The sequence below is a fragment of the Paenibacillus foliorum genome (assembly GCF_013141765.1).
Classification (GTDB): domain Bacteria; phylum Bacillota; class Bacilli; order Paenibacillales; family NBRC-103111; genus Paenibacillus_S; species Paenibacillus_S foliorum.
Window position 1 is genome coordinate 1 of record NZ_WHOD01000070.1, and the last position, 115,343, is coordinate 115,343.

Here is a 115,343-nt window from a genome sequence, read left to right on the forward strand (position 1 = left end):
GATAAATAAACAAAAAGACTTACATCACTCTTATTCCTCCGAGAGTAACATGTAAGTCTTTTTGGATTTGTGTTACCAATACTTCACGCCGCTTCTCCATTGTCCTATCCGTTATAATTACGGTAGAGGTGATTTATCCGTGTTTATCCCACCAATGTTACTTGAAACAGCACCCAAACCATTTTCTCACGACGATTACATATTCGAACCTAAAATTGATGGTCATCGACTTATATTATCGCGGATCAGTGGACAAACCCGCCTGTATACCCGACATAATAATGACTGTACCAACCAATACCCAGAGCTTTTAGATATCGAGCTCGATGACGTTATTCTTGACGGAGAGGTTACGGCAACAGACGAATCCGGTCTAATTGATTTTGAGTCGATCACTAAGGAAGCAAGACAAAATACGAAAGGCTGCGGAAGCCTTCCCGGTCAATTACGTTGTATTCGACATTCTCCGTTACAAGGGTGAGGATCTTCGAGGCTATCCGTTACACAAACGTAAAAAACTCTTGTCTACGTTAAACTTCAGAAATATTCAAATGGCACTCATACCGTCACTTGAGGCAGAGGGAGAACGTCTTTATTCGCAAATTGAGGCATTGTCCGTGGAAGGAATCGTTGCAAAGCGAGCAAATTCGATTTACATGAGCAACCGATCGAGTGCGTGGCAAAAAATCATAAATTGGACATACGTCGAAATGTTTATTTCAGGATACCTCAAGAAAGATTTCGGATGGTTGGCAGTAGATGAACGTGGACGACCATTAGGAGTGATTGAGCTTGGAGTGACACCACGTCACAAGATGGCGTTCTAAAGCGTTTAAGATCAGCTTAGAGCTGGCGAGGACCATGACTATGTTTATTTGGAGCCGTGGTTAAGAAATTGGACGAAAGCAGGCCTATTACGGTCACCCGTTTTTGTGGGTTTCATGTTATGAGCGTTCGTTCAATATATTAGATATTGAGTTGACGCCACTAGTACTTTTACTATTTGATATACAATAAAACCAACTACAGCTATAAAAAAAAGTATAAAACCCCACATGATATTTCGCTCATTGGCAGTGTGAGGGTCGGATTCTTTTATTCTTTTCATAGTAGCCGGCTTTTTACTACAAGTGTAGCAGAACCCCGGATTGTTATCATTATGGCAGTCCATGCACAAATAATAACCGCAGTCAAGGCACTTAGTTACAGCGTTAATTTTCGTATGCGCAGAACATTTCGCCATAAGCACACTGATCCTCCGTCCAAATCCAAAATTCTCATTATGCCATCGAGGGATACTCTGCTTTCAGTGCATCAAGACTATCGTATCTCGGAGTCTCGAATACGAGTTTTGCAGGCGCCTTATCCGTTCTATCCTTCAGGATGTGTCCAAAATATTTTCCGCTCTTCTCAAAGATGCATATCGTACGACCTGGTTCATTCAATAGTTGATAGCGTTCTATCATACTGTTACACCTCTTCGTAGTTTTACTTTTATTCTAACATATGGAATCTACTTACAAAAAGAAAAATAAGTAGATTGCCAAGAGTTACATGTGTTGGTTTATTTGCATTTCGCTTATTAATGAAGCTAAGGGGCGTGATCCGGCTATGTTATATCATGTTATCCATTTGCAAACACATGAAATGAAAACATTGAAAACAGCTGATATCCTAGATATGGATTACGATGCTGACGGACGAGTAGCAATTATTGGGAATAATCAGGAAAACTATTTTTTACTAGCGAGTAAAGACATTATTAACGTATCCTAATTCATCAAGGCAGAGAAGAAGCCCTCAATCCACTTTAGGAAAGAGGGCTTCTCTGTGTATGCTCACTCCCCCATTTATCCTCACGAGATCCATCCATTGAAAAGACACTGCACGGAGGAGATCCATCTAAGATATCCAAACTAAATAATTCTTTAGGCAGCTGATCATTGGGAATCTCCTTAAACTGCTGAATCGGCATCATGAACGGATACCTGGGTATTGTGATTATGACAATAGATACGCATCATTTGTGGGTCGATCTCTACATTCTCTAATACATCATTTCCAGCCAGCTTATAGCCCATCGTGGAGCCCCCACCACAGGAGAAGCAGCTGAAGCTTTTGAACCTTATCAAGATCACTTAGATGCCAGAACCACTCTTTATCCATTAGAGTCATTAAATACAAAATGACATCGGGGGCATTTGTGCTCAAATTGTGATTCATCGAATTCATCTATATTTAATTTCTCTGTTAGTAAAATTGCCTAGTTGCTCTTCTGGTGGTTCTTGAAATTCCTGAATCAAACGATCTATCTCAGTACCATCAAAGCCACTCAGTTCTAAATCAGCACCAGCTGCATAAAGTTCTTCAAGCAGGCGAGAAAGCATTTCTTCATCCCATGCACCTGAAACCTTGTTCAGTGTCAGGTTAAGCAGCTTCTCTTGCTCAAGCTCCAGCTGAACAACTGACACATCAATCTCCATGTCACCACGTTCGAGTAAAATCTTATAGCGTTGATGACCTCCTACCAGGTTGCCAGTCAGCTCATTCCAAATCACGGGATCTATATAGCCGAATTCTTCAATTGATCTCTTCAGCTTTTCATATTCAGAATCACTCGGTTGCAAGTCTTTTCTCGGGTTAGAAGAGGCAGCGTTGATTTGGGAAGTATGAACCTTTCTAATCTCCATAATTGAACCTCCATAAAGTTAAGTTGGTTTTGGGCAAAAGAAATAGCACTGGTCAGTGTGATAAGAACATTTGTCAAAACATCAGTTGTATTAATGTTTTGATGTTTCTTTGTCAGGCTTGCATTTAACATCATTCCGTTGAATATCAATAATTTTGTATCAATATTTAATGAGGAGTGATTTTCATGATAACATTAAAAAAAATGCTTCTATCCATGTTGATTACATGGACTTTGATGCTAGCTTTTAGTGTTGTTCCCGCTGCAGCAGCACCAACTGACGAGACCGAAGTTGATCTTAACTACGATGTTTATTTGAAGTTAGAAGGCATTGAAGGTGAGGCAACAGCTGAAAAATTTGAAAAGTGGATTGCACTCTCTGGTATTCATTTTGAAGTTTCTAATACCTCATCAAACTCAAACGGAGGTGGCGGTGCTTCTGGAAAAACCACAGTCAAAGAGTTTATGGTCATTAAACAATTCGATTCCTCATCAGTACCTTTATTTCTGAGTACTTTAACCGGCAAACATATGAAAAATGGAAAAATTGTATTTGTATCCCGTGGTGAATCCCCCACTCCTTTATTGACTATAGAATTAAGCGATGTGGTTGTATCCAACTATTACTTTAACAATACGAATGAAACCGTTAGTTTGGAGTTTAATAAGATTCAGTTAAGTTACTCTACAACTGATGAAAAGGGCAACAAATCTCCTCTAATTAATGGCGGTTTTGATTTCAAACAGAATAAAGTGCAATAATAAAAGAATAATCCCTGCCTTTTTGTAGGTCATGGGATTATTCTTTTATTTTTAAGTGATTCAGAGTTCCCCCAGGATCAATCTCTTAGTAGTTGTTCAACTAAACTTTCACACACAACTGCTTCGGACAAAACTGCTTCAATCCATCCCATTTCCCCCACACACAACCTTTGCATTGCTCTAGCTGCTTAGGCAAGTTTTTTTCAACTAACCTTTCAATTTCACCCAGGCTCACACCCCTGACACATAATGAGTGATAACCCAGCACAGCAAAAAGGACGCATGCTGCGCCCCTGCCTGCACGTATCCAACCGTTTCTTTCAAACTTCCACAATATCAATATTCACGTCCATTTCCTAATGCCCCCATCAACAGCAACAACGGGAACATAAGAGACACCTGCATTCCTCCTATATCGAGCCAACCTGTAACAGTTGATGCAGTTACACCCTCTACTTCAGCTGCACCAGCTCCCGTTGAAATAAAATTTATCGATTTATAGTGATACCATTGAAGTCATCATAAACAACAAAGTAGAAACCGTTCGGATTATTTTGGTTGACACCCCGTAGACAAAAAAGCCGAATACTCCAGTCCAGCCCTTCGGGCCCGAAGCTTTGATTTTCACCAAAGTAACGCTTGAGGGGAAAGACATCAAACTGGAGCGCGATGTAACTGAACGTGATCAGTACAAACAGTTTATTACTATATTTACATCGGGAACAAAATGTTCAATGAAATGCTGCTGGCCTCACTAGAGCCGCTGTATACCCGCCAGACGTATCTAGTATGCTTGCGTGGACAAGGGGCTGGTCTCCAGTTGTTTCATTGATTACAAGAAGTATTGCAAATGGATGTCCGATAACACTTTCAAACTTGAATGGAATCGACATAGTAATCCATCCATAATAATACATAATCTATCATCAAATGATATAATAGACCTAACTTATTTGAAGGTAGTCCAACATGAAAAAGGTTAATTCATATCGCACTCACTTCATACTGCGTTATTGCAATCAAGAACTAGTCTGCGACCCAAAAGTACAACCAATAACTCAAGTCACATCTGAGGTAATCTTCCCGCCAGCAAGCCAAACTGCAACTATAGACGTATCTGCTCCAAAGCAATCTACAGCACACCCGCATTAACGGTGGTGGATAAAAGATTTATTGATGCAAGAGTAACCAGAGTAGTTGACGGTGACACTGGAAGTTACCGTTAATGGCAAAAAGAAAAGTACTACCAAAAACTAATCTTGTAAAAAATGAGGTATTAATCATGACATCGCCAATGATAGAAAGTCTGGCTGCAGGTCTCTTTTTAATAATGGGTGGTGTTTCACTAATACCGGCAGTCATCTTATTGATATTGCGAGTGAAGTTATTTAAGTATTTTTTCTTGGCATCAGGAGTTGGTTTTTATTATTTTTTAGTTATCGCTTTGGTGGTACCCTATATACCGCCATTTGGATCTATGTCATCAGAAGAATCAAGAGCAACAAATAAAGCTTCAGTAGAAAATTATTTCAAAAACCTACCAGTGGATAAAGCAAAATTGGAAACAGATTCGAAAATGAAAAACGATGAAGCTGCCAAAAAGAAAGCTGATGATGAAAAAACTGCCAAATAGGTTACAGCCTAAAAAGCGAAAAATTTAACTGAATCTTAGATTAAAGAAACCTTAACTGCTATAGACAGGAATTTTATGATTGATGGGATAAGAAGTGGGCTCAAAAACTACATGATTATCTGGATTTCGAATTAAGCAAAGTTTAAGATCCAAGTTGAAGTCAGCAAATGCATTGCGCCAGACAAGATGCTTTTTTCCAGATTGTTGAATACATATGGGCATGTTATCCATCCCTCTAAATATCCACATTACGCGAAATCCACCCTGATTACATCTGTAAGTTGAAATACTTCCCATATTGACCCTGACTCCACTTTTATAAGAGAATAGCGTGGATCCATGCTTGTTACAGTTCCAAATATTGTCCGGTTTCCAATATCTCTGAATAATGTGACTGAAACCTCACGTGTTTGTGATTTCGACACTTTTAGTCTTTTGAATAATTCTTGCTGCTCCTCGTTTGTTAACTCTGGTTTAGACAACCTTTCCGTCTGCTCATTTACTCTATTGGTTCGGACCTTATGTTCCGGCAACATCATTCGGCTACACGCTCCCTATTCTATTTTCATTAAGTATTTTTCTCACATTCCAATCTCTATCCCTAAGCTCCATCAAAACCGAGCATGCGTTTCGTCCTCACTACCGAGTAATCGAGTATAAATAATGTATTCACCTCAATAAGAACACACGTTCTCATTACATCAAGAATAGCGAATTTTCATTCTTATTTCAAGTGTAAAATATAAATATTTGAACAAAAAAAGCCCCTCATCCCGAAGGAATGAGGGCTTATGTTAATTAGATAAATCCACGAGAAACAATAACAAGTAAAATGAATAACACAAGTATTACACCTGTGCTAGTCAAACCACCAAATCCTGCACAACTTGCACAACTTGCACCTGCTCCTAGTCCCAGTCCCATAGATAACTGCCTCCTTCCATATGGCCTACAGCATCTTATGAAACTCAGCGTTTGCCTGATTGGACGGTTCAAAAAATGGGCGTTTGCAAAGGAAAGAAACCTGTTGTTATCGATTGGTATGATTTTCAAAAGATGAGTTGTGAATTATACTGCAACTTATTCAGCACGTTTCCCACAGCTCCGTCAGTTGAGACTATTTCATGTATTGATCCGTCTATTTCGTATAGGATGTCTTTATTCTGACCGCTTGGAATTTGCTATTCCGCCATTCCGCCAGCCCTCTATAAATGGCAAGAATCATAGCCGTCAACCCATTTATCAAACCACCATCAGAGCCGCTACTCTACTTGGGGCTGCCTCCAAAGCAGTAACGTTGTAACAGCCTGCAGCACTGAACCTATCAGCTTCTTCTCAGAACAGTCTCTTCCATCCAAAAAGCAACAGGTATCGAGCACAAACAAATCTGAGGCCATTCTAATTTATATTTATCTTTCAGATACCGTCACTGATTCGATTATAATCTTTTCAGAAGGAGCGCTTAATTCTCCATACTTGCTCTTTTCAACTTGTGTATCTGCAATCTTTAATATTGTATCCATACCCTCTATAACTTTACCGAAAATGGTATAGTTCGGGGATCGATCCAAACTCTTACTGTCTTCCCCCGTACAAATAAAAAACTGGCTGCCATTTGTGTTAGGACCTGCGTTAGCCATTGCAACAATACCCGGCTCGTATTTATACGGTGAACTTAATTCATCTTCGAATTTATATCCTGGACCACCTGTTCCATTACCAGCGGGATCACCTGTTTGAACCATAAAGGATTTAATAATCCTATGGAATACAATATCATTATAAAATCCATCCCTTGCAAGAAAAACAAAATTATTTACTGTTTTTGGAGCGGTATTAGCAAATAACTCGATGGTGAAGTCCCCTTTACTCGTTTGTATTACTGCTTGATATGATTTCGATTGGTCAATTACCAGCTTGGGAGGTTCAGTGTAACTTTTCTTTGATATTTTTTCCTCTGTTTTGATTAGTTCAACCTGATTAGATAAAGCCTTCTGTTCCGTTTTAATATTTTCAACTCTATTATCGTTACTTGCACTTAATACATGGACACCTGATGTAAAGAGAAGAAATAAGGCTAGCAAACCTTGTATCATGTTATGACAACTCCTAGATCTAATTAAATTTTGAACGCATTAAGGATACCATATTTTGTATAATTTCGTCATGAAGTTTGAAAAATTTTCTGATAGTCCCCTTTCAATCGATTAAAAGCACAAAAAAAAGCCCAAGGGATTGTCTCCCTTGAACTTACTTCATCTTTAAATTGATTTCCAGGAAAAAAAGATATAGGCCCGGTGGGGGTCGAACCCACAACCTACCGGTTAAGAGCCGGTTGCTCTGCCATTGAGCTACGGACCTGTAAACACAAAGAGTAGTATAGCATGTAATACTCGTACAGTCAACTCTACATTTCATCTCCCGGTCAATTCAAGGATCTAGCACTGTAATCAGACAAGCCAACGTTTTGGAGTCTAGCTTTTTTATTACCCCTCCAAATTAAAATTCAATCGTTAAATTTATTATTTTGTACCCCATTGCCGATATAAGAATGGATAGACATTTTAATATAAGAGTCACTACAAGCTTGAATAAGTATCAAATCGAAAGGCGGCTGGGAACATACATGGATATTGAGAAACCTATTGTTACTAATGAGCGTTATGTCACGACTATTGAAATACAAGAAAAGTATGGTGCCAAGACAACACATTTAGAGATGCTGATAGAATTAGGAAAGGTGCCCTCTGTAAAAGATTATGTAGATTTATTTAAAGAGAAGCTGGGCATTGAGGTAGAGATAAAGGATATTAACACTATGCCCCACTTTGACAAGCAAAGGTATTATTTGATGGATTTTAGAGTCCTGGAGGGAGCAACTCAAGAACTTCGAGGAATTAGAGTATTACGTACAAGTAAGGATTTCACCTATACTCCAATAACTAAATTATAAAAAGCTTACAAAAAAACAGCCCTCAATCCTGAACTCCAAGGAAAGAGGGCTTTATATGGTATCAAAGAGTGTGCTCATGTTTTTGAAGCTCTTCTTCTTGAAGCTAATCTCTTGGACTATCAACTTTCATGATATCCATAAACGGTACCTTCGTCAGTTCATCCTCACGTTGTACATGTACCTTACCGGTGCGCGAATCCAAATTAGTAATCCATCCACGCACTGGCTCTTCCCATCCCCAAACCGTCAGCTGAACCTCAGCTTTCTCATCCTTGGCTTCAGTCAGTTGATTTCCTATCTCCTCTAACACAAACTCATCCCGCGTCGGCCGTTTTGCCACTTTTGCCTTAGCCATCTCTCTCTCCCCTTTTCTAATTGATCTATATGCCCGCCATTCGTTCCTAATAATCTGCTAATATACTATTAATGCCAAGTAGAATGAATTTCCAACTAATAGAACGCGGCAACAAAAGAAGCCCCAGAATCAGCCTTAGACACTTCCCACTTCTATCATACCAAAACCAATCGCAAAAGGGCTAATTATTTCCCATCCCCCTTCTCTTTCAGCTGCTCTAAAAATTGTGTGATGACACCAGGCAGCGGCACACCTAGGATACCTAGGTTCTCAATTACAGACAGCCCTTCCCTGCCTGCGTAGAAATAAATCACAAGCGTTCGAAACACCGGCGATTGGCCGCTAACAAACTCATCGAGTAACACGGATAGTGCAATCACGCCTAGGACAATCGCCTTTCGGATACCGCCCCAAAACATAACCTCACTATTAACCGTTTTTGTTTTAATTGCTCCTAGCAAGCCGCTTATGTAATCAGCCACCATGAGATAGACCATCACCTTGAGGGCGGTATCCCATCCGCCAAGAAAATGTGTCGCTATAATACCAACAAGCGAGGTAACAGACCCTAGTATTGTTTCTGTTCTTTTATCGCCAATCGCCGCTGAAACTAGTAATAGTCCAAGTTTGTTAATTTCCATAAAGTAGCATCATCCTTCCCTTTGTACAAACTATGTAAAAGGGATTCAAAAGGTTTGGTCATGCTCCTAATTTGAATAATTGGAAAGCAGCTTTTTATAGAAATGTGTAAAGAACCGTCAGTAAATATCATGCTAATTAAGCACTTAAGTGGCTGGTTTTCGCCTGCTTTAGAATAAATACTATTAATAAGGTTTTGCACACTATGTACTTATGCACTCCCGTATCAGCCAATGGTGATTTTGCCTTCTGGATATCTGTACAATTCTTTTTTTTGTTTAGGTAAAATAGAGAATGCCAACGTTAGCAGTCCTATCCGTCCGATAAACATAAGTAAAATAATAATGATTTTACCGGTGAAGGTTAAATGCTGAGTCAGACCCATACTTAATCCTACTGTACCAAATGCAGATGCAGTTTCGAACAAGATCATTAGAAAATCCTGTCCTTGCAGTGCGGATAATATCATTGTAAAGGTGACAACAATAAACACAGCAATTACTGTTAAGGTTACAGCCTTATAAATATCTTTTTGAGGGAGTCTATGACGAAACATCACTACATCTTCCTTGCCTCGTACCATGGATATCAGAGCCCCCACCAGAACTGCAAAGGTTGTTAGCTTAATCCCCCCTCCGGTCGATCCAGGCGCCGCTCCAATAAACATCATAATAATCATTAGGAATTGTGTCGCTTCGTGCAAATTCGCGATATCAACAGTATTAACGCCAGCTGAACGTAAGGTGATAGATTGAAATAAGGAGGCAAGTATTTTTGTAGTCCAACCATAACCCCCCAATGTATTCATATTTGCATATTCAAAAATAAATATACAAACTGCACTGATCCCGGTCAGAATAACAGTCGTATAAAGCACCACTTTTGAGTGTATAGACAGCCTTCTTGTTTTTGGATAATCCATAATATCTGAAATGACAATAAACCCTATTCCACCTAACAAGACGAGCGCCATGGACACAATATTAATAAAAAAATCATCAATGTAAGGAGTTAGATTAGTATATCCGCCCATCAGTTCAAATCCTGCATTATTAAAGATAGACACAGAATGGAATATAGAAAAGTAAACGGCTTTTCCGAATGGCATTTCTTGCGACCATCGGGACAGATACAGCACAGCTGCAATACTTTCAATCGTTAAAGAATAAATAAGGACCTTGCGTATAAGTCGAACTATACCTTCCATTGTATTCTGATTCAAAGTCTCTGTCAGGATTAATCGGTCGCTAAGTGAAACCTGCTTTTTCAAAGCTATGGCAAACCAGGTTGCCACTGTCATAAACCCGACGCCGCCAGCTTGAATCAATAACAGCAAAACGATTTGTCCGAATACGGAAAAATGTGTGCCTGTATCAACAACAATAAGACCCGTTACACATAACGCAGAGGTTGCTGTAAACAAAGCATCGATTAACGAAATTGTATTGCCGCCTTTTATAGCGATCGGTAATGACAATAGAAAAGTACCCAAACAGATAATCAACGCAAACCCGCCCGATAACACACGAGAAGGAGTCATTTTCATATAACTAGGTAGACGCAACTTTATTAACACCTCAATTAATTTTATTTCGTGTTTGCTCCTATAGCTCACATAGCATATATATTTATCTGAGACATTTAGATGATGCTCAAATAAACCAAATTATATTATACAATACAATCCGGGTCGCTGTAACAAGTATTAAATTGCTAGGATATTCGGCTGCACCATCCTCAGAAAACGGTACAACCTAAAAAGCTGTCGGGATATCCCGACAGCTTTATGAAGTCTTACTCCACTTGCAACTTATTTCGTTATGGTTCCTTCAAACACAACCTCACTCAATGGGAGGCGGCCATTAGGCAACTCACGGGCTTGTAGTGCTTCAGGCAGCTTACTCTTATCTCCTAGATAACCGACAGCTATAACGGCGTGTAGTTCAAGCTCATCCGGTACATTCAGCAGCTGCCGCGCTTTCTCGCGGTCAAATCCACCCATTGCATGTGTCACTAGTCCTAGCAGTGTTGCTTGCAAAGCTAGAGATCCCCATGCTGTTCCGCTATCGAATGCATGCGCTACGTTTGGATCTCCGTTACCTCTTACCTTCTTGGAAGCTACTACTATAAGAACAGGAGCTTTAGATGCCCACACCATATTAAATTCATTTACGAATTGATGGAAGATACCTAGTTGTTCCTGCGTTTTGGCAACAATAAATCTCCAAGGCTGGTCATTCGATGCAGATGGAGCCCAATGAGCTGCCTCAAGAATTGTGTTTAGATCTTCATCACTCACCTTGCGCTCGGAATAGGCACGAGGAGACCAACGATTCAAAAACAGAGGATTAACCGGGAACTCAGACTTGCGATTACTTTGTACCTCAGGCGCAAATTCAGTGACAACAGATATATGGTTACTCATGAATAAATACCACCTTTCATATAGGAATTAACTTATTTTAAAATAGCACACAAATGATTGTTTAGCAACCATAATTCGTTATGCCCTCTTTACAAGAAATGGGATTTGCTTCACAATTGGACTATGGCAACTATCCAAAATATGCCAAAACAGGAGTGATCCAATTGTCCAAAAAAATCCTTCTCATTACAGGTGATGCAGTAGAGTCTTTGGAAGTATATTACCCATATTTTCGAGTTTTAGAAGAAGGTTACGAAGCTGTAATTGCTTCGCCCAAGAAAAAGGTACTGAAGACCGTTGTTCACGATTTTGAAGGTTGGGACACTTATACAGAAAAACCAGGATATCAATTGGAGTCTCACTTGTCATTTGAAGAAGTAGACCCTGCCGATTATGACGGCCTCATTATTCCTGGCGGGCGTGCTCCTGAATACATTCGATTGGATCCGAATATTCCTCGCATCTTAACCCATTTTTTCGAAACCAACAAACCTGTGGGTGCCATATGCCACGCTGTCCTTGTACTTAGTGCATTAAAAAACAATTCATATTTTGAAGGCCGTACTCTAACCGCCTATACGGCTTGTCGCCCTGATGTAGAGCAGTTAGGCGCAACCTATGGTGCCGATACACTACACGTAGATGGAAATATTGTGTCTGGACATGCTTGGCCGGATTTGCCAGGATTCATGAGAGAATTTCTTGCGCTTGTAAGGAAATAATATAATAAAACAGTCGACAGATGATTTAGATGTTGTCGGCTGTTTTTATTTAAAAATTAATATACACAATAAAAAACTCCCCAGTGTTCCTGAAATCAGAAACCGGGAAGTTCAAGCAGATGATTGTAGTATATTGCTCTTGCAACTATTACACAAAATTCATCCAAACAGGAGCTCTCAGCATACCATGACGGGTAAGTCCGCGAAACATAACTCTCGCTTTAATACCCGATTTCAGATATACAAAACGGTCATTTTCAATGCTCACCGACTTATTGCTAATGGCATGAAAGGCAATTTCCTGCGCGGGACCTATGCCCTGCTTAATAATTCCTGCTGGACGTTTATTACCATTTTCCTCTGTCTGTATGAGCCACCCTAGCTCATCCTTGCAGTAACCTATAATATCAACTTCCTTGTAACGCCTATTGATAATCTTCAGCCAATCATGTGAGCTGCGCGATACATAAAGACTGTCTTTACGTTTAGCCACTATCCCCTCCATCGATTTTTCCACCACAGCATGAAACAGATCTTTTCCCGTATCTTCAGTCTGAGGCACCAAATGAAAATACTCGTTAGGGATCAATCTGGATTCCAAAATAGAGCGACGTTTCATTAATGGCAAATCTCGCAAATCTCTGCCTTTATAGAAAAGCACATCCCAAACTACAAAATGCACTGGCCTATGAATAGCATAGGACCCAATTCTATGTTTATTTTTCAGTTGTAATCGTTCCATCACTAATTCATAGTCAGATTCGCCCGTATCCGGATCTATACAGCACACTTCACCATCAAGCACTATATCCCCATCTACAGGCACATTCAGAAGCTCAGGATACTGTCTTGTACAATCTATTTGGCCGCGCGTGAACAAACGCGTTTCTTTTGCGTTTGCAGACAGTATAACCCGATGCCCATCGAGTTTAGGTTCATAAACGAAAGCCGGATCCGAGAATGGCTCATCTATTAATTCCAGCAGCATCGGTGCGATAAACATTGGCATCACCCAAAATCATTGTAACATGGACTTCGCTATGAATAATTAGGGAAAACATGGGGATGATATGTTTACTTTCAAATATAACCAGGAGGTGTTTTTCATGGCAACAGGTCAATCTAGAAACAGTAATCAAATTGTCGTTCAACAAGCCGCAGCTGCTTTAGAGAAATTGAAATACGAGGTTGCTCAAGAATTAGGCATTCAAATTCCTCAAGACGGCTATTACGGTTATATGGCTACCCGGGACACAGGAGCCATCGGTGGACATATGGTGCGCCGTTTAGTACAAATAGCTGAACAGCAGTTAAGTAACGGAAGCCGGTTTTAGGCAAAATAGCATCCTATAAGTTCAGAACCGCTACGCAACAAAAACAAAAAACAGGCTTGGTCTTTGAATGGACCCAAGCCTGTTTTTACTGTTTTTCTACTACCAACCTCTGTTAATTGGCGAATCCAGCAGCTCCGAACGAATCTGTAAAAACTTGTAGAACGTAGTCGCAGCTTGTGCACGAGTAATTTGCTCGCTAGGTTTAAACTTACCAGCCTCGAGAGGCATAATGCTCAATGCATTAAGTACAGCGATAGCCCCTTTGTTCTTTACTCCCTCCAGATCGGTTGCGCTTGTCGAAAAGAGTCCTTCCACTTGAGCTAACTTACGATAACCAAGTGCTCGGACAATTAGATCTGCCATCTCCGACTTCGTAAGCGTTGCATCCGGTTTAAATGTGTCCGATGAACGGTCTATCAAGTTGAGATCTATGGCATTTTCTATATAAGCAAAATACTTAGAATCCTTAGCTACATCACTGAAGCTAGCAGATCGTTCTGCATAAGCTCCAGCTGCCATTGGGTAATACCCCCCATTAACAGAGGCCAGCATCATTTTAATCATTTCCCCACGGGTGATCAACCCATCAGGCTGTACTTTGCCATCCACCACATCAAGCGCTTGGTAATCCACCATCAGCCTTAATGCTTCTTCAGCCTTGTGACCTGCAATATCGGTTGGTTCAGAAATCGGCGTGATGACTTGGATGGTTTCTCTATTCTTCCATTCACCTGTTGCCGCATCCAGAAATGAAGGCTCTCGGAATTGAGCTTTCGACTTCAAATTATAGACCAGCTTCGTTTCAGGTTTCTGTGGTGCTTCTTCGGACGGCTTGATCTCACCCGCTGCAACCATAAGGTTGTATTTTTCCATTGGGATTGACGAACTGTAATAAGGGTAACCCCTTCCGCCATTCATGAATGTCATATATTGCAATTCAACATCATATTGAGAAAGCAATATCCGCTTCGCCTCATCTTCTGATATCACTTTAGGTTTGTCAGTTGGATAAGGAATTGAAGATATATTACTGTAAAAGTCCTGAATTTCACCTGTTTTGCGGTCCAGATTAATATTAATGGATTCATACTCCGTGTACACCCCATTAACTAATCGACGGAAATTAAAATTATTGTATGGCATTTGCTGAAGCTTTTCCACAGGGATATCATAGATTTGAGGCTCCAGATATAACTGGTGCGCATAAGTAGGAAGCAACTTTTGAACATAAGCGACTGCCTTTTCCTTCAATTGATCATTGCTTAAATTACTTGTATCCTGAGCAGCCTCTGCTTCTGCTTGAGCTATACGATAATTATACCGAGAATAACGCAATACAGCGCCAGTATTACTGTCTACTGCTGCATGAATAGTCGGATTATCCTTATCTTTACCTGTAGACCAGCTTAAATCCCACTGAATAGACGTGCTCTCAGTGCGCGGATCGTGATTTTCTTGATACGATGCATTTTCCAGCTTGGCATCAGCAGGGAGCGGGAGAAGCTTGGTTACTCGTTCTATCGCCTGCTCCTTTGTTAGTTTAAGCGGTTCCTTCGGCATTTCCTCCAACGGCTTATCACTTGCAGGAATTACTGCCGGGCGTGCACTCCTAGGTGCTCCAGTGTACAGAAGTGCATCTCCTGTTTGGGCATCAAACATGAACGATTCCATTTGATAAGAAATCAAAGGAGTTACTTTTCCAGATGGTCTGTTCGGAAATATGTATTGCAGGCGTGGTTCAGCTAGCTTCTTAAACTGCTCGTTGGCTTGTTCAGTGCTGAGAATAACTTTCGGCGCGTTGAAAGTGAGTTTGGAATCCCATTGCATGTTATAGGAAATGATTTGACCCTCCCCATCCACAGTCAGAGAGATTGAGTTTTGCGGGAAAACAACCCCATTTACAACTCTAACATACTGGAATGGATACTGAGCAGAGCCGGTAAGCGGTTTGCGATAGAGTTGCTCGAATTGGTCGTAAAATTTCAGCTGTTCCTTTTCATCCGGGTTAGTCTTCGCAATATAATCAAGGGCAATCTGCTTGGCGTGCTCCAGATCAACCTTGGGAGGGAAAACAGGCTTTTTATCAGGGTCATAGTTATTGATGTAATAAGAAATGAGCTGTCCTGAGTCCGAATCAACTGAAACGTTAATGCTTCCATAATACCGTTTCTGATCCTGCTTATTAAAGTTCATATTCCATGATCCACGACTACTGCCGCTTCCGTAAGCGTTATGATAGCCCACCCCTTGAAGTGTAAAGCCGTCCGGAACTTTCACATATTGTTTGGCCAGCTCAATTGCACGTTCCCGACTAATTTTTGTATCGACTGGCGCCTCCTCATTACTAAGGGTTTGACCCAAGCTGATTTCAGGTTTTACGGCCATTACATTGACTGCTTCAGGCATCATTGCCGAAACTGGCGCTACAGAGCTGAGCAGCATAATGCTAGTGATACTGGCAATTCCTAATTTTTTCATATTGATTATCGACCTCTCCCTGAAAAGGTTATTTGATGTTCACAGAAAAGCCATCTATACCACACGAAATGAAGCTCCGTCCGATAAGTAACTGCTTTTCTTAACCATACATGGACTATAACGTACCTCATTTGGAAAAAGTTGCACTTGAATAGTCATTAAAAAAGAAAAATTCTCACACGCTGGAGCGGGTGAGAAAGAGGGTATGAATTATTTAGGTGCAGGCTTGTAATCTCCAGGGACCATTCCTGTTGAGATGGCAATACGGTTCCAGCAATTGATTGTGTTTATAGCCATAAGTAGTGTGACAAATTGCGTCTCATCAAAATGCTCGCGGACCTTATCGTAGATTTGCTGAGGCAAGCCGGCATGAGATATTTGGGTCACTGCCTCTGTAAGCTCCAATACAGCTCTCTCCGCATCTGAGTAGAACGGAGCCTCCCGCCATGCATTCAGCATGTAGATACGCTGCTCGGTCTCTCCCATTGCACGCCAATCCTTTGTGTGCATATCAAGGCAATAGGCGCATCCGTTAATTTGGGAAGCTCGTATTTTGATAAGCTCGTACAAAGACGCATCGATACCGCTGCTCTGCATATAGCCTTCTAATTTCAACATGGCTTGTAAAGCTCCTGGATTCGCCTTTTGATAATTCATTCGTTCTTTCATAGTTATATCTCCTCCACTATCATTATTTCGTTACATATTCTAAGACCAGCATCGGGGCTTTTTTGTGACATATTGAAGTATTTGTTTCTCTATATAGCTTTATGCTTTTGAAGCCCGCTTCAGCTTATCCGGATTAACGACGAAATATATAGCTTGGATCGCAGAATGATCGAGAGCAGCTCTAAAACAAATCGCTAATTGTGGAATATCTTCACGAACTAGCAGCAGCCCAGGCTCGCCGTTGATGTTAGTCGGGCGAAGCTCGCCTTGGAATGAATTTTTTCCTTGAATTCCTTCCAAAAAGGCTTGAATGCGTGACTTTCCTGTAATCGGAAATATCGCCGCCCTTCGCTTCCCACCTCCATCGCTAATAAGGACGGCCTCATCCGTAAGCAAATGCACAAAAGCTCCAAAATCACCTGTCTTTGATGCAAGTAGGAAGCTGCTGACCAGTTCTACTTTATCTCTAATACCGATTGAGGAAGATGACGTCTCTCCTACCTCTTGTTGAATTTTCGGCTTTACACGACTGTATATTTTGCGACAATTAGCCTCCGACTTGTCCACCATATCTGCAATCTCACTATACTCGTACATCAGCACTTCTCTTAACAGAAATACAGCGCGCTCCACCGGATTTAGCTGCTGAAGTACAACGAGTAAAGCATAAGATACCGTCTCTTCTTGAACGACCTGCTCCTCCGGGCTTTCTGACGCTTCTCCAATATCCGGTTCAGGCAGCCAAGGCCCTTGATAGACTTCCCTTTGTTTGCGCGAAGAGCTTAAAAGATTCAAGCAGCGGTTTGTCGTCATTTTGACCAAGTACGCCTTCTCATGTTGAACTTCTCCCAATTGGACACGTTCCATCGCAACAAACACATCCTGAACCATATCCTCAGCATCACTAAGCGAACCCAGCATTCGGTATGCTATCGAGATGAGCAGCGGCTTGTAAGCCAAGTACATTTTTGCCAATTCCATTGCCCAAGACCCCTCCTTTCAAGAAAAGAAAGCAGTCTCTTTGTAGGAGACCGCCTTCTATCTTGCTAGCTTCATTTGTATGTATCAATAGCTGATTAAAGATGCCATAAGCACACCGGTAACAAGACTAAGAATGAATGAAAACTGACCTACCGCTATGTTCCCCTTTGGGATTTCAGCCAATACCCGAAATGGAGTCAGCAGCTCAAATAAATAAAAAACAATAATTTGAAATGCTATGCCCAGAAGCCCCCATACAATCAAATCTAGCAGTCCGACAGAATGGTATACCGCTGAGGCTAATACTAATCCTTGCCCTAATATTTTGCCGCCCAGATCATAGGCTGCCGCACGAGCAGCTCCAACTTTAACCGGATCTGTTACCTCACTGCCCTCTTTGATCAATTTAAATTCGCTGTATGGCGTTGTGAAGACGAAAAAAAACATACCCACACCTAACAACGGCACGGTCACTCCTAGATAGATTAAAAAATTAACAATCGAATCCCATTGCGTCACTTTAATTCCCCCTTAAACTTCAATAGGTAACTATTAAGCAAAACCTACAGGCAAATAATAGGATAAATTATTTGTGATAGGCCCACCAACCCTCGGAATAACGGCTGAAGCCCTACCTCCAATGACAAAACAGCCCCAAAGCAAGCTCCCTCGCGTGCTGCCTTTCAAAGTCTCTACGTCAATGATTGGGAGCTCGGTAAATTGCTGATAAACCATTGGCTGCTGACTATATTCATCGGCAGCATTCTGTTCAAGCGTTGATCCATCAGCATCATAAATGGACACCCCGCTCCCTTCCCGCCCGAAAATCGGCTTAACAACATAGGAAGAAGCTTCCGCTCCGGCCCCATTAAACCTATTTTCCAAATAAGTCGGAAGCATATAGCTCTCAATTATTTGATGCTCCTCTGAGGAAAAAAATTGCCCTTCCTCATGCAGACTCCAGATCAAGGCTTGCAATGCTTTGGTCTGCGCCAGAAATCCTGAAGGAGGATTTACAACAGCGAGCTTCCCATCTGCAATTAGCCGCAGAACATGTTCACCTGTCGGATAACCGTCTTCATCATGTTCCTCTGCAAGCTTCTCGATCGCGTGCAATCGGTACAGCACCTCAATGGGCTGAAGCTGCTCCATTTCGTCCATTAACCACAGCCGGTCATTGAACACCCGCAGCTGTGATAAGGGGGCAAACCGCGCTGGGAGTCCAGAGCGCTCCAGCAGATAACGAGTCGTGCCCGCATCCTCGTCATGCCAATCCAATGCGCTGAAGCAGATATGCTCCGTTGGATAACCTGCTTCTTGATATGCGTTGATGGCCTTATCGAATGCAGCCTTCAGCATTCTGTCACACCCAGCATTTGGGTCCTCCGCTCCGTAAGCTGCGCATACATGGCTGTTCACATGAAACGCTTCTACAATACCTGTTGGCGTATCACTGTTAAATTCAAGCATCTTGATCTCCTGTCCGTTTACTGCAAAATCAAAACGGCCAATTAACGTAGGCATCAAAGGCTCGATGCTCAGCCTGACTGCGCTGAACGAGGCTTGTGGCAATCCTAGCTGCTCCAAGAGCGCATCATCAGCCTGCTGTACGATTTGTACAGTACGAGCGTATATCCGCGCCAGCTCTTCCGCAGCTTGAAGTATGCGGCTGTGCAGCTCCTTATCGATTCGATAAAGATCTGCCAGAGCATACTCGTCTCCATACATACAGTCCCAAGTAAAGATTCCATCCTTCCGCAGCGGAGTGTAGATGGCCTCTCGCCGATCTGCATAAGCCATAGCTGCGGTGGCTGGTATACGATGATAGTCCATTAGCGGCGCTCTCCCTCCAACCTTTTCTTCTTCATCGGCTGGGGCTCGAATGGCCAAGTTCCGGTCTTCTAGCTGGAACTAGAACCCCCGCTGCTCCCAATGCCTCCATGAGCTGATGAGCCTTTGGAGATACCTGATGATCCATCTGATGGTGTTGAGCTTGTAGAAGAAGCTGCACCACCTGATGTCCCACTAGAACCATAATAACGGGAAGACGAGCTGCCGCTCCCATTATCACAATACCCGTCATTATTTTGATCCACGCAATTCGAATTAGCCGGTGTGTTGGAACACCCAGGTGCAGCAACAAGCGCAGCGGCCACAAACAGAGTGACGATATGATGTGTTTTTCCGACCTTTTTTTGCTCCAAAGCGGTTTCCTCCTAAGAGTTTTGCTTTAGCAAAACTGACCTCGTAAGCATGTGCTGAGTTTTGCTTTAGCAAAACTGACTTCGTAAGCATGTGCATGATAAGCTCCTATAAAGCTGGATCAGACTCTGATTTCACTGCATAAAATACGAATGTTTCACGATCTTCATCGATTTCCGTTGATGTACGGTACCATTCCTGCCCATCTACATATAGAAAGTTGGCTTCCAGATGCAGCATCGCAGCGAGGTTATCCTGGAAGTTGTAAGTATGCACCAACCGATAATTAGCACCTAATTCACGGTATTCGCGAAGTTCCATCCGTAATCCAGATGTTCGTCCTGAATCCGGCTTTTTCCACGACATAACCCGCTCATCATCAGCCCGCTTAACATAGATGACATAGCAAGCTTCCTCAACAGCATTGGATGTTTTCTCGTAAACTTCGCTTTCCTTTACTAAATAATCACAGGCAAACCGCAGCGCAATCTCTTCCCGCTCCACGCTGTCGTAATAGTACAGCAGCGGGAAGCCGCTGTCTTCTCCATACAAACGATACTCCAATCGCGGCATATGCATGCTCCTTTCTCGTCTACGTCGATCCCTCCGACAATAGCAAGCAGTAAGTTATACGTGCAAAAGGAACAAAAGATGCGTATGCCATCTTTCCTAATTTCCTGATTCTAGAGTACTGCGCGTATAAGCAATAGTTCTAATTCCTATGATGTTTGTCATTTTCGTGGAAATTGATGCGGCTTTTCTAGAGCATACATATCTTCCTCTACCATCGCTACCCGTTCACGTACATACTGACGACAGTCGTCAACCGCTTGGTTATAGAATATAGGCCCCGCATGCTTCGCAAAAAAATCCAGCAGCTGATCAGCCGCTAAATGTCCCAATTCTTCACCCCGTTCCACCAGAAAATATTGCTGCAGCATGCTGATGATCTGCTCCTTTTGTTCCTTAGGTAATTTTAGAAGATTCATAATAAAATCAGCTCCTTAGATCCAAGTTAAAAACCGTCCTAATTCCTTTAGGACGGTCATCCATTCCAAACAAACATGTCATATTAAAACCCGATAGTCACCGTTTCTGTTCCTGAATCAGACAATCCAGCTTCATTGTCAAACCCTGCATTGCCAAAAACCGAGTTCCCCTGACAGCGCGCTGAACCGATTCTAACAGCTGCTTTAGAGCATTGAAATAGACTATTGCCTGTGATGATATTTTGTTTGGCTGCGGAAGCAGTCCCTTCTCCAATAGTATCTATCATGATCCCTGTTTCCACTCGGCGTACCACATTGCTTTTTACCGTATTCGAGTCCCCGTTGAGCACAGAAATCCCTCGAACCGAAACGTTAACTGTATTACCAGTGATTGTGTTTCCATAAGGACGGTCATCACCGGCATTGTCCGCAGCATCCAATTGAATTCCAGCTGATGAAGCTCGGGAAATCATATTATTAACAATCGTGTTGTTGCTGCAGTAATCCTTCAACCGTATTCCATAGGTGCAACTGCTCTCTTGATCGCCAAGATTTGCGGCTGAGATCATGTTACCTTGGATCAAGTGATCCGAGCATGCCTTTAGTTTCGAAGAAAGTAAAATCGCTGCACCCTTACAGCCTTCGATAATATTATCTGCAATTAGTGAGTATCTGCTTCCAGCGTTTAAAACAATGGCATTTTTGTATACAGTTTTGAAGTGATTAGCTTGAATCCTATTATTGTTGCCGCCTTCAACAATAACTCCATATCCCTCATATGGACTTTCAGTTCCTACAATAGAAGAAAATAAGCAATCCGTTACGCTGACCTGCTCGGTACGTATCAATTGCACCCCGCATGTAATCATCTTGAATACACAACGATTGATCTGGAAGCTCTCAGATTCAAGGACATAGATTCCACATTCGACTAAGGGGTTTAATGAGGCAGTACCGACTCCGGTACCTTCGAAGGTTATACCCTGCACAGAGCATTGCGTTATACTTGCTAAGCTTTTGATCATTTGAACATTGGATTCTGAAGCCCTAATTATGGTCGCTCCAGCACCTGCACCCAGAAGATGCACCTTCGAACGCATAAACAAGCTGGACTTGATAACGTAATCTCCTGGCGGCAAATAGACAGTCCCGCCTCCTCTAGCGGACGAGGCAGCATTAATTGCAGCTTGAATAGAGGATGTATCATCTTGTCCGTAACGGCCGCTTCCCTGAGCTCCGTAATCCTTTACATTATAAAATAGACTCGTATCTATAGCTGGAACGGTAGAAGCAGCGCGTGCTTCCCCAGGAAATCCTGCCCCTGCAGCAAGCAGTACACCAGCTGCTCCTAAGGAAGCTAACATTTGTCTGCGAGTCATCGGTTTCCCTGTTTCTTGCTCTTTATCGTTTGGTTCTATTGGCAGCACATTCAAACCTCCCTATATTCATTAATCTGGTAAATAGCCTATTCATATTTTTTAATAGATAGATTTAGTATAAATGGAAATCCAGTCAGCATCAAATGAAAAAAATAAAGCCCTCACCAGAGGACCTCATTTTTCCAATCATCTATATCCGGTTCTTTTATTGTTTTAACACCTTGAGCAAACGTCTTGCGGGTCCTGAGGGTGTATCAATCATCTCATACATCTTAAGTGTAAGTGGGTATTCCAGCTGCTCGGATAATAGGGTATTTAAATAGTAGATTTGACTGCCGTTAATAATCCGGTTCTCCCCCGTCAAATCTACGGTTTTGGAAGCAATCTTTTTCCCATCTGTATTTACCAATTCAAAAGCAAGCTTAGAAAGTGCGGATGTTGTAACAACATTATCCGTCGAATGCACATCCAAATCCAGCTTCAGCTTATAGGTATAGCTCAGAGAGAATGTAGCTGCATTATTTAATACATAATTGCTGACAGACCAGCCTTTCAGGTCAATATCATAAGGATACAACGTTATTTGATTAATAGGAACCTCAAGCTCCCTTTCAACCTGAAGGCCAGCATGAGCTATCACCGTCTTGTAAGGAGCGGCTGTTTGATCATCGTAAACGCGTAATGTAAATTCATTATTTTGTTCAGATAGAGGCAATAAAAAGGTATAGGCTACTACCAGCCCCGCATTAGGTGAAACCTCAACCTTAGATGCTGGCTTTTTGCCGCTATAAGCATTCCCTGCGGTTGAAACCAGTTCTGTGCCAAAGTCAGGCACTGTCAATGGCTTGCTGCCGCTATTGGTCAATTTTAGCTTGACTACGGCAGTTTTGAAGCCTTGACCTTCATTTTCAAACATTTGGGCATGCATAACGGAAACAGCAAGTGCTGGATCAACTATGACATTCAAAGGATCAAACGCAAGTGGCTGCAGCAATGAGTACTTCGATGCAGCCTGCTCTGAAGGCTGTGGCTGCGCTCCTGCCGCAGCAGAGAGCCCTATTTGCAGCCTGCCCACGGAATAGGTAACTAGAGGCGGAAGCTCTGCATCTGCGCTGCGCGGAGCAGGCTGATAGCTTTCCGGGGTCATTATATTCAGGCCGGTGAGTACCGTATCCTGATCGGTAGGAATGGAGAAATACATATATTTCTGGGCGCCGGCATCCAAAGACTTCACACTTTTATCAGCTCGACTGCCCGCATAAATCTGCTTGTCGGATCTACCATGGATCGTAAAGTCAGGTATCTGTTCTGTACGATCGCTTGGATTCTGGACACGCAGTGTTAGCAGCTGCACTCGCTTCGTCCCATCGCGCTCTTCAGTCAAGCGGATAGGCGTATAAATAAGCGGTGAAGCTACGGATGGTATGGTGAAGGATTCATCCCATTTTTTTAAGAATTCAGGGTCGGTTAACGAATCGTCAACCCCCTTCCAACTTAGTCCCTTAACTGGTACGGACAGCAGTGTCGTTTCTACTTTCGGATATACATCTTTATTAATGTCAACCCAAGCTAGCTCATTCAAAGTAAAGTCTTGCTTACGATCCAACAGCACCATATAACTCAATTCCACCGTTGCACTGCTTTCCACGGCCTTGATATTTGTCGCACTAGGGTGAAGAGCGAAGGCTCTGTCATCATTCATAATCGCTCTCAGCTCGCCGTCAGGAACGCGGACAAGCGTATCGGAATGATTCGTTATTTTCACAACTGCAGCAATACGTGTTCCACTATACGTATGCTCGTTTAACAAGCTTTTTACCTCTAAATTAAGATCAGCTGTCAATGCAGCCGGTAGCGTTAATTGTTCAGCCGCTTCTGATGCCGCAGTTGGGGCAGCCAACACTGTTACATGCATTGAAAAACATAGCACTGTCGAAAGCAGCACAGCTAGCATTTGATTCTTTTTCCTATTCACAGCTGATCCTCCCCCTGATCCCGCTTTGATCATTTAATGATTTCCACCTTTTCCTTATCCTGCAACCCTTGCCCGACTGATATGACAATTGGTTCCCCTTCTTTCAAGCCGCTTACGACCTCACGATAGCCGTTCACAGCGCGGCCAAGTGTCACTTTACGCTTCTCCACCTGCTCACCTGCCAGCACAAAGGCGTACATCTCGTTACCATCCTGTGCAACAGCGGAGGTTGGTAAAGCCAAAGCGTCCTGCTTACCCCCGTCCCCCAGCAAGAGCTTCACACGTGTGCCTGGTTTCAGCTTGAAGCCATCATTCTTTGCGGTAAGCTCCATTACAAACGTTTTACTCTGCGGGCTCATAACATCTGCTAAATAGGTAACGGCTCCCTGAAATTTATCATTGCTTCCGGGGAGTGTAAAACTCACTTCCGACTTCCCTCTTGCCAGCTTTACTTGAGCTTCCGTAAGATCAGAGTGAATCTTAACAGGATCGAGCTGTTGAATAACTCCAGCAACGTAGCCCGACTGTACGGACATGCCCTGCTCCGGAAACAAATCCGTCAGGATGCCATTGATCGGCGCCTTCACTTCGAGATCGGAGATCGTTTTGTCGATATCCTCGACTCCTACCTCTGTGGTTTCCAATTGAATTTTCAATGTTGCTAGTGGATCTGTTGCCTCCAGATTAGCCAGCTGCTTCTGAGCTGTATCGAGATCCAAAATTGAAGTTTTCCATTGCGTTTCAGCTTTCTCCAATTGGTTTTTTGCAGCAATTCCTTGATCATAATCATTTCTTAAGTTATTATAAGCTTTTTCGAGATCCGCGATTTGCAATCCCAGTTTGCTGATAGTATTTTTTAATACCGCTTTATTGGTAGCCACATCCTCGCGTGTTTTAACCAATTGTGTTTGCAAACCTTCACGTGTCAGCTCTGTTTTTCGCTTCGAACGCTCCATGTCCGTCGCATCCAGCTTCAGGATGACCTCCCCCTGCCGAACAGCGTCACCCCGCTTTTTAAGCAGTTGCAGAACATCGCCTCCTACCTTAACTGTAACATTCACCTGAGAGGAGGAAACCACATCCGCATCCTGTTCAACCAACCCCTCCATGGCTTGCTTGGCCACAGGGACCACCTTAACCTGCCTGAGCTGCGCTTCCTTCGCAGACGTAACGGAACAACCCGCTGTTACAGCTGCGCATAAAAGAATCATAACCGCAGGTGTGACAGTGCTTTTCCATGCCCATGCCGAAAATCTATGCTTCATAGTTTACGTACCCCTTTGCCCAATAATAGTAAACCTTACTCGAGGACATTCAGAAATGGACAGCTGTTTGTTATTCACCCATCACATGCTCTTTCGATGAACCCCCAGGCCGTTTAACAGTTTTCAAAAACATCGATAACACTACAGAAACTAGCGCCAAACCAGCCGTCATATAAAACACATCGTCCATAGCTTGGACCGTAGCTTGTAATTGAATTTGCCCGTAGATATAGCTAATTGCACTGTTTTGGGCTTGCCCGAACGATTGTCCCATCGTCATATATTGATTTTGGATTTGACTGACATTGTTCTGGACTGAAGCCGAGAACATGTTCATCTGATCGGACATCGCGGCCGAATGAAAAATTCGCTGGTTGCTGAACATCAGCGCCAGCCATGCGATACCGAACGATGCACTCACCTGCCTGATGGCGTTTGAGAGTGCTGTGCCCTGCCCCATCTTGTGCATGGGAACGGTATTCATCCCAGCCGTTTGCACCGGCATCATAACAAGACCAACACCAACCGCGCGTATCATGAGCCATCCCATAATCGTTGAGAATGGGGTCGTCACATCCAATTGCCTTGTCAAATATAAGCCGTAAGCCGTAATAATCATGCCGACAACAGCCAGTGGCTTTGCGCCTATTTTATCAAATAGCGCTCCTGCGATTGGCATCATCAGACCGGACACTATCGCTTGAGGAAGCAGAAGCAGACCTGTCTGGATCGGAGATAATCCTGCAACATTTTCAAGAAATACAGGCAATAGGAACAGGCTCCCCATCAAGATAACCATGGCCGTACTGGAAATGATCAGCGTAAGCGTGAATGTGAAATTTTTCAGTAGAGACAAATCCAGCATCGGCCTCTCCACAATAAGCTCAATAATGACGAAAGCAATCAGGCAAACAGAAGCAATTGCAAGAAAAACAATGACTTCCGTATTGTTCCAGCCCTTATCTGCTACAATCCCTACGCCATACAGAAGTGTGGCAAGACCTGTACTAGAGGTTACAAACCCCCATAAATCAAACTTGCCATGGTTTTCAACTTTGTATTCCTTTAAAGCAGCTGCAGCCAGAAAAATATCTATGATACCAATTGGAACGTTGATGGAGAAAATTAAACGCCAATCCAAATACTCCACTATGTAACCACTCAGCGTCGGGCCGATAGCAGGAGCAAACATAACCGAAATACCGAACAGACCCATCGCCATTCCCCGCTTCTCAGGCGGAAACATACGGAATAGCATCACCATACTAACCGGCATTACCGCTCCCCCGCCGATGGCCTGGATAATTCGAAAAACAATCATCGAGTTATTGCTCCATGCAGCACTGCATAATGCAGAACCGATTGTAAACACGGTTACAGAGTAAAGAAACACTCTTTTATAACCGAAACGATCGCCCAAATAGCCGGTAATAGGTATCAATGCACCTACTACTAAGGAATAAGCAGTCAGGACCCATTGTATTTCCGTTTGGCTTACACTGAACACCGCCATCATCTTAGGTACAGCTACATTTACAATGCTAGTGTCGAGAATCGCCATAAAAACCGCAAGAATCATCGCTAGCATGGCTAATCCTTTTCCCCGTGCAGGAGGTTCTGCACCTACAGCCGCATCCGGCTTCGCTTCTCCCAGTTGATCCGTCATCTATCGTAACTCCTCTCCGAGGTTGAGCTTAGTAACGGCGAAGTTACCTCTCGATTTTGGTGACGGCGTTCAAGCCAGGAATTAGCCGCTTACCTTGATAATCTTCCAATGCAATCTTCACAGGCACACGCTGTACGACCTTCGTAAAGTTCCCGCTCGAGTTCGAAGAAGGCATTAGGGAAAAGGATGAATTCGTGCCAAGACCGATTTTGTCAACGCGCCCCTTAAACTCTGTACCCGGAAACGCATCGATGGTTAGAGTCACTTTATTACCAGCTTTCACATCGAGAAGCTCTGTTTCCTCTATATTCGCCGTAACATACAGCTTCCTTAAATCGGCACTCATCAGTAAAGCAGCACCTGCTGCAACCGTTTGATCCTTAACCGCATTCGTTTGAATGATGGTACCGTCATCAGGAGCGATGATGTCCTGAGTGTTCGCGGCAATGTTACCACGTGCGGGAGCCGTTTCTACGATACCTAGTACATCGCCTTTTTTGAAAGTGTCCCCTTCTTTATAGTTCCATTCAATCAGCTTGCCTGACGCCATTGAACCTATTGCTCGCAGCTCACCTTGCACCTTGGAATCTTCCGTACTGATGTATTTACTGATCTGCTGATAGTAAAAAAAACCTCCAATGCCGCCTCCAATAACAACTACAGCAAGAACACTCAATCCGATTAGTTTCTTTTTCATGTATCCAAGCGCACCATCCTTCTAAATCATTGTTTAAAATCTAAATCCGCCGTCATTTTCCGGAGTAAGCCAATAAATTGAACCTGCTCTTCAACCGTGAGCTTTTGTAGCAAGCTAATCAATATCTGATCCCTTGTCTCTTTCATTCGCATAATGGTTTCCATGGCAGGTTCCGTTAGCTCCACCCACACAACACGGCGGTCAATATCATCCCGGGTTCTATCGATGTGACCGGATGTCACCAGACGATTAATAGCGATTGTAGTAGCACTTGTGGAGAGGCCCAGCTCATCTGCTAGCTCACCTACAGTTGTTTTTTTCTTACACAGTAGTGTTATTAGCAGCAGCATCTGTTGGCGAGAGAAGCCGTGAGGCTCCGAGCATTGATCTTTGAACCTGGCTACTTTTCGTAATAATTCATCGATTTGAGCCAAACTTTCCCCAATAGTCATGGACATCCACCACATCCTTTTATAACAAAATAGTTTTAATATAAAATTACTTTAGGATAAATTTACCACCCGTTTTCTCAAACCGTCAATGCCCATTTTCAGCCAAAAACACGCAAAAAAAAGCAGACCCAATGGTCTGCCTAATTTTTTAACCGATTTTCTCGTGCTTATCGAAACATACCCCAAAGCTTAATCAAATGAAACGTGTTGTTCGGATCTATTTTTTGTGAAATCACAAAATTGATCATATGCTCAATCTGTTTGTCGCTCAACTTCTCTCCAAGCACCTTACCCAGCATACCGACAAATCTACGTACCTTAGCCCGATCCTGCAGATCGTATCTTGTCACACCATGCAGAATCATTTTGATACGTTCTTTTGTATCTGGATTTTTCATTTTCGCTTTAACGCGTTCCACGAATGCAGGCTCAAATCCGAACTTCTGATAGCTCATGCCACAAACACCCCCGAACAAGGAAATGAGAAGCTCACTCCTAATAAGTCTATGACGGGAGGCTCGGACATGTGTCTTATTCAACGGGACAAAACTTTATTAAGCCTATTAATCCAGCAATTCACTGTCAAATATATGTTCTCGCTGTAAAAATTCACGCTGCTTCAAGTAAGCGGCTGCTGTCCAAAAGTCAGGATGTCGAACAAGTGCTGCCGCCTCATCCCGCGCTTGCTCCATGACTTCAAAATCCGTAACCATATCAGCGAGCCGGAAATCAGGCAGTCCGCTTTGCTTGGTTCCGAAGAAATCACCCGGTCCCCGAAGCTCCAAATCGCGCCGCGCGATCTCAAAGCCATCGTTAGTGTCCGTCATCGCCTTCATGCGCTGCTTGCCGACCTCATTCTTCGGATCAGCGATGAGAACGCAGTAGGATTGATGTTCTCCGCGACCTACGCGGCCGCGAAGCTGATGAAGCTGGGACAAACCAAAGCGATGTGCATCATAAACAACCATCAACGTTGCATTCGGCACGTCCACACCAACCTCGATTACCGTGGTCGAAACAAGGACTTGAGTTTTATTATCGCTAAAGTCACGCATAACCTCGTCTTTCTCCGATGCATGCATCCTCCCATGAAGGAGCGCTACCTTGTACTCGGGAAAAGCAAACTGCAATTGAGCATGCACATCAATCGCATTCTGGACATCCAGCTTCTCTGATTCTTCAATCAGAGGGCAAATAATGTAAGCCTGCCGCCCTTCAGCAGCCTCGCGGCGTATAAAGCCCAGCACGCGTTCAAGCATATCATGAGTTACTGCATAGGTCTTGATTGGCTTACGCCCCTTCGGCAGCTCGCGCAGCGTAGATACGTCCATATCACCAAAGGCTGTTATCGCGAGGGTCCTCGGAATTGGCGTTGCAGTCATCGTCAGAACGTCCGGATTCATTCCTTTGCGACGTAAAACACTCCGTTGGTTAACACCAAAACGATGCTGCTCATCCGTTACAACAAGTCCTAACTTACGGAAGAATACATCCTCCTGAATTAAGGCATGCGTCCCAACGATCACATCGATCATCCCCATCTGCAACGAGGCCAACACATCGCGTCTTTGCCGATCTGTTAGGCTGCCGGTAAGCAACGCTACACTAATGCCATACGGCTCGAACAATCGCTCCAATGACCGTTTGTGCTGCTCAGCGAGTATTTCTGTCGGCACCATCAGTGCTCCTTGGCATCCCGCTTTTACAACAGCGAACAATGATGCTGCTGCTACGACTGTCTTTCCTGCTCCTACATCCCCTTGAAGCAAACGATTCATGCAGAATGACTGCTGTAAATCTTGTAAAATTTCCGCTAGCACCTGCTTTTGCGAGTCTGTCAGCTTAAACGGAAGCGCCCGGACAAATGACCTCACCTCCGGTAAATCAAGCTGATGGGCAACTCCGTCAGCCCGATCATGGTTCAATGCCCGGTAGGCCTGCATTTTTAATTGAAACAAGAATAGCTCCTCGAATACCATCCTTTTACGCGCATTCAGCCCTTCAGCTATAGATCCAGGTAAATGAAGCAGAGCCACAGCCTGCTTACGAGGCATCAGCTCATACCGATTCATCAGCTCCTGCGGCAGTACCTCAGGAATGAGGTTGCCATACTGCGTAATCGCTTGCTTGGTTGTTTGACGCATCCATTTTTGAGATATAGCTCCAGTAACTGAATAAACAGGCTGCAGCGTTCCGATCTGCTCAGTACCTTTTCCCGGAAATTGTGATTCTGATACGGTTAGATGCAGCCTTTTCTGATCCCATTTTCCAGTCAATATTATTTCAGTGCCTGCCTGCAGCTGGTCTTTGATATAATGCCGGTTAAACCAGACAGCCGTTATAAAAAGTGAGTTTACAATAAGCTTACAGGTCAGTCTGGATTTGATTCGACCGTACATCTGTACCTGCGGCATCCCGGCGATAGTTCCTTGTACCGTGATCTTATCGCCATCCTTTACCTCAGTCAGATCTCGAAGTGTGTAATCTTCATACCGAAAAGGATAATAATCAAGAAGCTCACCGACCGAAGAAATGCCAAGCGCCAACAGCTCCTCCGGCTTCTTACCCTTGACACCTTGTACCTCTTTAACTGGAATTTCGTATAAATTAACGGTCATATTAAACCGGATTAACGAACACAGCAACGGCTCCAGGACCGGTGTGTGTTCCTATAACAGGACCAATATTTGTATATCGTGAACTTTGAACCACAAAATTTTGCAGCATCAATTCATTAAACAATTCAGCAGTTTCTAGAGAAGCGGCATGTGCAACGGTGATATGCAAAGGCGTATCTCCCAAATCCTGCTTTAAAAGCTCAATAATCCGAGCCATCGCTTTTTTCTGGCCTCTAACTTTATCAACCGAGTACACGGTCCCTTCATCTGACACAGATAAAATCGGCTTAATGTTGAGCAATGAACCTACCAAAGCAGCCGCTTTCCCGATTCGTCCTCCCTTTTGCAAATACTCGAGCGTATCCACCAGGAAATAGAGCTTCAATTTTTGACGCATCGAGTCCAACAGTTCCAATATCTCTTCCTTGCTTCCCCCTGAACGAGCGGCTTCAGCAGCTGCAACAACTAGCGCACCGAATCCATAGGAGGCAGACCTAGAATCAATAACCGTAATATCTGCACTCTCATCCATCATTGACTTAGCCAATAAGGCCGATTGGTAAGTACCGCTTAACCCAGCGGACAAGTGAATCGAAATAATCGGGGCATTGGATTCTTCAGTCAACCTTTTAAACGTTTCCACAAATTGTACCGGCGAAGGCTGTGATGTTGTTGGGAGAACAGAAGAGCTCGTCAAACTTTCAAAAAAAGCTTCTGATCCCATATCTATTTGATCACGGTACGTGTCCATACCGAAATGAACCTTTAACGGCACCATCTCAATGCCCAACGCTTCCCGTATTTCAGCTGGAATATCCGCTGTACTGTCTGTAACAATCCGAATTTGACTCAAAAAAAACTCCACCTCAGCTCATGTAATAAAATTGATCCTGTTACTCTGCGGACACAATATAGTAATACAGGGGCTGGCCTCCCGCATGAACCTCAACTTCCACTTCCTTGTAAGTTTCCTCAATATAGCTGACGAGCTGTTCGGTCTGATCTGGGGCCGCTTCTTCTCCCGTATACATGGTAACAATCTCCGCTCCATCATTGAGCAAGCTATCTATCAGCCTCTTACAGGAAGCTACTAAATCAGGCTCAGCATTCACAATTTTGCTGTTGTGAATTCCAATATAATCCCCTTGTTTGATGTCTATATCGTCAATACGTGTATCACGAACAGCATGGGTAATCTGACCTGACTGAACCTGACTGATAGCCTCATTCATACTCTCCGTATTCTCATCAAGTACAGCGTTCTCCTGAAAAGCAAGTACAGCAGCGATACCTTGCGGGATCGATTTGGTAGGAATAACCACAATTTGCTTGTCTTCTACAAGATCAACCGCTTGCTTAGCAGCTAGAATGATGTTTGAATTGTTAGGAAGAACAAACACCGTGTGAGCTGGAACCAGTCGTACTGCGTTCACAATATCCTCCGTACTCGGATTCATGGTCTGACCCCCGTGAAGCACTTGATCCACACCCAAGCTGTTGAAAATATTGGAAATCCCTTGTCCGACAGATACCCCAACAAATCCATAACGCTTTATTCCGTTTTCAGCCTGCACAATAGCAGCCGAATCGCCATCATTATAAGAAACTTGCTTAAATGCACTAGGAGCATTCGCCGCTGTACCTAGCTCGCTTTCGTTCCTATACAGCTCTTCAGCTTCTTCCAGCAGCAGATGTGTATGCTGATCACGCATATTCTCGATTTTGATCCGGCTTAAAGCGCCATATTGCATCGCATGGTTCATTACCGTTCCCGGAAATTCTGCATGGATGTGTACCTTGACTAGATCATCATCTGCAACAACCAATAGGGAATCTCCGAAGTTAGACAACTCCTGCCGGAATAGCTGCTCATCGAAGGTAAGACCTGTCAGCTTTTGCTTCTGTGCCTGCAGAGTAACCATAAATTCTGTGCAGTAACCGAATTCGATATCCTCTGTTGACAACTGAGCTTGCGCCCGCTTAGGTTCTCCATGCGGAATTCCTTTGCCAGCGGCTGAAAAACCCCGTTGTGCTTCGGCTTCATTATCTTTGCTGCCTGTTTCTCCGTCAACTTGCTCCAAAGCCTGAAGAAAGCCCTCGTAGATTAGGAGCAAGCCTTGACCGCCCGCATCCACTACTCCGACCTGCTTAAGTATGGGCAGCAGGTCCGGTGTTTTGGACAGCGCCTCTCTACCTTTATCACATACTTCTCTCATTAGCTCGACCACATTCGTTATGCGTCCTGCTTGTTTAACCGCGTGCTTGGCGGCTTCCTTGGCAACGGTTAGAATCGTTCCCTCTACCGGCTTGACGACAGCCTTATAGGCCATATTCACGCCGTTCTGCAGCGCTGCCGCAAACTGACGAGCATCGATCGAATCCGTTTCCATCACTTCTTTTGAAAATCCACGAAATAGTTGTGACAAAATCACTCCTGAATTGCCGCGCGCACCCATCAACAGGCCTTTGGCCAAAGCTTCCGCCAATGTACCTATCTGTTGAGATGGACGCCGCTTCAGTTCCTCAACACCAGAGGTAAAAGTCAGGTTCATATTAGTCCCTGTGTCCCCATCGGGCACAGGAAACACATTGAGCGCATTGACCTTCTCCACATTATCTCTCAGTTGCTGCGCTCCCTTTTCCACCATGCGGATAAAGTCATTCCCATTAATACGAACTAGGTGCTTACTCAACAAACATTCCCCTTCCTACCTCACTCAGATTGAAACCATTCCACTTTCCGGTTAGAGGCTTACTCTATTTTTATTCAGATACCCGGACCCCCTGAACATAAATGTTCACGGACTCCACCTGAAGCCCTGCAACCTCACTTAATACATACTTTACTTTTGTCTGAACATTGTGAGCTACAACTGATATTTTCGTTCCATAGCTTACAATGATATATAAATCAATTGCCGTCGCACCTTGCGCATCACGACGGATCTCTACACCACGGCTCAAATTATCTTGTCGAAGCAGCTCCGCAAACCCGTCCTTAAGTTGATTACGCGATGCCATTCCAACGAGTCCATAACAATCCAAAGCAGCTGAGCCTGCCAATACAGCAATAACCCCATCAGCTACCCATACTTTTCCGTACTCCGTAGCAAGTTCTATAGCCATCATCAATAGCTCCTTTGATATAGATTAGAATGGACTCATTTTTTATTTTACTATATCAGCTTGCAGAAATAAATAAAATATACAAGACCTCTATTTGATCACTTAAGAAATTATAGAAAAAACATCGCTGGAACATTGACGTTATTTGTTACATTGTGCTATGATATTTGAGTGTGTTTTTTAACAGGATTTGCTTACGGAGAGATCGCTTTCGAGGATCTTTGATCATCGTAGCTTTTAAGGAGGTGTCATACAATGTCCCGCAAATGTTTTATTACCGGTAAAGGACCCGGAACAGGCAACCATGTATCTCATGCTAACAATAAGTCGAAGCGTACTTGGGGTGTTAACGTTCAAAAGGTTCGTATTCTTGTGGACGGAAAACCAAAGCGCGTTTATGTAAGCACGAAGGCTTTGAAATCCGGAAAAGTTACTCGTGTGTAATCTTTAACCACTAACGACAAAAAGCACCTGGGGCCCAGGTGCTTTTTTTAGTTTCATGTTGATAAGTAAGTAGAAGCTTTATACTTGACTTCGCCCAACCTTGGCTAATGCGACTCATCCTGTATGGAAGGCGAAGCCTTTGGATATTCTAGAGTTAGTTTTTGCTGAACGTACTAAGTACGGCTTTTACTAATCCGCCTAACAACCTCGGTAGCTTGATTGTATAAAATCTCATTTCTGCCCCTCCTTCTAGGTTGCGTTTAACCAGCTGCGTTTCCTTAAACATCTTGTGCTCAAGCTGGCATCACGCTGTTATTCCCAACCATCATGTTCATCATACTCCATTATATTCCTCTATTTTCAAAACGTGCCTATCCATTCGAATCAGCCTAAAAAAACAAAAAAGGCTACAAAAGCCGAAACTTTTGTAACCATATTATGCAGCTTAAAGCCGATTTATGAACGCATAGGAACATGGATAATATTAAACAGATGCAGGCAATGTGCCCGCTTTAATTGTAAGATAGATCGCATAAATAACGGCAAAAATGAAATAGAGTACAATCGTGGTCACAACAAAAGCAATCCTCATGCCACGGCTTTCATTCCTTTTAAAAAACTGAATTCCCGTGTACAGCGCACCTAAGGAAAAAAGATATTTCAATAAGTCCTGAATTTGCGAAAAAAGCGTCAACATACCTGCACATAATAAACTAAACCCTAGTACGGTTAGAAATCTCACAGCCTCACTCCTCGCCACGAAGTTTCCGTATAGCTTCTGCTCGATCCTGTTGGGTGAAAACAGCATTACCCGCCACAAGTACATCAGCACCCGCTGCAGCCACTTGTCGCGCCGTTACGGCATTGATTCCACCGTCTACCTCAATGTGTACATCCTTCAAGCCGCGTTCATTCAACATTTCACGAAGCTTAGCAATTTTGGGCAGCATACCAGGAATAAACTGTTGGCCCCCAAAACCAGGATTCACCGTCATAATTAAAACAAGGTCCAATATCTCGTCCATCACATGCTCAATTGTTGATAACGGGGTCGCTGGGTTAAGTACTACACCCGTTTTGATTCCCTGTTCTTTTATTAAATGAAGCGTACGGTGCAAATGACGGCACGCTTCTACATGTACGGAAATCAAGTCAGCTCCCGCTTTAGCGAAAGCCGGTATATATAGATCTGGATTCTCGATCATCAGATGAACGTCGAGAGTAAGCGCGGTATGCGGGCGAATCGCCTCAACTACCAAAGGTCCGATGGTGATGTTAGGGACGAAATGTCCGTCCATCACATCCACATGAATCCAATCCGCGCCTCCACGCTCCACATCTGCGATTTCAGCACCCAACTTAGAAAAATCTGCCGACAAAATAGACGGTGCTATATTCAGCATATCAGTACCTCCTTTTTCTCTCTTTAATTTCGGTTAGAAAGTGCAAATAGTGATCATAGCGGGAGGCAGATATCTTCCCTTGATCCTTCGCTTCAATAACCTTGCACTCAGGCTCATGCTGATGCTGGCAGCCGCGGAACTTACATTCCGCCGTGTAAGGCTGAAACTCCTTGAAGCAAGCACTAAGATCCTCTGCTTCCTCAACCTGAGCAAAATCAAGCTGGCTAAAGCCAGGCGTATCCGCAACAAGACCGCCATTATTCAAACGAATTAATTCCACATGTCGGGTCGTGTGTTTTCCCCTTCCGAGCTTCATGCTTATTTGATTTGTTTCGAGCTGCAGTCCAGGAACCATAGCATTCAGCAATGAAGATTTACCTACACCAGACTGACCAGCGAATACACTGATTCGACCGGAAAGCCTCTCGAGAATGGGCTCGATCCCAACGCCCATTTTAGCGCTAGTCACAACAACTTGGTATCCGATCTTCTCATACAATTCAACGATATAGTTCATGCTGCCTGATAGGATTTCAACATCCTCAACAGAGCCGGACTTAGCACTAGAGCCACTCCACTTTTGCGGCTGGTATAGTGTATCCGAATCAGAAGTTGCATCAGCTACCATCAAATCTTGTTTAGTCAAACAAATAATAGTCTCCAAACCGGCACTTTCCGTGTGTACTAGAAATTTGTCCAGCAACTGCAAATTTAACGCTGGCTCCTGTACGGCAAATACCAATACAGCCAGCTCCACATTAGCGACCTGTGGACGAAGCAGCTCGGAGCTGCGAGGCAAAATTTCATCTACAGTCCCTTCACCATTTTCAGTCAACCCATAAAGAACCCGATCCCCAACCAACGGGGACTCGCCGCGTTTCTTAAAAATCCCACGAGCCCGGCATTGAACTGAAGTCATGTTTTCTCCATCTTCAGGTAACACGTAATAATAACCGCTTAGCGCCTTTACAATAAGACCGTGTGGCATTAGTTTCTGCCTCCTGTACCGGCACTATTACCCGGTGTGGCGTTTGTTGGAGTTGGTGTTGGAGTTCCCTGAGTACTTTGAGCTCCTGTACTAGTTCCACTGCTTGTGCCTGTTCCTGTGCCAGTACCAGGAGTAGTTCCTCCTGAATTTGTTGGCGGCTTAGTCCCCGCTCCCGGTGTTCCTGTTCCAGGCGTTGTAGTCTGACCTGGTGTATTAGTGCCTGGTGTTGTAGTACCAGGGGGTGTGGCACCTGGAGTTGTAGCACCCGGCACTGTCGTTCCTGATGAACCAGACGGGATAGGATTGAATGGCTTACCATTCTTCTGAGCGATATAATCGTCATAAGTAACGGTTATCATATCGGCAAGTACATTGTCCTGTTTAACCTGAATGACAGCTCGTTTATCTGGAGCTACTACGAGGCTTACGTCTACCGTACTCGCCTTAGTTACTTTTGTTATGGTTTTATATTCAAAGTTTTCATACATGGCATCACTCAATATAAGCTTAACGGTCGTTTCCTTGCCATCCTTGGTCGGCTTAATTGGCACGGCAATCTTCATAGGCCCTGCTTCTTCTGGTAGTCCCGAGCTGATGATCAGCTTGATTTCGGCCCCTGGCGAAACCTCATCATTATATTTGTAAGGGAATTGCGTAATAACCTTACCTTTAGGCTGTTTATAGCTGGCTTCTACATTGATGCCATCTTGAGCAAGCTTCAAGTTGCTGACAGTAATCCGAGATTTAGCCTCAGATTCGCTTAATCCCTCTAAATCAGGCATTTTGAACGTTTCTCTACCCTTGCTGACTGTTAACATGACGACAGCGGTCGCTGGATCCAACTCATCATTTAATGCCGGCGTTTGTAAAATAACGGTCTCCGGTTCTTCATTCACAAACTCCTGCTTCACCTTAATTCGGTCATCCGTTATGCCAAGAGCCATAATCGCCGTTTTTGCGTCTCCCAGCTTCTTGCCTGTAACACCTGGCATTTTAAGCTTTTCAACACCTTTACTGATGTATAAGGTTTCTTTAGAATGAATCTTGAGCTTCATGTTCATATGATCCTGACGAATGACCACATCCTTCGGCACGTCCTTGGAGCTTTCCGGAATGATCTCAACCTCCAGATTAGCCGCTTTCAGCATCGACTGTGCTTCCGTTACCGGCTTGTTAACAACCGTAGGAACGTCAACCTCCTGAATCACGAACTTGGCTTTCACCACTCCAACCATATACCACATTCCGCCCAGCAACAGCAGTAATATGATGATCCAGATGAGTGGCTTTACCCAACGCTTTTTCTTTTTTTCCTGAGGCTCCTCTTCGTCTCTTGAAGTGCCGAAATCCCGATCTCCAGCCGAAAGAGAATACTGATCTGGACGGATCGCAGGAATAACACGCGTCTTCTCTTCATCCAACTCATCATCGTCCATAAAATTGACTTTAGCTTCATTACGTCTATGAGGGAGCAGACAACTGTCCAAATCATCCAGCATTTGCTTAGCAGAACGATAACGCTCCGCTGGGTTTTTACGCATAGCTTTCAAAATAATATTTTCCACGCTTTGCGGAATAAGAGGATTCACCTTGCGTGGCTCCTCCACTTCCTCCTGTAAATGCTTCAATGCCACACTGATCGGACTTTCCCCCAAAAAAGGCAGACGACCCGTAAGCATCTGATACATAACAATACCTAGTGAATAAAGGTCTGATTGCTCACCCGTAAAGGTTCCTTTGGCATGCTCTGGTGAAAAATAATGGACCGAGCCGACAACAGAGCCGGTTTGAGTTATTGTTGAAGAAGTGATTGCACGGGCAATCCCGAAGTCCGTAACCTTCACTCTGCCGTTTTTGCCGATTAAGATGTTATGAGGTTTAATATCACGATGAATGATTTGATTATGATGGGCATGATCAAGCGCATCACAAATTTGGCTGGCGAAATGGACGGCTTCTTCCACTTGAAGCGGCGCTTTTTCCTTAATAAGTTCATTTAAAGTCGTGCCTTCTATATACTCCATAACAATGTAATGGATATCTTCTTCTTGACCAACATCATATATACTGACTACATTGGAGTGAGATAACGATGCCGCGGCCTGGGCTTCTCGTCGGAACCGCTGGATAAATTCCTCATCATGTACATACTGCGAACGCAGAATCTTAACAGCAATATGGCGATGTAGTAATATATCTAGAGCCTTATAAACAATTGCCATTCCTCCGCCGCCTACACGCTCAAGAATTTCATAACGTCCTCCCAGCTGCTTACCTATCATTCATCATCACCTCTCTTCGCCGTCAAAATGAGCATTTTTCTCTGAATCACTTAAACCATTACTGACAAGCACAAGAGTAATATTATCATCGCCGCCAGCTTCCAGCGCTTCATTTACTAGCCGCTGAGCCTTGCTTTCCATAAGCCCGTCCCCATTCACAACCGCAAGCAGCTGATCAGGGCTGACGAGACTGCTTAAGCCATCACTACATAAAAGTAAAATATCGCCTTGGTTCCAAGCCAAATCCCGTATATCAACTTCGATAGTCGCTTCCGTTCCTAGCGCCCTAGTCAGTACATTGCGTCTTGGATGATTCCCTGCTTCCTCTCGGGTGATTTGGCCGCTTTTAACCAATTCATTAACGAGAGAATGGTCCTCTGTAAGCTGTTCGATACCTTGAACATTTATTTGATAGGCGCGGCTGTCTCCAATATGTCCTACAACAACCGAATTTTCGTCCGCCAATACCGCTACAACAGTAGTACCCATACCATGATAACTTTCCCGCTCAGCGGCGAAAGCGAATATCCTCTCGTTAGCAAGCTCCACCGCCGACTTCAAGAGCGTTCTTCGTTCCTCTACACTCGGACTTTCGGGAATTGCTTGCAATTCCGAATAGATTACATCAACTGCCATTTGACTAGCGATATCTCCCGCCTGATGACCGCCCATTCCATCCGCAACTATGGCCAACACGAAGCCATTCAAATTCTCCTGTACAATCGCGCGGTCCTCATTGACCATACGGACTCTTCCGATATCCGTTTGACTGGCCGTTTTGATCATGGTTCTCCTCACCTCGCACCTGACTCCATATGCTTCGCACGCAGCTGCCCACAGGCTGCCGCGATATCGCTGCCTTGTTCTCTCCGTATAGTTGCATTAACTTTATTACGTTCCAAAATACGTTGGAATGCAAATATATCATCCCTAGGTGTCCGTACATAGTCACGCTCGGATACATAGTTAACTGGAATTAAATTAACGTGAGCCATTGGGAAGGATTTAAGCACTTGCCCCAGTTCCTCTGCATGCTCAGGACGATCATTAACTCCACCCATCAAAGCATATTCAAACGTAATTCTGCGACCTGTTTTGGCCACATAATATTGACAAGCTTCAATTAAATCAGCAAAAGGAAACCGTCGATTAACCGGCATCAGCTTAGAACGCAGCGTATCATTGGGAGCATGAATCGAGATCGCCAAATTAATCTGCGTTTGCTCATCAGCAAACCTGTATATGTTCGGTACGATTCCGCTCGTTGAAACTGTAATATGACGTTGACCAATATTCAAACCTTTAGGATGAATCATAACCTTCAGGAAGGACATCATGGCATCATAGTTTTCAAACGGTTCACCAATACCCATAATAACGATACTGCTAACGCGCTCTTCAGACGCATCCAACAGCTGCTGAGCTTTTACTACCTGTGCAATAATTTCCCCCGAAGTTAAATTGCGCTTCAATCCAGTCAAGGTTGACGCACAAAATGTGCAGCCGATTCGGCAGCCAACCTGTGTCGTTACACAAACACTGTTACCATAGCTATGCTTCATAATGACAGTTTCAATGGCGTTTTTGTCAGACAACTCGAACAAAAACTTCACCGTTCCATCCTTGGATTCATATTTGGCAACTTCAGCCAAGGTGACGAAATCAAACTGCTGCGCCAGCTTATCACGAAGAGTTTTGGGCAGATTCGTCATCTCTTCGAAGCTTGATATTCTTTTCACATACAGCCAATCAAAAATTTGTCCGGCACGGAAACCTGACTCACTATTATCTTTGACCCATTCCTGCCATTGCTCCAAAGTCAAATCGTATACATAAGGTTTATCAGGTTTATACATTTTCTGTTTTGTCAATTCCATTATCATCACAACCTGTTTTATCAATTAGAGTGCAGCAATATTGACGAAAATTTCGCTTATCACTGCACATACATTAGATTTTACCATATCTCTTTTATTTACGCTCGTTTACGCAGCTTAGCTATAAAGAAACCGTCGGTATGATACTCATACGGATATATTTGCAACGGCTTAGGCTGGTCCCATTCGAACTCAGGATGCGCCTCCAAAAACTGATTAACCATACCCTCATTTTCGTTATGTTCCAGTGTACATGTGCTGTAAACAAGCACACCACCTGGACGTAATAACGAATGAACTTGTTCCAAAAGCTCGCGTTGGATAACACAAACCCCATCTATTTCCTGTTCACTCTTGTTCCACTTCATATCAGGCTTACGCCGGATTACACCAAGCCCAGAGCAAGGAGCATCAAGTAAGATGCGGTCAAAGCTATGCTCAGAAAATTGCTCATGCAGCTCACGCGCATCTTTTACAATAGTATGCACCGAGCTAAGACCAAGACGTTCTGCTTGCTCTTGAACCAGCCTCTCTTTATGTTCATGAATATCGCAAGCCCATAGCTCGCCGCGATCTCCCATTTTCTCGGCTATATGAGTCGTTTTACCTCCAGGCGCTGCACAGCAATCCAATATCTTTTCACCTGGTTTAGGATCAAGACTTAGCGCAACCAGCATAGAGCTCTCATCCTGGATAGAGAATAGTCCCTCCGCATACCACGGCGTTAAAGCCATGTTGCCCCCACCTCTGACAATAACTCCGTCGGGTGCTAATTCAGATGGCTCTGCTTCAAGGCCCGCTTGCTCCAAAAGCTCAATTAGCCCGCTGCGGCTCAGCTTCAGCGTGTTAACACGTATACTCACTCGAGGCGGCACATTATTAGCTTCGCAAATTTGCTCAGTCCTGGCTTCGCCCAGCTGACGGATCCAGCGCCGTACAAGCCATTCCGGATGGGAATGAGTTAAGGCTATCCGTTCTACAGGCGGCAGACCTGCGGGGAGCTGCAAGCTGTCCTTTTGCCTGATGATGTTGCGCAGCACTCCATTGACCATTCCTGAGATCCCTTGATGCCCTTTACGCTTAGCCATATTGACAGCTTCATTAACGACAGCGTGATCAGGAATTCGATCCAAGTAATAAATTTGATAAAAGCTGAGTCGAAGTAGACTACGCACCCAAGGCTCAAGCTTGGCAAGTCCTTTTGCAACAAAACGTGCCAAATAATAGTCTATCGTATTCAATCTCTGGATGGTGCCATACACAATTTCTGTAGTTAACCCGACATCCGGTCTATCCAGATTATATTTTTGCAAAATTTGATGCAGCAGCAAATTGCTGTATGAACGGTCCTGCTCAATACGAAGCAGCACATCCAATGCAGCGTCTCTTGCGCCGCCTTTTGGTTTATTCCCATTAGAGCTGGACGGGCTACCACCTCTGCGCTTATCTGCTGTCTTTGGGCCAGTGACTGTATTCGATTTACCAGAACTGCCTTTAGCATTAGCGCTTTGTTTTGTACTCATTTTGTTGTCTTTTCCGATGCCGTTACTCAACTTGTATTGCCTCCTGATCTCTTTCCGGATTCCAGATACAGCTATTTAACCGAGAACCGTTCCGGCCGTCAGTTGGCCGCCGCGGGCAAATTGCCCGGCGTCCATCGCCTTCTTACCGGCAGGCTGCAGCTCTGTTAGGTTTAGCAAGCCATCTCCGGTTTCTATTTGCACACCGGCTTCGCTTACAGCAACGACAGTACCTGCAGCCTGCCTAGCTTGCTTGGAAGATGCATCATTTGGTTCCGGCTTCGCGCAGGCCCAAATTTTCAATACATCGCCATTCCATAAGGTATAGGCTCCTGGTCTTGGATTAAGTCCACGCACCTTGTTCCAAATAGTCAAAGCTGGTTGATTCCAATCAATTAGCTCTTGCTCACGGCTTATATTTGGTGAATATACCGCTTCTGAGTCATTTTGAGCCACCGCTTGAACACGGCCTGCTATTAGCTCCGGCAGTGTCTCTTTTAATAGCTGAGCCCCAGCCTGGCTAAGCTTATCAAACATAGAGCCAGTTGTGTCCGTATCCTCAATAGGAACCTCTACACGGCTGATCATGTCCCCTGTATCTAAGCCCTCAGCCATATACATAATAGTTACACCCGTCACTGCATTACCGTTCATGACTGCATAATGGATAGGTGCGCCTCCACGATATTGCGGCAGCAAAGAAGCATGAATATTAATACAACCCAGCTTAGGAATGTCCAACACTGCTTTGGACAATATTTGGCCATAGGCTGCGGTAACAATCAGATCAGGCTGCAGCGCCTTTAATGCTTCAACCGACTCAGTGCGGCGCAGCCTCTCCGGCTGCAGTACGGGAATTCCGTACTGCTCAGCTGCTGCCTTGACCGGTGTAGGAGTCAAAACCCGCTTGCGACCAACGGGTCGGTCCGGTTGAGTGACAACGCCAACGACTTGTACACCACTTTCAAGCAAAACAAGCAATGAGGGCACAGCAAACTCCGGCGTGCCCATAAAAACTACTCTCATGCTTCACCGCCCTTAGGGTCAACTCGGTACACCTTATCAGCCAAGTCGGTATACAACACCCCATTCAGATGGTCCACTTCATGCAGAATGCATCGCGCCAATAGTTCTGTCCCCTCGACAACTATTTCATTGCCGTCACGATCCAGCCCCTTCACAACTACCCGATGAGCCCGACGAACATCACCATTCATTCCGGGAATGCTCAAGCAGCCTTCGGGTCCAACTTGCTCACCTTCCGTTTCGATAACTTCTGGATTAATCAACTCGATCAAGCCTTTTTCATCACCAACATCCATCACAATTACGCGCTTTAGGATACCGATCTGAGGCGCAGCTAAACCTACACCCTCTGCATCATACATCGTATCAGCCATATCATTTAGTAGCTTATGAATGTTTGCATTAATTTTCGTTACAGGCTTACACTTTTCGCGCAGCACGGGATCCGGGTCTTTTACAATAATTTTAATAGCCATTTACTAACACACCTTCCTTAAGGAAAAAAGTTCATTGATATACTTCTTGGAATAAAACAAATGAAATTTAATAAATAAATGAATAGATTCATCAATTGAAGAGGTTTCTGCTCAACTACATCAGCACCTGCGGATCAACATCGATACTAATCGTCAGCTTATGCTGTCTTTCCACATCCTCAAAGGATGCCACAGCCTGCTGTACAAGACCTGAAATAGAAGCTTCACCCCGATATTTTATCATGCATTGGAACCGATATCTATCCTTGATGCGAGCAATGGGCGATGCCACAGGGCCCAAAATCTCAATCGGGAGTGGAGCCAGCGATTTGGCAAGCTCCTTCAGACGTGCTGCCAACGATTCCGCGGTTCTCATAAGCAAGGGTATCTGTTCATGCGATAAAGTGATCAGTATAAGCCGATGAAATGGCGGGTATTCATGGAATTTACGAAGCGTCATTTCTCTATCCTTAAAGCTATTGTAGTCATGTTTGCTTGCGCTAATAATGCTATAGTGCTCAGGGGCATACGTCTGTACAAACACTTCACCTGGCAGCTCATGCCTTCCAGCCCTTCCTGCAACCTGAGTGAGCAATTGGAAGGTCCTCTCAGCAGCACGAAAATCGGGCAAGTTAAGCACGGTGTCAGCAGCTAAGGCACCTACCAATGTAACATGAGGAAAATCAAGTCCTTTGGCTACCATTTGAGTACCTAGCAGCACATCAGCTTGACGATTCCCGAATAGGGTCAACCATTTCTCATGGGATCCCTTCTCTGTTGTTGTATCAACGTCCATACGAATTACACGGATTCCTGGAAAGAGCTTGCTCAATTCCTCCTCCACACGTTGGGTTCCGGTGCCAAAGTGACGAATATGCTCGCTTGTGCAGCTTGGGCATACGGTCACCTCACGTTCGGCATATCCACAGTAGTGGCAACGGATAGCGTGCGAGCTTTGGTGAAATGTTAGTGATATATCACAATGTGGACACTGTGCTACATATCCGCATGTTCGACACATCACGAAGGTGGAATAGCCGCGGCGGTTCAGCAGCAAAACAATCTGTTCCTTCTTGTGTAACCGTTCTTCAATCGCTTTATACAAGGAACGGCTGAACATCGATCGGTTTCCCTCCCGAAGTTCCTCCCTCATATCAATAATATGAACACGAGGAAGCGGACGTCCTTCAACACGATTCTGCATCGTTAGCAGCTCAAATCGGGCTCCTGGCTGTTGAATCGCACCAATTTGCCCGGATTTGGAGGCAGGTGCAGCATTCACAATATCCGTTCTAACGGCTTCAGTTAAGCTATTTCCGCCTATAACAGCCGCCATCGACACCGGTTCCGGTGTTCTTATGGGGTTCTCTCGCATCGTACCATACATACTTTCAAGCGAAGGTGTGGCCGAACCTAACACAACGACAGCATGATGCTGCCCGGCACGAGCAACAGCCACATCGCGTGCGTGATATTTGGGGCTCTCCTCTTGTTTATAAGAGGATTCATGTTCTTCATCTATAATAATTAACCCTATCCGGGTAAAAGGAGCAAAAATTGCAGAACGCGCTCCAATAACTACGCTCACCTGCTTGAGCATAATTTTGCGCCATTCATCGTATCGTTCACCATGGGATAGTCGGCTGTGCAAAACAGCAACCAAATTACCAAAGCGGCCTTTAAATCGCTCAACCATTTGTGGTGTCAACGAAATTTCGGGAACCAGCACGATTGCCTCTCTGCCTTGATCCAAACAAGTTTGAATCGACTGCAGATAGACTTCTGTCTTACCGCTTCCAGTTACTCCCTGCAGCAAAAACACCTGATGCCTCACATCTAGAACAGCCTGTGAGATGCGGCTAAATACTTGCTGCTGCTCTGGCATGAGTGGAAGCGGCTCCGTCCTGCGAAAATAACGCTCAGCATAGGGATCACGGAACACTTCAATCTCTTGAATGTCCAGCCAGCCCTTCTCCGCTAATCCTTTGACAGTGCTTGCGCTTATGCTAAGCTCATTCAATAGTTCAGATAGCTTAATCGGATATGGATGTCCCGCTAAGTATTGAAGCACTTCCTTTTGTTTAGCCGATCTTCCTGGCAGCTGCTCCGCCCATTCCAACAGCTGCGGTGGTTCCTCAAGAGGAATAACGGTGAGCACCTTTTTGGTAGCCATCCGGTCTTTGATCAGCTGCACCTCAACTAAAGTGCCCTCCAGTATCAATTGCTTTACAGAGCCGCTGTCTGTGGCGAACTTTTGCAGCAGGGTTTCAATTTCTACCGAGCCTTTTTCACGAACATATTGGATGATTTCATCCTGTACTGGAAGCGACATTATATGTTGACCTATGTCTTGTTTTTCAACATTGCGCTCCCCTGCCATTTTATCAGCAACCTTCACATGCCGTTCATACTTAGCCTTTAATGCGCCAGGTATCATCGCCTGCAGGGCCGTAATCTCATGACATAAGTACGTATGACTTATCCATCTGGCTAGCTCTACCAAATCGGGCGTTAATGGCGGATATAAATCCATTACTTCAGCAATAGGCTTTACCTTAGCAGGGTCATAGTCCACATGATCTTGAAGTCCGACCACGAACCCTTGCAGCTTTCTAGGGCCAAAAGGAACGCCAACCCTGCTTCCTACCAAGACCCATTCCCGCATTTTTTCCGGTATAAAATAGTCGAAAGCACGGTTTGTTTGTTTCGCAGGGACATCCACAATGACTTTTGCATACATCATTTGTTTGTCCCTTCTCCCTTCACGGTCCGTTCAGCAATCAACGTTAACAGTTCACGGGCTACACCAAGCTTCGTCATAATAGGCAGCGCCCTTACCAAACCATTCTTATCGTATATGCGTACAACATTCGTATCGGTCCCGAAGCCTGCGCCTTCCTGCGTGACATCATTGGCAACCAGCAAGTCACAATTTTTTTTCAAAAGCTTACCCATCGCATATTCGTCGATACGTTCAGTCTCAGCAGCGAATCCTACTATGAATTGATTTTTTTTCATACTGCCAATGGTTTGTAAAATATCTTGATTCTTGACTAAGGTAAGTGTCATTTCTTGTTCATTTTTTTTAATTTTTTGCACTGCTTTCTCCACAGGCCTATAATCGGCTACTGCCGCAGCTTTGATAACAATATCTGAACCCGGCAGCCTTTCCAAAACAGCCTCCAGCATGTTCTGTGCAGATTCAACATGCACAACCGATACACCGTTGGGAACCGACAACGAGGCTTTCCCTGTCACGAGTGTTACCTCAGCTCCCATACTTCGAGCTGCTTCCGCAATCGCATACCCCATTTTCCCGGACGAATCATTAGTTAGATATCGGACGGGGTCAATACGCTCAACTGTGCCACCTGCCGTAACTAACACCTTTTTCCCACGCAGCTGCCCCTCTTCCATAAAAAAGCGGTGAATCGCTTCTACAATTTGCTCCGGCTCCTCAAGCCTTCCCTTGCCGACATATCCGCAAGCTAATTGCCCAGTTCCCGGCTCAACAAATAGAACCCCGCGTCCTGCCAAGGTTTCCATGTTGGCTTGAACCGCAGGATGGGCATACATATGCACATTCATAGCGGGAGCAACAAGTACAGGAGCTGTAGTAGCCAGAAGTGTAGTAGTTAACATGTCATCAGCTAATCCATGCGCCATTTTGGCAATAATATTCGCCGTAGCCGGCGCCACCACAACCAGGTCGGCGCGATCCGCCAGATCAATATGGGATACAACGGCCGCATCCTTCTCGTCGAATGTATCGACAATCACATCATGCCGTGAGAGAGTTTGAAAGGTTAAAGGTGCTATAAAACGGGTTGCGGATTCTGTCATAATGACACGCACATCGGCTCCTGCTTGAGCCAATTTACTACAGATTGCAGCTGCTTTATAAGCTGCAATTCCTCCGCTGACGCCAAGAACGATAGTTTTGTTACGAAGCATTCCCAATTCGCCCCCAATTATCGAGAAAAAAATAACAACCACGAGGGTTGTTGTTAGAACAGCTTACTTTACGATTTCTTTGCTAGGCAGCTTTTCGTAAGAGATGTGATCCTCATAAATCTCTTCCAATGCAAGTCCTACATTCTTATACGATGCTCTGTTACGAACCTCTGTTTTCGCTCCGTCACGAAGCAATCTTGCACGCTTTGCCGCAGCAACAACCAACGAATATTTGCTATCCACTTTATCTAACAGTTTGTCAATTGACGGGTATAACATTTACTTCACCTCTGCCATCCATTGTTTTATTTTACTTACCACTTTATCCTTACGGCAATGCTCAGCTACTATAATCGATTGAATATTTGAGCATGCATGCTCTACATGATCGTTAACAATAGCATAATCATAATGCTCCATCATGCGGATTTCATCCATTGCAACTGACATCCGGCTTCGGATTACTTCCTGCGATTCTGTTCCGCGCCCGACAATACGATTCTCTAATTCATCCATAGACGGAGGCAGTAAAAATATGAATACACCTTCAGGAAACGACTTCTTTACTTTCAGAGCACCTTGAACTTCAATCTCAAGGATAATATCCTTACCTGAGTTTAACGTATCCTCTACAAACTTACGAGGCGTACCGTAATAATTACCAACATATTCAGCCCATTCCAACACTTGATTATCTTGGATCAACTGCTGAAATTGTTCCCTTGATTTGAAGAAATAATTCACACCGTCCACTTCACCCTCACGTGGAGCACGTGTCGTAGCTGAAACGGAGTAGATTAAATTGGGGGCACAATCCCTCAGAGCTTTGCAGACCGTTCCTTTCCCTACTCCGGAAGGTCCTGATAGTACAATTAATATTCCCTTTTCACTACTCGTCATGATCATCGTCCTTATTGGAAAGTCGATGTGCCACCGTTTCAGGCTGTACCGCTGACAAAATCACGTGGTCGCTGTCCGTAATAATCACTGCTCGAGTACGGCGTCCATAAGTCGCGTCAATCAACATGTGACGGTCACGCGCTTCTTGTATAATCCTCTTGATTGGCGCTGATTCCGGACTTACGATAGAAATGATTCTATTCGCAGAAACAATATTACCGAAACCGATATTAATAAGTTTGATAGCCATCTATTTTCCTCCCACAGGCTTTGCTACAACAAAGCCGCCTTGTAAGCATTCATTAGCTTGATTAGCCTTCTATTCGATATTCTGAATCTGCTCCCTCATTTTTTCCAGCTCAGCCTTCATTTCCACCACAAGCGTAGTGAGACCAGCATGGTTAGCTTTAGACCCGATTGTGTTCACTTCCCTGTTCATTTCTTGAACAAGAAAGTCTAACTTTCTTCCAATCGGCTCCATGGAGTCCAGCAGCTGTTTGAATTGCTGAAGATGGCTTTGCAGGCGGGTTATCTCCTCATCCACATTGGCCCGTTCGGCAAACACCGCAACCTCTGTCGCTAAACGAACCTCATCAATAACAGGATGCTGCAGCAGCTCCTGTATGCGTAAACGCAGCTTAGCTGTGTAATCCAGCACCGCTTGAGGAGCCAATTGTATGGTTTGCTCGAGGAAGGATTCTGTAGCTTCAATTCGCTGCAGGGTGTCCGCGTATAAATTCCGACCTTCGGCTTCACGCATATGAAGAAGCTGTTTAACCGCATCCCCTACGCATTCCTTAAGTTCATACTCCATCTCTTCTTCCGTAACTTCAATTGTTTCCTTAATGGAGATCAAGTCAGGAATATGCAAGTAATCCTTCACCTGCATCATACCGTCGAGTCCAAATCTGTCCTTTAGCTGCTTGGCTGCCGAATGGTAAGCTTCCGCTAAGGTCCAATTCAGCTCCGCCGTTTGATTCGCTGCAGCAGTACGTTCAATCGTGACGAACAAATCTGCACGTCCCCGTTTGATCTGCTGCTGAATGGTGCGTTTAAGTAAATCCTCATACTTTAACCATTCGCGGGGCATCCTAACAATAACTTCACAATACCGATGATTGACCGTTTTCAGGTCCATTTGCACGCTATAGCCAGCAAATACGCGGTTTGCTTGTCCGAATCCGGTCATACTGCGAATCATCGCATTTTCACATCCATTATCCTATATTAATTCATTTTGCTAGTGGGTACAAGTGGAAATAGCTCTCCCCGATTTCTCCCACACATAATTTGTCAGCTGGACCGTCATCTCATAAGATAGGAATGGTGTCATTAGATAGATTCCGTTAAAATACTTCATCGCCGTATCCAAAAGCTCCTTGGCGATTTGCACACCCATGGCCCGGCCTTCTTCACCTTTCAAACCGCTCATACGTTGTCGTACCTCATCTGAGAGCTGTATGCCTGGAACCTCATTATGCAAATACTCCGCGTTGCCTCCGCTAGCCAATGGCATAATGCCGATAAAAATAGGAATGCTCAAGTGCTTGGTAGCCTCATAGATTTTCTCAATCAATTGAGCATCATATACGGGCTGCGTCATAATGTAATCGGTACCGGCTTCGATCTTCCGTTCCAATCTTTGTACTGCTTTGTCCAGATGCTTGACGTTAGGATTAAACGCAGCTCCTACAATAAAATTAGCCTGTTTCTTCAGCGCCTTACCGGAGAACGCGACTCCTTGATTTAGTTGTTTGATCATACGGATTATCTCAAACGATGTCAAATCATAAACCGAGCTCGATCCCGGCAGATCGCCAAATCGTGCTGGATCTCCAGTTACTGCAAGCACATGATCAATCCCAAGAGCGTGCAATCCCATCATATGAGACTGGGTTCCTATCAAATTGCGATCGCGGCAAGCTATATGAATCAACGGGCGTAGTCCCGTTTGCTCTTTAACCAAATAGCCAAGCGCCAAATTACTCATTCGGGTTACAGCCAGTGAATTATCTGCCATAGTCAAAGCATCGACTTTGGCTTCTTTAAGTGCGTGCGCGCCCTTCATGAACTTCTCAATATCCAAATCACGCGGCGGGTCCAGCTCTACAATAACGGTATGGCGCTGCTTCACTAAATCAATAATATTCGGCTCGACTGCAGCCTGCGTTATTTCATCCGACGCTTTTACCGGTTCACGTTCAGGCAACACAGCTCTACTCACATTTTGCTGCTCATTAACCACTGCTGTCGGTTCAGGTGTATACATAGCAATCGCCTTAGACATAGCAGCAATATGCTCTGGTGTCGTTCCGCAGCATCCGCCAATGATACGCGCTCCTAGATCAGCAAATTTTATAGCAGTTTCCGCAAAATATTCAGGCGTTGCTGCATAGGTGAAACGACCATCCACATAATCAGGGATACCTGCATTAGGGAATATGGAGTAAGGCAATACGTCACCTGCCGCAGCCACTTTTTCAAGCGAACGCAAAAGTCCATTAGGACCACTTCGGCAGTTAAAGCCAACAACATCAGCACCGTTCTGCTTCAGCATTGCAAAAGCATCATGCAGTTTAACGCCATCTTGTGTCGTGCCTGTTCCTTCTGTAGCGAATTGGCATATTACCGGTAATGAACTGAGCTTGCGAATTATTTTTAGTGCCAGCAGCAGTTCTTCAAGATCATAGAATGATTCAAGCAATAGCCCGTCCACTTGTGTGTCCAATAAAATCTCTATTTGTTGACGCAAATCTTCTTTTATTGTTACAGTCCGGAAATTTTTACGCATTCCTGCACGGATGGAACCGATCGCTCCAACGACATAGGCGTCATTGCCAACCGCTTTGCGAGCCAACTCTACACCTGCGCGGTTAATGGCCTCAACATCCTCTTCGAGTCCGTACTTGGACAGCTTCTCGCGGTTTGCCGAAAACGTATTTGTTTCAATTAGCCTCGCGCCCGCCTCATAATAACGTTTATGGACATCAGCTATTACATCCGGCTTCAATAAATTTAGTTCCTCATAGGATATACCAACAGGAAATCCCATCTGATACAAGTAAGTCCCCATGGCTCCATCACCAATAATAATTTGCTGACGGAGCGCTTCCCTCAAATCAAGCTTCATCCTCTACCGGCCTACCTTCCCTTTTACAATATACCCCACAAGGTTAAACGGCTATCCATCATCACTAGCTTGTGAAAATAGCTTGTGAACCACGCCGATTTCGAAACTTGCGCTTTATCAGCCTAAAATACCGGAATACACCTGCTCAGCTGGACCCGTCATATATACACGGTTATCAGCCTTACTCCATTCGATGAGCAAATCTCCACCTTTTAATGAAACGGTAGCTACTCGATCTGACAAACCATTCAATACGGATGATACCAAAGTAGCGCAAGCTCCAGTCCCACATGCTAGGGTTGGTCCTGCTCCACGCTCCCACACTCGCATATCCATAGCCTCTCGTGATTTGACAGTAGCAAATTCCACATTGACGCGCCGCGGAAACAGGGGATGTACTTCCAACTTCGGTCCCCAGACAGCAAGATCGATGGAAGCTGCATCCTCTACATAAATGACACAATGCGGATTCCCCATCGATACGGCGGTGAAGTGGAAAACCCGTCCATCCACTTCAATAGGATAGTTCAGCACTTGTTCTTGATCGATAGTAGTTGGAACCAGCTTTCCTTGAAGCACCGGCTCCCCCATATCGACACGAACGGCCGTCACTTTGCCATTTGATACCGTAAGCTGTACCTGCTGTGATCCCGCTCCCAACGTCTCAATAAATAACTCCGTTCGAGAGGAATCAATAAGCTCATGCTCGTAAATATATTTAGCAACACAGCGCACCGCGTTGCCACATTGCTCGGATTCCGATCCGTCTGAATTAATGATACGCATTTTGTAATCTGATATATCAGAAGGCAGTATATATACTAAACCATCAGCTCCAATACCAAAAAAACGGCTGCACAATTGAACGGCAAGCTCGCTTGCATTCGACGGCAGCTTGCTTTCGCCTGCAATGATGATAAAATCATTACCTAAACCATGCATTTTTGTGAAATTCATCATCTCTCCTGCTTTCAATCTTTCTAGAGTTCCTTTTGTTTAGCCACTATCATAACGCAAAACGAATAACATGCATAGTTTTTCCGCAAAATTTTAACCGATATTTACTGAAAAAGCAAAAAGCCTGTGCAATGGGTTCTATTCCCACGCACAGGCTTTTGATGTCTTTTATCTGGTGATGGGTTTGGCGCTGCCGTAACGAATAGGCTTCCGCTTTGCAGGCTTGCTCATGACACTGCCGATGCCCATTAGAAATGTTGGAATTCCAGCGAACACAAGCACGATGATCCAATCCTGCCAGCCGAGCGGAACCGTTTTGAAGATCGGCTGCAGCTGCTCGATGTACAGAACAGCCAGCATTAAGAGTAAGGAAGAGATGACTGCTAATACTAAATAACCATTCTGCAACGGGTTGCGGTGAAAGATTGAACGGGAGCTGCGGCAGTCAAACACATGAATCAGCTGTGCCATAACTAATGTAGCAAAAGCGACCGTTTGAGCATGAACCAATGTGACCGCATCCCCTTTGGGCCCCTGGTACAGCACGATCAAGAAAGCTGCAAGCGTGCACAATCCGATCAATATTCCCCGGCTTATTATTTTCCAGCCCAGGCGGCGTGCAAAGATGTTTTCACGGGCACCGCGAGGCTTCTGCTGCATCAGATCCTTCTCGGCCTGATCTACGCCAAGAGCCATCGCTGGAAGACCATCGGTAACTAAGTTGACCCATAGAATTTGAATCGGGATTAACGGCAGCGGAAGCCCTGCCATCATGGCCAGAAACATAGTCATAATTTCTCCAACGTTGGAAGCTAGCAGGTAGCGGATAAACTTGCGAATATTTTCGTAAATCCCGCGTCCCTCTTCTATAGCAGCAACAATGCTCGCGAAGTTGTCATCGCTAAGCACGAGCGCTGCTGCTTCCTTGGTCACATCTGTACCGCTAATGCCCATCGCGATTCCGATATCGGCCGCCTTGATGGCAGGCGCGTCATTCACACCGTCGCCTGTCATTGCGACTACGTGGCCCTTACGCTGTAGCGACTTTACAATCCGCAGCTTATGCTCCGGGGATACCCTAGCGTATACATAAGCATCCTCTACGCGATCATCTAGCTCGTCATCGCTTAGCTGATTCAATTGCTGCCCATTCAACGCCAATCCACCATTTGGAGGCAAGATACCAAGCTGCTTCGCAATCGCTTCTGCAGTGCCTTGATGATCTCCTGTTATCATCACCGTTTTGATGCCAGCCTTGCGGCATTTGGTGATGGCTTCCCTCACCTCTTTGCGGGGAGGATCGATCATCCCTGTCAATCCAATAAAGACAAGCCCCATTTCTACCTCATCTTCATCCGCATAGCTGTCAGTAACCTTCAGGTCACGATAAGCTAGGCCCAGCACACGTAGTGCATTTTTCGCCATGCCTTCATTTGCTGCCAGCACCTTTTGTTTCAAAGTCGTGGTGAATGGAATCACCTTATCGTCCCATAGAACGTAACTGCACTTGTGCAGCAGCAAATCAGGCGCTCCTTTCGTACAAACCATCCGGCCGCCTTGATGATCAACCAGTACAGTCATCCGTTTTCTTTCAGAATCAAACGGAAATTCGCCGATACGGTTGAACTGCCCTCCCATTAATTGCTGGGTGGTACCAGCTTTGGCTCCAAGTACAACAAGTGCCCCTTCGGTTGGATCGCCTTTGATGTTCCAACTGATAGCAAGCTCCTCAGTCGCCTGCTTTTTGCGTTTGGCCTCTGTCTTTTCTTCTACCAGAACGGCGTTGTTGCAGAGCACCGAAACTTGCAGCAGCCGATTCAGCATCAGATTGTTATGGATATCCACTTGATTGCCGCTGCTCAGAATATCGCCACGAGGGTCATAACCATCGCCTGTAACCTCCAGCACATGACCTCCAAGCCAGAGGTGGGTTACTGTCATTTTGTTTTGTGTCAATGTGCCTGTCTTATCTGAGCAGATAACCGACGCGCAGCCGAGAGTTTCGACTGAAGGCAGCTTGCGCACGATTGCTTTTCGTTGGATCATCCGCTGCACACCCAGTGCAAGAGCAATCGTTACGATTGCCGGTAATCCTTCGGGGATTGCTGCAACAGCTAAGCTGACACCGGCAAGAAACATACCGTATGGCTCCTGTCCGTGGACAATACCAGCTATTACGACAACTACGGTTAATGCAAGAGCAACGATAATTAATATTTTCCCCAGCTGCTCTAAGCGATGCTGCAATGGCGTTTCCATAGATTCCGTGCTTTGGATTAAGTCAGCAATTTTACCCATTTCCGTATTCATCCCAGTGCGGACCACTATACCTCTCGCCGTTCCCCTCGTAATCATCGTGCCCATAAAGCCAAGATTTCGTTGGTCGCCGAGCGGCACTTCCTCACTGTTAAGCGCATCCGTATGCTTATTGACCGGCACGGATTCTCCAGTCAAAGCAGATTCCTCCGCGTAAAGACTATTGGCGTCAACAAACCTGATGTCTGCCGGGATCCGATCCCCGCTCTCCAGAAGGACAAGATCCCCGGGCACTAGATCTCTAGCAGGTATTTGAAACAGCGTGCCGTCTCGCAGCACCTTCGCATGTGGCGCTGACAATTCCTTTAAGGCACGAAGTGAGCGCTCAGCCCGGAATTCCTGAACGAAGCCGAGAATCCCATTCATAATAATAATGGCGATAATCGTTACCGCATCCAAATATTCACCGAGCAGCCCTGAAATGAGTGTAGCCCCCATCAGCACCAGCACCATAAAATCTTTAAACTGATTTAAAAATAATGCGATCGGTGATATTTTTGCCCCTTCGGATAATTCATTACGACCATGCTCGTCCAAACGCTTTTGCGCTTCTTCTGACGACAGCCCTTTTGACGGATGAATTTGCTGCGATTGCATAATCTCCTCCGCCGTCATCTGGTACCACTTTTTCTGACTCATCTGCTCATTCCCTCCCAAAAGGATCAAACAACCTCTAGAAATAAATGTATTCAGACAAGCTAAAAAATAGCACAATAGAAGGAATGGGATGACAGACTTAAGTTTTTGCCGAAAATATGGCATGATAGAGTATATCTTCTTAAGCCCTTATAAAAACTAGAATTTGAATGGAGTTGTAACGAACATGTCGTTTGACGGTCTTGTCGTCCACAGCCTCGTGCAGGAGCTGCAGGCTTGCGTGGGCGGCCGAATTAATAAAGTACACATGCCATCAGGCAATGATATTGTATTGCAGCTTCGCGCTCAAGGCAGTAATGTAAAGCTGCTCCTGTCCGCGAATCCCACATATCCTCGTGTTCATGTAACCGAACAAACCTTTACCAACCCTATGGAAGCTCCGATGTTTTGCATGCTGCTTCGCAAACATTGTGATGGCGGCGTAATCGAGAGCATCACCCAACCGGGGCTGGAGCGGGTTATTCGTCTTCAGATACGCCAGAGAGACGAAATTGGGGATGTCAGCAGCAAGGTCATCATTATTGAAATAATGGGAAGGCATAGCAACATTATTCTGCTTGATCCGGCAACAGATACCGTCATTGACGGGATTCATCATGTAACGCCAGCAATCAGCAGCTACCGGATAGTTATGCCCGGAAGTAGGTATACCACTCCTCCTGAGCAGCATAAACATCATCCATTTCATGTGGATAAGGAGCGCTTCATTACTCTGCTTACTCAACCTCATACTACGCCTGCACAAGAGGCCGATGTGTTGAAAAGCCTGAATGAACCTGTTCATCCGGATCCCCAAGCAATTAATGAGGAAACATGGGAACAACGTCTGGTTACGCGCTTTAGCGGATTCAGTCCGCTCGTTGCCAAAGAGCTTGTCTATCGCACCCAATATCCTTTAACTGTGGCAAATACACCTGAAGCCAATGCGGCACTCTTGTGGGAGCCCTTCCATGTGCTCATCGAAAATCTCAAGCTAAACGGCGGAGATCCACATATTTGCGAGCAACCCGAAACGTCCAAGCAAGCCTTCTCGATAATAGAGCTGACTCACCTGCATGGAGAGATCAAACGGTATTCTTCCGTGAGTGAATGCTTGGAAGCTTTTTATGGAGATAAAGCAGAGCGGGATACTGTCAAGCAGCGGGTATCCGATTTGCTGCGGTTTCTGCAAAATGAACGAAACAAAAATGCTAAAAAAATGGAAAAACTTCAAGAAACGCTGGAGGAAGGTCAAGAGGCGGATAAATTCCGGATTCTTGGAGAACTGCTCACCTCCTCTATGCATCTAGTTCAGAAGGGTGACAAACAGATCGAGGTCATCAACTATTATGATGAAGAGCAGCGCCCTATCTTTATTACTCTGGACCCATTGCTCACGCCCTCGGACAATGCTCAGCGTTATTTCAAGAAATATACTAAAAGTAAAAACAGTCTAATAGCGGTAAAAGAGCAGCTTCTGCAAACCCAAACGGAAATTCATTATTTGGACAGTCTGCTCCAGCAGCTTGGCACCGCATCTCTTAGCGATATCGAGGAAATTCGTGAAGAACTGATCGAGCAAGGCTATATTCGCGACCGCAGCAAAAAAACACGTAAAAAGAAAGCCAACCAGAAGCCGCTGCTTTCCTGCTTTACTTCTAGCGAAGGAATCCCTATATATGTTGGGAAGAATAATACGCAAAACGAATATTTAACCAACCGACTGGCCCAATCTGCGGATACCTGGCTGCATACAAAGGATATTCCTGGCTCACATGTGGTCATTCGAAGCGTTCAATTCGGCGATGCTACACTCCATGAAGCGGCACAGCTGGCGGCGTATTTCAGCCAAGCTAAGTCTTCAAGTCTTGTGCCAGTTGATTTCACAATGATCAAGCATGTCCGCAAACCAAGCGGCGCTAAGCCTGGATTTGTCATTTACGACCACCAAAAGACATTGTTTGTGACGCCAAATACCGATGAAATCAAACAAATGCCCGTGAGCATCAAGTAACCATTCTACCCGTTATACAAAAAAGGCGCTTCAATCTCCTGATTTCACAAGAGGATTGAAAGACGCCTTTTTTCTATATTCGTGTTTCTTCGTTATTTTTACACATAATCAAACGTAATGCGCTAATTACTTATTCTCCAGATAAGTTGCTTTCCTTCAAAATAACGTCATGAGCGCCACCCTCAATAATACTCGTCGCAGATACAATGGTAATACGGGCTTTGCGCTGAAGCTCTTCAATCGTTTTCGCCCCGCAATTGCACATCGTTGATTTGATTTTGCTGTTTGTTTTATCCAAATTTTCTTGCAAACCTCCCGCATAAGGTACGTACGAGTCGACACCCTCCTCAAAAACAAGGCCTTGCTTGCCCCCTGTATCATAACGCTGCCAATTCCGAGCACGGTTAGATCCCTCACCCCAAAACTCCTTAACGAAATTGTTGCCTACCTTCAACTTTCTAGTCGGACTTTCGTCGAAGCGGGCAAAATATCTTCCCATCATAACAAAATCAGCACCCATAGCTAACGCAAGGGTAATGTGATAGTCATGTACAATTCCGCCATCCGAACAAATCGGCACATAAATACCTGTTTCTTCAAAATACTTATTTCTAGCTTCTACTACTTCAATAAGAGCTGATGCTTGGCCGCGGCCTATTCCTTTTTGTTCCCTCGTTATACAGATAGATCCACCGCCTACGCCTACCTTGATAAAGTCTGCACCCGATTCAACCAAATACAGAAATCCTTCACGGTCCACGACATTACCGGCCCCGATTTTTACATTAAAGTTTGATTTTACATACTGCAAAGTGTCACGCTGCCATTCGCTGAAACCATCCGAGGAATCTATCACAAGCACATCGACCCCCGCTTCTACTAAAGCAGGAACTCTTTCTTCATAATCCTTCGTATTAATGCCAGCTCCAACAATATAGCTTTTATTCCGATCAAGCAGTTCTTGAGGATTTTCTTTATGCGCATCATAATCTTTACGAAAAACAAGGAAATCCAGGTTTTGTTGCTCATCAACTATCGGCAAACAATTCAGCTTATGCTCCCAGATCAAATCGTTAGCCTCAGGCAATGAAATGCCCGAATTACCGTAAAAAAGAGAGGCGAATGGAGTCATAAATTCATGGACTGGCTTATCAAGCGAATCGCGGCTAGTTCTATAATCCCTGCTTGTTACGATCCCTAGAAGCTTACCCTTTGGCGTTCCATCATCCGTAACCGCAACCGTAGAATGACCGGTTTCTTCTTTCAAATTAAGTATATCTTGAAGGGTATGAGAAGGGGTAAGATTAGAGCGGCTTACTACAAACCCCGCTTTATAGCTCTTTGCTTTTTTAACCATAACCGCTTGTTCTTCCACCGACTGGGAGCCGAAAATAAAGGCAATCCCTCCGCTTCGCGCCAATGCAACCGCCATATTGTGATCTGAGACCGACTGCATCACAGCTGATGCAAACGGAATATTCAGTGAAATATCCGGCTCCTCACCCTTCTTAAACTTAACAATGGGCGTCTTCAGATCAACATTCGCAGGTGTACAATCCTTTGTTGACAAATTGGGAAGAAGCAGAAACTCACTGAACGTCCGAGATGGTTCCATGTAATAATACGCCATTTTCAAATATCCCCCTTTTGAGTTATGTGAACCAAAACCAAATTAGTAAGTATGAGTACCATTTTTTCGAAAAATCTGAAACCTAATCAACTGCTTGCTTCTGGGTAAATTTTTACAATCATAACATACGACCCCAAATGTATCAATCCTCTGTTGACGTAAAGGAAAACTTACTTAATAATGGTCATAGCAACCCATATGGAGGTAGTAGCATGAGAGAAAATATCGAAGAATTAATTGACCTATTCGACAAATATACCGATGAGCAGATTGCGGATTTGTCCGACTTTTCTTATGAAAACCGTACGATGTCGAGAGATGAAACCTATATAATCGTGTCAACAATTCGTGCCTCACGTATTGCAAGAGGATATATCAACGGCGGCCGAACTCGAATTACAGACAAGGAAAATGAATGAAGAATAAATCACAGCAAAAAAGCTTGCAGGCAACGTATTTCTCGTCCTGCAAGCTATATATTTTATATGGGATCTCAACCACAAGATACAATCAGTCCTAAGCTTTATTTACTTCCCCAGGATTCAGTAAGCTTCTGCAAATAGGCCTTCAGTGCATCCTGTAAATCCTCCCGCTGAAGAGCAATCTCTATGGTCGCTTGAATGTAACCCAGCTTGTCCCCAACATCATAGCGCTTGCCCTGTATGGGATAAGCTATCATCTGCTGCGATGCATTGAGTATACGGAGTGCATCCGTCAACTGAATCTCTCCGCCACGACCCGGCTCACAGCTTTCCAATATCCCGAATATTTCCGGTGCGATTATATACCTTCCAATAACAGCCAGATTGGATGGAGCCATCCCACGCTCCGGCTTTTCAACCAAATCCTCTACATATTGGTACTGCCCTCCACTTGCTGCAGGCGAAATAATTCCGTATTTATCGACATCTTCCCAAGGCACTTCCTGCACAGCTATAACCGATGTCTCCGTTTGCTCGTAGACATCAATCATTTGCTTAAGAAAAGGCGGACTCGACTGAATAATATCGTCGCCAAGTAGAACCGCAAACGGCTCATTCCCAATAAACTTGCGTGCGCACAGAACTGCGTGGCCAAGTCCCAAGGGCTGCTTCTGGCGAATATAATGTACATCTGCCAGATTGGAAACTGACTTCACCAGCCGCAGTAGCTCCACATTCCCTTTTTCTTCGAGTATCATTTCCAGCTCAACTGAATTATCAAAATGATCTTCAATCGCACGCTTGTTACGTCCTGTAACGATCATGATGTCTTCAATGCCAGCTGCGATGGCTTCCTCAACAATATATTGTATAGCCGGTGTATCAACGATGGGCAGCATTTCTTTGGGCTGAGCTTTAGTAGCAGGCAGGAAGCGCGTTCCTAGGCCTGCTGCAGGAATGATGGCTTTACGTATTTTCATGCCTGTGCCCCCTCATCCTCACCCTTGTCACTGAACAGTAGTTTGCTTGTTGTCTGCTTCGCATCAATCAGCAGCTGCACAACCGACATCTCGACTTTGCGGGCTCCAACTGGAGCGTGAAATACAACACCGCCGCGCTCCCCATGAAAATCAGAGCCCCCCGTCATAATAAGCCCGAGCTGCTCAGCAATTGCTCGATAATGTTTCTCCTGCTCTGGTGTGTGGTCAGAGTGATATACCTCCAGTCCTGCTAATCCGACTTCAGTAAGCTGTGGGATCAGCTTATCTAGATTATACAGTCCAGGATGGGCAAGAACCGGTACACCGCCTGCTTCCCGTATCCACTCAATGGCAGTTAAGGGCTCGATCCGCGGCGGATTGACATAAGCTGCCGCTCCTTTACCTAAATATCGTTCGAAAGCCTCAGCCATTGAAGCTACATAGCCCTTCTTCAGAAGCGCGTCCGCAATATGCGGCCTGCCAATCGTTTCGTCAGCCTTTTTCGATGCTTGCAGAGAAGCCAGCACATCTTCCATTGTGATTTGTAAACCAAGCTCATTCAGACGTTCTAACATCATCATGTTGCGCTGCTCTCGGACGTCTCGCAGTGAGGAGAGACGTTGCAACAATAGTGGATTTGTATGGTCAATCCAATATCCAAGGACATGAATGTCCTGTCCTTCAGACACCGTACTGATTTCAACACCAGGAATAACCGTAATGTCGTATTGTGTTCCCGCCGCTAACGCTTCGTCAATCCCGGCAACCGTATCATGATCGGTAATGGCTATTCCCGCGAGACCCGCTTTCAACGCAAGCCGAACATTTTCCGAGGATGGCTGTGTTCCGTCCGAAGCCGTTGTGTGTGTATGTAAATCTGCGTATAACATAATGTACCCCACCTTTAAAGATTTTGCGTAATATATATCCTTACATCCACTGACTCAAATCCCGTTCACGCAGAAAAGTAACAAAAGTGACAGCTGAGATCGGTAAAATAGTCGAGTTCAGGTAAATTGCATAGAAGCTTCGCGAGAAGCGGATACCTTCAATCGGTTTAATTGCTAGTACGCCTAATGCTGTCTCATGCTTAAGTGACGATTGGGATAGGATTGAGATGCCAAGCCCCGCTTCCACCGCTGATTTGACGGCTCCAGTACTGCCGAGCTCCATCACAATTTTCATATCAGTCGAATCAAAACCTGCTCTTGCCAGCTCTTCCTCCATGACCCTGCGAGTTCCCGAGCCTTGCTCGCGCAGCACAAATGGATACTTAAGAACCTCCTCCATGGTCACACTCGGACTTTGCGCTAAGGGATGGTCTCTCGGTACGATTAATACAAGCTCATCCTTCATAACCGCTTCAATGTGCACATCAGGATGATCAATCTCAGCCTCAACCAATCCAAAATTCAACTGGTGATTTAGAACTTCATCGAGAATTAGCCGTGTATTGATTACTTTCATGCTTACTGATATATTGGGATACTCCTTACCGAATGGCCCTAATAGTCGGGGTAAAATATACTCGCCAACTGTCATACTCGCTCCCAAGTGAAGCCTTCCCTCCAACATATGTGTAAACTTGGACATGTTAATGTCGGTTTCCTTCATCAGCTCGATGCTGCGTTTAGCATACGGTAATAATGATCTACCAGCTTCAGACAACTCGATCTTTTTCGTTGAACGATGGAACAGCTTCGCTCCAAAGTAATCTTCTAAAGATTGCACCTGCATAGTTACTGCAGGCTGTGTCATATGAAGCGCTTGCGCCGCGTGTGAGAAGCTTCCTTTCTCCGCTACCGTATAAAAAATATGAAGCTGATGAAAATTAAGTGCCATTGTCCGTTTACCTCCAGCTTGCTTTGGTACACCTATTATAGCAAAAATAAAAAGAGCATGCCGTATTTAACGGAATGCCCCTATATAATATATTCCATTTATCTGCGTTTTCTGCTATTTTTGATCAATGTCATCCTACGTGAATGGCGAAGCCAGGAGTAGTAAGACTTCAAGTCACGTAGTTCAATAGTTTCAGACATTCTTCCAAGAAAAGTGACGATTACCATGCGGTGCAGCTGCCGATTGCTTATTCCCGAGCTCGATTCCCACCCTGTGAATTCGGCGACCATCACCAAATCATCCTCAACCAAATAAACGTCTTCACCGTTCTTATAATAAGACTTAATATTCCCTGCCTTCAATCTATCCCACAAAAAATCGCATATATCATCAAAGCCCGTTTTTTGGCTCTCAACCCTATCCGCCCAACGGATCCGAGCATGATTTGTGATTACGATATCTGCGACGTTTTTGTCCCCCAATGCAACGTAAAACGGCTCGCAGCTGTTTAATCGGTCAATTGTTCTGTCTCTCATAAATCACAACCCCTCACCTATTAAACTAGTCCTTTTCGCCTATGTACATTTGATCCCCCTTTATTTTACTAGATTTGAAAACGGATTCCAAATAAAAAAATCTTTAGATACCATGGAAATTCTTATCTTTAACAACTAAAAACCTCACTCTCATCCCTCTGATTGATGAACTGCATGTACAAAAAAAGCCTCCGATGGTTCAGAAGCTTTTGGTAATGCATTTTATATTAAGAAAAGAAAAGTATAGAGCGCCTGGTGCCTTACCTACTTCTTTTCTTTAACAATCGATGGTTTGCAGTTATACTGTGTAGAAACGTGTTTTATCAGCCATATTACTACTGTATTCTGTTTGTATCTCATTGCGGTAAGAGCGCTCGACCTTTTTGACAAAAGGCAGCTTCTGCAGTTGTTTTGTTGTTTCTTCCAATTTGGATGAATGTACATACATAGCCGCATAGTGCAATCTCTTAGAAATATAATGTACACTTCCGTAACGCTCTAACTGTTTATTAGCAGCTTTGAGGTCACTCACCCAAACAATTAAGCCACTGCGATCAGTAAACATGATTTATACCTTCTTTCTATAATAAGATAATCAATGAAAGGACGAAACAAATTGAATATGGCACAAATACTAGTTGAAGCCTTGCGCGGAGCTAAGACTGAAAGCCTGCACCGCGGCCACATAGCCGTTGTTAATGCTAACCATGAACTAATTGCTTCTGTTGGCGACTCGGCCTATCATACATTCGCTCGTTCTACGGCTAAGCCGTTGCAAGCGATTCCTTTATTAGAAATGAATGGCGATCTTCACTTTCAATTTGATGATAAAATGATCGCTCTTCTATGCGCGTCCCATAACGGCGAAGACTCCCATGCTGCGATGGCAAATCAGATTCTACATCGGATCGGACTGGACGAAGGAGCCCTTCAATGCGGAGTTCACGACCCCTTTCACCTGCCTACAGCCAATCGATTAAAGGAAACTAGAATCCCTAACACGCCCCTTCGCAATAACTGCTCAGGCAAACATTCAGGCATGCTAGCCCTTTCTCAGCTGCTTGAACCATCAATAGGAGCTACCTCTGAGCCCTATGTATCAAGCTCTCATCCCATCCAATTACGAATGCTGGACATCATTGCCCAAATGTGCGATGTCCCAGCAGAACAAATTGACTTAGGCACAGATGGTTGTGGTGTTCCGGTATTTGCGATGCCGTTGGAATCGCTCGCTTATGCTTATGCACGGCTTGGCAAGCCAACCGGCTTGCCGGAGCAGCGTGCTCAAGCCTGTCGGCGTATTGTAGGAGCCATTACTCAACAGCCATACTATATAGCAGGGAGCGACCGCTTCGACACTCGACTAATCGAAGTGACTCAGGGCCGCATTATAGGCAAGATGGGAGCAGAAGGGATGTTTGCCCTCACCATTCCAGAGAAGGGCTGGGGAGCGGCTTTCAAAATTGAAGATGGAACCATGCGCGCCATTTATCCAGCTGTGATGGAAACACTGGTACAACTGGATCTGCTCAATCAAGAAGAAATCCTACTTTTAGAAGAATTCTATCATCCCAAAGTGCTTAATTGCCACAATACGGTTGTTGGTGAAATTCGGCCCCTATTGAAACTAAACCGTTACACAGTGTGATTCTATAAAGCCAAATCCAAAGAACAGAATTAGCAACTGAAGCTGTGATCTGCTAAATACTTAGCCACAGCTTCCGCTGCACCCGCCTCCTGTAGAGCAACTTCCAGTGGAACAGCTTCCGCCGCCTGCGTTCATATCATTACCGGGCACTTTAATTGTGTCTGACACACTATGCGCAATCATTTGCGATACTGTAAACAGCAGATCATCCAGCCGCTGCTCTGCTTCTTTGTAATACTTGACCGATTCAAGGTTATCTAGTTGCTCCTGAATAGCCTGTACCTGCTCCAGTGCCGCATGGTAGTCTGGATGAAAATGGCCAAACCTCTGACATTCTTCGAACAGTTCTTTCTTTTTGTTAAAAAGCATCACAAGTTCCTTTACCTGAGGGTCCTCGTCCTTGCGCTGCTTCCAATATAAATAATCCGACGTCTCCGTGGAAATTTTTATCATATCTCCTAAGTCGTATGCCTGCATCAGAATGGCAGACATATCCAATGCTTGAGCTTCAATTACTGCCATTATAGCACCTGCCTCATATATAATATTCATTATTGTCAGACAAGTTCATCATACCACATATTGTACTTATTTGTTGCATCAAAATTTATCATTAATGCCAGGCACAATGATCTTCATCTCCTGCCAATCCTCAGGAAATAAGCACACTTCCTGAAGCTTGGACTGTTCCAAACCCGTCATACTCCACGTGCCGCGAGTCTCTTGCAGCTTTCTTGGTGCAATCATGTGATCATGACCATTATGACGCACCTGCAGCGTTGTTTTCCACTCCATAGCTTTCTCGACCATTTCACGGCGGGTTGATGAGTGGTAAGTGCGGTAATCTTTCATCCAGCCTGGAGGAACCCCTTGCAAATCGGGGAATAAATCACGAACATCAGGGATTTTCTGTTCCATCTCAAAATACATAAACGTGTGTCTGGAGTAGATGAAACCCTTTTCTGCTATATGTATCGGGTCAGACTTCATGGCAGTATCCTTATTCGATGTCAAGGAGCTGTCTTCTAGCGATTGCATCGATCCTAAGCTTCTTTTCCTATTATCGACCTTCTCGGAAGGGATTGAATCACCAAGAAGCTTCAGCTTACCGGGCATCCATCCTGCTTTATTGAGCAGATCTGTCAATTGCTTTAATTGATCCGTTCGGACGATCCACGCCTGCTCACCAATTTCCTCGAGAATACAAGCAGAGCATCCTGGCAGCTTTTTTACAGCTTCAGCCACGGCAGCATCCTCACAGCGCAGCAGCAGCACTTCCGCAAGCTTAACCTTACCGAATGGCTTTGCCCATTGCTCAAGTGTTAGCTTCACATTTTCAGGTATGCCATAGAGTGATTGCTTGTCCAAAAACATCAGCAGTTCTTCCAGCCTTAGTCCCTTCTCCAACCCCCTCTGCAAACTCGCCTTGTTCAGCTTGTAGACAGAAACAAGATCAGCCTTTTGCTGATCAGCAATGGCGGCCAGTTCCCATCTTATGGCATAAGGTACACTTGGCGGCACCAAGATTTCAAAGTCAGGCTGTACATAGAAACATCCATCCGTCGCATTACTCAGAGATTCTTGCGATTCCATAGGATGTATCCGCCAGCGGTAAAATATATCCCCTTCACCTGTCTCAGCAGTTCCCCGCTCCATCCAACCAAAAGCTATCAGTGGATGAATCCACTGCTGCTCCAGCTGATCTAACAGATCCTGACCCCGGATGGGCTCTTCCTTACCCAAAGGAACTATTTTTTGTACGCGCAGCCATTGTAGCAAGCCATCAGCAGACAGCCAATTATCTTCCGGCTGCCGCTCCAGCAGCAGGACAGCATGCTGTAGCCAGACCGCGCCTGGGAACGCAACCATTTTCCAGATTAAATACAGCTGCTTATTTTGTTCGCGCTCACTTAAAGAAAGCCATCTTTCAACTTCAAGCTCCTGCAAGCAAAGCTGCTCACCCCGTTGTTCCACAAGCTGAAGTCTTAACAGAAACTCCATTATTACAGCAAGCTTTATAGGATATACATCTGCAAATGCATACTTCAAAGAGCTGCCGAGAAATCGCTCATCTTTGATAAATAGCAGCTCCAACCATTTTTGCAGTTGTTTTTTATGCAGGGTTCCATTCTTCGTTAAGTTCATATCGTTTTGGTCTAAAAAGACTAGGGTTTGAAACAGTAAAGAAGCAAGACCTGGATTATATTCTTCCATACATTCAATGCTTGTCTCTCTGGAAATTATTGAATCCTGCTTATCACCAGAATTCAATATTAGTTGCTGCCATATAGCAAGAGCGTCTTCAGCAACTACATATACATGCTCTCCCCATGTTTTTTTGAACATATAAACCAAACCCTTTTTCAGCAACAACAAAAAACCGACTTTCGCATCTGCCCCTGACATCATGTGTGAGGTCAATTTCTCAAGCTTAGGCCAATCAAAGGGTTCACTTCCGATTGAAGTGACAAGGAAATGCAGCACATTTCTTTCTCTAGTAGACAATTGGTTATAAATAGTTTCCATTATAGCCAAATTGCTCCATATGGATTCCAACGTTTCTCCCCTACTCAACCATGGAACATAAAGCGCTTCAGCTTCGATGTGAGATTTTAGAACCTCTGGCATTTTGCTTAAGTAGAACACGTGGTTCACGTAGACAATACCTCCTCATCCGATGTCTGGCTTATAGCAATTCGAGCATGAGCATCATCGAGACCCACTAAAATAGTACTCTTGCCCTCCATTGCTGAATACTCCTCTATTTGGTATTTATATCCTTGTTCTATTAGAAACAATTGCCTGTTTAGCGCATATTCCTGCTCTTTCGTATCCGATGAGACAATGGAGTAAAAAAATGCTTTGTTCGCGTCCGACTTTGGACGTAGAATGCGCCCCAGACGCTGAGCTTCTTCTTGCCGGGAACCAAAGCTGCCAGAGATTTGGATGGCTACAGAGGCGTCTGGTAAATCTACAGCAAAGTTAGCAACTTTGGATACGATGATGGTTTGCAGTTCACCACGGCGAAATTGGTTATAGAGCTCCTCTCGTTCCTCATGCGGCATTTGGCCATGGATAAATGGTGCCCCCAAAGCCTGAGCCACCTGCTTAAGCTGGTCAAGATATTGCCCAATAATAATTGTCTGTTCCCCTTCGTGCTGAGCAAGCAGCTTCGTAATCACATTCAGTTTTCCACTGCTTGTACTGGCGATTCTCATCTTCTGCCTTGCTTCTGCAGCATGGTAAGCTTCCAGTTCATCTACAGGCAATGGGACGCGGATTTCTGTGCAGCTTACTGCTGCAATCCACCCTTGCCCTTCTAGCTCCTTCCATGGCATATCATAACGTTTGGGACCAACAAGCGAGAATACATCCTCCTCCCGTCCATCCTCACGGACAAGCGTTGCTGTTAAACCAAGCCTTCTTGTAGCTTGTATGTCAGCGGTTACGCGGAATACAGGAGCTGGGAGCAAATGAACTTCATCATAAACAATCAAACCCCAGTCCCGTTTATTGAATAAATCCATATGAATGAACAAATCATCCTTCGATTTACGATAAGTTAATATTTGATAGGTCGCTATGGTTATCGGACGAACATCCTTTTTCATACCGGTATATTCCCCTACCATATCTTCGGTAACTTCTGTTTTTTCTAAAATCTCACGTTTCCATTGATTTACAGAGGTCGTATTCGTAGTAAGAATTAGAGTAGCACAATTTAACTTCCCCATCGCAGCTATTCCAATAATAGTTTTACCAGCACCACAGGGCAGTACAAGCACACCGCTACCTCCCAAGATACTACCTTCCCGATAAAACGATTCGACCGCTGAGTTCTGATAATCACGCAGCTGAAATGCTTTTCCATCAGCGACATCCGGTTTGAGCCTGATGGGCAGCTCCTCACCACGGGTATAACCCGCCAAATCCTGAACCGGATATCCCAGCTTGATCAATTCTTGCTTCAAAGCTCCCCTATATCTAGAGGAAAACCGCAGCGTTTGTGAGTCAACCTGACATAGACCATAGGAGCGAAGGGTTCTAAAAGAACACATTTCCTTGATCGCCTCTACGTCATCCGATATCAACAGCAGATCATCACCTAAGCTTTCAATGCGTACCAAGCCATACCTCTCTACAAAACGTCGAATGTCCTGCTTAATGTTGTTTGGCACACCAAACTTGGCATGCTCCTCCAAAAAAGAAGTTATCTCCGAGGTAGTCATCCCTGCTGCTGCTGCATTCCAGAGTGACAATGCCGACATTCGGTACGTATGGATATGCTCCGGCGTTTTGACCAAATCCGCAAAACGCGCTAACAAAGGGCGTACCTGACCAAAATTAGGATGGCGCACCTCCAGCAAAACCGTGAAATCACTCTGAACCACAAGTGGCTTTTTTGGGTCCATCTGCATATTGATCCCTCCTGAAAGATCGCTCAAGTTTACATACCAACTAGTATGAGGGGAAACCACATAAATTAAACATTTTTTCGCTTTACAGCCGTTTAAGTTGGTTCTACAATGAGTAGTTAGAGGTGACATCATTGAATAAACAATGGATTGCAGCCGCGCTCCTCCCAATTTTAATAATCAGTATGATTCTCTCAGGATGCCAAAGTAAATCAGCATCAACCCATAACGGTAGGGAGTCGGTTAAAGTTGAGCGTGTGGTCGACGGGGATACTTTTGAAATTAAACTCGATGGTAAAAAAGAAAAAGTCAGGCTAATCGGGGTAGATACACCGGAAACTAAAAAGCCTAACACGCCTGTAATGTTCTATGGAAAAGAAGCTTCTGATTTCACTAAAAAGCGGCTTGAGAACAAAACGGTCGAGCTGGAATGGGATGTTGAACGTAAAGATAGGTATGATCGCCTGCTTGCATACGTCTGGATTGATGATGAGCTGTACAACCGCACACTTATTAGCGAGGGCTATGCGCGTATTGCAACATTCCCTCCAAACGTCAAATATGTGGATTTATTTAAGAAGGATCAAGAAGAAGCCCGTAAGAAGCAAAAAGGGCTTTGGAAGGATTATGATTCTGCGTTTGAAAAGAAAAAGTGAATGAAGTGATATAACAACAAAACGACCTGACAGATTGGCTGTCAGGTCGTTTTTATTTGTCGGCAACTCCTAGTGAGTACCTTTTACATCCAGTTGCAATTCTTTTGTTTCTTTTTGGAAAGTCGAGTTCTTAATGCGTTCTTGAAGCTTCTCATAGTACAGATCTTCGTTGATTGGAAGATCAACCCAGTTATCTGTCCATGTAGACAAATGCATCGCATTGGATAAAGTTAAGCCTTTAATTCCTTCTTCGCCCGGTGCAAGCAACGGTGTACCATTCAAGATATGATTAACGAAGTTTTGCGTGATGCCTTTATGTTGAGGTCCTGGAGCTCCAACTACTGGAACCTCGCATTTCCAGCATTCTGGCTGACCAAATCCGCCTTTGAATTCACGGTTAAACTGCGGTTCAGGTGTGCGCAAGCGCCAGAATGTCAACGTATCATTTTCAATCACGATTTTACCGTTATCTCCACTTACTTCATACCGATTTGTACCTGGAGCCTCACCGGTAGTTGTAACGAATAAGCCAGTAGCGCCGTTCTCGTATTCTACGTATGCAGTAACGTCATCTTCTACCTCAATGTTACGGTATTTACCAAAGCTGCAGAATGCTCTGACACGTTTAGGCATCATATCAGCAGTCCACTGCCATAGATCGAGCTGATGAGGATCTTGGTTGATTAACACACCGCCGCCCTCTCCTGCCCAAGTAGCGCGCCAGCCGCCGGAATCATAATAGCTTTGCGAACGGTACCAATTCGTAATAATCCAATTAGTACGACGCACTTCTCCAAGCTCTCCGGATGTAATTAAATCTCTAAGCTTTTGATATAAAGGGTTTGTCCGTTGATTGAACATAATTCCAAAGGCTTTGCCCGATTTCGCGGCAGCTTCGTTCATTTCGCGAACTTGTTTGGTATACACGCCAGCAGGTTTTTCAACCAATACGTGATAGCCGTGAGAAAATGCTTGTATAGCAGCAGCTGAGTGATCGTAGTGAGGTGTCGCCACCAGCACAACATCGAACGCCTTAGATGCATAAAAGGCTTCTAAATTATCAAACAATTGAATATTACTACTTCCGTGGTTGCTTCTAACCCATTCAAGCCGGGCTGGATCCGTGTCCACAATGGCTGTCAACTCCGCATTGTTCACTTGATTTTTGGTCAAGTATTCCGTATGACTTTTACCCATGTTACCCACACCGACAATACCGATGCGCACTTTGTCCATTTCGTATTCCCCTGCCTCTCATTCTTAAAAAAAGTTTGTATGTAAGCATTTGTTCTACATCAGTAATATTATATATTGCACACGTTAACATTACAATACAAAAAAATTTGTTCCCCCGATATTTTCGGGAGAACTAATGCAGCCTGATTTATTTAGACCGTTACCTTATCTTTTTCAGAGATCTCACTTAACGCTTCTCCGGCTTCATCCTCAAAGTTACTGCGTACAGCTAAATCACCGATAGATACAATTCCTACCAGCTCCCCATTCTCTACGACCGGCAAACGGCGAATTTGCTGACTTGCCATCAGTTTGGCCGCTTCATCCACCGTAGTTTCAGGGGTTGCACTCGTAATTTGATTGCTGCTCATGACTTCTGCCACCGCGGTAGAGCCTTCCTTCTTCGCGGCAAATCCTCGGATGACCAAGTCACGGTCGGTAATAACACCAATCAGCTTTTTACCGTCAACAACAGGAATAAAGCCAGTATCCTCCTGCTTCATTTTAACAGCAACCTCATATACATTATCTTTCAAAGTGACTGTCGCACAATCCTTCGTCATGATTTCTTTTATTTTTTTTGCATTCAAGGGTGATTCCCTCCCAGAAGAGTTTGTCATTCGGAGAATACCGAACTTGCATTATGAAAGTAACGGCATCTACCGTTGCAAACATAGAATCTCCCGAAACCCCGCTTTGCATGTGCACAAGCCCCTAGCAGTTAATTACAGCCATCGTTCTGGCAATCCCATAGCATGCTGATAAAGAGTCTGGCTGCGTCGCGCATTGCTCTTTCATCGATGTCAAACTTGGGATGGTGATGAGGATGTATAATTCCCTGCTCACGGTTGCCTGCTCCTACAAACATAAAACAGCCTTTACGCTGGTGCAAATAATACGCGAAATCCTCCCCGGCCATAATGAGCGGAGAAGGTTCGACATTCATCACACGAGCTCCCGCTCGGAAGAATCGTTTGGCCTCGTCAGTATCATTAATCACTGGCGGATAACCCATTTTGTAATCGAAGCTGGAATCAGCTCCATTCATTAAACAGGTCTGCGATACTAAACGCTCCATTCGTTGCTTTACATCCATGCGCAAATCCGGATCGAACGTACGTACGGTACCGATTAACATAGCTTGCTCTGCAATGACATTAAAGCTTGTACCACTGTGAAAGGAACCGATGGAAACCACACAAGGCTGTGTCGGATCTACGCCGCGGCTTACAATCGTTTGAAGATTGCCTACTAGCTGCGAACCAATTACTATACTATCCACGGTCTCATGCGGCAGCCCCCCATGACCGCCTTTTCCCTTTACTATTATTTCAAACTCATCCGCTGCGGCCATGAAGGCTCCTTCTTTACAATAAGCTGCTCCCAACGGGAACGGCGTCCATAAATGAATGCCATATATATAATCAACCCCATCCAATGCACCTTCAGCGATCATACTGTACGCCCCACCGGGGCTTAATTCCTCGGCATGCTGGAATAGAAACACGACATCGCCATTCAACATTCCTCTATGCTCTGACAATACTTTGGCAACACCTAGTAATGTGGAGGTATGGGCGTCATGTCCACATGCATGCATAACTCCATTAACCTTGGACGCATATTCGCAGTTCTTTTGGTCCTGAATCGGAAGTGCATCCATATCAGCACGTAACGCTACTGTTGGTCCTCGTCCATTGCCCTTTAATCGAGCGGTTATTCCATTTCCGCCAACTTCAGTACGGACCTCTAATCCCCATTGCTTTAAATGCTTTGCGACATATGCCGCAGTTTCTCGCTCCTGATAAGATAACTCGGGATGCTGATGCAAATACCGGCGCCAGCCGACCATCTCCGGATATAGTAAATCAATCGCTTGTAACAAGACTTCCATGACCGTACACCTCCGGTTTATCGAGCTTATAGAGGATGTTCAAAAATCGACTTTTGATCACGAAGTATCTCAGGAAGCATATTCGACATTGAATCCTGCATTCAGGCTCGAAGTCCGGTGCTCATTTAGGTTTCCCTAAACTCCGCTCCTCCTTCTTCACCTTCTTGCAACCTTCTCGGTGCTGAAAAGTCGGATTTTTGAACTCTCACTTATTCTTATCTTTCTCTACATTTTAACAAATCTTCCTCCCGCTTTCATCTATATGTCACAAGAATTTCAAACTTTATATATCGTACTAAGCTACATTTCGCATTAAGCTTGCACAAGTTTGGGAAACATACTATCATGATTAAAGGATTAGAATCAATGGATTTGACTTTTTAGGAGGGCTTTCAAAGTGATTATTGAAAATAATGGCGTTAAAGGGCTAAAAAGCGATCTCGCTCATTTGGACGAAACTACAACAAGCTTGGGGTTCGTTCGTTGGCAGTGGGAATATACTCGGGCAACATATGATTTGAAAATTGAGGATAGAGCTTCGAACAGCGAATACTTCTTGCGTTTGAACACTCGTGCTGAGTCCGGAAAACTGGAATCCCCTTATGCAGTGCTTTACATAGAAGAAGTATATATTGGAAGAGGCACATTCCCTCACGGTTTGGATTATGAATCAGCAATTCCCGATTCCATCATGAAAATTGCTACTCAGAAGCTTGCTCAGCTGAAAACTAAATTGTCTGACTAAGGACGAAGTCTAATGACTGCCCAGCGACGAGGAACACCGGATTTCCTGCTGCTTTTTTTAACCTTCTTATTAGTTTGCTTTGGATTGGCTATGGTATTCAGTGCGAGTATGGCGTATACCCGCTTCGACTCTGTTTCGGAAACTATGCTAAATGATCCGTCTTATATGGTTATTCGTCAAGCAATTGCGATTGCCATGGGTACAGTAGCTATGTTTTTTTGTATGAACATCGATTACCGTATCCTTAGGAAGTGGATCGGTCCCGGCTTTGTTATCGTTGTCATCATGCTGCTATTGGTTCCTATAATAGGACATGGAGTCAAAGGAGCAACAAGCTGGTTCAAAATTGCCGGTTTCAGCGTTCAACCCTCCGAATTTGCTAAGCTGGCCGTTATTTTATATTTGGCGGCTCTCATTAGCAAGAAAGAGGATAAGTTCCGAGATTTTCAAAAAGGGCTTCTTCCCGCTCTGATGATCGTAGGCTTTGTATCTGCGTTGATCTTACTTCAGCCTGATGTTGGCTCCACCATGATCCTGATACTATGTGCAGCTATCGTCATCATTGTGGGAGGCGCCAATCTTAAACATATTTTTTTCTTGAGTGTTCTCGGAGCGGGAGTGCTGTCTTCTGTAATATCGATTTATTTGGCAGTAAAAAACGGTCAAGACTATCGTATTGACCGTTTTACCGCATTCATGGACCCTTGGGCCGACCAATTAGGTACCGGCTATCAATTGATCCAATCGCTATATGCCTTCGGCCATGGCGGAATTTGGGGAGCGGGTTTCGGACAGGGTATTCAAAAGCTTCATTACCTTCCTGAAGCTCATAATGACTTTATTTTTGCCATTATCGGTGAAGAACTTGGATTTATCGGCACTTCCTTATTTATCCTTATTTACTTAGCTTTTCTGTGGCGGGGCCTTCTGGTCGCCGTTCGCTGTAAAGAAATGTTCGGTACATTAACAGGAGTCGGTATTATCGGAATGATAGCAATACAAGCCTTAATCAATTTAGGCGGTGTCACAGTAAGTATACCGATGACTGGTGTAACGCTTCCTTTCATTAGTTATGGTGGTTCCTCCATGCTTATTTCGCTCATTAGTCTCGGGATTCTGCTTAGTATATCTAGGGAATACAATAAACCGGATAAAGAAACGAAAAAGAGAGCCTAACAGGCTCTCTTTTTCGTACTATGTAAATTACTTATGCCCATTATTTCACTCGATGTGCCTCATCCAAATGAAGCTCTTTCTCTTCTTCGCGGAATGCGACCCCTTCCACTTTAACATTGATTTCAACTACGGATAAGCCCGTCATGTTTTCTACAGCTTCACGGACATTTTGTTGCAGATCGCGGCATACCTCTTGAATTTTAGATCCATAGTTAACAATTATACGTAAATCAATGGCAGCTTCCAATTGCCCTACTTCGACTGAAACACCTTTTTGCACATTTTTGCCGCTTAAACGTTTGGCTAACCCTTCGGAAATACCTCCGGACATTGCGGCAATCCCAGGAGTTTCCAGCGCAGCTAAGCCTGCGATTGTCGAAACGACATCATCTGATATGCGAATAAGACCTGTTTGAATTTCTTCGGACATACGGATCACTCCTCGGTGGGTTATACCTATATTGTAATGACTTCCCATGTGGAAAGCAACTTATGCGACAAGTTTCGCGCAGTCCCTCATAAGATATTATGGGAAGTAAAACATACATTTGGTTTTAACATGTGAATTAGCCGATTTTTCATTATGAACGATGTTTACTTCGTACACTATTATGGGTATAGTAGAATAGATTTTGTTGTTTAAGGTATACTTTACCAAAAGAGGTGACAATTTGAAACGACATCTGTTTACCATTGGCTTAATTGCCAGTTTTGTGTTAAGTGCTTTCGCGCATTACTCGGGATTGTTTTCAGCCACAGTCCAGTTTGCCATCTCTTGCCTATCCATTATTTTTGTGGCAGGCTTCTTGGGTAAAGCTACAGAAAGCGTGGCTCATTATGCAGGGCAACGATTGGGTGGCTTCCTCAACGCTACCTTCGGCAATGCAGCAGAGCTTATTATTGCGATCTTTTTAGTGAAAGACGGTTTATTTGACATCGTAAAAGCAAGCATTACAGGATCCATCATCGGCAACCTTCTGTTAGTACTCGGTCTTAGCTTATTTGTCGGAGGGTTAAAATATAAGGAGCAGCACTTTAATGTGAAGCTAGCCAGTCATAATGGCTCTCTGATGCTCTTAGCTGTTATTGCCCTATTGATCCCTGCAGCCTTTGCCAAAAGCCTTACTACATCGGAAACCATGAATCTAAGCATCCTGGTAGCTGTAATCTTGATTATTGCCTACTTGCTATGGCTGTTATTTTCGATGGTTACACATAAAAATGAGTTGAGCGATGAGGCTATTGAACACGGTGAGCCGCAGTGGTCCAAGGGAATGTCCATTTTGTTTCTATTTCTTGCAACAGTAATGGTAGCCGTGCAAAGCGAATGGTTGGTCAGTACTCTCGAAGTATTCTCCCATCAATTCGGATTATCTGAGCTATTTGTTGGTGCTTTCCTGATCGCCATAGTAGGTAATGCCGCTGAGCACAGCGCAGCGATTCTATTGGCTCGCAAGAATAAGATTGGCGCAGCTGTTGAAATCGCAGTTGGTAGCTCCTTGCAGATTGCATTGTTCGTTGCTCCGGTACTTGTGATCATATCCCTGATTTTCGGAAAAACAATGGATATGGTGTTCACTACCTTTGAGCTTGTGGCCATCGGGGTTGCGGCGATCATTGCTAAATCAATCTCCCAAGATGGCTCGACTAACTGGTATGAGGGTGTTCTGCTCTTAGTTGTCTACATTATTCTGGGCATTGCCTTCTACCTTGTATAACCGTACTCCTACTCAGTACTTAATAAACAAACAACCTAATACGTAAAAAGAGTAGTCCATCACAGATGGGCTACTCTTTTTTGTTCAAGGCTTCGTATAGTTCTTCTAAATTTCTTTCAAGCTTCACCATAATATGCTTACCGGCAGCCTCGTTAATAAGCTCAGCACGAATAGCGAAGTCAATCTCTCTGGATAGCCCGTACATTTGCGTATCTAACACCTCTTCATACAGTGGGCATTTACGTGTCGTCAAATTTTCCATCTGCACTTCGATGAGTTTCTCAATTTTATCTGCATCTTCTTGAAGAAGATGAAGTGCTTTTTGTGATAAGCTAAGCAACAAATCGGATGATGACATCAAGCTTCCCCCTTGTACATGCGAGTTCATAGCTTAATATTAGTCGATATTGCCTTAATACACAAGAGAGTTGATCATTGATTTACCTAATGTTTGACGAGCATCTGTAATTGTTCATATTTATATTAAAAAAAACACTTTCACCCCTCAGGATGAAAATGCTTTTCTTAGACCTGCACTCTGTTAGTCAAGAATACTGTTAATGTGAAGATTATGTTTAGCGAATACTTCAGCCATAGCTTTTTTCGCTTCTTCTGCATCCGGACCGTGAACATGGAGGTCATAATTGCTGCTCGTCACTAGTGTAGTGAACAAGCCAAGGATACTTTTTACGTCAATGTACTTATTATCATACTGTAAAACAATGGAAGATCTGAATTTGTTAGCGGTTTGGGAAATTTCTACTATAGCTGCGTTATTGGCACTTGACATATTGAATCCCTCCATGCGTATCATTACTTGCTAAATTTAGTAAATCGCTTTCTTTTTATGATTTTACCTTGGAAAAGAATAACACGCAACAACTTTTTGTAAGGGAGGCATCTAAATAACCCTACTCCTATAAGTAATGTATTATTTTAAATGCTCCGGGTTCAATCCTTCAAGCTCAGGTATAACAAATCGGCCATCCTTACGAATTAAAACATCATCGAAATAGATCTCACCGCCACCATATTCCGGCCTTTGGATCAATACAAGATCCCAGTGAATTGCCGACCGATTGCCGTTATCTGCCTGCTCGTAAGCTTGACCTGGTGTAAAATGCAAGCTTCCATCAATTTTCTCATCAAACAAAGTATCCTTCATTGGTGTTAAAATATACGGATTAAACCCTATGCTAAATTCTCCAATATGACGAGCTCCATCATCCGTATCCAGCACTTCATTAATTCTCTTTGAATCGCTGCTCGTTGCTTCAACAATTTTGCCATTTTCAAATCGAAAGCTAATATTTTCAAAAGTAATCCCCGCATGTACGGATGGTGTGTTGTAGGTAATAGTACCATTAATAGAATCACGAATTGGGGCTGAATATACCTCGCCGTCTGGAATGTTGCGTCGACCACAGCACTTAACCGAGCCAATGCCTTTAATCGAAAAACTAATGTCGGTGCCTGGAGAAACGATATGAACCCGATCTGTCCGGTTCATCAACTGCTGCAAGGGATCCATGGCAAGCGACATCTTGGCATAGTCCAGATTGCAGACGCTAAAGTAGAAATCTTCAAACTTCGCTGTGCTCATATTGGCTAATTGGGCCATGGATGCATTCGGATAACGCATAACCACCCAACGCGTCTTTTTAACCCGCTGTTCCATATGGACAGGTTTACGGTAATACATGTCATACAGCTTCATCTGAGCTTCTGAAACGTCGGACATTTCACTCACATTTGCTCCGGCACGAACCCCGACATAACAGTTCATATCCTTCATTCGCTTTAAATCCATCTCAGCCCAATGTTCGATCTGCTCTTTCGTTGCGGATTGCAGCATAGCACTTCGCACTTTAGGATCCGCCAGCTCTACATAAGCTTGACCTCCTCTTGCATAGATTTCTTCGATGAGACACACTACAAACTCCCGTTCGGAGCCTATCATCTCGATCAACACTTTCTCGCCCGGCTGAACATCCAACGAATAACCGATAATATTTTTGGCCAATGTTTGTAACCGCGTATCACGCATAGCATTATTCTCCTTCATGTATAGTTTGTTTAAAATTCATTTCAATCAAAATTATGATTTATTACTGCCAAACCATCTTTTCTTATAAACATTACCGACTAAAATCAGTCCGATAAACAGAGCCGAAAGAATAAGAAATCTCCCTTTATACTGGTGAAAATACAATAAATCATGTCCGATTAATGATTCCAATAAAATAATCGGCGCTTTACCTACGATAGTCCCCATTACAAAATCGCGTGTACTGACCTTCATGACCGCAGCGGCCAAGTTAATTCCGAATGATGGTATTACCGGAATAACACGCCCGATCGTTATGTACATAAAACCATTATTTTCGAGTTTATCGTTAATTTTATTTAGGTAAACATACTTCTTGAGCTTTCTTTCCACCCAGTCTTTGGCATAGTATCGCGCTATCCAAAAGAAAATAATCGCTCCCAGAACAGACGCAACATAATTGACAAGAAAACCCATCCAAAAACCGAATATCAGCACATTGGCCCCAGCAATTACTACAAAAGGTATAAACGGCAGTACCGTCTGCACGAAGACCAGCAATGCTCCAGCAATACGTCCCCATAACCCCCATGAATTTAGGGCGTCAGATAAATGCTGGACATTCAAGTTGACCAATGCTAACACTTCCCTTCTACCCCCTTATTGTACCACTTTCTTGCCATTAATTCATAATAGTGAGCATTTCTCTTATAAAAGCGGCAATTGGACTTGACATAGGCGGGTATAGTCTTATAAAATTAGAAGTCGAGAATAAGCATTCTTCTGAACAGGAAAATGTTTATGGTGGAAGCTTGTGTCACCCTCAACGAGTTTGTTGCTGGCAGGACAGCGGCTGAGATTCCTGACAGGTGCCGAGCGTTATTAGCGCTCATGGCTTTAAACAAAATCGGGCACATGCTTCACCCGAGCTATCAACTAAACTAATCCCATAATTGTGGAAAAAAAGGAGCTCATTATACATGTCACGCTACACAGGTCCTAAATTTAAATTGAGCCGTCGTCTGGGAATTTCCCTAAGCGGTAACGGAAAAGATTTGAAACGCGCATTCCCTCCAGGTCAACACGGCCCAGGCCAACGCAAAAAAATGAGCGGCTACGGCATTCAATTGCAAGAAAAACAAAAGCTTCGTCATATGTATGGAATGAACGAAAAACAGTTCCGTAACCTGTTTGACAAAGCAAATAAACAACAAGGTATTGCCGGTGAAAACTTCATGATCTTGTTGGAAAGCCGTTTGGACAACCTGGTTTACCGTATGGGTCTATCCAACTCTCGTGCAGGAGCACGTCAATTGGTTTCTCACGGACACGTAACTGTTAACGGTAAAAAAGTGGATATCGCTTCTTACCTAGTAAGCACTGGCGATGTGATCGGTCTTCGTGAAAAAAGCCGTAGCCTTTCCGCTATTAAAGAAGCTTTGGCAAACCGCAACTACTTGCCAGCTTACATCGAATTCAATGACGCTGCTTTGGAAGGTAAGTTTACTCGTCTTCCTGAGCGCTCTGAGCTTCCACAAGAAATTGACGAGAAACAAATCGTCGAGTTCTACAGCCGTTAATCTTTATGATTCACAAAAAAAGCGTTGGCTGCACATGCAGTCAACGCTTTTTTTGTATGCTTGGTTTAAACAAATTTAGCAAGGTAGTAGTTGCGCTTTCCTCTGCGTATAACGATGTATCTGCCTTCCATGCGATCGCTTGATTGCAATACTTTTTCTACATCACTAACTTTAATTCCATTCAGTGATACGGCTCCGCTTTCGATATCCTGCCTAGCTTGCCGTTTGGAAGGCGCTGCTTTGACAGCGATTAATAAATCAACAAGACCTATTTCCTCATTGCCTGAAAGCTCTGTTGAAGGTACGTCCTTAAACGCCTCTTCGATTTCTCGCCCCGATAGTGTCTCTACATTGCCGCTAAATAAAACCTCAGATATTTTGATCGCACTAAGTGCGGCATCCTCACCATGAACAAGCTCCGTCATAACACGCGCAAGCACACGTTGTGCTTCTCGTTTTTCCGGGCTCAGCTTTACTTGCTCTTCCAGCTCGGCTATCTGCTCTCTGGTTAAGAATGTGAAATATTTCAAGAACGTTACAACATCATTGTCATCCGTGTTAATCCAGAATTGGTAGAACTGGTAAGGCGAGGTTTTCTCTGCATCCAGCCATACAGCGCCTCCTGCGGTTTTACCAAATTTAGTTCCGTCACTTTTGATTACGAGCGGCATAGTTAAACCGAAGGCTTTATTGCCAGTTGATTTGCCGATCAGCTCCAGACCCGCGGTAATATTACCCCACTGATCGCTTCCGCCCACCTGTAAGGAACAGTTAATATCGCTATTCATCCGGAAGAAATCATAGGCCTGTAAAATCATGTAGCTAAACTCAGTAAACGAGATTCCATTGCTTAAGCGCGAATCAACACTATCTTTGGCCAGCATGTAATTAACAGAAAAGTTTTTACCGATATCCCTTAGGAAGGTAATGACATTCAGTTCCCCTAGCCAACTGTAGTTGTTAGCCATTCGAGCCGGATTAACTGTCGATTCAAAATCAAGAAATTGCGATAGCTGTCCTCTAAGCTTATCCGTCCATTCCTCTACGACATCCGATGTATTTAAAGAACGTTCCGTTGATCTACCGCTCGGATCTCCAATTAGCCCGGTACCTCCTCCCACTAAAGCCACGGGCAAGTGACCAGCCATCTGGAATCGTTTCAAACACAAAATCGGCAGCAAGTGCCCAATATGCAGACTATCAGCGGTTGGATCAAAGCCTGCATACAGAACAACCGGCTCCTCGCTTAATTTTTTAGTCAAGCCCTCTTCGTCCGTCAACTGATGAATAAGCCCTCTGTACCGTAATTCCTGTAATATATCCATTGTTTCTCTCCCTTTCTCTTTCTGATAAAATACAAAAAAAGCCTTCTCATCCACAAAGGGACGAGAAGGCTATTGCTCGCGGTACCACCCTAATTAAAGTATCTGCAGAAATCGTCTTCTACAATAAGAAACGGTTCTCGACACTTTCACTTCATTATGATAACGGGCTGAACCCGGCAGGAAGCTACTGACACAGAAAACAACATCAATAATAGTCGTTTCAAGCGTTCCCTTCCCCTGCTCCGGACGGTATTTCGAATGAAGGTCAAGTACCGGTTTGCAGCATCCACCAGCTCTCTGTAAGCTTGATTCCCTATTCTACTGTGCGCTGGACAAATCAATTGCCCTAGCGTCAAGTCCATCAATGCATTTTGATATGTGGTTATAAGATAGTGATTATAAGATTTATAACACATGACAAGACATGTGTCAAACGTTCTTGTGAGCAATTAACTACTCGCCTAGTGTCCAGAGCTTTCCCCATATGGTATAATAATCTACGTATGTTTTTCAGAATCGGGAGGAACTTTTATCGGGATGAAGAAAGAAACACAAAAAAACAAAACGCTTGCCGTCATTTGGACTATTACCAAATATACAGGGACAACATTAAAATGGATGTTGATTGCCGGTATTATAGTTGGATTCTTAGTAGCCGGAGCTGGGTTCGGTTATGTATCCGCTCTTGTTAAGGAAGATCCTATTCGCAGCAAAGAATCTATGACAGCTCAAGTACAGGAAAATGCAATTACTGGGTTTGTCTATTTTAATGATGAGTCCATTCTAGGTCAGATCCGCTCGGAAGAAGACCGGAGATTAGCTAAGCTTGAAGATATTCCGCAGCAGGTGCTCGATGCTGTTTTTGCCATTGAGGATAACCATTTCTACGAGCATAATGGGATCGATTTTAAAGGTCTCGCACGGGCTGTCGTCCAAAAGTTAATGAACCAAGAAGTTCAAACTGGAGGAAGCACCATTACTCAACAGCTCGCTCGGCGTGTCTTCTTAACGCTAGACAGGGAAGATAGCCGGAAAGCGAAAGAGATTTTTCTTGCTATGCGTATGGAACGCCTCATGTCCAAGGATGAGATTTTACTCGCTTATTTGAATAAAATCCCTTATGGAAACGGCTCCTCAGGTTACAATCTCTATGGGATCAAAGCTGCAGCCAAAGGTGTTTTTAATATTAGTGAGCTAAAGGATATCAACATCGCTCAAGCTGCTTATTTAGCAGGACTTCCACAGCAGCCAAGCAATTATTCTACGTTCTCCAGTAAAGGGCAATTTGACGGTGCTGCATTCAAACGTGCTGTTACAAGACAACAGCTAGTGTTAAGAAGGATGCTGGAGGAAGGTAAGATTGACCAGCAGCAGTATCAGGATGCACTGAGCTTTGATCTTAAGGGATCACTCGCTGAGCCGGTCAAAAAAGCATACTCAACCTATCCTTATCTCATGATTGAGGTCGAGAAAGAAGCAGCTAAAGCTTTGCTGCAAGCACAAAATCCTAAGCTGACCTCAGCCTCTAATCCAGAGGCCTACACTGAAGCTTTGAAGAATGCCCAAGCCCAATTAAGCCGAGGGGGCTACCAGATTTATACAACGATTGATAAAGAGATTTATGAGTCAATGCATGAAATCGCGGAAAACCCCAAAAATTTTACACCAGATGATCCAACAAAAGGTGTAGAGCAAATCGCTGCGGTCATGATTGATAGTAAAACGGGCTCCATTCTCGGGATGATCGAGGGACGGGACTTTTTTATAGAGCAGTTGAATCATGCTACCCAGGCATATCGTCAACCAGGCTCGACCATGAAGCCAATCGCGGCTTATATTCCTGCAATCGAGAAAGGCGCCATTTCGCCAGCGTCTATTATTGATGATATACCCGTCATCTTAAAGGATGGTTCCAGGGGCTATCACATTCCGGAGAACTGGGATAATCAATTTCATGGCTTGGTCACTGCACGGAAAGCTTTAAATCAATCGTATAATATTCCGGCCATCAAGCTGTTTACAGACGTAGTCGGTATTGAGCAAGCATGGAATTTCGCCAAAAAGCTTGGAATTACATCTATTACAAAGGATGATTATCATGCCCAAACCGGTGTTATCGGGGGCTTGAAGTACGGCGTTTCCGTAAAAGAATTTACTAGTGCTTATTCATCCATCGGAAACAAAGGTGTCTTCAACGAAGCATTTATGATCAACAAAATTACGGATTCCAACGGCAAGGTTATTTACAAGCACGAATTGAAGCCAACGACCGTCTTTTCAGAGCAAACGGCCTACATTATGACGGATATGATGCGAACCGTAGTAACTGCTGGAACAGCAACTGACTTAATGAGTAAATTCAAACATTACGGAAAGGTTCCAATAGTCGGTAAAACCGGTTCAACACAGGATGATGCGGACGCTTGGTATATGGGATATACACCGGATATCACACTGGGCGTATGGGCAGGTTACGATTCTCCCGTTCATAAGCTGAGCAAAACAACCGGCGGGACTAATCGCGCCAAAAATATTTGGGCACTCGCATTGGACGCAGCCATTGACAAAAAACCGGAATACTTTCCAACCAAAACGTTCAAACGGCCTGATGGAATTGTAGAAATGACCGTATCCGGTTATTCTGGCAAGCTCCCAAGCGAGGAAACAAGCAAATCAGGCAAGCTAACAACCGATATTTTTAATAAAAACTTCATCCCTACTGAAGAAGATAATGTGTTTGTCAAATTATCGATCATTCCGTACAATGGAATTCATTACATTGCCCAACCAAGTACACCTGCAGAATTTGTTAAAGAAAAAACAGTCATCAAACGAGAAAAATCAATTAACACTCTGCTGGGAGAACTGTCTGCTATTATGAACAAGGTGCCTGAAGACCGGCGCCGTCCGCTTGATCGTTACCTTCCTACCGATTATGATGAGGATGCTCCAACAGAAACAGATCCTCGAGTAGATGACGGTAAGGCACCAGATGCACCTACAACTGTTGTTGCGACGCATTCAGGCGATAAAAGTGTAGTTACGTTTCAAGCAAGCGGCAATGCCGATACCGTAGGCTACAGGCTATATCGTTCTGAAAATCGCAGTGGCTTTAAGCTGGTAAGCGGGAACATAGTTGAAGCGGGTTCCGAAACCAAATTTACCGATCAAAATGCGAGTAAAAATGTATTAGGCTATTATGTAACTGCCGTTGATGTAGCGGGCAAGGAGTCAGCACCGAGCAAAGCCTCATTCACAGACGGGACTAATATTGAGATCTTGAACCTTACACCCGACGAGAACGGTCTGATTAATCCGGGTAGCACTGGCTCGACTGGCTCGACTGGCAATACGGCCACAGGAACTCCTAGTAATGAAGGAAACAAACCAAGTACTCCTTCAACTATTCCTGTGAAAGATCCTCCTCAAGCTCCAGTCGGATTATCCATTAAAGCGATTGGTGCGGGCATATTGTTGAGCTGGAATGCGAATGCTAATAAAGAGTCCGTTAAACAGTACGTTGTCTACTACAATGATAAAGAAACGGGCAGCTTTACCAAATTAGGCACAGCAAATAACGGCACCGAATTCCGCTATTATGCTCCTGTATATGAGGGTTATTACAAAATAACTGCTGTGAATGATGCAGGTGAATCCAAAACTTCAACCACCATTTTCTTCAAGAAATAACTCAGAGCTTAAACAAAACAACAACACCCTGTATCTGCAAATCACCCTCGATTGTAAGGGATTTGACGGATACAGGGTGTTCTTTTGTAGAAAGACTCTTAATATAAATGCTAGTTTAATCTTCTATTGTCGACAAATCACCGGTAGGTAAATTCAGTTCCCATGCCTTTAGTACGCGGCGCATAATTTTGCCGCTGCGTGTTTTAGGCAGCTTATCTTTAAATTCGATCTCTCGAGGTGCAGCATGTGCAGATAAGCCTTCCTTTACAAACTTGGATATTTCCGCTTTTAATTCATCAGAAGGCGTGTAACCCTCACGCAGAGCAATAAAAGCTTTGATGATCTCACCGCGCATCGGATCTGGTTTCCCAATAACACCCGCTTCAGCAACCGCTGGATGCTCGACAAGCTTACTTTCCACCTCGAACGGTCCTACTCTCTCCCCCGCTGTATTGATGACATCGTCAATTCTTCCTTGGAACCAGAAATAACCGTCTTCATCACAGTAAGCGGAGTCACCCGAAATATACCAACCGGAGATCCGGAAATATTCTTCAAATTTGGCCGGATTGTTCCAAACCTTACGCATCATAGAAGGCCAAGGTGCTTTAATAGCCAAATTTCCCATACGGTACGGCGGCAGAATATTACCCGCATCATCTAAGATAGCCGCTTCTACTCCCGGAATAGGTCTTCCCATTGAGCCTGGTCGAATGTCCATACATGGATAGTTACATATCAACTGCCCACCTGTCTCTGTCATCCACCAGGTGTCGTGAATACGATGATTGTATACCTTTAAGCCCCAGCGAACAACCTCAGGGTTAAGCGGTTCTCCTACACTTAGCACGTGGCGAAGCGATGATAAATTGAATTGCTTAACTACATCATCCCCTGCTCCCATCAGCATACGGAAAGCTGTTGGTGCGCTGTACCAAACCGTGACGCCATATTTCTCCAATGTACGGTACCAATCCTGCGGGCTAAAACGACCCCCGCGGATTACATTTGTTACCCCGTTCAACCATGGTGCAAAGATACCATATGAAGTTCCAGTAACCCATCCTGGGTCGGCTGTACACCAGTAAACATCATTCTCCTGCAAATCAAGTACAATGCGTCCTGTATAATAATGCTGGAGCATTGCATTGTGTACATGGAATACACCTTTTGGTTTCCCTGTTGAACCTGATGTATAGTGAATCAACAAGCCATCCTCACGATCCACCCACTCAATATCTAAGTCCTCGGAAGCCTGTTCCATTTCCTTATAAAAATTAACATGTCCTTCTGCCAAATCAGATTCCTGTCCAACTACAATCACATGCTTCAATTCAGGAAGCTCATCTACTGGAATACGAGATACCAAAGCCGGTGTAGTAATAATTGCCGTTGCACCACTGTCCTGTAAACGATCCCTTACTGCTGTTTCCATGAAAGCTTCAAACAAGGGTCCAACCACGGCTCCAACTTTAATCGAGCCCAATAAAGCAAAGTATAGTTCAGGCGTTCTCGGCATGAAAATAAATATACGCTGCCCCTTTGAAATCCCAAGCTTACGCAGAACATTACCAAATCGATTGGATTGTAGCTTCATTTCATGAAATGTATACTTTTCGTCACGCTTGTCATCACTGTAGTAAAGAGCAATTTTATCACGCTTGTCGGATTCAGCATGACGATCGATCGCCTCATAGGCCATATTTACATTACCTGTCGATGCCCATGAGAATTGCTTTTCAATCGCTTCCCAGCTAAACCCTGCACGCTCTTGCTCGTAGTTAGTCATATTTGATGATACGGAAACTGCTTTAATACTTTCAACATTCGAGTGGTCCATTCAGCTTGCCTCCTGATTTCATCGTTTTCCATATCAATGAAACGCTTACAACTGAAATATGGAAATGATTGATTTATACACCGCATATTATAACATATCCTATTTTATCAGACTATTTCTTTTCTTGAAATGACATCATCAATATTTTTACTCGGTTGACCTCACCTAGCCTTTCAAGAAACCTCTCCCTTCGACACGTTTATATCTTTAAAATCCTCTCTTTGACGCTTTTCATAAATGCTTTTTTTTGATATAGTACAAACGGAAGATGAGTAAGGTTTTTATCAAATAAACGCTAATGATTGCTGCATGAATTGCGGAAAAAGGGAGTTGCAAGGCTATGGAGCATTACAAACGATATCATTCCCAGCTTATACCTTATCAAAGTACCCGATATATTGTAATAGAAGGACCTGTTCCTCCCGAACAACTAGCCCATTATCGGATGCATCCCGATTTGGATGCGTTTCGACGGCCCAAAGAACAATTTGATGCTCTTATAGAAATTGCCGAGCTGCCTGAGGGTCGAATTATTCTAGCAAAGCTTGATAACGAAATCATCGGATATGTAACCTTTCATTATGCGGATGAAATGGAGCGTTGGTCAGAGGGAAACATGCAGGATCTCGTTGAATTGGGAGCCATTGAGGTTGCCGATGATTATCGTGGACTCGGACTAGGCAAACGTTTGATTCAGCTTGCATTTGAGGATGATCAGCTGGAAAATGTTATTACCTTCACGACTGAATATTATTGGCATTGGGATTTAGAGAAAAGCGGGCTGAATGTATGGGACTATCGCAAAATGATGGAAAAGCTGATGAAGTCTGTAGATATGGTCTGGTTTGCTACAGATGATCAAGAAATATGCTCACATCCTGCCAACTGTCTGATGGTCCGAATCGGTAAAGATGTACCTCTCAGTTCTGTTGAACAATTCGACCGCGTTCGATTTAGGCAGCGGTTTATGTACTGAGGGTATCTACCCTCTCTTCCCCCCAAGGGCTAACACTCTCAGAGACATCTGAATTGCTTGGAGAGGAAGATGCGGGTGATGCTCCTTAGGCGATTATAATGTTGGATCGCTTTCGTCCCTCCAGTACACGCTTACATATTGTGATCGGGCTTTTTGAGATAAATATAATTTCTCTTTGGGAGCGTTGCCAGATGAAGAGTATTCGTTCTCACCCATCGTCCCTTTAGAACTTGTTCTAATTCTTTTTGATTTTCAAGTATTTTACCAAGATTGTCCCTCGGGAGTTGAAATGATATGACAAGTGAAGCTTTATTTATATATGACGAGTACGAGGCAGGGTATCATTTCAACGATGAGCACCCATTTAATCAAATGCGGCTGAAGCTGACCGTAGACCTGCTGCGTAAGCTTGATGCTTTACCTGATTCCTGTATATTCCCTCCCCTTCCGGTAGCCATGGAGCAGCTATTAGCTGTTCACAGCACGGACTATATTCAAGCCGTGATAGAGCTCAGCCGAGAGGCTCCAGACCCGTTGTGGTTAAATCAAGCTGCAAGGTATGGACTGAACACGGAAGACACACCTTACTTCCAGCAGATGCATGACATTACCTCTATGATTGTTGGAGGGTCTGTACGTGCTGTAGACGCTGTAATGAGCGGCCAAGCCCAGCATGCTCTACACCTTGGAGGCGGGCTTCATCATGCTCTCCGTAACAAGGGAGCTGGTTTCTGTGTGTATAATGATGCCTCTGTAGCGATTGAGCATGCAAAGAATCATTATGGAGTTAGAGTGCTCTACATCGACACGGATGTACACCATGGCGATGGTGTACAGTGGAGCTTCTACACGGAGCCCGATGTCTGTACGGTATCGATTCACGAAACCGGTAAATATTTATTTCCCGGTACCGGAGCTGTAAATGAACGCGGCGAAGGCACCGCCTTTGGTACTACGATCAACATCCCCATCGAGCCCTATACAGAGGATAGCTCGTGGCTGGAATGCTTAGAGGAAGTGCTGGAGCGGGTTACAGCACATTTCAAGCCCGACCTGATCGTATCCCAGCATGGCTGCGATGCCCATGCTTACGATCCCTTGTCCCATGTCCATTGCAGCATGGACATTTACCGTGCTATGCCGCGGCTGATCCACCAGCTTGCCCGCCAATACTGCGGCGGGCGTTGGGTCGCGCTCGGCGGCGGCGGCTACGACATCTGGCGCGTTGTACCACGCGCCTGGAGCCTGCTGTGGCTCGAGATGTGCGACCATCCCTTGGTCGCCTGTCTCAACGAGCCACAGCAGGCGCTAGAGCTGCCGCCAGCATGGCTGGCGCAGTGGCAGCCCCAAAGCCCCGTCGAGCTGCCGACAACGTGGCTCGATAGCACAGACTCGCTGCCGGCCATGCCTAGACGTGATGAAATCACGCTTAAGAACCGTCACACCAAGGAGCTAGCATTGCTGTACATCCCTTAAAGCTGAGCCTTAATTTCGCTGCCATATGAGTGAGTCAAACCAATCAATCCTGAACTCAGTTGAACTCTGTCTCCTCTCATAATGGCAGCTCCTTGTTTTTACCTTTATTGTTTGCTCAAAAATAGAAAGACCCGCAGTAACCTCATTTCATCAAATGAAGTTACTGCGGGTCTTCTCTTTATCTATCTGTTATTTGCGAAATATACTTAAAACTGAATCTTCTCTTCAATAAATGCTTTCAACTCGCTAATAGGCATCCGTGTCTGCTCCATAGTATCACGATCACGAACCGTCACTTGACCATCCTGTTCGGATTCGAAATCATAAGTAATACAGAACGGTGTTCCAATCTCATCATGACGACGGTATCTCTTACCAATAGATCCTGCTTCATCATAGTCCACCATAAAGTGCGCCGACAAATCTCCAAACACCTTTTGCGCACCTTCGGATAGCTTCTTAGACAATGGGAAGATAGCTGCTTTAATCGGCGCTAATGCAGGATGGAAACGAAGCACAGTTCGGCTGTCATCGCCTTCAAGCTGCTGTTCTTCATAAGCATCGATTAGGAATGCCAATGTTACACGGTCAGCACCAAGCGATGGTTCTATGCAGTATGGTACATAACGCTCATTAGCATCTTGATCGATATAGTTGAAATCTTCGCCGGAATGCTCCATATGCTGCTTCAAATCATAATCGGTACGGTCTGCAATCCCCCATAGCTCACCCCAACCAAATGGAAATTTATATTCCACATCCGTTGTAGCATTGCTATAATGAGACAGCTCATCGTCGGAATGATCACGCAGACGAATATTATCTTCCTTCAAGCCTAGATTCATCAGCCATTGGAAACAGAAGCTTCTCCAATATTCGAACCACTGCATATCTTCTCCCGGCTTGCAGAAAAATTCAAGCTCCATCTGCTCAAATTCACGCGTACGGAATGTGAAGTTACCAGGCGTTATTTCATTACGAAAGCTTTTACCGATTTGGCCGATACCGAAGGGCAGCTTTTTCCTCATGGTACGCTGCACATTCTTGAAATTAACGAATATGCCTTGCGCCGTTTCCGGACGCATATAGACCACGTTAGAGCTGGATTCGGTTACACCTTGGAACGTTTTGAACATAAGATTGAACTGGCGAATGTCCGTGTAGTCGAATGCTCCGCAATCAGGACAAACGATATTGTGCTCCCGAACCAAATCCATCATCTGATCGAAGGACAGTCCGTCCACAACCATTTCTATTCCTTTGTCGTTCAATGCATTTTCAATAATTTTATCGGCACGATGACGAGCTTTACACTTTTTGCAATCGATCATTGGATCGTTAAAATTACCTACATGGCCTGATGCTACCCAAGCTTGAGGATTCATCAGGATAGCCGCGTCCAATCCGACATTATACGGGGACTGTTGGATAAACTTTTTCCACCATGCGCGTTTAACGTTATTTTTCAATTCAACACCCAAAGGACCATAGTCCCATGTATTGGCTAATCCACCATATATTTCGGAACCTGGGAATATAAATCCGCGGTGCTTGGCTAATGCTACTACTTGATCCATTGTTACTGTCATAATGTAAATCTCTCCTTCTCTATTCTACATATGCTTAAGCATATGATCGACTATACGGTAAGAATTCCCTGAAGCTTGCAGCGTAAATTCAGCAAAATTAACATGTGCCGAGCCATCCGCCTTATCAGACATGGATCTAATGATCACATGAGGTATATTATTCAATGAGCAAACTTGTGCAACAGCTGCCCCTTCCATTTCCGTACAAGCACCTTGCAATTCGATGTGCAACTTAGCTACCGTTTCCCGGTTAGCAATAAATTGATCCCCAGATAACACCCTGCCTACTTTTACATGGCCTTCGAATAGCTCTGTACTTGCATCTACCGCCAGCTGACGCAGCTTTTCATCGGAGATGAATAAGGATGTTTCCTCATAGGGAATGGTCCCTCGTGGAAATCCAAGTGCCGTTACATCCATATCATGCTGCAAGCATTCTGAAGAAACGACTATATCTCCTACATTTAGTTCTGGATCAACAGCACCTGCAACCCCGGTAAAAATAATTGCATCCACGCCATATGTATCAATCAAAACTTGAGTCGTCACAGCAGCATTCACTTTACCGACACCGGATTTGCATAGCACAATATTTTTACCATGCAGCAGTCCTTCTCGATACGTCACCTTGGCCTTCTCTGTAACTCGAACTTGCTCCATATGGTCGAGGAACAATTCGATCTCTTCTTTCATCGCGCCGATAACTCCGATTTTCCCATAAGCCAAGCGAATATCCTCCCAACCGTAAATAGAATGACCCTAACAAAAAGGTCCACCTAAATTGATGTGAACCCTCCGCAGTAGAGTCAAATTCCTGCTGTTAACAAAAAAGAAAGAGGCTCATTAACGATGAGCCACCGAATTTCTATGAATGACCTCATGCGGCAAAATAACCTGCATTAGCTCTGAAGCTTCTTTCGTCTCTTTGTTCATCAGCTTAGTCAGAAGCCTCATAGACACGGCTCCGATATCATACATCGGCATCGCTACCGTTGTAAGCTGAGGACGAACCATCGACGCCATGCGGATGTTATCCACACTGATAACAGAAATATCTTCAGGCACCCTCAATCCGCTATCCTGCAGCGTATGAATTGCACCTATTGCCATTTCATCAGTAGCGGCAAATATCGCTGTCGGACGATCGTTAAGCTCCAAGAAGTGCTTCGTTACTTCTAATCCTGATTCGTAACGGTAATTACCGATTCGTACATATTCCTCACGAATTGGAATTCCTGCTGCTTCCAGCGCCTTCCGATAACCTTGGTAACGAGCATATCCATTAGCTGGATCTTGCAGCGTTCCCGAAATCATTGCGATATCCCGATGTCCGTTCTGAATCAACAAGGAGACAGCATCCATAGCAGCTTGTTCATGATCAATATCAACTGAAGCAACTGCATTATTCTCATCTGTTGTTGCACATAGCACGATAGGCACAGAGGAGGTTTTGAAAGCTTGAATATGCTCTTCAGTTACGGCTCCGCCCATAAATAACAGCCCGTCCACCTGTTTCTCGAGCAAAGTGTTGATAACGCGGATTTCTTTCTCTTTCTTCTTGTCAGCGTTACATAAAATGATATTGTAATGGTACATATTAGCGATATCTTCAATACCTCTCGCTACTTCCGAAAAAATAGTATTGGATATATCGGGAATGACCACGCCTACGGTCGTTGTTTTCTTGCTGGCCAAACCTCTGGCTACAGCATTCGGCCGGTAACCGAGACGCTCTATCGCTTCGAAAACTTTCTTACGGGTTTGTGGCTTTACATTCGGATTATTGTTGACAACCCGCGAAACGGTTGCCATGGAAACCCCTGCTTCTCTGGCTACATCATAAATGGTTACAGTCACGGTCATTCTCTCCAATATATAAAATGTATAAAACTATCGATCCTTCACTATTAAGCCTTATCATACGACAAATTATAGCTTTGCGCAATGAATTCAGCATGTTGTTTCATTTATAGTATCAAAAAAAAGCAAAAAAAGCCAACTGCAGGGCAGATGGCTTTTAAATTCGGGTCCGGATTGGTTTATTAGTTTAAATCGTTAGCTGATAGAGAGTGCTTGGATATTTGAGTTAACCTCTTACGAATCTCTTCCGTCCAAGGTTCATCCTCCAAAGACTGAGCTAATAAAAGTAGATCTAGCAGTTCATTAATACGTTCTCCCACAATTTTTTCGACAGGATCGGACGCGTGTTTTTTCTCTGTAACCTTTACCATCAAATGTGCGATTTCGCTAATTTCATTAAAATGTAGCTGCTGTTTCTCCGGTAAACTCCCTAGCTTGCCGATGATTCCAGTTAGATCCGGCTTCACCTCAGCAAACACTTCGCTTCGTTGACACACCCCGCATGAAAAAATGGGGACATTCTCAATTTCTACTTTGTTCTGATAGATGACAGTCCGCAGCCGTATGCTCATAGAGCTGCCACACTTACACTGCTTATGCAACCAATACCACTCCTTCGCCACTGCAACAGGTCACTGCGGTCGTTTAAATAAGCCCATACAAATATGGAAACGGGCTCATTCTAACTCGCTTCTTATGTAGAATAATTCTACTTCGAATAGCAAACTCCTGCTGTGCTAGGTCTAGTAATATTTAACACCTGAAGATCGCTCAAAACACTTACGAACGGCAGGTATGGTTACAAAGAGCATGGCCAATGTGGCTCCTATCGCATCATTTCGCAAATCCATCACATCGGGCGTGCGATTGGGAACAAAGGATTGATGAAATTCATCTGTTATGCCATAAAGTGTGCAAAGCAATACAACGAAGATCTTTTTCCACAACGTAAGCCTATTTATCCCTAAACCCCACGCATATAATAAAGCTAATACAAAATATGATACAAAGTGACCCCAATCAAAGCCCTTCATAAAAGGAATCCACAATTGAATCGTATCCAACCAGCCTCCCAAGTCGTCTCCTGTTTGAGAAGATAAATAATAAATAACGCCCATCCAAATGATGCATGGTAACCATCTACTAACATACTTCATAACCTGAGCGCTCCTAACAACATACAAAAATGTTCAAATAATATTAAGATTTGGCCTTAAATTCTGCCAAGACTCGTACAAATTCTCTCAAAAATGCCGGCAAATCAGGAGGTCTTCTCCCCGATACGATATTACGATCAACAACTACTTCCTCGTCAACCCAAATCGCTCCCGCGTTTTCCAAATCATCCTTGATACCTGGCGTGGAGGTCATCGTATAGCCCGCGCAAATTTTTGCGGAAGCAAGCACCCACCCGGCATGACATATATGGGCAATAGGCTTTTCAGCCTCATGAAATTCCCTCGTTAATCTCAACACATCCGCATAGCGGCGTAATTTATCCGGAGCCCATCCACCTGGAACATAGAGCCCGATATAATCAGATGAACGCACCTCATCAAAGGTATACTCTGATGTCAGGGGAACACCGTATTTTCCATGATAAACGGTATTGGCCTTTGGCCCCGCCAAATGAACCTCAGCACCAGCCTCCCTCAAACGAAGTACTGGATACCACATTTCCAAATCTTCAAACTCCTCATCAACAAAAGCCAGAACCTTATAACCTTTTAATTCCATTGTAGTACCTCCATTCGATTTTCTATGTGTTAATGCTTCAAGGCTAGCAGCCAATCAGAATGCACTCTTACTCTATTTGGTCAGAACATCTTGGTGCAGATATTGATTTAATACATCAACTACAGCTTTACCACTCGTGCATCGCTGCACTTCTTCCCATATCGCTGCGCTTTCACTGTATTGACTTTGCAGCAAGCTGTTTTTGACACGCAGTATGGACATTACAGACATGCTTAGATCAGAAATTCCAAGACCCAGCCAGATTGGAAGCGCACGAATATCACCCGCCATTTCGCCGCAAACACTGATTTGTAGGTTTGCCGCTTTGGCAGCCTCAACTGTTCTTTTCAGCATGCGCAATACAGCCGGGTGAAACGGATCGTATAAATGAGCTACTTGTTCATTCATCCGATCTACCGCCAAAATATATTGAACCAAATCGTTGGTACCTATACTAAAGAAATCAACCTTAGTTGCTAGTATATCGGCTATAATCACGGCTGCAGGTACTTCGATCATAATACCGACTTCAATCTTAGGATGAAAGGGAATCCGTTCCACCCGCAGCTCCTGCTTAGCTTCTTCCAGTATTTGATTAGCCTTATCAAGCTCCTCAATTGAGGAGATCATCGGATAAAGTATTTTAATATTCCCATAATGACTAGCTCTCAAAATTGCTCTTAGCTGTGTTTTAAACAAATCGGTTCGATCCAAGGTGATGCGTATCGCGCGATAGCCCAAAGATGGGTTGTCCTCTTCAGGAAGTGCAAAATAATCCAAGCTTTTGTCGCCTCCGATATCCAGAGTACGGATAACGACATGCTTGCCTTCCAATTGTTCAGCGACCTGCTTATAGACAACAAACTGCTCCTCTTCCTCTGGGAGACTGTCGCGGTCCATATAAAGAAACTCTGTACGGAATAACCCTACTCCGGCTGCTCCATTTCTTAGAGCTTGATCCAGCTCCTTGACGGAGCTAATGTTAGCAGCTAGCTGGAATGCCACTCCATCCTTCGTTTGTGTTGGAATATCGGCAAGAGTCTGCAGCTTCTCCCGCATTTTTTGCCAGATGGATTTGCGTATCTTGTATTGCTCGATAAGATCTTCCGATGGGTTTACGTACACACGTCCCTCATCACCGTCAATGATAAGGAAATCTCCATTCTGGATCGCTATATTCAGCTTTCCCTCAACACCTAATACATAAGGCAAACCCATGGCGCGAGCCATAATTGCCACATGGGAGGTTTTCCCACCTAGCATGGTCACTAAGCCTAGCGCCTGATTATTATCCAGATGTACCATCTGCGAAGGAATCAGCTCTTTGGCTACAACAATATAGGGCTGGTCCTTAGGAGGAAGCGTCTCTTCAAGAGCACCTAACAGATGCTTCAGGAGGCGATTGCCAACATCCTTAATATCAACAGCACGTTCCTTCATGTATTGGTCATCCAGCAAGTCAAACATGTTCACAAACTTTTCAATTGCTTCCTTTACTGCAACCTCTGCCGCTTTATACTGCCGCTGCATGATTCCTTGAACTTCACTCATAAAAACAGGATCCTCGAGGATAGCCAAATGAGCATCAAAAATCGAGGTCTGCTCTTCTCCTAGTACGGTAACGAATTCCTGCTTCATATGTACAATTTCATCCTTGGAAGTGCGAATGCCATCGTAAAGCCTTTCAAATTCAAAGGCTAAATCGGCGACATCGATCAGCTTGTCAGGAAAGTCCCATTCCCAAGTTGGAATAACGAAGGCTTTCCCCATCGCTATACCAGATGAAGCTCCGATCCCCTCAACCAAAAACGTTCCCTCCCCCTGTGGCTTCCGTTTTAAGTACAACAGACATGACGGATGCCTGACCTTTTTTGACAGATTTATACGGAGCAAAGCTCCAAGATTTCACTTTATCCACATTGGTAATGATCATAGGTGTCGCTAGCGAGGTACAGTTCTTTTTCACCTTTTGCAGGTTGAAACGAACGAGTAATTGCCCAGCTTCTACCATATCGCCTTCTTTAATAAAGGCTGTAAACCATTTACCCTGCAGTTGCGCTGTGTCAATGCCGATATGGAGCAGGACCTCAAGTCCTTCCTCGGTTTGAATACCGATAGCATGGAGTGTCGGGTACAAAATAATGATCTTCCCAGCTATTGGGGCGACAAGCTCACCTCGGTCAGGCATAAATGCTACCCCGTTTCCAACCAGCTTGCCTGCAAAAATTTTGTCCGGAACTTCCTCCAAGGGAATCATATGGCCTTGCATTGGAGCATTGAACAGCACTTGATGAATATCTTTGCGTAACACTTTCTTAATTTCTTCCCGGATGAGCTCGGAATAAGTCCCAAAAACAACCTGTACGTTCCCCCCACCCAATCGGATGACACCTGCTGCTCCCAAATGCTTAAGTGCAGCAATATCCAACATCTTGTCATTGTCCAAGGTCAGACGCAGCCTCGTAATACAAGCTTCAATATTTTTAATATTGTCCTTGCCGCCCAACGCTTGCAAAATTAATGGGGAACGATAAGGAATGTCGCCTGCCCACTCTTCCAATTTCGACCCTTCCTCACGTCCGGGTGTAGGAATACGAAAGGTCCGAATAGCCCAACGGAAAAAGAAGTAATAAAGAAGCCCATAAGCAACACCAATTGGCAGCAGCATCCAGCCGTTCTGCGATAAATGGAAATTTATCACAAAGTCAATCGCACCAGCCGAGTACGAAAATCCATGATGGATGTTTAAGATATAAGCTAGCCACATCGCTAGACCTGATAAAATCGCATGACCAATGAACAGATAAGGCGCTACAAATAGAAAAGCGAACTCAATGGGTTCAGTAACACCAGTTAAAAAAGAAGCTAACGCAGCAGTCAAAAAGGTGGCTCGGATTTTGGGCTTCAAATCCTCCCTAGCTTCCTGAATAATGGCTAAGGCTATAGCAGGCAGAGCAAACATCATTATCGGATATAAGCCCGCCATATACACGCCTGAAGAAGGATCACCGGCAAAATATCTTGGTAAATCACCAAAGATCATTTCGCCTCCTGGCTTCTCATAGGCTCCAAGCTGGAACCAAAAGAAGTTGTTGAACACATGATGTAATCCCGATGGCACCAACAATCGGTGAATAACACCATACAGAAAGGTCCCAAAACCGCCTAATCCAAGAATAGTAGTCGAGAGCGTTTCCATGAAAACTTCCATATAAGGACCGAACTCGATAGTAATAATACTCAGCAAAAATATCGCCAAGCCCATAAGCAAAGGAACCATCCTCGGACCGCCAAAAAACTGGATGTATTCAGGCAATTGAATATGCTTGGAACGATGATATAGAATAGCTGCGATCAGACCGATTAAAATACCGCCTGGAACTCCCAAATGAAATTCCGGACCTAAGTAATGACGTGTCGCCTGAATAAACATGACATGGCCAATTAGAGCGGACATACCTGCTATCCCTGCGCTTTCGGTCAATCCAAGAGCAACCCCAACGGCAAAAATCATCGGTAAATATGTAAAAATCGTATTTCCGCAAAACAACAATATCTCTCCGAAGCGGGACATGTTAATGTCTCCCCACGGCAAATTACCCAAACATAGCATAATTGCCGCTACAGGGATCGTTATGGTCGGAAGCATTAACGACCGGCCTAACTGCTGCAAGTTACCCATCCAGTTCAAACCAACCGCACCCTCCTTTCTAATTCGATGGTAAAGCCAATGCCTCTTTTTGTCAAACAATCCCCTATCAAAGCTAAGAAAGAAGAAAGCGGGCCGGTTGGCCCGCTTCGTAATTAGCTATTAAAACTGATAACGATTAAAGCTAGTGTTATTACTGCTAAACTGTTTTTGAGCAGGCTGTGAGGAGTCTGATCTCAAATAGCTGTCATGCCCTTGTTGATTTCCACGATAGCTGGATGTTTGGTAGGATTGTGGATTCTGGGATTGGTTATACCCTTGGTTTTGCATAGAACCGAATGTGTTATTATTGAAGCTCGTTCTGTTCATATTATAGCCGCCTGCACCATACTGATTTTGAGCTGGTTGAGAGGAGTCTGATCTCAAGTAACTATCATGGCCTTGTTGATCGCCGCGGTAGTTTGCTGTGTGAAAAGACTGCTGGTTTTGTTGTCCGAATTGCTGAGAGCCAGAACCACCATATGACGATCCTATGTTATTAGTGTAGGAGGGTGCTTGATTAGAAAAGCTTGCTCCATACTGATTTTGTGACGGCTGCATGGAATCAGATCTTAAGTAAGCATCATGACCTTGCTGGTCGCCTTGGTAGTTTGCCGTGTGATAAGATTGTGGACTTTGTGATTGGAAATTAGAATATTGATTGGAGCCTTGGAATTGATTGTTCATGTTAGCATTTTGGTTATATTGGGATTGAACATTCCCAATCGGTTGAAATTTATTTTCCAAGCCGCGGTATTGAGGGTTAACATTTGAGTAACCCATTTGATTTTGCAAACCATATTGCTGATTATTTTGATACATGTGAAAAATCCTCCTTAAAGAGTAACAAAGTCTTCCGGTTCCGGTTTATTTCACCGTTCTTACTCAGAAGCCTTTCTTATTGTCTCTTTGGAGGATTTATTTTATTTATGGAAGCTAGTGGATAATTAAATTTTAGCTGAGCCAAGCGGTTTGTACAGTCCTTGCAAGCGTTTGTGCGGCAAGAAGCGGTTTGTGCTGCTTGGTTATTGCCGAAACAACTGCTACGCCATGTGCTCCAGCTTCTATTATAACTGTTGCGTTTTCAGTATTAATACCACCTATGCCAACAACAGGAACAGTCCAACGCTGGGTAATAGCACTAATTAAAGCGGTACCTATGGCCTCGCCTGCATCTTGTTTGGTTGCCGTTGAATAAATAGGGCCTACTCCAAGATAATCGGCCCCATTCTCCATAGCCCATTCTGCCTCTTCCATAGTTCCTGCCGAGATGCCAATAATTTTGTCATCCCCAAGAAGCTTACGGGCCTCCATACCAGGAATATCATCCTGACCGACATGAACACCATCTGCATCAAGTAGAATAGCAACGTCAACCCGATCATTAACGAAAAACGGAACACCCAGCTCGCGGCATAATTCCCTAAGCTGTACACCCTGAGTCAGCACTTGCCTAAGAGGCGCATTCTTTTCTCTAAGCTGAATCATTGTTACTCCGCCTGCAATTGCTTCACGAGCAAGTTGAAGGGCTGTAAGGTGTCCATAACCTTCCAGCCCCATAACTAAATAAAGTTGTAAGCCTTTAATAATTTGATCACGATCCCGCAACAATCTTATTTCCCTCCTGGAAGTAGAATGGAGTCCTCCACCTTAATACAACGGTCCATAATGACCTCCAAGCCACCTGCTTTCGCAATGTCAGCCGCCTCTTCGTTAAAAATATCTTGCTGAAGCCAGAACACCTTGGCCTTAATTTGTACCGCCTCTTGAGCAACAGGGACCACGGTTTCACTACGTCTGAAAACATTAACAATATCCACTGGTTCCGGAATATCCGTAAGAGCCGCATAACAGGTTTCCCCAAGAATAATTTGAGCATTCGGATTGACTGGAATGATCCTGTAGCCTTTCTTTTGCATAGCTTCAGCGACCATATAAGAAACACGATCCGGTTTGTCTGACAGGCCTACAACAGCAACATTTTTAGCAGCAGACAGTATCTCTTTGATGCGATCTCTTGAAGGATTTTCAAATGCCATAGAAATTCAGCTCCTCTTCCAAATAGAATGAATGCTACATTATTTAAGATAAGATAAAGCTTGACGTCCCATTACTTCCCAAGTTTCAAGAAACCGTTCTTTATCAATCTTTACTTTTGCTTGGCCGTTCCAAGGATCATTAACATAAACATTTTGTTCGTCAAAACCTACAAGGAGCACAGCGTGCTCCATAAATGTAGTTTGAATCGGACCAATCGGTGTATCCCAAACCGTCCATTTATCAGGGACCCTGTAGTCGATTGTTGTCCATACAACAGATGGAATTCCCTCGCGCAACTGCTGCTCGAGCTTCTCAAAGGGCTGACCCGTTAAATCCACTGCTTTAGGTATATATTGCTTCTGTAGCTCAAATAAAGCTCCATGATATATACCAAAGCCTTTGCCAGCACCTGTGACTTCACCGACAAAGCCTGTATTTGGATTCCCCCAATAAGCAATGCTCCCGTTCTTATTCCTTTTTAATGGGGTTGTGTCACGTTTCATTTCTGGCACAAGCTCCATCTTATCTTTCTGAATACCGAAGTATAAGAGCATCATCGTCAAGCTCGTTACCTCGCATCCCGATGGCAGCTCGGGAAGCTGGCGAATGACCGGAGCGTCCAGCATAGCTGACAAAACGGGAGGTTCCGGGGGCTTTACGTTTACGGCTGCTGTTGAAACCACAGGCTGCTTGGCGCCGACTGTATCGGCATAAGCTATAGGGGATTCTTCAAACCAAGCCTGCCCCGTTATTTTGGCATACAGCAGTATAGAAAATACCCCGCTTGCGAAAAGGAGACCAGCGATGAGGAAAAAACCAAACGTAACTTGGATTCCTTTCCATAGAACCTGCATCGACCTCAACCTACTTTTTGCTTAGTTGCAATCCATAATGAATGCTTTAATAAAATGAAAACTTTATTCTTCAACCAACTCTATTTGAGCGCCTAATGACAATAAATGCTCAAAATAATGCGGATACGATTTCGCAACATGGTGCGCATCTCTAATAACAAGCCCTTGTTCCGAACGTAAGCCTACTATTGTTAACGCCATAATAACACGGTGATCATAATGTGCATTGATTTCTACACCACCTGCTACCCCTTGAGGACGTCCATGAATGATGATCTCGCTTTGTCTTTCTTCTACATCCGCTCCTGCTTTGCGAAGCTCTGTAACGAAATCTGTAATTCGGTCGCATTCCTTATAACGAAGGTTCTCGACATTATAGAAGCGGGATGTTCCTTCAGCAAATACAGCAGCAGCAACCATCGCCAGAACACCATCGGTAAAATGATCTCCATCAAACTCTCCGGCTTTCAGCTTTTGGTTCCCTTGAACATGTACAACACCATTCTCGTGGGTTAAATTAACCCCCATTTCTTTCAATACATCAACAACTGCCTTCTCACCCTGCTTGCTTTTCTCTTCCAAGCGCAGTACAGTCACATCGGAATGAGTAACCGCGGCAGCAGCCAGAATAGCTGCGGAACCTGGATAGTCGCCCTGTACAACGTATTTCTGAGGCTGGTAGGTTTGACGACCAGGTATTTTATAATGCATTAAATCTGCTGATGCTTCAATCCGGATTCCGGCTTGCTCGATAACTTCCAAGGTTTGACCTACAATAACCTTAGATTTTAAGTCGTGAAGCACTTCAATTTCACTGTCTTCCTCCAGCAATGGTGTCATAAAAAGTAATGAACTCAAGAATTGGGAGCTTACATTACCCGATACTTGAATTTTGCCCCCACGAGGTTGACCGCCGCGGATTGTTATAGGCAGCTTTCCTTGGTTATGTTCAATTTCCACTCCCATTTGCTGAAGCGTATCGATTAAATCATCATGCGGTCTTTTTCCAAGCGAATTAGGATAGGTATTAACAAATGTCAGATCAGGGCAAAAAGAAGCAATAGACATAAGAAAACGAAGTACCGCCCCGGCATTGCCAACATTTAATTCATTCACATGCTTTGGATGCTTACCAAAGCCTTGGATCGTCATTTTCTCATCATCTTCTTCAACGATAGCTCCCAAATCACGAATACAACGACGCATAGCATCGCTATCCTCACTGTGTGCGGGATAATAAATGGTGCTTGTCCCTTCAGCAAGGGCACCGATCAACAAATAACGAGTTGTGTAGTTTTTGGATGATAAAGCATTAATTGTTCCTTGTAAATGATTTGTCGGTTTTACAATAGCTTTCATGAATATGTATCTCTCCTGTTCAGCAAATAATCCGCCATATTTCAACATATAAGTTACAGCAATTTTACCATAAGGGTATTAGGATGGAAACCTGGAAGTTTGACACCTGCTATGTATTGTCTATATCATTGACATGGATAACCCATTTAAAGAACTAAAACAACAGAAGATTACGAAGCTAGTTATCTACGAAAACTCTAGGAGGTTCAAAAAGCATGACAACTATTACTCCACAGCAATTAAAAGACCGAATGATCAATAAAGAAGATCTACATATTATTGACGTTAGAGAACCGGATGAAATTGCCCTTGGCATGATTCCAGGAGCTATCTCCATCCCCCTCATGGAAATCCCAAATCGATTAAAAGAGATTCCACAGGACAAAGAGACCATTCTAGTCTGCAGAAGCGGTAACCGCAGCGGAAAAGCCTATGAATACTTAACTGCACAAGGCTTTATGAATTTGAAGAATATGAGCGGTGGCATGTTAGAATGGGAATCACTCTAAAGAACGGCTGCTATTCTCTCAACGATTTCAGTTACTGATAATTCGCTTGTATCTATGGCTAAATCAGCAAAATCATAAGCATGCTTGCGACTTTCCATTAATGCCGTCACCTTTTCTTCCACATTACCTTGTACGAGGGGGCGGCTTTGATCTTTACTTACCCTAGTAATGATGATTTCCTTGGTAGCGGTTAAATTAATGACAATCCCACTCTCTTGCATTCGAGCCCGGTTTCGCTCAGCCAAGACAGCCCCTCCCCCAGTAGATACAACTTGATTCTCCACCTTTAGAGTGCGATCGATGACTTCACTTTCCACAGTACGAAAAGCTTGCTCTCCCATTGTTTGAAACATCTCAGTAATGCTGACCCCTTGTAATTCCTCTATTCGCTGATCAGTATCAATAAATTGCCAGCCTAACTGCTCTGACAATGCTTTTCCTACTGTTGATTTACCTGTCCCAGCAAAACCTATTAATATCACATTCGCTTTTTTCAACGCGTTCACACCTCTGAGTACCTTATATAATAACCCTATAATCATACCATATGATGAACATCATGAATATAAAGTTGGACAAAATCATAAGATGAATGGTGAATAAACCCCAGTTGTACAGCCATCCTAGTACTATGTATTTTAATATACGAAAGAGAGATGATTCTTCCATGCAACCTGCAATGCATCAACCTCAACAGGTAAGTGCGATTCTTGCACAGCGAAAGCTGGAACAAATTCTTGATCCTGCTCATCCGTTGTGCAAAGATGACATCGTCTGGATTTTAGAATTCATTAAAAAAAAGGTGGCTGAAGAGGATCCCCAACTTATGGAGCTCTCCCAGCCACGTTTAATGCAAAACTTCCGTTATTTCGCTGATATTTCTTTAATGCTGATACAACGGCGTAACGGCTTTGATCAAGAAGCTGACCGTTTGAAAAACTGGATTTCAGAAGCGACTCACGGCTTAACTCCGCCTAAGTCATCCAAAACCAAAAGCCGGTTATAGCTTTCTATTAATTCTCCATCCAGTTGAAGTGGAAAGAGCCTTCCTTGTCCAAACGTTGGAAAGTGTGCGCTCCGAAATAATCCCTTTGTGCTTGAAGCAGGTTAGCAGGCAAACGCTCAGTACGGTAGCTATCATAGTAAGCTAATGCAGAAGCAAACGCAGGAATAGGAACACCGCGAGTAACTGCTGTAGCAATAACCAGTCTCCAAGCATCTTGATAGTTATCCACAACATTGTTGAAGTAATCATCAAGCAACAGGTTTTTCAGTTCACCATTTTTGTCATATGCATCTTTAATGTTTTGCAGGAAGCGGGCACGAATGATGCAGCCTCCACGGAAAATCATAGCGATGCTGCCGTAGTCCAAGCTCCAGTTGTATTCTTCAGAAGCTGCTCTCATTTGGGCAAAGCCTTGTGCATAGGAGCAAATTTTGCTAGCATACAGAGCTTTACGAACAGCTTCTATAAACTCACCGCGATCTCCTTCAAAAGCAGATGTTTTCGGTCCATTAAGCACTTTGCTTGCAGCAACGCGCTCTTGCTTCATAGCTGAGAGGAAGCGGGAAAATACGGATTCTGTAATAATTGACAAAGGAATACCAAGGTTTAGGGAATCTTGGCTTGTCCATTTGCCGGTACCTTTTTGGCCAGCGGAATCAAGGATCACATCTACCATTGCTTTACCAGTTTCTGCATCTTTCTTAGTAAAGATATCGGTAGTGATCTCGATCAAGTAGCTGTCAAGCTCGCCTTTATTCCATTCAGCAAAAATTTCATGAAGCTCATCCGTGCTAACGTTAAGAACGTCTTTCAGCAATTGGTATGCTTCGCAAATCAACTGCATATCGCCGTACTCGATACCGTTGTGAACCATTTTCACATAATGTCCTGCACCGTCGGGTCCGATGTATGTGCAGCAAGGGTCGCCACCCACTTTCGCGGAAATCGCTGTTAGAATTGGTTCAACCAATTCATAAGCATCTTTTTGGCCTCCTGGCATGATGGAAGGACCTTTCAAAGCGCCTTCTTCACCGCCGGAAACACCAGTACCGATAAAGCGAAGGCCATGCTCAGCCAATTGTTTGTTTCTGCGTTGTGTATCTGGGAAGAACGCATTCCCGCCATCAATGATGATATCGCCTTTATCCAAATGTGGAATCAAAGAATCGATTGTTGCATCCGTACCTGCGCCGGCTTGAACCATAATTAATACTTTACGGGGCTTCTCAAGAGATGCTACGAACTCCTCAATGCTGTATGTACCTACTAGATTTTTTTTTGATTCCTCGATCAAAGCATCTGTTTTTTCACGGGAGCGGTTATAAACCGATACAGTGAACCCTCTGCTTTCGATATTTAATGCCAGGTTTTTACCCATGACCGCTAATCCAATTACGCCAACTTGTTGTTTAGACATTTGTTTAATTCCTCTCCTTCTTTTATCCTATCTAGCCTATTATACGATTTATAATTGATTTTGAAAATGCGTCATTAAATTGTCATCGACGTAAATCCGCCGTCAACGGTAACGAGTGAGCCAGTAACAAAGCTGGAAGCTTTCTCGGAAGCAAGGAATACAGCTGCACCTTGCAGTTCTTGCGCATCACCGAAACGATTCATTGGTGTATGCCCCATGATGGATGCTGTACGCTCTGGAGACAAAATTTTACGATTCTGTTCTGCTGGGAAAAAGCCTGGAATGATTGCATTAACACGTACACGTGCCGGTGCAAATTCACGCGCCAAAAACTTAGTAACGTTGTTAACCGCAGCCTTGGAAGCGGAATAGGTAAACACGCGTGACAACGGAATTTCAGAAGACGCGGACGAAATATTAATAATACTTCCTCCCTCTCCTTTGTCCACCATATGTTTTCCAAAAACCTGACAAGCCAATACTACGCTTTTCAAATTTACTTCCATGATAGAATCCCACTCTTCCATCTGAATATCAAAGAATGGAGTCGGGCTGTTTTTGCCTGGGCAATTCATCAGTATATCAACGCGGCCAGTCCAAGCCAAAACATCGGCAAGTACTTTTTGCAGGTCTTCCGCTTTAGTTGCGTCAGCTGAAAAAACCTCTGCTTTACCTCCAGCTTCTTCAATGCTTTTTTTCACGTCCAAAGATTTCTCCGCATTACGGCCGACAACTGCTACATTAGCTCCATGACCGCCTAAAGCGATCGCCATAGCTCCACCCAAAGTACTGTTCCCGCCGATAATAACGGCAGTTTTTCCAGTCAAGTCAAATAAATTCATTGTGATCCTCCTAAATTTAGTGATAAAACCTTACCCCTTGTTGCTGCTGCACTTGAATTTGATTACTTTGTATACTTCTGTTGGTATTCAGCAATCATATCAAATTCATCCTTCAACTGATGGTACACACGACTGTAAATCGTTGTCAACTCCTGATAATGATTGTAATTCTCATTATTGGTCTTATGACTATGCTGGATTTGCATCCACTGATGTACCGCTGAGAAATCTTTGATCTCACCCATTGCTAGTAATCCCAATTGTGCCGCACCCAATCCAGAGCTCTCGATTGAGTTAGGAACAACAACGGAACTTCCTGTTACATCAGACATCATTTGCAGCCAGAAGCTAGAACGTGCAAAGCCGCCTGAAGCACGAATTTCTTTGGTTGGCCCAGAAAGCTCCTCCAAAGCGGTTAGCACCGATTGAATCCGGTACATAACACCTTCCATCACAGCTCGGATCATATGCGTCTTCTGGTGATAAAGAGACAAGCCAAAAAAGACGCCGCGGGCATTTGCATTCCAGTAAGGAGCGCGTTCGCCGGCTAGAAGCGGCAAGAAAATCAAACCGTCAGAGCCGGCAGCAACTTCCTGAGCCAGAGAAGTTAAATAATCATAGGGGTCCATACCTCTGCGACGTCCCTCTTCTGCCTCTGCAGTTGCTAGCTGATCACGCACCCATCGGAACATAATGCCGCCGTTGTTGATAGCACCGCCAACTACCCAGAAATCCTCTTTCAAGGCATAGCAAAACAATCTGCCCTTCGGATCTGTTATCGGCTCACGCACTACACCGCGCACAGCACCGCTAGTACCTATTGTCACAGCATAAACGCCTTCTTCAAAAGCACCCACTCCAAGGTTAGCTAGAACCCCGTCAGAGGCCCCCACAACAAATGGAGTATCCGCTTGAAGCCCCATAGCCACCGCGTATTCCTGCTTCATACCAGCAAGGTGATGAACCGTGGATACCGGTTCAGATAATTGCTCAGCGCGAACGCCGCAAGCTTCCAACGCCTGTTCATCCCATTGGAGTTTACGCAGATTAAACAAGCCTGTTGCACTGGCAATCGAGTAATCAATAACATATTGGCCAAACAGCTTGGCAAACACATATTCCTTGATCCCGATAAATTTATAGGCTTGTTCAAAAATATCCTTCCTGTTATCCCGGAACCACATAAGCTTAAGCAGCGGAGACATCGGATGAATCGGTGTTCCGGTGTTCATGTAGATTTGATGTCCATCCATCTCTTCTTTCAGTATGCGCGCATAGTCCACACTGCGGTTATCTGCCCACGTAATGCATTGGGTAAGCAGATTCAGGTCGCGATCAACAGCAATCAGGCTATGCATAGCCGAACTGAACGATACACAAAGAATTTGGCTTGGCAAAATCCGAGCTATAGCAACTACTGCTTGGATAGAAGTCAACACCGCCTGGAAAATTTCATCCGGATCCTGCTCAGCCATATCGGGTCTGGGCGTATGAAGCGGATATTCTACCGAGTGCGAGGCAAGCACACGGCCATCACGGTCAATAACGAGTGTTTTGGTGCTAGTTGTACCGATATCTGCTGCTAAAATGTAAGGCTTTTGAACAGACAAACTCATTTCACAAGGTTCCCTTCACTGTCAAATTGCAAATCATACGGCTCGCTTAAAATTTCAATATCCGCATGAAGCTTAGCTTCTTCCAACAGATTCACTGATATTTCAATCTCACCCAAATGCAGCGTATCTTGAATGCGCACCAATCTGCATTTTGTATAATCCAAAATATTGCAAGTTTTTACGCCCGCCTTGATCGCGTAAAAATCATTATCCAATGTGCTCGCAATTTTGGTAGGTGCGCACACCGTTGACGTAAGCCCGTTAACAACGGTAGCATGCAGATCTGTTTTATCAACAAGACGTTGGGTAGTGAAGTCAGCTGTCCCTACCCCGTTCGCATTACCTTTTGTTTCAGGTGTCAAATCTAGGACTACCATCTTCGAAACATCCGGCCCGCCGTGCGCATAAGGAGTTGGATAACGTCCTGTAATATTCGGATCCATGCCATCGCCGCTTATGTTTTTACCGATATAGTCAATGACGAGTACATCGACTTGATCAAACAAAATTTTCGGCAAACGCGCTTTCGCTTCAACAAGCAGTTCCACCTCACGAGCTTCAATCTCAGCCGCAGGCAACACTTCAATGCGGCAGGTCTCGTCATAAGCATTCTCAACCAGAGCCACCCCAAAAACGATAGGCAGCTTGTCAATCATAATCTTCGCCATAGCTGGGACATTCTCGGCCATATATTTGAAACCAAGCTGATGGCAAGCTTCTGCGCCTTTTTGCTTTCCTAGACCAATTGCAATCATTTTCATAATACCGCTCTCAATAGGCCCGCGGAACGCCGTATGTGGTTTAACACGGTTAATTACAACAATTGCATCGGCTGTGGAAGCAATCTGATCGACGTAGACTGGCAAGCCATTAGGCAGCTCATCCAGCTTGACTACTTCCATCGAAGAGCGGATAGGAGCCCCCATAGCTTCCTCAGTAACACCTAGATGGTGCAGTACATCCTTCTGACCTTCGGCAGTAGCACCACCATGGCTTCCCATACACGGAACGATGAATGGATGTCCTCCGGCTTTTTTTATAGCATCAATTGTTACTTTTGTAAATAACGCAATATTAGCTACGCCTCGGCTGCCTACAGCGACCGCTACTTGCTGACCTGGTTTAATTTGATCAATGGCACCTGGCTTTTGCAGTTCACTTTCAAGACCGCCTGTTAAGTCTTCCAGCTTGGTACCGTCAAACCTTTGACGAATTTTTATCATTTGCGGTATCGGAATGTCCTCAAGCACTTTTCTTAGTATACTCATAATCATCTGCCCCCTGTAATCGATTTTACGGAATCCCTTATGACAAGTTCCGTATGGAATAGAATCTTTTCTTTTTCAACCTGCTTGGTTTCTATGAAAGTGAGCAGCTTGGCTGCTCCTTCCCTGCTGATCTGTTCGATTGGTCTGCGAACTGTCGTCAGGGCTGGAGACATAAAGCCGGAAAAAATATGATCGTCGAAGCCTACAACCGAAATATCACCTGGAACTGAAAGCTGCTTCTCCGTAATCGCCTTAATAGCTCCTAACGCCATGTCATCATTGCAGCAAAAAACCGCTGTAGGCCGAGCCTCCAGCTTCAGCAGATGATTCATAGCCGCATAGCCGCTTTCCAAATCATAATTACCATGAGCCTGATAATCTTCCCGCAAGGGGACCTGGTAACGGATCATTGCTTCTTTGTAACCATCCAGTCTAGATTGTGTAGATTTGAAATCTTGTTTCCCTTCAATAATAGCAATGTCCTTATGGCCTTGACGAATCAAATATTCGACAACCTTATAAGCACCGCCCTGGTCGTCCGGAATCAAATTCATCACTTGAACGTTGTCAATCTCCCGATTTAATACAACCAAGGGAATTTCCTTTTCGGCTGCATATTCAATAAAAGATTGGTCACTCGAGCTCTGACTCATAACAATAATACCATCATAGCTTTTCCGATTCACTTTCTGATAACTCGTGTAATCATCGATTCCGCGTACTATTAAGTTATACTGGTCTTTAATTACATCATTTACACCCTTGACAGACTCATAAAGAAAACCTGCCGAGGTACCCGTATGGAGAGTTGAAAAAAACAGCCCTAAGTTGTAAGATCTATCCAGTACTAGACTTTTAGCATTGTAATTGGGTGTATAATTTAAACTGGTGGCAAGCTGCCTAATTTTTTCCTTCGTCTCTTGATTGATTAACGGGCTATCGTTTAATGCCCTTGAGACAGTTGTATGTGATACGTTAGCAAGCTTTGCAATATCCTTTATTGTAACAGTCAATACTCCCACCTCTACCCTTAATAATATCATATAGATGCACACGTTAACAACGAACATTTTTTGCGTTGAATGCACTTGTTTTGCTGTATTTCTCCATGAAAAAGGTCTGTGCATTTTGCCACAGACCCTTCAATCATATAAACTACATTTCCAGCAGCAGCATCTCATGCCTTAGTTCCAACAACCTTTCTTTACTGGTTCTGATTGCTTCATTGTCACGTGACTGAATGGCATCATGCAGTGTGGCTAACTCATAATCGAGCTCCAATCGAAGCACGGGAATACGTTCATCTGGACGCTTGGATTTAAAAGCTTGCATCATTTCCTCTACCGTAACAACCGGTTCCTTCTGAAATAATACTTTATGTTCAACACCCGATATTTCTACCATACGAATAATTTCCCCAAACATAATATTCTCAATCAATATTTGTCGATCCTTAAATCGTTTTACTACTGCATGACCGCGAGTATCGCCAATCATTTTTTCCATCAGTTCCGCTAGCTTCTCATCTTTAAAGGAGTAATTACCCACAATTTTGTAACGCTCGCCAATGCGTTGAAACTTCAGCTTTACCAGCTTCCTTCCAGTTCGGATTGAAACAATAAATTGCTGTTCGCTTTCATTCCAATATAAAGAATAGCCCTCCTGAATTAACGCTTTGATGAAATTACGGATTAGCCGACGGTCAAATCGTAACTCAAGGTTGCAATATTCCACTTCATGACTCTTACTCACGGCAATCCCCTCCCAAAAATGGCACTCCATACATATTTTGATAGAATTTTCAGACAATTCAGTTACTTACTTCTATCTTATTATGAATCATATGATTTAGCAACTTGGTTTATTGACCTTTTTACTTATTTATTTTATCCATTTTTTGAAACGAACACACCTTGGGACAATATTCTTAACTTACTTCAAACAGACCGGTCCACTTTAATGTGGCCAGTCTATTTTATTGGATCTCCCATATAAGGAGGAGCAGGATAATTTAAGGTTGAATAGGGTCAATCACCTTTTTAGCCTCATCCTCTGTCTTTTTTCTCTCTCTGATGTCCAGCTGTTCATTTAAATCGGTCATAGCATGGGTATTGATCGTGTAGCCGTCGCTATCGATCTCTCTTTTAGTCAGAGTCAGCTTCGTTCGAACATAGCGGTAGCTTACATTTTTATCAAAATAAGTGGTCTGATAATATAAATACTGATACTCATTTTCGTTTTCTGTTTTATCTACAATAATGGGCTTGGAAGTGTATCGGAAATTTCTGTCCTTGTCCTTGTTATCCTTATTTTGTGAATTCATAGTTGTTTTTATGTGATTCTGAAGAGCTTCGAGTTTCTTTGTATTAACTTCTCCCGCGATAACATAACGATCATAGTTCGTGCTTCTGTTTTGGGTCGGCAGTTGCTTCACAAATTGCTTTAATTCGGTTTCAGTCACATACAATTCTTCAGTGTACATTTCCTTCGATTTCTTCATTCCGCCTGTTTCTATTCCCATTTTCTTAAGATCGGACAAACGGTAGTACAGCAGCTTGGTGGAATTATTGTTCTTATCTTCAGCATTAGTAAGCAGCAGTGGGTAATCAGCGCCTAAATAATTAACCATAATAGAATTAGGGTTCTTAAGCTTAAACTCATCTGTAGTGAGGTCCTTCTCATCTACGATCTGCTCGGGATTAATGCGGCTGTTAATATAAATCGTTTTATTGACATCCTTATATAGAATATTCGCGCCAAGCAAATTCCCTAATTCCTTCAAAGGCAGGTAACTTGAGTCCTGGTAAATAAGAGTTGGGCCATTAAGTTTTACTGGAGATCCATCCAAAACAATATTAAAATCCGGTCGTAAATAAGCTTCCACCCGCTGAAGCACATCTTCTGCGAATACACCTGCGGTGAAAGTGCTGCCAAGCAGCGTTCCTGCGATAAGCACACGTTTCCATTGCTTCATAATTATCCAAACCTTTCTTAATAAACTTATGTAGCTAATAAACGATCTGAAATTACACCTTGCCTTTACAAAAATACCCGTCCTACTATAATTCGCCATGTATTGACAATTTTCCTCTTTAAATTTTATATTGACAAAAGCATTAATTCCGATAAAATAGGTTGGTATAAGAAAAACTTCTTACGCTGAATAATCTCTAGAACAATTTTGCTTGATCTTACATAAGAAAAGTACCGTTGCTGGGACTTTAGGGGGAGTGAACCAATTTGATCGAAATCAAGGAAGTAAGCAAGACTTTTCATCAGCGTACAGGCGGTTTGTTTACAGCAATTGATAACGTATCTCTTTCGATAAAAAAAGGGGAGTTCGTTTCTTTACTTGGACCGTCGGGATGCGGAAAGTCAACGCTCCTTAATTTGGTTGCAGGGTTAGAACAAGCGCAGCAAGGAGTTATTACCGTCAACGGTAGACCTTGCAGCACACCAGGCCCGGACCGTGTCGTCGTTTTTCAGGAACATGCCTTGTTTCCTTGGTTAACTGTATTAGATAACGTTGCCTTTGGATTAAAACAAAAGGGAGTTTCAAAAAAAGAACGTGAAGAGCTGGCAATGGAACAGATCAAGTCCGTTCATTTAAGCAAGTTTGCCGACCGATACCCTCACGAGCTATCAGGCGGTATGAAGCAAAGGGCAGCCATTGCCCGTGCTTTGGCTATGGACCCGGAGATATTACTCATGGACGAACCGTTCGCAGCGCTAGATGAACAGACTCGGCTCATTCTGCATAAGGATCTGGAAGAAATCTGGATGCGCACACAAAAAACTATTCTATTTATTACTCATAATATACGTGAAGCTGTTATCCTCTCCGATCGTGTGCTTGTTATGTCGACCCGTCCGGGCACCATAAAGAAAGAGTTTTCTGTTCAAGCCGCCCGTCCAAGAGATTTGGCCGATCCGATCCTCCACCACGTAGAAAACAGTATCATGGATGCTCTCGCTGATGAGCTGGAAAAAGTGGTAAAGGAGGAAATGGGCGATGAGTACAGCATTAAGAAGAACACTCTTTCTGGTACTGCTTCTGATAGCTTGGGAGGCGGGATTTAGAATCTTTGATTGGGGCTGGAAGTTCCCTTCCGTTTTTCAGACCTTTCAAGCCTTTTACGACGGACTTGTCCATGGAAGACTACTGGAAGCGACTTATGAAAGCTTGCGCCGCTTGTTAACATCATTCGTAATTTCAATCGTTATTGGAACTGTTCTTGGATTTCTCTTTGCCAGATACCGGTTGCTCGATGACACTCTTGGCTTTCTAGTTGTTGCGCTACAAACCATTCCAAGTATTGCGTGGCTGCCTTTCGCCATTATCTGGTTTGGAATGAACGACTTTTCAGTTATTTTCATTACTACTCTGGGAGCAACATGGACCATGGCAATGTCCAGCCGTACAGGCATCATGAATATTCCTCCAATCTACTTAAAAGCCGCACAAACCATGGGAACCGGCAATGGCTTCCGGATGTTTTACCAGGTTATGGTTCCAGCAGCCTTCCCTCATATGATTACAGGCGTCCGCGTTGCTTGGGCGTTTGCATGGCGGGCTCTAGTAGCTGGGGAGCTAATTGCCAAGGGTGTTGGACTTGGACAACTGCTTCAGGACGGCCGTAATCTTGCAGATACAGCGTTGATGCTTTGTATCGTAATTATTATCGCAGCACTAGGCACACTTTCTGACCACTTCTGCTTTAAGAGGCTGGAGGATACCATATTAATACGATACGGCTTAGCCGGTCAGAAGAAATAGCAATTACTGAATTAAACGACCTGTCCAGTTAATTGAGCAGGCGAAAAAAAAGGGAGAGAATACTATGAAAAAAAATATGTCCTTATTATTAGCAATTATGTTAGTTACCGTTCTGGTGCTATCTGCTTGCGGTAAAAAAGAAGAACCTGCCAAGGATGGCGCGGCAGCACCGAAAGCTTCCGCACCTGCATCTACAGTTAGACTAGGTATTTTTAAAAACGTCACACATGCACCAGGTTATGTCGCTTTAGAGCAAGGCTTGTTCCAGAAATACTGGGGTGAGAATGTAAAGATTGAAGTTACTGCATTCGACAACGGTTCCGACTTTTCAACAGCACTAGCAACAGACCAAATCGACTTAGGTTACACGGGCCCTGGTCCTGCAACTAACCAATTTCTTAAAAGTAAAAACTTCCGTATCGTCTCCGGATCTAATAATGGCGGAGCCGTACTAGTAGCAGCTAAGGATTCAGGTATTACAAGTCCGAAGGATTTATTGGGCAAAACAGTTGCAATCCCGACTAAGGGAAGTACAAATGAGATTTCACTTCGTTTATTGCTTAAAGAGAACAACCTTAATGTAACAACGGATAAAACGGGCGTTCAAATCATTGCACGCGCGCCAGCTGATACACTAATAGCAATGCGTCAGAAGGAAATTGAAGCTACATTGGTTCCAGAACCTTGGGGCACTCAAATGGAGCAAGAAGGAATAGGCAAAATCATCGTGGACTGGAACAAAATTCCACCCAACAATGGTGACTACCCTCTAACCCTGCTTGCTGCTAGTGACAAGTTTCTAAAAGAGCACCGCGATATGGTTAAGCAAGCGATTAAAGCTAACGCGGACGCTGTTGATTTCATCAAAAAGAATCCAGATAAATCTTATGAGTTGATCAATAACCGTCTTAAAGCTCTTAGTGGAAAAGGAATGGAAATCAACCTTATTAAGGCAGCCATATCCCGCTTGAATTTAACTACAGATGTTAATAAAGCAGCTATTGAGGAAATGGCTAA

Annotated in this window: 113 protein-coding genes, 1 tRNA gene and 1 pseudogene (1 of these 115 running past the window's edge); 24 read left to right on the forward strand and 91 right to left on the reverse strand. The window is 44.1% G+C overall.

Annotated elements, in window-relative coordinates; translation table 11 throughout:
• The first annotated feature begins 154 nt into the window (after positions 1–154).
• Positions 155–827, forward strand: a pseudogene (locus GC093_RS18550) (ATP-dependent DNA ligase).
• A 453-nt stretch (positions 828–1,280) separates the two neighbouring features.
• On the opposite strand, the gene GC093_RS18555 reads toward GC093_RS18550, so the two are convergent.
• Positions 1,281–1,466 carry a hypothetical protein gene (locus GC093_RS18555; protein ID WP_171653393.1) on the reverse strand — a complete coding sequence of 62 codons (186 nt, stop codon included), beginning with the start codon at positions 1,464–1,466 and terminating at the stop codon, positions 1,281–1,283.
• Positions 1,467–1,554: 88 nt separating this feature from the next.
• Here GC093_RS18555 and GC093_RS18560 point away from each other — a divergent pair, with 88 nt between their 5' ends.
• Positions 1,555–1,776, forward strand: a complete 222-nt coding sequence (locus tag GC093_RS18560) for a hypothetical protein (protein ID WP_171653394.1) — start codon at positions 1,555–1,557, stop codon at positions 1,774–1,776.
• 179 nt (positions 1,777–1,955) lie between these two features.
• Here GC093_RS18560 and GC093_RS36445 read toward each other — a convergent pair whose 3' ends face one another.
• Both GC093_RS36445 and GC093_RS18575 read right to left on the reverse strand, forming a co-directional pair.
• A complete protein-coding gene (locus tag GC093_RS36445; protein WP_281365272.1) occupies positions 1,956–2,081 on the reverse strand; it encodes a hypothetical protein in 126 nt (41 codons plus the stop codon).
• A 147-nt stretch (positions 2,082–2,228) separates the two neighbouring features.
• Positions 2,229–2,690, reverse strand: coding sequence for a ParB N-terminal domain-containing protein (locus tag GC093_RS18575; RefSeq protein ID WP_171653396.1), 462 nt, complete (start codon positions 2,688–2,690; stop codon positions 2,229–2,231).
• Positions 2,691–2,875: 185 nt separating this feature from the next.
• On the opposite strand from GC093_RS18575, the gene GC093_RS18580 reads away from it, so the two are divergent.
• Complete coding sequence (locus GC093_RS18580; RefSeq protein ID WP_171653397.1) at positions 2,876–3,451, forward strand: Hcp family type VI secretion system effector; 576 nt, start codon at positions 2,876–2,878, stop codon at positions 3,449–3,451.
• A gap of 731 nt (positions 3,452–4,182) precedes the next feature.
• Here GC093_RS18580 and GC093_RS18585 read toward each other — a convergent pair.
• Positions 4,183–4,344, reverse strand: coding sequence for a hypothetical protein (locus tag GC093_RS18585; protein WP_171653398.1), 162 nt, complete (start codon positions 4,342–4,344; stop codon positions 4,183–4,185).
• A gap of 332 nt (positions 4,345–4,676) precedes the next feature.
• Here GC093_RS18585 and GC093_RS18590 point away from each other — a divergent pair, with 332 nt between their 5' ends.
• Complete coding sequence (locus GC093_RS18590; protein ID WP_171653399.1) at positions 4,677–5,084, forward strand: hypothetical protein; 408 nt, start codon at positions 4,677–4,679, stop codon at positions 5,082–5,084.
• 248 nt (positions 5,085–5,332) lie between these two features.
• Here GC093_RS18590 and GC093_RS36920 read toward each other — a convergent pair whose 3' ends face one another.
• The 4 genes from GC093_RS36920 to GC093_RS18610 form a co-directional block, all read right to left on the reverse strand.
• Entirely contained in the window at positions 5,333–5,623 is a 291-nt protein-coding gene (locus tag GC093_RS36920; RefSeq protein ID WP_171653400.1) for a YolD-like family protein, read from the reverse strand.
• Positions 5,624–5,882: 259 nt separating this feature from the next.
• Complete coding sequence (locus tag GC093_RS18600; RefSeq protein ID WP_171653401.1) at positions 5,883–6,008, reverse strand: sporulation protein YjcZ; 126 nt, start codon at positions 6,006–6,008, stop codon at positions 5,883–5,885.
• Between the two features lie 485 nt (positions 6,009–6,493).
• A complete protein-coding gene (locus GC093_RS18605) occupies positions 6,494–7,180 on the reverse strand; it encodes a peptidylprolyl isomerase (protein ID WP_171653402.1) in 687 nt (228 codons plus the stop codon).
• Positions 7,181–7,373: 193 nt separating this feature from the next.
• Positions 7,374–7,445 (reverse strand) — tRNA-Lys (locus GC093_RS18610).
• Between the two features lie 265 nt (positions 7,446–7,710).
• Between GC093_RS18610 and GC093_RS18615 the strand changes: the two genes are divergently transcribed.
• On the forward strand, positions 7,711–8,037 hold the full coding sequence (locus tag GC093_RS18615) for a hypothetical protein (protein ID WP_171653403.1): 327 nt from the start codon (positions 7,711–7,713) through the stop codon (positions 8,035–8,037).
• Positions 8,038–8,140: 103 nt separating this feature from the next.
• Here the strand turns inward: GC093_RS18615 and GC093_RS18620 are convergent, their stop codons facing one another.
• From GC093_RS18620 to GC093_RS18635, 4 genes are all read right to left on the reverse strand, one after another.
• The gene (locus GC093_RS18620; RefSeq protein ID WP_171653404.1) at positions 8,141–8,392 is read right to left on the reverse strand and encodes a YolD-like family protein; all 252 of its coding nucleotides are present in this window, start codon (positions 8,390–8,392) and stop codon (positions 8,141–8,143) included.
• Between the two features lie 185 nt (positions 8,393–8,577).
• The gene (locus GC093_RS18625) at positions 8,578–9,033 is read right to left on the reverse strand and encodes a phage holin family protein (protein ID WP_171653405.1); all 456 of its coding nucleotides are present in this window, start codon (positions 9,031–9,033) and stop codon (positions 8,578–8,580) included.
• 224 nt (positions 9,034–9,257) lie between these two features.
• The gene (locus GC093_RS18630; protein WP_171653753.1) at positions 9,258–10,577 is read right to left on the reverse strand and encodes a TrkH family potassium uptake protein; all 1,320 of its coding nucleotides are present in this window, start codon (positions 10,575–10,577) and stop codon (positions 9,258–9,260) included.
• Between the two features lie 264 nt (positions 10,578–10,841).
• On the reverse strand, positions 10,842–11,456 hold the full coding sequence (locus tag GC093_RS18635; RefSeq protein WP_171653406.1) for a nitroreductase family protein: 615 nt from the start codon (positions 11,454–11,456) through the stop codon (positions 10,842–10,844).
• Positions 11,457–11,620: 164 nt separating this feature from the next.
• On the opposite strand from GC093_RS18635, the gene GC093_RS18640 reads away from it, so the two are divergent.
• Positions 11,621–12,178, forward strand: a complete 558-nt coding sequence (locus GC093_RS18640; protein ID WP_171653754.1) for a DJ-1/PfpI family protein — start codon at positions 11,621–11,623, stop codon at positions 12,176–12,178.
• 148 nt (positions 12,179–12,326) lie between these two features.
• On the opposite strand, the gene GC093_RS18645 is transcribed toward GC093_RS18640, so the two are convergent.
• Entirely contained in the window at positions 12,327–13,181 is an 855-nt protein-coding gene (locus tag GC093_RS18645) for an ATP-dependent DNA ligase (protein ID WP_171653407.1), read from the reverse strand.
• Between the two features lie 103 nt (positions 13,182–13,284).
• Here GC093_RS18645 and GC093_RS18650 point away from each other — a divergent pair, with 103 nt between their 5' ends.
• Entirely contained in the window at positions 13,285–13,512 is a 228-nt protein-coding gene (locus GC093_RS18650; RefSeq protein WP_171653408.1) for an alpha/beta-type small acid-soluble spore protein, read from the forward strand.
• Between the two features lie 99 nt (positions 13,513–13,611).
• Here the strand turns inward: GC093_RS18650 and GC093_RS18655 are convergent, their stop codons facing one another.
• The 19 genes from GC093_RS18655 to GC093_RS18745 form a co-directional block, all read right to left on the reverse strand.
• A complete protein-coding gene (locus GC093_RS18655) occupies positions 13,612–15,990 on the reverse strand; it encodes an S-layer homology domain-containing protein (RefSeq protein ID WP_171653409.1) in 2,379 nt (792 codons plus the stop codon).
• A 210-nt stretch (positions 15,991–16,200) separates the two neighbouring features.
• The gene (locus GC093_RS18660; RefSeq protein ID WP_171653410.1) at positions 16,201–16,659 is read right to left on the reverse strand and encodes a carboxymuconolactone decarboxylase family protein; all 459 of its coding nucleotides are present in this window, start codon (positions 16,657–16,659) and stop codon (positions 16,201–16,203) included.
• Positions 16,660–16,758: 99 nt separating this feature from the next.
• Positions 16,759–17,640, reverse strand: coding sequence for an RNA polymerase sigma-70 factor (locus tag GC093_RS18665; RefSeq protein WP_171653411.1), 882 nt, complete (start codon positions 17,638–17,640; stop codon positions 16,759–16,761).
• Positions 17,641–17,724: 84 nt separating this feature from the next.
• A complete protein-coding gene (locus GC093_RS36655; RefSeq protein ID WP_171653412.1) occupies positions 17,725–18,159 on the reverse strand; it encodes a DUF350 domain-containing protein in 435 nt (144 codons plus the stop codon).
• Positions 18,160–18,192: 33 nt separating this feature from the next.
• On the reverse strand, positions 18,193–19,440 hold the full coding sequence (locus GC093_RS18675; RefSeq protein WP_171653755.1) for a glutathionylspermidine synthase family protein: 1,248 nt from the start codon (positions 19,438–19,440) through the stop codon (positions 18,193–18,195).
• A gap of 101 nt (positions 19,441–19,541) precedes the next feature.
• The gene (locus tag GC093_RS18680) at positions 19,542–19,844 is read right to left on the reverse strand and encodes a hypothetical protein (RefSeq protein ID WP_171653413.1); all 303 of its coding nucleotides are present in this window, start codon (positions 19,842–19,844) and stop codon (positions 19,542–19,544) included.
• 106 nt (positions 19,845–19,950) lie between these two features.
• Entirely contained in the window at positions 19,951–20,415 is a 465-nt protein-coding gene (locus GC093_RS18685; RefSeq protein WP_171653414.1) for a hypothetical protein, read from the reverse strand.
• 158 nt (positions 20,416–20,573) lie between these two features.
• Positions 20,574–20,831 carry a DUF2164 domain-containing protein gene (locus tag GC093_RS18690; RefSeq protein ID WP_171653415.1) on the reverse strand — a complete coding sequence of 86 codons (258 nt, stop codon included), beginning with the start codon at positions 20,829–20,831 and terminating at the stop codon, positions 20,574–20,576.
• An 83-nt stretch (positions 20,832–20,914) separates the two neighbouring features.
• Positions 20,915–22,258 (reverse strand): right-handed parallel beta-helix repeat-containing protein, encoded by a 1,344-nt coding sequence (locus GC093_RS18695; RefSeq protein ID WP_171653416.1) that lies wholly within the window; start codon positions 22,256–22,258, stop codon positions 20,915–20,917.
• Between the two features lie 157 nt (positions 22,259–22,415).
• Positions 22,416–24,185: a hypothetical protein gene (locus GC093_RS18700; RefSeq protein WP_171653417.1), complete on the reverse strand. Its 1,770-nt coding sequence runs from the start codon at positions 24,183–24,185 to the stop codon at positions 22,416–22,418.
• A gap of 29 nt (positions 24,186–24,214) precedes the next feature.
• Complete coding sequence (locus GC093_RS18705; protein ID WP_171653418.1) at positions 24,215–25,450, reverse strand: efflux RND transporter periplasmic adaptor subunit; 1,236 nt, start codon at positions 25,448–25,450, stop codon at positions 24,215–24,217.
• Between the two features lie 70 nt (positions 25,451–25,520).
• A complete protein-coding gene (locus tag GC093_RS18710; RefSeq protein ID WP_171653419.1) occupies positions 25,521–27,116 on the reverse strand; it encodes a DHA2 family efflux MFS transporter permease subunit in 1,596 nt (531 codons plus the stop codon).
• 43 nt (positions 27,117–27,159) lie between these two features.
• Positions 27,160–27,813, reverse strand: a complete 654-nt coding sequence (locus GC093_RS18715) for a biotin/lipoyl-containing protein (RefSeq protein ID WP_171653420.1) — start codon at positions 27,811–27,813, stop codon at positions 27,160–27,162.
• Positions 27,814–27,839: 26 nt separating this feature from the next.
• Positions 27,840–28,271 carry a MarR family winged helix-turn-helix transcriptional regulator gene (locus tag GC093_RS18720; protein WP_171653421.1) on the reverse strand — a complete coding sequence of 144 codons (432 nt, stop codon included), beginning with the start codon at positions 28,269–28,271 and terminating at the stop codon, positions 27,840–27,842.
• 161 nt (positions 28,272–28,432) lie between these two features.
• On the reverse strand, positions 28,433–28,720 hold the full coding sequence (locus GC093_RS18725) for a stage VI sporulation protein F (protein ID WP_171653422.1): 288 nt from the start codon (positions 28,718–28,720) through the stop codon (positions 28,433–28,435).
• 108 nt (positions 28,721–28,828) lie between these two features.
• Positions 28,829–30,883, reverse strand: coding sequence for an ATP-dependent DNA helicase RecG (recG, locus tag GC093_RS18730; RefSeq protein WP_171653423.1), 2,055 nt, complete (start codon positions 30,881–30,883; stop codon positions 28,829–28,831).
• 1 nt (position 30,884) lies between these two features.
• Entirely contained in the window at positions 30,885–31,736 is an 852-nt protein-coding gene (locus tag GC093_RS18735) for a fatty acid kinase binding subunit FakB (protein WP_171653424.1), read from the reverse strand.
• Positions 31,737–31,776: 40 nt separating this feature from the next.
• The gene (locus GC093_RS18740) at positions 31,777–33,576 is read right to left on the reverse strand and encodes a fatty acid kinase ATP-binding subunit FakA (protein WP_376768662.1); all 1,800 of its coding nucleotides are present in this window, start codon (positions 33,574–33,576) and stop codon (positions 31,777–31,779) included.
• A 70-nt stretch (positions 33,577–33,646) separates the two neighbouring features.
• Positions 33,647–34,009 carry an Asp23/Gls24 family envelope stress response protein gene (locus GC093_RS18745; RefSeq protein ID WP_171653425.1) on the reverse strand — a complete coding sequence of 121 codons (363 nt, stop codon included), beginning with the start codon at positions 34,007–34,009 and terminating at the stop codon, positions 33,647–33,649.
• Between the two features lie 255 nt (positions 34,010–34,264).
• Here GC093_RS18745 and rpmB point away from each other — a divergent pair, with 255 nt between their 5' ends.
• Positions 34,265–34,453: a 50S ribosomal protein L28 gene (gene rpmB, locus GC093_RS18750; RefSeq protein WP_028550362.1), complete on the forward strand. Its 189-nt coding sequence runs from the start codon at positions 34,265–34,267 to the stop codon at positions 34,451–34,453.
• Positions 34,454–34,607: 154 nt separating this feature from the next.
• On the opposite strand, the gene spoVM is transcribed toward rpmB, so the two are convergent.
• The 19 genes from spoVM to GC093_RS18845 all read right to left on the reverse strand — a co-directional run bounded on the left by spoVM (position 34,608) and on the right by GC093_RS18845 (position 55,921).
• Positions 34,608–34,739, reverse strand: coding sequence for a stage V sporulation protein SpoVM (gene spoVM, locus GC093_RS36925; protein WP_216624701.1), 132 nt, complete (start codon positions 34,737–34,739; stop codon positions 34,608–34,610).
• 198 nt (positions 34,740–34,937) lie between these two features.
• Complete coding sequence (locus GC093_RS18760) at positions 34,938–35,195, reverse strand: hypothetical protein (protein WP_171653426.1); 258 nt, start codon at positions 35,193–35,195, stop codon at positions 34,938–34,940.
• Positions 35,196–35,199: 4 nt separating this feature from the next.
• Positions 35,200–35,856 (reverse strand): ribulose-phosphate 3-epimerase, encoded by a 657-nt coding sequence (rpe, locus tag GC093_RS18765; protein WP_171653427.1) that lies wholly within the window; start codon positions 35,854–35,856, stop codon positions 35,200–35,202.
• Between the two features lies 1 nt (position 35,857).
• Positions 35,858–36,844 (reverse strand): ribosome small subunit-dependent GTPase A, encoded by a 987-nt coding sequence (rsgA, locus tag GC093_RS18770; RefSeq protein WP_171653428.1) that lies wholly within the window; start codon positions 36,842–36,844, stop codon positions 35,858–35,860.
• Positions 36,844–39,126 (reverse strand): Stk1 family PASTA domain-containing Ser/Thr kinase, encoded by a 2,283-nt coding sequence (gene pknB, locus GC093_RS18775; protein WP_171653429.1) that lies wholly within the window; start codon positions 39,124–39,126, stop codon positions 36,844–36,846. Before pknB ends, rsgA begins: the two co-directional genes overlap by 1 nt.
• A 6-nt stretch (positions 39,127–39,132) precedes the next feature.
• Positions 39,133–39,912, reverse strand: coding sequence for a Stp1/IreP family PP2C-type Ser/Thr phosphatase (locus GC093_RS18780; protein WP_171653430.1), 780 nt, complete (start codon positions 39,910–39,912; stop codon positions 39,133–39,135).
• 8 nt (positions 39,913–39,920) lie between these two features.
• Positions 39,921–41,003, reverse strand: coding sequence for a dual-specificity RNA methyltransferase RlmN (rlmN, locus tag GC093_RS18785; RefSeq protein ID WP_246314764.1), 1,083 nt, complete (start codon positions 41,001–41,003; stop codon positions 39,921–39,923).
• A gap of 98 nt (positions 41,004–41,101) precedes the next feature.
• Complete coding sequence (gene rsmB / locus GC093_RS18790) at positions 41,102–42,526, reverse strand: 16S rRNA (cytosine(967)-C(5))-methyltransferase RsmB (protein WP_171653759.1); 1,425 nt, start codon at positions 42,524–42,526, stop codon at positions 41,102–41,104.
• Between the two features lie 75 nt (positions 42,527–42,601).
• Positions 42,602–43,549, reverse strand: a complete 948-nt coding sequence (gene fmt, locus GC093_RS18795) for a methionyl-tRNA formyltransferase (RefSeq protein ID WP_171653431.1) — start codon at positions 43,547–43,549, stop codon at positions 42,602–42,604.
• Complete coding sequence (def, locus tag GC093_RS18800; RefSeq protein WP_171653432.1) at positions 43,546–44,025, reverse strand: peptide deformylase; 480 nt, start codon at positions 44,023–44,025, stop codon at positions 43,546–43,548. The genes fmt and def overlap by 4 nt, the downstream gene beginning before the upstream one ends.
• Before the next feature lie 115 nt (positions 44,026–44,140).
• Complete coding sequence (gene priA, locus GC093_RS18805) at positions 44,141–46,765, reverse strand: primosomal protein N' (RefSeq protein ID WP_171653760.1); 2,625 nt, start codon at positions 46,763–46,765, stop codon at positions 44,141–44,143.
• Positions 46,765–47,979, reverse strand: coding sequence for a bifunctional phosphopantothenoylcysteine decarboxylase/phosphopantothenate--cysteine ligase CoaBC (gene coaBC / locus GC093_RS18810; protein WP_171653433.1), 1,215 nt, complete (start codon positions 47,977–47,979; stop codon positions 46,765–46,767). The genes priA and coaBC overlap by 1 nt, the downstream gene beginning before the upstream one ends.
• A 63-nt stretch (positions 47,980–48,042) precedes the next feature.
• The gene (gene rpoZ, locus GC093_RS18815; protein ID WP_171653434.1) at positions 48,043–48,258 is read right to left on the reverse strand and encodes a DNA-directed RNA polymerase subunit omega; all 216 of its coding nucleotides are present in this window, start codon (positions 48,256–48,258) and stop codon (positions 48,043–48,045) included.
• The gene (gene gmk / locus GC093_RS18820; protein ID WP_171653435.1) at positions 48,259–48,879 is read right to left on the reverse strand and encodes a guanylate kinase; all 621 of its coding nucleotides are present in this window, start codon (positions 48,877–48,879) and stop codon (positions 48,259–48,261) included.
• Entirely contained in the window at positions 48,869–49,129 is a 261-nt protein-coding gene (remA, locus tag GC093_RS18825; RefSeq protein ID WP_009672664.1) for an extracellular matrix/biofilm regulator RemA, read from the reverse strand. The genes gmk and remA overlap by 11 nt, the downstream gene beginning before the upstream one ends.
• 69 nt (positions 49,130–49,198) lie before the next feature.
• Positions 49,199–50,080 (reverse strand): YicC/YloC family endoribonuclease, encoded by an 882-nt coding sequence (locus tag GC093_RS18830; RefSeq protein ID WP_171653436.1) that lies wholly within the window; start codon positions 50,078–50,080, stop codon positions 49,199–49,201.
• Positions 50,081–50,119: 39 nt separating this feature from the next.
• Entirely contained in the window at positions 50,120–52,009 is a 1,890-nt protein-coding gene (locus GC093_RS18835; RefSeq protein WP_171653437.1) for a bifunctional homocysteine S-methyltransferase/methylenetetrahydrofolate reductase, read from the reverse strand.
• Positions 52,010–52,126: 117 nt separating this feature from the next.
• Positions 52,127–52,966, reverse strand: coding sequence for a diaminopimelate epimerase (gene dapF, locus GC093_RS18840; protein WP_171653438.1), 840 nt, complete (start codon positions 52,964–52,966; stop codon positions 52,127–52,129).
• Between the two features lie 168 nt (positions 52,967–53,134).
• A complete protein-coding gene (locus tag GC093_RS18845; protein ID WP_171653439.1) occupies positions 53,135–55,921 on the reverse strand; it encodes a calcium-translocating P-type ATPase, SERCA-type in 2,787 nt (928 codons plus the stop codon).
• 184 nt (positions 55,922–56,105) lie between these two features.
• Here GC093_RS18845 and GC093_RS18850 point away from each other — a divergent pair, with 184 nt between their 5' ends.
• A complete protein-coding gene (locus GC093_RS18850) occupies positions 56,106–57,932 on the forward strand; it encodes an Rqc2 family fibronectin-binding protein (protein WP_171653761.1) in 1,827 nt (608 codons plus the stop codon).
• Between the two features lie 130 nt (positions 57,933–58,062).
• Here the strand turns inward: GC093_RS18850 and GC093_RS18855 are convergent, their stop codons facing one another.
• Complete coding sequence (locus GC093_RS18855; RefSeq protein ID WP_171653440.1) at positions 58,063–59,562, reverse strand: IMP dehydrogenase; 1,500 nt, start codon at positions 59,560–59,562, stop codon at positions 58,063–58,065.
• Between the two features lie 212 nt (positions 59,563–59,774).
• On the opposite strand from GC093_RS18855, the gene GC093_RS18860 reads away from it, so the two are divergent.
• A complete protein-coding gene (locus GC093_RS18860) occupies positions 59,775–59,981 on the forward strand; it encodes a hypothetical protein (protein ID WP_171653441.1) in 207 nt (68 codons plus the stop codon).
• A 104-nt stretch (positions 59,982–60,085) separates the two neighbouring features.
• On the opposite strand, the gene galU is transcribed toward GC093_RS18860, so the two are convergent.
• The 5 genes from galU to GC093_RS18885 form a co-directional block, all read right to left on the reverse strand.
• Positions 60,086–60,964, reverse strand: coding sequence for a UTP--glucose-1-phosphate uridylyltransferase GalU (galU, locus tag GC093_RS18865; RefSeq protein WP_171653442.1), 879 nt, complete (start codon positions 60,962–60,964; stop codon positions 60,086–60,088).
• The gene (locus GC093_RS18870; protein ID WP_171653443.1) at positions 60,961–61,854 is read right to left on the reverse strand and encodes a PHP domain-containing protein; all 894 of its coding nucleotides are present in this window, start codon (positions 61,852–61,854) and stop codon (positions 60,961–60,963) included. The genes galU and GC093_RS18870 overlap by 4 nt, the downstream gene beginning before the upstream one ends.
• Positions 61,855–61,894: 40 nt before the next feature.
• A complete protein-coding gene (locus GC093_RS18875) occupies positions 61,895–62,806 on the reverse strand; it encodes a selenium metabolism-associated LysR family transcriptional regulator (protein ID WP_171653444.1) in 912 nt (303 codons plus the stop codon).
• A gap of 98 nt (positions 62,807–62,904) precedes the next feature.
• On the reverse strand, positions 62,905–63,342 hold the full coding sequence (locus GC093_RS18880; RefSeq protein ID WP_171653445.1) for a hypothetical protein: 438 nt from the start codon (positions 63,340–63,342) through the stop codon (positions 62,905–62,907).
• A gap of 298 nt (positions 63,343–63,640) precedes the next feature.
• A complete protein-coding gene (locus GC093_RS18885; RefSeq protein WP_171653446.1) occupies positions 63,641–63,907 on the reverse strand; it encodes a YlbG family protein in 267 nt (88 codons plus the stop codon).
• A gap of 57 nt (positions 63,908–63,964) precedes the next feature.
• Here GC093_RS18885 and GC093_RS18890 point away from each other — a divergent pair, with 57 nt between their 5' ends.
• Positions 63,965–64,990: an asparaginase gene (locus tag GC093_RS18890; protein WP_171653447.1), complete on the forward strand. Its 1,026-nt coding sequence runs from the start codon at positions 63,965–63,967 to the stop codon at positions 64,988–64,990.
• A gap of 60 nt (positions 64,991–65,050) precedes the next feature.
• On the opposite strand, the gene GC093_RS18895 is transcribed toward GC093_RS18890, so the two are convergent.
• The 3 genes from GC093_RS18895 to GC093_RS18905 all read right to left on the reverse strand — a co-directional run bounded on the left by GC093_RS18895 (position 65,051) and on the right by GC093_RS18905 (position 69,408).
• Entirely contained in the window at positions 65,051–65,512 is a 462-nt protein-coding gene (locus GC093_RS18895) for a YlbF/YmcA family competence regulator (RefSeq protein WP_171653448.1), read from the reverse strand.
• A 78-nt stretch (positions 65,513–65,590) separates the two neighbouring features.
• A complete protein-coding gene (locus GC093_RS36660; protein WP_171653449.1) occupies positions 65,591–67,645 on the reverse strand; it encodes a helicase-associated domain-containing protein in 2,055 nt (684 codons plus the stop codon).
• Complete coding sequence (locus GC093_RS18905) at positions 67,642–69,408, reverse strand: DNA repair helicase XPB (RefSeq protein WP_376768663.1); 1,767 nt, start codon at positions 69,406–69,408, stop codon at positions 67,642–67,644. Before GC093_RS18905 ends, GC093_RS36660 begins: the two co-directional genes overlap by 4 nt.
• 122 nt (positions 69,409–69,530) lie before the next feature.
• On the opposite strand from GC093_RS18905, the gene GC093_RS18910 reads away from it, so the two are divergent.
• Complete coding sequence (locus GC093_RS18910; protein WP_376768664.1) at positions 69,531–70,061, forward strand: thermonuclease family protein; 531 nt, start codon at positions 69,531–69,533, stop codon at positions 70,059–70,061.
• A gap of 69 nt (positions 70,062–70,130) precedes the next feature.
• Here the strand turns inward: GC093_RS18910 and GC093_RS18915 are convergent, their stop codons facing one another.
• The 3 genes from GC093_RS18915 to GC093_RS18925 all read right to left on the reverse strand — a co-directional run bounded on the left by GC093_RS18915 (position 70,131) and on the right by GC093_RS18925 (position 73,191).
• Complete coding sequence (locus GC093_RS18915) at positions 70,131–71,297, reverse strand: Gfo/Idh/MocA family protein (RefSeq protein ID WP_171653450.1); 1,167 nt, start codon at positions 71,295–71,297, stop codon at positions 70,131–70,133.
• A gap of 152 nt (positions 71,298–71,449) precedes the next feature.
• Positions 71,450–71,860 (reverse strand): CBS domain-containing protein, encoded by a 411-nt coding sequence (locus GC093_RS18920; protein WP_376768667.1) that lies wholly within the window; start codon positions 71,858–71,860, stop codon positions 71,450–71,452.
• Positions 71,861–72,018: 158 nt separating this feature from the next.
• Positions 72,019–73,191, reverse strand: coding sequence for a M20 family metallopeptidase (locus GC093_RS18925; protein ID WP_171653452.1), 1,173 nt, complete (start codon positions 73,189–73,191; stop codon positions 72,019–72,021).
• Positions 73,192–73,588: 397 nt separating this feature from the next.
• Between GC093_RS18925 and GC093_RS18930 the strand changes: the two genes are divergently transcribed.
• Both GC093_RS18930 and ftsW read left to right on the forward strand, forming a co-directional pair.
• Positions 73,589–73,936: a YugN family protein gene (locus GC093_RS18930; RefSeq protein WP_171653453.1), complete on the forward strand. Its 348-nt coding sequence runs from the start codon at positions 73,589–73,591 to the stop codon at positions 73,934–73,936.
• Between the two features lie 12 nt (positions 73,937–73,948).
• The gene (gene ftsW / locus GC093_RS18935; RefSeq protein WP_171653454.1) at positions 73,949–75,112 is read left to right on the forward strand and encodes a putative lipid II flippase FtsW; all 1,164 of its coding nucleotides are present in this window, start codon (positions 73,949–73,951) and stop codon (positions 75,110–75,112) included.
• A gap of 40 nt (positions 75,113–75,152) precedes the next feature.
• On the opposite strand, the gene GC093_RS18940 is transcribed toward ftsW, so the two are convergent.
• Positions 75,153–75,542, reverse strand: coding sequence for an Asp23/Gls24 family envelope stress response protein (locus tag GC093_RS18940; protein WP_171653455.1), 390 nt, complete (start codon positions 75,540–75,542; stop codon positions 75,153–75,155).
• Between the two features lie 241 nt (positions 75,543–75,783).
• Here GC093_RS18940 and cax point away from each other — a divergent pair, with 241 nt between their 5' ends.
• Positions 75,784–76,830, forward strand: coding sequence for a calcium/proton exchanger (gene cax, locus GC093_RS18945; RefSeq protein ID WP_171653456.1), 1,047 nt, complete (start codon positions 75,784–75,786; stop codon positions 76,828–76,830).
• Positions 76,831–76,900: 70 nt separating this feature from the next.
• Here the strand turns inward: cax and GC093_RS18950 are convergent, their stop codons facing one another.
• From GC093_RS18950 to GC093_RS18965, 4 genes are all read right to left on the reverse strand, one after another.
• A complete protein-coding gene (locus GC093_RS18950; protein ID WP_171653457.1) occupies positions 76,901–77,188 on the reverse strand; it encodes an Fpa/YlaN family protein in 288 nt (95 codons plus the stop codon).
• Positions 77,189–77,371: 183 nt separating this feature from the next.
• Positions 77,372–77,620 (reverse strand): HPr family phosphocarrier protein, encoded by a 249-nt coding sequence (locus GC093_RS18955; RefSeq protein ID WP_171653458.1) that lies wholly within the window; start codon positions 77,618–77,620, stop codon positions 77,372–77,374.
• Between the two features lie 141 nt (positions 77,621–77,761).
• The gene (locus GC093_RS18960) at positions 77,762–78,877 is read right to left on the reverse strand and encodes an aminopeptidase (protein WP_171653459.1); all 1,116 of its coding nucleotides are present in this window, start codon (positions 78,875–78,877) and stop codon (positions 77,762–77,764) included.
• Positions 78,878–78,928: 51 nt separating this feature from the next.
• Positions 78,929–79,522 (reverse strand): TVP38/TMEM64 family protein, encoded by a 594-nt coding sequence (locus tag GC093_RS18965; RefSeq protein ID WP_312886562.1) that lies wholly within the window; start codon positions 79,520–79,522, stop codon positions 78,929–78,931.
• A 335-nt stretch (positions 79,523–79,857) separates the two neighbouring features.
• Between GC093_RS18965 and rpsD the strand changes: the two genes are divergently transcribed.
• Positions 79,858–80,457, forward strand: coding sequence for a 30S ribosomal protein S4 (gene rpsD / locus GC093_RS18970; protein ID WP_171653460.1), 600 nt, complete (start codon positions 79,858–79,860; stop codon positions 80,455–80,457).
• A 65-nt stretch (positions 80,458–80,522) separates the two neighbouring features.
• On the opposite strand, the gene tyrS is transcribed toward rpsD, so the two are convergent.
• Entirely contained in the window at positions 80,523–81,782 is a 1,260-nt protein-coding gene (gene tyrS, locus GC093_RS18975) for a tyrosine--tRNA ligase (RefSeq protein ID WP_171653461.1), read from the reverse strand.
• 537 nt (positions 81,783–82,319) lie between these two features.
• Between tyrS and GC093_RS18980 the strand changes: the two genes are divergently transcribed.
• The gene (locus GC093_RS18980) at positions 82,320–85,472 is read left to right on the forward strand and encodes a transglycosylase domain-containing protein (RefSeq protein ID WP_171653462.1); all 3,153 of its coding nucleotides are present in this window, start codon (positions 82,320–82,322) and stop codon (positions 85,470–85,472) included.
• Between the two features lie 115 nt (positions 85,473–85,587).
• Here the strand turns inward: GC093_RS18980 and acsA are convergent, their stop codons facing one another.
• The gene (gene acsA, locus GC093_RS18985; protein ID WP_171653463.1) at positions 85,588–87,312 is read right to left on the reverse strand and encodes an acetate--CoA ligase; all 1,725 of its coding nucleotides are present in this window, start codon (positions 87,310–87,312) and stop codon (positions 85,588–85,590) included.
• A gap of 340 nt (positions 87,313–87,652) precedes the next feature.
• Here acsA and GC093_RS18990 point away from each other — a divergent pair, with 340 nt between their 5' ends.
• Together GC093_RS18990 and GC093_RS18995 are read left to right on the forward strand one after the other, a co-directional pair.
• A complete protein-coding gene (locus GC093_RS18990; RefSeq protein ID WP_171653464.1) occupies positions 87,653–88,288 on the forward strand; it encodes a GNAT family N-acetyltransferase in 636 nt (211 codons plus the stop codon).
• A 294-nt stretch (positions 88,289–88,582) separates the two neighbouring features.
• Entirely contained in the window at positions 88,583–89,764 is a 1,182-nt protein-coding gene (locus GC093_RS18995) for an acetoin utilization protein AcuC (RefSeq protein WP_171653465.1), read from the forward strand.
• A gap of 206 nt (positions 89,765–89,970) precedes the next feature.
• Here the strand turns inward: GC093_RS18995 and GC093_RS19000 are convergent, their stop codons facing one another.
• From GC093_RS19000 to aroA, 13 genes are all read right to left on the reverse strand, one after another.
• The gene (locus GC093_RS19000) at positions 89,971–91,353 is read right to left on the reverse strand and encodes a glycine--tRNA ligase (RefSeq protein ID WP_171653466.1); all 1,383 of its coding nucleotides are present in this window, start codon (positions 91,351–91,353) and stop codon (positions 89,971–89,973) included.
• 24 nt (positions 91,354–91,377) lie between these two features.
• On the reverse strand, positions 91,378–92,079 hold the full coding sequence (locus tag GC093_RS19005) for a 5'-methylthioadenosine/adenosylhomocysteine nucleosidase (protein ID WP_171653467.1): 702 nt from the start codon (positions 92,077–92,079) through the stop codon (positions 91,378–91,380).
• Positions 92,080–92,196: 117 nt separating this feature from the next.
• Positions 92,197–93,210: a catabolite control protein A gene (gene ccpA / locus GC093_RS19010; protein WP_171653468.1), complete on the reverse strand. Its 1,014-nt coding sequence runs from the start codon at positions 93,208–93,210 to the stop codon at positions 92,197–92,199.
• A gap of 185 nt (positions 93,211–93,395) precedes the next feature.
• Positions 93,396–93,815, reverse strand: a complete 420-nt coding sequence (locus GC093_RS19015; protein ID WP_171653469.1) for a hypothetical protein — start codon at positions 93,813–93,815, stop codon at positions 93,396–93,398.
• 141 nt (positions 93,816–93,956) lie between these two features.
• Positions 93,957–94,370, reverse strand: a complete 414-nt coding sequence (locus GC093_RS19020; RefSeq protein WP_171653470.1) for a VanZ family protein — start codon at positions 94,368–94,370, stop codon at positions 93,957–93,959.
• Positions 94,371–94,413: 43 nt separating this feature from the next.
• Positions 94,414–94,950: a type 1 glutamine amidotransferase domain-containing protein gene (locus tag GC093_RS19025; RefSeq protein ID WP_171653471.1), complete on the reverse strand. Its 537-nt coding sequence runs from the start codon at positions 94,948–94,950 to the stop codon at positions 94,414–94,416.
• A 72-nt stretch (positions 94,951–95,022) separates the two neighbouring features.
• Positions 95,023–96,756, reverse strand: a complete 1,734-nt coding sequence (gene ptsP / locus GC093_RS19030; protein WP_171653472.1) for a phosphoenolpyruvate--protein phosphotransferase — start codon at positions 96,754–96,756, stop codon at positions 95,023–95,025.
• Positions 96,749–98,641: a glucose PTS transporter subunit IIA gene (locus GC093_RS19035; protein WP_171653473.1), complete on the reverse strand. Its 1,893-nt coding sequence runs from the start codon at positions 98,639–98,641 to the stop codon at positions 96,749–96,751. The genes ptsP and GC093_RS19035 overlap by 8 nt, the downstream gene beginning before the upstream one ends.
• Before the next feature lie 120 nt (positions 98,642–98,761).
• Positions 98,762–99,460, reverse strand: a complete 699-nt coding sequence (locus GC093_RS19040) for a hypothetical protein (RefSeq protein WP_171653474.1) — start codon at positions 99,458–99,460, stop codon at positions 98,762–98,764.
• Positions 99,461–99,592: 132 nt separating this feature from the next.
• Positions 99,593–100,249 carry a thiamine phosphate synthase gene (gene thiE / locus GC093_RS19045; protein WP_246314778.1) on the reverse strand — a complete coding sequence of 219 codons (657 nt, stop codon included), beginning with the start codon at positions 100,247–100,249 and terminating at the stop codon, positions 99,593–99,595.
• Between the two features lie 2 nt (positions 100,250–100,251).
• A complete protein-coding gene (locus GC093_RS19050) occupies positions 100,252–100,677 on the reverse strand; it encodes a CoA-binding protein (RefSeq protein WP_171653475.1) in 426 nt (141 codons plus the stop codon).
• Between the two features lie 39 nt (positions 100,678–100,716).
• Complete coding sequence (locus GC093_RS19055; RefSeq protein WP_171653476.1) at positions 100,717–101,532, reverse strand: C39 family peptidase; 816 nt, start codon at positions 101,530–101,532, stop codon at positions 100,717–100,719.
• Positions 101,533–101,595: 63 nt separating this feature from the next.
• Positions 101,596–102,891, reverse strand: a complete 1,296-nt coding sequence (gene aroA, locus GC093_RS19060) for a 3-phosphoshikimate 1-carboxyvinyltransferase (RefSeq protein WP_171653477.1) — start codon at positions 102,889–102,891, stop codon at positions 101,596–101,598.
• A gap of 215 nt (positions 102,892–103,106) precedes the next feature.
• Here aroA and GC093_RS19065 point away from each other — a divergent pair, with 215 nt between their 5' ends.
• Positions 103,107–103,400, forward strand: a complete 294-nt coding sequence (locus GC093_RS19065) for a rhodanese-like domain-containing protein (RefSeq protein WP_171653478.1) — start codon at positions 103,107–103,109, stop codon at positions 103,398–103,400.
• Here GC093_RS19065 and GC093_RS19070 read toward each other — a convergent pair.
• On the reverse strand, positions 103,397–103,906 hold the full coding sequence (locus GC093_RS19070; RefSeq protein ID WP_312886563.1) for a shikimate kinase: 510 nt from the start codon (positions 103,904–103,906) through the stop codon (positions 103,397–103,399). The two genes, GC093_RS19065 and GC093_RS19070, sit on opposite strands and share 4 nt — an antisense overlap.
• Before the next feature lie 161 nt (positions 103,907–104,067).
• Between GC093_RS19070 and GC093_RS19075 the strand changes: the two genes are divergently transcribed.
• Positions 104,068–104,406 (forward strand): hypothetical protein, encoded by a 339-nt coding sequence (locus GC093_RS19075; protein ID WP_171653766.1) that lies wholly within the window; start codon positions 104,068–104,070, stop codon positions 104,404–104,406.
• 7 nt (positions 104,407–104,413) lie between these two features.
• Here the strand turns inward: GC093_RS19075 and gnd are convergent, their stop codons facing one another.
• From gnd to GC093_RS19110, 7 genes are all read right to left on the reverse strand, one after another.
• Complete coding sequence (gene gnd / locus GC093_RS19080; RefSeq protein ID WP_171653480.1) at positions 104,414–105,823, reverse strand: NADP-dependent phosphogluconate dehydrogenase; 1,410 nt, start codon at positions 105,821–105,823, stop codon at positions 104,414–104,416.
• Positions 105,824–105,897: 74 nt separating this feature from the next.
• Positions 105,898–106,665, reverse strand: coding sequence for an SDR family oxidoreductase (locus GC093_RS19085; RefSeq protein WP_171653481.1), 768 nt, complete (start codon positions 106,663–106,665; stop codon positions 105,898–105,900).
• 62 nt (positions 106,666–106,727) lie between these two features.
• Complete coding sequence (gene gntK / locus GC093_RS19090; RefSeq protein WP_171653482.1) at positions 106,728–108,281, reverse strand: gluconokinase; 1,554 nt, start codon at positions 108,279–108,281, stop codon at positions 106,728–106,730.
• Positions 108,278–109,549 (reverse strand): nickel pincer cofactor-dependent isomerase, group 22, encoded by a 1,272-nt coding sequence (locus GC093_RS19095; RefSeq protein WP_171653483.1) that lies wholly within the window; start codon positions 109,547–109,549, stop codon positions 108,278–108,280. Before GC093_RS19095 ends, gntK begins: the two co-directional genes overlap by 4 nt.
• A 2-nt stretch (positions 109,550–109,551) precedes the next feature.
• A complete protein-coding gene (locus GC093_RS19100; protein WP_171653767.1) occupies positions 109,552–110,562 on the reverse strand; it encodes a LacI family DNA-binding transcriptional regulator in 1,011 nt (336 codons plus the stop codon).
• A gap of 142 nt (positions 110,563–110,704) precedes the next feature.
• Positions 110,705–111,301, reverse strand: coding sequence for a YkzI domain-containing protein (locus GC093_RS19105; RefSeq protein ID WP_171653484.1), 597 nt, complete (start codon positions 111,299–111,301; stop codon positions 110,705–110,707).
• 259 nt (positions 111,302–111,560) lie between these two features.
• Positions 111,561–112,523 (reverse strand): hypothetical protein, encoded by a 963-nt coding sequence (locus GC093_RS19110; RefSeq protein ID WP_171653485.1) that lies wholly within the window; start codon positions 112,521–112,523, stop codon positions 111,561–111,563.
• A gap of 266 nt (positions 112,524–112,789) precedes the next feature.
• Between GC093_RS19110 and GC093_RS19115 the strand changes: the two genes are divergently transcribed.
• The 3 genes from GC093_RS19115 to GC093_RS19125 all read left to right on the forward strand — a co-directional run.
• The gene (locus GC093_RS19115; RefSeq protein ID WP_171653486.1) at positions 112,790–113,629 is read left to right on the forward strand and encodes an ABC transporter ATP-binding protein; all 840 of its coding nucleotides are present in this window, start codon (positions 112,790–112,792) and stop codon (positions 113,627–113,629) included.
• Complete coding sequence (locus tag GC093_RS19120; protein WP_171653487.1) at positions 113,562–114,326, forward strand: ABC transporter permease; 765 nt, start codon at positions 113,562–113,564, stop codon at positions 114,324–114,326. The genes GC093_RS19115 and GC093_RS19120 overlap by 68 nt, the downstream gene beginning before the upstream one ends.
• Before the next feature lie 64 nt (positions 114,327–114,390).
• Positions 114,391–115,343: the 5' portion of an ABC transporter substrate-binding protein gene (locus tag GC093_RS19125; RefSeq protein WP_171653488.1), read on the forward strand. 106 nt of this gene lie beyond the right edge of the window; only the first 953 of its 1,059 coding nucleotides appear in the window; it begins with the start codon at positions 114,391–114,393; its stop codon lies off the right edge, out of view.

Bases quoted from the DNA above. Each gene is read 5' to 3' on its own strand.
- GC093_RS18555 (WP_171653393.1), bottom strand. From the start codon at position 1,466: ATGATAGAACGCTATCAACTATTGAATGAACCAGGTCGTACGATATGC.
- GC093_RS18560 (WP_171653394.1), top strand. From the start codon at position 1,555: ATGTGTTGGTTTATTTGCATTTCGCTTATTAATGAAGCTAAGGGGCGT.
- GC093_RS36445 (WP_281365272.1), bottom strand. From the start codon at position 2,081: ATGGGCTATAAGCTGGCTGGAAATGATGTATTAGAGAATGTAGAGATC.
- GC093_RS18575 (WP_171653396.1), bottom strand. From the start codon at position 2,690: ATGGAGATTAGAAAGGTTCATACTTCCCAAATCAACGCTGCCTCTTCT.
- GC093_RS18580 (WP_171653397.1), top strand. From the start codon at position 2,876: ATGATAACATTAAAAAAAATGCTTCTATCCATGTTGATTACATGGACT.
- GC093_RS18585 (WP_171653398.1), bottom strand. From the start codon at position 4,344: ATGTCGATTCCATTCAAGTTTGAAAGTGTTATCGGACATCCATTTGCA.
- GC093_RS18590 (WP_171653399.1), top strand. From the start codon at position 4,677: ATGGCAAAAAGAAAAGTACTACCAAAAACTAATCTTGTAAAAAATGAG.
- GC093_RS36920 (WP_171653400.1), bottom strand. From the start codon at position 5,623: ATGATGTTGCCGGAACATAAGGTCCGAACCAATAGAGTAAATGAGCAG.
- GC093_RS18600 (WP_171653401.1), bottom strand. From the start codon at position 6,008: ATGGGACTGGGACTAGGAGCAGGTGCAAGTTGTGCAAGTTGTGCAGGA.
- GC093_RS18605 (WP_171653402.1), bottom strand. From the start codon at position 7,180: ATGATACAAGGTTTGCTAGCCTTATTTCTTCTCTTTACATCAGGTGTC.
- GC093_RS18615 (WP_171653403.1), top strand. From the start codon at position 7,711: ATGGATATTGAGAAACCTATTGTTACTAATGAGCGTTATGTCACGACT.
- GC093_RS18620 (WP_171653404.1), bottom strand. From the start codon at position 8,392: ATGGCTAAGGCAAAAGTGGCAAAACGGCCGACGCGGGATGAGTTTGTG.
- GC093_RS18625 (WP_171653405.1), bottom strand. From the start codon at position 9,033: ATGGAAATTAACAAACTTGGACTATTACTAGTTTCAGCGGCGATTGGC.
- GC093_RS18630 (WP_171653753.1), bottom strand. From the start codon at position 10,577: ATGAAAATGACTCCTTCTCGTGTGTTATCGGGCGGGTTTGCGTTGATT.
- GC093_RS18635 (WP_171653406.1), bottom strand. From the start codon at position 11,456: ATGAGTAACCATATATCTGTTGTCACTGAATTTGCGCCTGAGGTACAA.
- GC093_RS18645 (WP_171653407.1), bottom strand. From the start codon at position 13,181: ATGTTTATCGCACCGATGCTGCTGGAATTAATAGATGAGCCATTCTCG.
- GC093_RS18650 (WP_171653408.1), top strand. From the start codon at position 13,285: ATGGCAACAGGTCAATCTAGAAACAGTAATCAAATTGTCGTTCAACAA.
- GC093_RS18655 (WP_171653409.1), bottom strand. From the start codon at position 15,990: ATGAAAAAATTAGGAATTGCCAGTATCACTAGCATTATGCTGCTCAGC.
- GC093_RS18660 (WP_171653410.1), bottom strand. From the start codon at position 16,659: ATGAAAGAACGAATGAATTATCAAAAGGCGAATCCAGGAGCTTTACAA.
- GC093_RS18665 (WP_171653411.1), bottom strand. From the start codon at position 17,640: ATGGAATTGGCAAAAATGTACTTGGCTTACAAGCCGCTGCTCATCTCG.
- GC093_RS18675 (WP_171653755.1), bottom strand. From the start codon at position 19,440: ATGGCTTATGCAGATCGGCGAGAGGCCATCTACACTCCGCTGCGGAAG.
- GC093_RS18685 (WP_171653414.1), bottom strand. From the start codon at position 20,415: ATGCCGCGATTGGAGTATCGTTTGTATGGAGAAGACAGCGGCTTCCCG.
- GC093_RS18690 (WP_171653415.1), bottom strand. From the start codon at position 20,831: ATGAATCTTCTAAAATTACCTAAGGAACAAAAGGAGCAGATCATCAGC.
- GC093_RS18705 (WP_171653418.1), bottom strand. From the start codon at position 25,450: ATGAAGCATAGATTTTCGGCATGGGCATGGAAAAGCACTGTCACACCT.
- GC093_RS18710 (WP_171653419.1), bottom strand. From the start codon at position 27,116: ATGACGGATCAACTGGGAGAAGCGAAGCCGGATGCGGCTGTAGGTGCA.
- GC093_RS18715 (WP_171653420.1), bottom strand. From the start codon at position 27,813: ATGAAAAAGAAACTAATCGGATTGAGTGTTCTTGCTGTAGTTGTTATT.
- GC093_RS18720 (WP_171653421.1), bottom strand. From the start codon at position 28,271: ATGTCCATGACTATTGGGGAAAGTTTGGCTCAAATCGATGAATTATTA.
- GC093_RS18725 (WP_171653422.1), bottom strand. From the start codon at position 28,720: ATGAGCTATCAGAAGTTCGGATTTGAGCCTGCATTCGTGGAACGCGTT.
- recG (WP_171653423.1), bottom strand. From the start codon at position 30,883: ATGACCGTTAATTTATACGAAATTCCAGTTAAAGAGGTACAAGGTGTC.
- GC093_RS18745 (WP_171653425.1), bottom strand. From the start codon at position 34,009: ATGGCTATAGAACTTGCTACGGAGTACGGAAAAGTATGGGTAGCTGAT.
- rpmB (WP_028550362.1), top strand. From the start codon at position 34,265: ATGTCCCGCAAATGTTTTATTACCGGTAAAGGACCCGGAACAGGCAAC.
- spoVM (WP_216624701.1), bottom strand. From the start codon at position 34,739: ATGTTTAAGGAAACGCAGCTGGTTAAACGCAACCTAGAAGGAGGGGCA.
- rpe (WP_171653427.1), bottom strand. From the start codon at position 35,856: ATGCTGAATATAGCACCGTCTATTTTGTCGGCAGATTTTTCTAAGTTG.
- rsgA (WP_171653428.1), bottom strand. From the start codon at position 36,844: ATGCCACACGGTCTTATTGTAAAGGCGCTAAGCGGTTATTATTACGTG.
- pknB (WP_171653429.1), bottom strand. From the start codon at position 39,126: ATGATAGGTAAGCAGCTGGGAGGACGTTATGAAATTCTTGAGCGTGTA.
- GC093_RS18780 (WP_171653430.1), bottom strand. From the start codon at position 39,912: ATGATCAAAACGGCCAGTCAAACGGATATCGGAAGAGTCCGTATGGTC.
- rlmN (WP_246314764.1), bottom strand. From the start codon at position 41,003: ATGGAATTGACAAAACAGAAAATGTATAAACCTGATAAACCTTATGTA.
- rsmB (WP_171653759.1), bottom strand. From the start codon at position 42,526: ATGAGTACAAAACAAAGCGCTAATGCTAAAGGCAGTTCTGGTAAATCG.
- fmt (WP_171653431.1), bottom strand. From the start codon at position 43,549: ATGAGAGTAGTTTTTATGGGCACGCCGGAGTTTGCTGTGCCCTCATTG.
- def (WP_171653432.1), bottom strand. From the start codon at position 44,025: ATGGCTATTAAAATTATTGTAAAAGACCCGGATCCCGTGCTGCGCGAA.
- priA (WP_171653760.1), bottom strand. From the start codon at position 46,765: ATGTATGCAAAAGTCATTGTGGATGTCCCTGCGAAACAAACAAACCGT.
- coaBC (WP_171653433.1), bottom strand. From the start codon at position 47,979: ATGCTTCGTAACAAAACTATCGTTCTTGGCGTCAGCGGAGGAATTGCA.
- rpoZ (WP_171653434.1), bottom strand. From the start codon at position 48,258: ATGTTATACCCGTCAATTGACAAACTGTTAGATAAAGTGGATAGCAAA.
- gmk (WP_171653435.1), bottom strand. From the start codon at position 48,879: ATGACGAGTAGTGAAAAGGGAATATTAATTGTACTATCAGGACCTTCC.
- remA (WP_009672664.1), bottom strand. From the start codon at position 49,129: ATGGCTATCAAACTTATTAATATCGGTTTCGGTAATATTGTTTCTGCG.
- GC093_RS18830 (WP_171653436.1), bottom strand. From the start codon at position 50,080: ATGATTCGCAGTATGACCGGATTCGGACAAGCAAACCGCGTATTTGCT.
- GC093_RS18835 (WP_171653437.1), bottom strand. From the start codon at position 52,009: ATGAAGCTTGATTTGAGGGAAGCGCTCCGTCAGCAAATTATTATTGGT.
- dapF (WP_171653438.1), bottom strand. From the start codon at position 52,966: ATGAATTTCACAAAAATGCATGGTTTAGGTAATGATTTTATCATCATT.
- GC093_RS18845 (WP_171653439.1), bottom strand. From the start codon at position 55,921: ATGAGTCAGAAAAAGTGGTACCAGATGACGGCGGAGGAGATTATGCAA.
- GC093_RS18850 (WP_171653761.1), top strand. From the start codon at position 56,106: ATGTCGTTTGACGGTCTTGTCGTCCACAGCCTCGTGCAGGAGCTGCAG.
- GC093_RS18855 (WP_171653440.1), bottom strand. From the start codon at position 59,562: ATGGCGTATTATTACATGGAACCATCTCGGACGTTCAGTGAGTTTCTG.
- GC093_RS18860 (WP_171653441.1), top strand. From the start codon at position 59,775: ATGAGAGAAAATATCGAAGAATTAATTGACCTATTCGACAAATATACC.
- galU (WP_171653442.1), bottom strand. From the start codon at position 60,964: ATGAAAATACGTAAAGCCATCATTCCTGCAGCAGGCCTAGGAACGCGC.
- GC093_RS18870 (WP_171653443.1), bottom strand. From the start codon at position 61,854: ATGTTATACGCAGATTTACATACACACACAACGGCTTCGGACGGAACA.
- GC093_RS18875 (WP_171653444.1), bottom strand. From the start codon at position 62,806: ATGGCACTTAATTTTCATCAGCTTCATATTTTTTATACGGTAGCGGAG.
- GC093_RS18880 (WP_171653445.1), bottom strand. From the start codon at position 63,342: ATGAGAGACAGAACAATTGACCGATTAAACAGCTGCGAGCCGTTTTAC.
- GC093_RS18885 (WP_171653446.1), bottom strand. From the start codon at position 63,907: ATGTTTACTGATCGCAGTGGCTTAATTGTTTGGGTGAGTGACCTCAAA.
- GC093_RS18890 (WP_171653447.1), top strand. From the start codon at position 63,965: ATGGCACAAATACTAGTTGAAGCCTTGCGCGGAGCTAAGACTGAAAGC.
- GC093_RS18895 (WP_171653448.1), bottom strand. From the start codon at position 65,512: ATGGCAGTAATTGAAGCTCAAGCATTGGATATGTCTGCCATTCTGATG.
- GC093_RS18905 (WP_376768663.1), bottom strand. From the start codon at position 69,408: ATGCAGATGGACCCAAAAAAGCCACTTGTGGTTCAGAGTGATTTCACG.
- GC093_RS18915 (WP_171653450.1), bottom strand. From the start codon at position 71,297: ATGGACAAAGTGCGCATCGGTATTGTCGGTGTGGGTAACATGGGTAAA.
- GC093_RS18920 (WP_376768667.1), bottom strand. From the start codon at position 71,860: ATGACGAAGGATTGTGCGACAGTCACTTTGAAAGATAATGTATATGAG.
- GC093_RS18925 (WP_171653452.1), bottom strand. From the start codon at position 73,191: ATGGAAGTCTTGTTACAAGCGATTGATTTACTATATCCGGAGATGGTC.
- ftsW (WP_171653454.1), top strand. From the start codon at position 73,949: ATGACTGCCCAGCGACGAGGAACACCGGATTTCCTGCTGCTTTTTTTA.
- GC093_RS18940 (WP_171653455.1), bottom strand. From the start codon at position 75,542: ATGTCCGAAGAAATTCAAACAGGTCTTATTCGCATATCAGATGATGTC.
- GC093_RS18950 (WP_171653457.1), bottom strand. From the start codon at position 77,188: ATGTCATCATCCGATTTGTTGCTTAGCTTATCACAAAAAGCACTTCAT.
- GC093_RS18955 (WP_171653458.1), bottom strand. From the start codon at position 77,620: ATGTCAAGTGCCAATAACGCAGCTATAGTAGAAATTTCCCAAACCGCT.
- GC093_RS18960 (WP_171653459.1), bottom strand. From the start codon at position 78,877: ATGCGTGATACGCGGTTACAAACATTGGCCAAAAATATTATCGGTTAT.
- rpsD (WP_171653460.1), top strand. From the start codon at position 79,858: ATGTCACGCTACACAGGTCCTAAATTTAAATTGAGCCGTCGTCTGGGA.
- tyrS (WP_171653461.1), bottom strand. From the start codon at position 81,782: ATGGATATATTACAGGAATTACGGTACAGAGGGCTTATTCATCAGTTG.
- GC093_RS18980 (WP_171653462.1), top strand. From the start codon at position 82,320: ATGAAGAAAGAAACACAAAAAAACAAAACGCTTGCCGTCATTTGGACT.
- acsA (WP_171653463.1), bottom strand. From the start codon at position 87,312: ATGGACCACTCGAATGTTGAAAGTATTAAAGCAGTTTCCGTATCATCA.
- GC093_RS18990 (WP_171653464.1), top strand. From the start codon at position 87,653: ATGGAGCATTACAAACGATATCATTCCCAGCTTATACCTTATCAAAGT.
- GC093_RS18995 (WP_171653465.1), top strand. From the start codon at position 88,583: ATGACAAGTGAAGCTTTATTTATATATGACGAGTACGAGGCAGGGTAT.
- GC093_RS19000 (WP_171653466.1), bottom strand. From the start codon at position 91,353: ATGACAGTAACAATGGATCAAGTAGTAGCATTAGCCAAGCACCGCGGA.
- GC093_RS19020 (WP_171653470.1), bottom strand. From the start codon at position 94,370: ATGAAGTATGTTAGTAGATGGTTACCATGCATCATTTGGATGGGCGTT.
- GC093_RS19025 (WP_171653471.1), bottom strand. From the start codon at position 94,950: ATGGAATTAAAAGGTTATAAGGTTCTGGCTTTTGTTGATGAGGAGTTT.
- GC093_RS19040 (WP_171653474.1), bottom strand. From the start codon at position 99,460: ATGTATCAAAATAATCAGCAATATGGTTTGCAAAATCAAATGGGTTAC.
- GC093_RS19050 (WP_171653475.1), bottom strand. From the start codon at position 100,677: ATGGCATTTGAAAATCCTTCAAGAGATCGCATCAAAGAGATACTGTCT.
- GC093_RS19055 (WP_171653476.1), bottom strand. From the start codon at position 101,532: ATGCAGGTTCTATGGAAAGGAATCCAAGTTACGTTTGGTTTTTTCCTC.
- aroA (WP_171653477.1), bottom strand. From the start codon at position 102,891: ATGAAAGCTATTGTAAAACCGACAAATCATTTACAAGGAACAATTAAT.
- GC093_RS19065 (WP_171653478.1), top strand. From the start codon at position 103,107: ATGACAACTATTACTCCACAGCAATTAAAAGACCGAATGATCAATAAA.
- GC093_RS19075 (WP_171653766.1), top strand. From the start codon at position 104,068: ATGCAACCTGCAATGCATCAACCTCAACAGGTAAGTGCGATTCTTGCA.
- gnd (WP_171653480.1), bottom strand. From the start codon at position 105,823: ATGTCTAAACAACAAGTTGGCGTAATTGGATTAGCGGTCATGGGTAAA.
- GC093_RS19085 (WP_171653481.1), bottom strand. From the start codon at position 106,665: ATGAATTTATTTGACTTGACTGGAAAAACTGCCGTTATTATCGGCGGG.
- gntK (WP_171653482.1), bottom strand. From the start codon at position 108,281: ATGAGTTTGTCTGTTCAAAAGCCTTACATTTTAGCAGCAGATATCGGT.
- GC093_RS19095 (WP_171653483.1), bottom strand. From the start codon at position 109,549: ATGAGTATACTAAGAAAAGTGCTTGAGGACATTCCGATACCGCAAATG.
- GC093_RS19110 (WP_171653485.1), bottom strand. From the start codon at position 112,523: ATGAAGCAATGGAAACGTGTGCTTATCGCAGGAACGCTGCTTGGCAGC.
- GC093_RS19120 (WP_171653487.1), top strand. From the start codon at position 113,562: ATGAGTACAGCATTAAGAAGAACACTCTTTCTGGTACTGCTTCTGATA.